101 protein-coding genes, 1 tRNA gene and 2 pseudogenes (2 of these 104 only partly in view) are annotated in these 115,343 nt (G+C 72.3%); 62 read left to right on the forward strand and 42 right to left on the reverse strand.

Annotated features, from left to right (window positions below; genetic code table 11):
- Both N538_RS0112395 and N538_RS0112400 read left to right on the forward strand, forming a co-directional pair.
- Positions 1–764: the 3' portion of an FAD-dependent oxidoreductase gene (locus tag N538_RS0112395; protein ID WP_028637569.1), read on the forward strand. It extends 172 nt beyond the left edge of the window; 764 of the gene's 936 nt are visible here — the last part of the coding sequence; its start codon lies off the left edge, out of view; its stop codon occupies positions 762–764.
- Positions 765–773: 9 nt separating this feature from the next.
- Entirely contained in the window at positions 774–2,174 is a 1,401-nt protein-coding gene (locus N538_RS0112400) for a PAS domain S-box protein (RefSeq protein ID WP_028637570.1), read from the forward strand.
- Between the two features lie 19 nt (positions 2,175–2,193).
- Here the strand turns inward: N538_RS0112400 and N538_RS0112405 are convergent, their stop codons facing one another.
- Positions 2,194–2,508 carry a DUF952 domain-containing protein gene (locus tag N538_RS0112405; RefSeq protein ID WP_028637571.1) on the reverse strand — a complete coding sequence of 105 codons (315 nt, stop codon included), beginning with the start codon at positions 2,506–2,508 and terminating at the stop codon, positions 2,194–2,196.
- 4 nt (positions 2,509–2,512) lie between these two features.
- Positions 2,513–2,965, reverse strand: a complete 453-nt coding sequence (locus N538_RS25165; protein WP_036570389.1) for a hypothetical protein — start codon at positions 2,963–2,965, stop codon at positions 2,513–2,515.
- Between the two features lie 65 nt (positions 2,966–3,030).
- On the opposite strand from N538_RS25165, the gene N538_RS0112415 reads away from it, so the two are divergent.
- Entirely contained in the window at positions 3,031–3,723 is a 693-nt protein-coding gene (locus N538_RS0112415) for an ArsR/SmtB family transcription factor (RefSeq protein WP_028637572.1), read from the forward strand.
- Here the strand turns inward: N538_RS0112415 and N538_RS0112420 are convergent.
- Both N538_RS0112420 and nucS read right to left on the reverse strand, forming a co-directional pair.
- Positions 3,701–4,432, reverse strand: a complete 732-nt coding sequence (locus N538_RS0112420; RefSeq protein ID WP_028637573.1) for a class I SAM-dependent DNA methyltransferase — start codon at positions 4,430–4,432, stop codon at positions 3,701–3,703. The genes N538_RS0112415 and N538_RS0112420 overlap by 23 nt on opposite strands.
- A gap of 96 nt (positions 4,433–4,528) precedes the next feature.
- On the reverse strand, positions 4,529–5,242 hold the full coding sequence (nucS, locus tag N538_RS0112425; RefSeq protein WP_442937169.1) for an endonuclease NucS: 714 nt from the start codon (positions 5,240–5,242) through the stop codon (positions 4,529–4,531).
- On the opposite strand from nucS, the gene N538_RS0112430 reads away from it, so the two are divergent.
- The 3 genes from N538_RS0112430 (at position 5,232) to N538_RS0112440 (ending at position 9,072) form a co-directional block, all read left to right on the forward strand.
- Positions 5,232–5,723: a GNAT family N-acetyltransferase gene (locus tag N538_RS0112430; RefSeq protein ID WP_051549276.1), complete on the forward strand. Its 492-nt coding sequence runs from the start codon at positions 5,232–5,234 to the stop codon at positions 5,721–5,723. The two genes, nucS and N538_RS0112430, sit on opposite strands and share 11 nt — an antisense overlap.
- A gap of 70 nt (positions 5,724–5,793) precedes the next feature.
- A complete protein-coding gene (locus tag N538_RS0112435) occupies positions 5,794–7,593 on the forward strand; it encodes a 3-hydroxyacyl-CoA dehydrogenase family protein (RefSeq protein ID WP_028637576.1) in 1,800 nt (599 codons plus the stop codon).
- Positions 7,594–7,611: 18 nt separating this feature from the next.
- The gene (locus N538_RS0112440) at positions 7,612–9,072 is read left to right on the forward strand and encodes an MFS transporter (RefSeq protein WP_028637577.1); all 1,461 of its coding nucleotides are present in this window, start codon (positions 7,612–7,614) and stop codon (positions 9,070–9,072) included.
- Positions 9,073–9,202: 130 nt separating this feature from the next.
- On the opposite strand, the gene N538_RS27430 is transcribed toward N538_RS0112440, so the two are convergent.
- Positions 9,203–11,077: a S8 family serine peptidase gene (locus tag N538_RS27430; protein ID WP_155992080.1), complete on the reverse strand. Its 1,875-nt coding sequence runs from the start codon at positions 11,075–11,077 to the stop codon at positions 9,203–9,205.
- A gap of 38 nt (positions 11,078–11,115) precedes the next feature.
- Between N538_RS27430 and N538_RS25175 the strand changes: the two genes are divergently transcribed.
- A complete protein-coding gene (locus N538_RS25175; RefSeq protein WP_051549237.1) occupies positions 11,116–11,865 on the forward strand; it encodes an endo alpha-1,4 polygalactosaminidase in 750 nt (249 codons plus the stop codon).
- Positions 11,856–12,653 carry an alpha/beta fold hydrolase gene (locus N538_RS0112455; protein ID WP_028637579.1) on the forward strand — a complete coding sequence of 266 codons (798 nt, stop codon included), beginning with the start codon at positions 11,856–11,858 and terminating at the stop codon, positions 12,651–12,653. Before N538_RS25175 ends, N538_RS0112455 begins: the two co-directional genes overlap by 10 nt.
- Positions 12,654–12,668: 15 nt before the next feature.
- Here N538_RS0112455 and N538_RS0112460 read toward each other — a convergent pair whose 3' ends face one another.
- Entirely contained in the window at positions 12,669–13,208 is a 540-nt protein-coding gene (locus tag N538_RS0112460; RefSeq protein ID WP_028637580.1) for a CGNR zinc finger domain-containing protein, read from the reverse strand.
- A 39-nt stretch (positions 13,209–13,247) separates the two neighbouring features.
- Between N538_RS0112460 and N538_RS0112465 the strand changes: the two genes are divergently transcribed.
- On the forward strand, positions 13,248–14,219 hold the full coding sequence (locus N538_RS0112465; RefSeq protein WP_028637581.1) for an EamA family transporter: 972 nt from the start codon (positions 13,248–13,250) through the stop codon (positions 14,217–14,219).
- On the opposite strand, the gene N538_RS0112470 is transcribed toward N538_RS0112465, so the two are convergent.
- The 4 genes from N538_RS0112470 to mce all read right to left on the reverse strand — a co-directional run bounded on the left by N538_RS0112470 (position 14,197) and on the right by mce (position 18,547).
- Positions 14,197–15,321 carry an AI-2E family transporter gene (locus tag N538_RS0112470; RefSeq protein ID WP_028637582.1) on the reverse strand — a complete coding sequence of 375 codons (1,125 nt, stop codon included), beginning with the start codon at positions 15,319–15,321 and terminating at the stop codon, positions 14,197–14,199. The genes N538_RS0112465 and N538_RS0112470 overlap by 23 nt on opposite strands.
- Complete coding sequence (locus N538_RS25180) at positions 15,318–16,556, reverse strand: hypothetical protein (RefSeq protein WP_036570478.1); 1,239 nt, start codon at positions 16,554–16,556, stop codon at positions 15,318–15,320. The genes N538_RS0112470 and N538_RS25180 overlap by 4 nt, the downstream gene beginning before the upstream one ends.
- A 101-nt stretch (positions 16,557–16,657) precedes the next feature.
- The gene (gene ccrA, locus N538_RS0112480; RefSeq protein WP_028637583.1) at positions 16,658–18,010 is read right to left on the reverse strand and encodes a crotonyl-CoA carboxylase/reductase; all 1,353 of its coding nucleotides are present in this window, start codon (positions 18,008–18,010) and stop codon (positions 16,658–16,660) included.
- Between the two features lie 78 nt (positions 18,011–18,088).
- Positions 18,089–18,547, reverse strand: coding sequence for a methylmalonyl-CoA epimerase (gene mce / locus N538_RS0112485; protein WP_036570392.1), 459 nt, complete (start codon positions 18,545–18,547; stop codon positions 18,089–18,091).
- Positions 18,548–18,673: 126 nt separating this feature from the next.
- Here mce and N538_RS0112490 point away from each other — a divergent pair, with 126 nt between their 5' ends.
- Positions 18,674–19,867: an acetyl-CoA C-acetyltransferase gene (locus tag N538_RS0112490; protein WP_028637585.1), complete on the forward strand. Its 1,194-nt coding sequence runs from the start codon at positions 18,674–18,676 to the stop codon at positions 19,865–19,867.
- Positions 19,851–20,816: a methylmalonyl Co-A mutase-associated GTPase MeaB gene (gene meaB / locus N538_RS0112495; protein ID WP_028637586.1), complete on the forward strand. Its 966-nt coding sequence runs from the start codon at positions 19,851–19,853 to the stop codon at positions 20,814–20,816. Before N538_RS0112490 ends, meaB begins: the two co-directional genes overlap by 17 nt.
- Here the strand turns inward: meaB and N538_RS29615 are convergent.
- Together N538_RS29615 and N538_RS29620 are read right to left on the reverse strand one after the other, a co-directional pair.
- Positions 20,774–21,358: an MFS transporter gene (locus tag N538_RS29615; RefSeq protein ID WP_331279524.1), complete on the reverse strand. Its 585-nt coding sequence runs from the start codon at positions 21,356–21,358 to the stop codon at positions 20,774–20,776. The two genes, meaB and N538_RS29615, sit on opposite strands and share 43 nt — an antisense overlap.
- A 141-nt stretch (positions 21,359–21,499) precedes the next feature.
- Positions 21,500–22,213: pseudogene (locus tag N538_RS29620) on the reverse strand (MFS transporter); the annotation flags it as partial.
- Positions 22,214–22,286: 73 nt separating this feature from the next.
- On the opposite strand from N538_RS29620, the gene N538_RS0112505 reads away from it, so the two are divergent.
- From N538_RS0112505 to N538_RS29010, 5 genes are read left to right on the forward strand one after another with little or no spacing between them, the layout of a single operon-like run.
- Positions 22,287–23,090, forward strand: a complete 804-nt coding sequence (locus N538_RS0112505) for a MerR family transcriptional regulator (RefSeq protein ID WP_028637587.1) — start codon at positions 22,287–22,289, stop codon at positions 23,088–23,090.
- Between the two features lie 9 nt (positions 23,091–23,099).
- Complete coding sequence (locus N538_RS0112510) at positions 23,100–23,591, forward strand: VOC family protein (protein WP_028637588.1); 492 nt, start codon at positions 23,100–23,102, stop codon at positions 23,589–23,591.
- The gene (locus N538_RS0112515) at positions 23,588–24,403 is read left to right on the forward strand and encodes an SDR family NAD(P)-dependent oxidoreductase (protein ID WP_028637589.1); all 816 of its coding nucleotides are present in this window, start codon (positions 23,588–23,590) and stop codon (positions 24,401–24,403) included. The genes N538_RS0112510 and N538_RS0112515 overlap by 4 nt, the downstream gene beginning before the upstream one ends.
- Positions 24,400–24,888 (forward strand): MarR family winged helix-turn-helix transcriptional regulator, encoded by a 489-nt coding sequence (locus N538_RS0112520; RefSeq protein ID WP_028637590.1) that lies wholly within the window; start codon positions 24,400–24,402, stop codon positions 24,886–24,888. Before N538_RS0112515 ends, N538_RS0112520 begins: the two co-directional genes overlap by 4 nt.
- Before the next feature lie 2 nt (positions 24,889–24,890).
- A complete protein-coding gene (locus N538_RS29010; protein ID WP_197025330.1) occupies positions 24,891–25,442 on the forward strand; it encodes an MmcQ/YjbR family DNA-binding protein in 552 nt (183 codons plus the stop codon).
- Here N538_RS29010 and N538_RS28445 read toward each other — a convergent pair.
- Positions 25,436–28,231, reverse strand: coding sequence for a S8 family serine peptidase (locus N538_RS28445; protein WP_155992081.1), 2,796 nt, complete (start codon positions 28,229–28,231; stop codon positions 25,436–25,438). The two genes, N538_RS29010 and N538_RS28445, sit on opposite strands and share 7 nt — an antisense overlap.
- Before the next feature lie 107 nt (positions 28,232–28,338).
- On the opposite strand from N538_RS28445, the gene N538_RS0112535 reads away from it, so the two are divergent.
- From N538_RS0112535 to N538_RS0112550, 4 genes are read left to right on the forward strand one after another with little or no spacing between them, the layout of a single operon-like run.
- Complete coding sequence (locus tag N538_RS0112535) at positions 28,339–30,021, forward strand: acyl-CoA mutase large subunit family protein (RefSeq protein WP_036570395.1); 1,683 nt, start codon at positions 28,339–28,341, stop codon at positions 30,019–30,021.
- Between the two features lie 15 nt (positions 30,022–30,036).
- Positions 30,037–30,750 carry a PASTA domain-containing protein gene (locus N538_RS0112540; protein WP_028637593.1) on the forward strand — a complete coding sequence of 238 codons (714 nt, stop codon included), beginning with the start codon at positions 30,037–30,039 and terminating at the stop codon, positions 30,748–30,750.
- A 32-nt stretch (positions 30,751–30,782) separates the two neighbouring features.
- Positions 30,783–31,991, forward strand: coding sequence for an acetyl-CoA hydrolase/transferase family protein (locus N538_RS0112545; RefSeq protein WP_028637594.1), 1,209 nt, complete (start codon positions 30,783–30,785; stop codon positions 31,989–31,991).
- A 32-nt stretch (positions 31,992–32,023) separates the two neighbouring features.
- Positions 32,024–32,944, forward strand: a complete 921-nt coding sequence (locus N538_RS0112550; RefSeq protein WP_028637595.1) for a tetratricopeptide repeat protein — start codon at positions 32,024–32,026, stop codon at positions 32,942–32,944.
- Here N538_RS0112550 and N538_RS0112555 read toward each other — a convergent pair.
- Positions 32,907–33,821, reverse strand: coding sequence for a LysR family transcriptional regulator (locus tag N538_RS0112555; RefSeq protein WP_028637596.1), 915 nt, complete (start codon positions 33,819–33,821; stop codon positions 32,907–32,909). The genes N538_RS0112550 and N538_RS0112555 overlap by 38 nt on opposite strands.
- A gap of 6 nt (positions 33,822–33,827) precedes the next feature.
- On the opposite strand from N538_RS0112555, the pseudogene N538_RS25195 reads away from it, so the two are divergent.
- Positions 33,828–34,718 (forward strand): annotated as a pseudogene (locus N538_RS25195) (EamA family transporter); the annotation flags it as partial.
- A 33-nt stretch (positions 34,719–34,751) separates the two neighbouring features.
- On the opposite strand, the gene N538_RS29300 reads toward N538_RS25195, so the two are convergent.
- The 7 genes from N538_RS29300 to N538_RS0112595 form a co-directional block, all read right to left on the reverse strand.
- The gene (locus N538_RS29300; protein ID WP_269320336.1) at positions 34,752–35,261 is read right to left on the reverse strand and encodes a hypothetical protein; all 510 of its coding nucleotides are present in this window, start codon (positions 35,259–35,261) and stop codon (positions 34,752–34,754) included.
- Positions 35,262–35,358: 97 nt separating this feature from the next.
- The gene (locus tag N538_RS0112570; RefSeq protein ID WP_028637598.1) at positions 35,359–36,120 is read right to left on the reverse strand and encodes an NUDIX hydrolase; all 762 of its coding nucleotides are present in this window, start codon (positions 36,118–36,120) and stop codon (positions 35,359–35,361) included.
- Positions 36,121–36,258: 138 nt separating this feature from the next.
- Entirely contained in the window at positions 36,259–38,451 is a 2,193-nt protein-coding gene (glgB, locus tag N538_RS0112575; protein ID WP_036570399.1) for a 1,4-alpha-glucan branching protein GlgB, read from the reverse strand.
- Positions 38,451–39,902 carry a maltokinase N-terminal cap-like domain-containing protein gene (locus N538_RS0112580; RefSeq protein WP_051549240.1) on the reverse strand — a complete coding sequence of 484 codons (1,452 nt, stop codon included), beginning with the start codon at positions 39,900–39,902 and terminating at the stop codon, positions 38,451–38,453. The genes glgB and N538_RS0112580 overlap by 1 nt, the downstream gene beginning before the upstream one ends.
- On the reverse strand, positions 39,899–41,617 hold the full coding sequence (treS, locus tag N538_RS0112585; protein WP_028637601.1) for a maltose alpha-D-glucosyltransferase: 1,719 nt from the start codon (positions 41,615–41,617) through the stop codon (positions 39,899–39,901). Before treS ends, N538_RS0112580 begins: the two co-directional genes overlap by 4 nt.
- A complete protein-coding gene (locus tag N538_RS0112590; protein WP_028637602.1) occupies positions 41,614–43,611 on the reverse strand; it encodes an alpha-1,4-glucan--maltose-1-phosphate maltosyltransferase in 1,998 nt (665 codons plus the stop codon). Before N538_RS0112590 ends, treS begins: the two co-directional genes overlap by 4 nt.
- A gap of 564 nt (positions 43,612–44,175) precedes the next feature.
- The gene (locus tag N538_RS0112595) at positions 44,176–47,604 is read right to left on the reverse strand and encodes a M36 family metallopeptidase (protein ID WP_028637603.1); all 3,429 of its coding nucleotides are present in this window, start codon (positions 47,602–47,604) and stop codon (positions 44,176–44,178) included.
- Between the two features lie 95 nt (positions 47,605–47,699).
- Here N538_RS0112595 and glgP point away from each other — a divergent pair, with 95 nt between their 5' ends.
- Positions 47,700–50,285, forward strand: a complete 2,586-nt coding sequence (gene glgP, locus N538_RS0112600; protein ID WP_028637604.1) for an alpha-glucan family phosphorylase — start codon at positions 47,700–47,702, stop codon at positions 50,283–50,285.
- A 55-nt stretch (positions 50,286–50,340) separates the two neighbouring features.
- Here glgP and N538_RS0112605 read toward each other — a convergent pair whose 3' ends face one another.
- The 3 genes from N538_RS0112605 to N538_RS0112615 are packed head-to-tail and all read right to left on the reverse strand — an operon-like array spanning position 50,341 to position 53,146.
- Positions 50,341–51,381 carry an ABC transporter substrate-binding protein gene (locus N538_RS0112605; protein ID WP_028637605.1) on the reverse strand — a complete coding sequence of 347 codons (1,041 nt, stop codon included), beginning with the start codon at positions 51,379–51,381 and terminating at the stop codon, positions 50,341–50,343.
- A gap of 39 nt (positions 51,382–51,420) precedes the next feature.
- Entirely contained in the window at positions 51,421–52,305 is an 885-nt protein-coding gene (locus N538_RS0112610; RefSeq protein WP_028637606.1) for an ABC transporter permease, read from the reverse strand.
- Positions 52,295–53,146: an ABC transporter ATP-binding protein gene (locus tag N538_RS0112615; protein WP_051549241.1), complete on the reverse strand. Its 852-nt coding sequence runs from the start codon at positions 53,144–53,146 to the stop codon at positions 52,295–52,297. The genes N538_RS0112610 and N538_RS0112615 overlap by 11 nt, the downstream gene beginning before the upstream one ends.
- 132 nt (positions 53,147–53,278) lie before the next feature.
- Here N538_RS0112615 and N538_RS25200 point away from each other — a divergent pair, with 132 nt between their 5' ends.
- Both N538_RS25200 and N538_RS0112625 read left to right on the forward strand, forming a co-directional pair.
- Positions 53,279–54,913, forward strand: a complete 1,635-nt coding sequence (locus N538_RS25200; protein ID WP_081790454.1) for an ATP-binding protein — start codon at positions 53,279–53,281, stop codon at positions 54,911–54,913.
- Positions 54,910–55,578, forward strand: a complete 669-nt coding sequence (locus N538_RS0112625) for a response regulator (protein WP_028637608.1) — start codon at positions 54,910–54,912, stop codon at positions 55,576–55,578. The genes N538_RS25200 and N538_RS0112625 overlap by 4 nt, the downstream gene beginning before the upstream one ends.
- Here the strand turns inward: N538_RS0112625 and glgX are convergent, their stop codons facing one another.
- Positions 55,579–57,732: a glycogen debranching protein GlgX gene (gene glgX, locus N538_RS0112630; RefSeq protein ID WP_028637609.1), complete on the reverse strand. Its 2,154-nt coding sequence runs from the start codon at positions 57,730–57,732 to the stop codon at positions 55,579–55,581.
- Positions 57,733–57,810: 78 nt separating this feature from the next.
- On the opposite strand from glgX, the gene N538_RS0112635 reads away from it, so the two are divergent.
- The 4 genes from N538_RS0112635 (at position 57,811) to N538_RS0112650 (ending at position 60,812) form a co-directional block, all read left to right on the forward strand.
- Positions 57,811–58,590, forward strand: coding sequence for an enoyl-CoA hydratase/isomerase family protein (locus N538_RS0112635; protein ID WP_028637610.1), 780 nt, complete (start codon positions 57,811–57,813; stop codon positions 58,588–58,590).
- Positions 58,587–58,895 carry a hypothetical protein gene (locus N538_RS0112640; RefSeq protein WP_028637611.1) on the forward strand — a complete coding sequence of 103 codons (309 nt, stop codon included), beginning with the start codon at positions 58,587–58,589 and terminating at the stop codon, positions 58,893–58,895. The genes N538_RS0112635 and N538_RS0112640 overlap by 4 nt, the downstream gene beginning before the upstream one ends.
- A 146-nt stretch (positions 58,896–59,041) precedes the next feature.
- On the forward strand, positions 59,042–59,821 hold the full coding sequence (locus N538_RS0112645) for an electron transfer flavoprotein subunit beta/FixA family protein (protein ID WP_231496208.1): 780 nt from the start codon (positions 59,042–59,044) through the stop codon (positions 59,819–59,821).
- 13 nt (positions 59,822–59,834) lie between these two features.
- Positions 59,835–60,812 (forward strand): electron transfer flavoprotein subunit alpha/FixB family protein, encoded by a 978-nt coding sequence (locus tag N538_RS0112650; RefSeq protein ID WP_028637613.1) that lies wholly within the window; start codon positions 59,835–59,837, stop codon positions 60,810–60,812.
- Position 60,813: 1 nt separating this feature from the next.
- Here the strand turns inward: N538_RS0112650 and N538_RS25205 are convergent, their stop codons facing one another.
- On the reverse strand, positions 60,814–61,812 hold the full coding sequence (locus tag N538_RS25205; RefSeq protein ID WP_051549244.1) for a hypothetical protein: 999 nt from the start codon (positions 61,810–61,812) through the stop codon (positions 60,814–60,816).
- A gap of 63 nt (positions 61,813–61,875) precedes the next feature.
- On the reverse strand, positions 61,876–62,253 hold the full coding sequence (locus N538_RS25210; RefSeq protein ID WP_051549245.1) for a DNA polymerase ligase N-terminal domain-containing protein: 378 nt from the start codon (positions 62,251–62,253) through the stop codon (positions 61,876–61,878).
- Between the two features lie 67 nt (positions 62,254–62,320).
- On the opposite strand from N538_RS25210, the gene ligD (N538_RS0112665) reads away from it, so the two are divergent.
- From ligD (N538_RS0112665) to N538_RS0112675, 3 genes are read left to right on the forward strand one after another with little or no spacing between them, the layout of a single operon-like run.
- Positions 62,321–63,256, forward strand: coding sequence for a non-homologous end-joining DNA ligase (gene ligD, locus N538_RS0112665; protein WP_028637614.1), 936 nt, complete (start codon positions 62,321–62,323; stop codon positions 63,254–63,256).
- A gap of 29 nt (positions 63,257–63,285) precedes the next feature.
- Complete coding sequence (ligD, locus tag N538_RS0112670; RefSeq protein ID WP_197025331.1) at positions 63,286–64,137, forward strand: non-homologous end-joining DNA ligase; 852 nt, start codon at positions 63,286–63,288, stop codon at positions 64,135–64,137.
- Between the two features lie 19 nt (positions 64,138–64,156).
- Complete coding sequence (locus tag N538_RS0112675; protein WP_028637616.1) at positions 64,157–65,392, forward strand: chloride channel protein; 1,236 nt, start codon at positions 64,157–64,159, stop codon at positions 65,390–65,392.
- Here the strand turns inward: N538_RS0112675 and N538_RS0112680 are convergent.
- A complete protein-coding gene (locus tag N538_RS0112680; protein WP_028637617.1) occupies positions 65,358–66,812 on the reverse strand; it encodes a lysyl oxidase family protein in 1,455 nt (484 codons plus the stop codon). The two genes, N538_RS0112675 and N538_RS0112680, sit on opposite strands and share 35 nt — an antisense overlap.
- 83 nt (positions 66,813–66,895) lie before the next feature.
- On the opposite strand from N538_RS0112680, the gene N538_RS0112685 reads away from it, so the two are divergent.
- From N538_RS0112685 to N538_RS0112730, 10 genes are all read left to right on the forward strand, one after another.
- A complete protein-coding gene (locus tag N538_RS0112685) occupies positions 66,896–68,146 on the forward strand; it encodes a glutamate-5-semialdehyde dehydrogenase (RefSeq protein ID WP_028637618.1) in 1,251 nt (416 codons plus the stop codon).
- 23 nt (positions 68,147–68,169) lie between these two features.
- Entirely contained in the window at positions 68,170–68,322 is a 153-nt protein-coding gene (locus tag N538_RS29015) for a hypothetical protein (protein WP_197025332.1), read from the forward strand.
- Positions 68,323–68,339: 17 nt separating this feature from the next.
- Complete coding sequence (gene nadD, locus N538_RS0112695) at positions 68,340–68,948, forward strand: nicotinate-nucleotide adenylyltransferase (protein WP_028637619.1); 609 nt, start codon at positions 68,340–68,342, stop codon at positions 68,946–68,948.
- 67 nt (positions 68,949–69,015) lie between these two features.
- On the forward strand, positions 69,016–69,393 hold the full coding sequence (rsfS, locus tag N538_RS0112700) for a ribosome silencing factor (RefSeq protein WP_028637620.1): 378 nt from the start codon (positions 69,016–69,018) through the stop codon (positions 69,391–69,393).
- Positions 69,383–70,015, forward strand: a complete 633-nt coding sequence (locus tag N538_RS0112705) for a histidine phosphatase family protein (protein WP_028637621.1) — start codon at positions 69,383–69,385, stop codon at positions 70,013–70,015. The genes rsfS and N538_RS0112705 overlap by 11 nt, the downstream gene beginning before the upstream one ends.
- Positions 70,016–70,190: 175 nt before the next feature.
- A tRNA-Ala gene (locus N538_RS0112710) sits at positions 70,191–70,263 on the forward strand.
- A gap of 106 nt (positions 70,264–70,369) precedes the next feature.
- Complete coding sequence (locus N538_RS0112715; protein WP_028637622.1) at positions 70,370–72,019, forward strand: acyl-CoA synthetase; 1,650 nt, start codon at positions 70,370–70,372, stop codon at positions 72,017–72,019.
- A 29-nt stretch (positions 72,020–72,048) separates the two neighbouring features.
- Positions 72,049–72,711, forward strand: coding sequence for an HAD family hydrolase (locus N538_RS0112720; RefSeq protein ID WP_028637623.1), 663 nt, complete (start codon positions 72,049–72,051; stop codon positions 72,709–72,711).
- Positions 72,708–73,979: an MFS transporter gene (locus tag N538_RS25215; protein ID WP_036570403.1), complete on the forward strand. Its 1,272-nt coding sequence runs from the start codon at positions 72,708–72,710 to the stop codon at positions 73,977–73,979. The genes N538_RS0112720 and N538_RS25215 overlap by 4 nt, the downstream gene beginning before the upstream one ends.
- 31 nt (positions 73,980–74,010) lie before the next feature.
- A complete protein-coding gene (locus N538_RS0112730) occupies positions 74,011–74,427 on the forward strand; it encodes a VOC family protein (protein WP_028637624.1) in 417 nt (138 codons plus the stop codon).
- Here N538_RS0112730 and N538_RS0112735 read toward each other — a convergent pair.
- From N538_RS0112735 to N538_RS27435, 3 genes are all read right to left on the reverse strand, one after another.
- Positions 74,424–75,869 (reverse strand): flavin-containing monooxygenase, encoded by a 1,446-nt coding sequence (locus N538_RS0112735; RefSeq protein WP_028637625.1) that lies wholly within the window; start codon positions 75,867–75,869, stop codon positions 74,424–74,426. The genes N538_RS0112730 and N538_RS0112735 overlap by 4 nt on opposite strands.
- Positions 75,870–76,114: 245 nt before the next feature.
- On the reverse strand, positions 76,115–76,888 hold the full coding sequence (locus N538_RS0112740; protein WP_028637626.1) for an SDR family NAD(P)-dependent oxidoreductase: 774 nt from the start codon (positions 76,886–76,888) through the stop codon (positions 76,115–76,117).
- Between the two features lie 29 nt (positions 76,889–76,917).
- Positions 76,918–77,526 carry a calcium-binding protein gene (locus tag N538_RS27435; protein ID WP_197025333.1) on the reverse strand — a complete coding sequence of 203 codons (609 nt, stop codon included), beginning with the start codon at positions 77,524–77,526 and terminating at the stop codon, positions 76,918–76,920.
- Positions 77,527–77,695: 169 nt separating this feature from the next.
- Here N538_RS27435 and leuS point away from each other — a divergent pair, with 169 nt between their 5' ends.
- The 5 genes from leuS (at position 77,696) to holA (ending at position 85,232) form a co-directional block, all read left to right on the forward strand.
- On the forward strand, positions 77,696–80,167 hold the full coding sequence (gene leuS, locus N538_RS0112750) for a leucine--tRNA ligase (RefSeq protein ID WP_028637627.1): 2,472 nt from the start codon (positions 77,696–77,698) through the stop codon (positions 80,165–80,167).
- 23 nt (positions 80,168–80,190) lie between these two features.
- The gene (locus N538_RS0112755; RefSeq protein ID WP_028637628.1) at positions 80,191–81,045 is read left to right on the forward strand and encodes a DegV family protein; all 855 of its coding nucleotides are present in this window, start codon (positions 80,191–80,193) and stop codon (positions 81,043–81,045) included.
- Positions 81,046–81,142: 97 nt separating this feature from the next.
- A complete protein-coding gene (locus N538_RS25225; RefSeq protein WP_051549247.1) occupies positions 81,143–81,991 on the forward strand; it encodes a ComEA family DNA-binding protein in 849 nt (282 codons plus the stop codon).
- 1 nt (position 81,992) lies between these two features.
- Positions 81,993–84,233, forward strand: coding sequence for a ComEC/Rec2 family competence protein (locus tag N538_RS0112765; RefSeq protein ID WP_028637629.1), 2,241 nt, complete (start codon positions 81,993–81,995; stop codon positions 84,231–84,233).
- A 12-nt stretch (positions 84,234–84,245) separates the two neighbouring features.
- A complete protein-coding gene (holA, locus tag N538_RS0112770; RefSeq protein ID WP_028637630.1) occupies positions 84,246–85,232 on the forward strand; it encodes a DNA polymerase III subunit delta in 987 nt (328 codons plus the stop codon).
- Between the two features lie 64 nt (positions 85,233–85,296).
- Here holA and rpsT read toward each other — a convergent pair whose 3' ends face one another.
- Complete coding sequence (gene rpsT, locus N538_RS0112775; RefSeq protein WP_028637631.1) at positions 85,297–85,557, reverse strand: 30S ribosomal protein S20; 261 nt, start codon at positions 85,555–85,557, stop codon at positions 85,297–85,299.
- A gap of 124 nt (positions 85,558–85,681) precedes the next feature.
- Complete coding sequence (locus tag N538_RS0112780) at positions 85,682–86,647, reverse strand: phosphotransferase family protein (protein ID WP_051549248.1); 966 nt, start codon at positions 86,645–86,647, stop codon at positions 85,682–85,684.
- A 70-nt stretch (positions 86,648–86,717) separates the two neighbouring features.
- On the opposite strand from N538_RS0112780, the gene N538_RS0112785 reads away from it, so the two are divergent.
- The 7 genes from N538_RS0112785 to N538_RS0112815 all read left to right on the forward strand — a co-directional run bounded on the left by N538_RS0112785 (position 86,718) and on the right by N538_RS0112815 (position 97,295).
- A complete protein-coding gene (locus tag N538_RS0112785; RefSeq protein ID WP_028637633.1) occupies positions 86,718–86,990 on the forward strand; it encodes a thiamine pyrophosphate-dependent enzyme in 273 nt (90 codons plus the stop codon).
- A gap of 36 nt (positions 86,991–87,026) precedes the next feature.
- Positions 87,027–88,889 (forward strand): translation elongation factor 4, encoded by a 1,863-nt coding sequence (gene lepA, locus N538_RS0112790; RefSeq protein WP_028637634.1) that lies wholly within the window; start codon positions 87,027–87,029, stop codon positions 88,887–88,889.
- Positions 88,889–89,695 (forward strand): aminoglycoside phosphotransferase family protein, encoded by an 807-nt coding sequence (locus N538_RS25230; protein WP_081790458.1) that lies wholly within the window; start codon positions 88,889–88,891, stop codon positions 89,693–89,695. Before lepA ends, N538_RS25230 begins: the two co-directional genes overlap by 1 nt.
- A gap of 65 nt (positions 89,696–89,760) precedes the next feature.
- Complete coding sequence (locus N538_RS0112800; RefSeq protein WP_051549249.1) at positions 89,761–91,593, forward strand: AMP-dependent synthetase/ligase; 1,833 nt, start codon at positions 89,761–89,763, stop codon at positions 91,591–91,593.
- 91 nt (positions 91,594–91,684) lie between these two features.
- Entirely contained in the window at positions 91,685–92,353 is a 669-nt protein-coding gene (locus N538_RS0112805; protein ID WP_028637636.1) for a hypothetical protein, read from the forward strand.
- 1 nt (position 92,354) lies between these two features.
- Positions 92,355–93,881, forward strand: a complete 1,527-nt coding sequence (locus N538_RS0112810) for a DNA polymerase Y family protein (protein ID WP_028637637.1) — start codon at positions 92,355–92,357, stop codon at positions 93,879–93,881.
- Between the two features lie 12 nt (positions 93,882–93,893).
- A complete protein-coding gene (locus N538_RS0112815; protein ID WP_028637638.1) occupies positions 93,894–97,295 on the forward strand; it encodes an error-prone DNA polymerase in 3,402 nt (1,133 codons plus the stop codon).
- A gap of 53 nt (positions 97,296–97,348) precedes the next feature.
- Here N538_RS0112815 and N538_RS0112820 read toward each other — a convergent pair whose 3' ends face one another.
- On the reverse strand, positions 97,349–98,218 hold the full coding sequence (locus N538_RS0112820; RefSeq protein ID WP_051549250.1) for a hypothetical protein: 870 nt from the start codon (positions 98,216–98,218) through the stop codon (positions 97,349–97,351).
- A gap of 195 nt (positions 98,219–98,413) precedes the next feature.
- Here N538_RS0112820 and hemW point away from each other — a divergent pair, with 195 nt between their 5' ends.
- The 4 genes from hemW (at position 98,414) to N538_RS29490 (ending at position 105,321) form a co-directional block, all read left to right on the forward strand.
- The gene (gene hemW, locus N538_RS0112825) at positions 98,414–99,625 is read left to right on the forward strand and encodes a radical SAM family heme chaperone HemW (protein WP_028637640.1); all 1,212 of its coding nucleotides are present in this window, start codon (positions 98,414–98,416) and stop codon (positions 99,623–99,625) included.
- Positions 99,626–99,654: 29 nt separating this feature from the next.
- Positions 99,655–100,125: a TM2 domain-containing protein gene (locus N538_RS0112830; protein ID WP_028637641.1), complete on the forward strand. Its 471-nt coding sequence runs from the start codon at positions 99,655–99,657 to the stop codon at positions 100,123–100,125.
- Positions 100,126–100,225: 100 nt separating this feature from the next.
- Positions 100,226–101,857 carry an MFS transporter gene (locus tag N538_RS0112835; protein ID WP_028637642.1) on the forward strand — a complete coding sequence of 544 codons (1,632 nt, stop codon included), beginning with the start codon at positions 100,226–100,228 and terminating at the stop codon, positions 101,855–101,857.
- 44 nt (positions 101,858–101,901) lie between these two features.
- A complete protein-coding gene (locus tag N538_RS29490; RefSeq protein WP_197025334.1) occupies positions 101,902–105,321 on the forward strand; it encodes an adenylate/guanylate cyclase domain-containing protein in 3,420 nt (1,139 codons plus the stop codon).
- On the opposite strand, the gene N538_RS0112845 is transcribed toward N538_RS29490, so the two are convergent.
- From N538_RS0112845 to N538_RS0112860, 4 genes are all read right to left on the reverse strand, one after another.
- Positions 105,313–105,972, reverse strand: coding sequence for a Crp/Fnr family transcriptional regulator (locus N538_RS0112845; RefSeq protein WP_051549251.1), 660 nt, complete (start codon positions 105,970–105,972; stop codon positions 105,313–105,315). The two genes, N538_RS29490 and N538_RS0112845, sit on opposite strands and share 9 nt — an antisense overlap.
- Before the next feature lie 183 nt (positions 105,973–106,155).
- Complete coding sequence (locus tag N538_RS0112850; RefSeq protein WP_028637645.1) at positions 106,156–107,004, reverse strand: DUF3097 domain-containing protein; 849 nt, start codon at positions 107,002–107,004, stop codon at positions 106,156–106,158.
- A gap of 48 nt (positions 107,005–107,052) precedes the next feature.
- On the reverse strand, positions 107,053–107,250 hold the full coding sequence (locus tag N538_RS0112855) for a hypothetical protein (RefSeq protein ID WP_028637646.1): 198 nt from the start codon (positions 107,248–107,250) through the stop codon (positions 107,053–107,055).
- A gap of 346 nt (positions 107,251–107,596) precedes the next feature.
- The gene (locus N538_RS0112860) at positions 107,597–108,388 is read right to left on the reverse strand and encodes an MBL fold metallo-hydrolase (protein ID WP_028637647.1); all 792 of its coding nucleotides are present in this window, start codon (positions 108,386–108,388) and stop codon (positions 107,597–107,599) included.
- A 143-nt stretch (positions 108,389–108,531) separates the two neighbouring features.
- Between N538_RS0112860 and hrcA the strand changes: the two genes are divergently transcribed.
- From hrcA to N538_RS0112875, 3 genes are read left to right on the forward strand one after another with little or no spacing between them, the layout of a single operon-like run.
- On the forward strand, positions 108,532–109,548 hold the full coding sequence (hrcA, locus tag N538_RS0112865) for a heat-inducible transcriptional repressor HrcA (RefSeq protein ID WP_028637648.1): 1,017 nt from the start codon (positions 108,532–108,534) through the stop codon (positions 109,546–109,548).
- A gap of 41 nt (positions 109,549–109,589) precedes the next feature.
- Entirely contained in the window at positions 109,590–110,762 is a 1,173-nt protein-coding gene (gene dnaJ, locus N538_RS0112870; RefSeq protein ID WP_028637649.1) for a molecular chaperone DnaJ, read from the forward strand.
- A 1-nt stretch (position 110,763) separates the two neighbouring features.
- Positions 110,764–111,501: a 16S rRNA (uracil(1498)-N(3))-methyltransferase gene (locus tag N538_RS0112875; protein ID WP_028637650.1), complete on the forward strand. Its 738-nt coding sequence runs from the start codon at positions 110,764–110,766 to the stop codon at positions 111,499–111,501.
- A 27-nt stretch (positions 111,502–111,528) separates the two neighbouring features.
- Here N538_RS0112875 and N538_RS0112880 read toward each other — a convergent pair whose 3' ends face one another.
- Genes N538_RS0112880 through N538_RS0112895 form a run of 4 tightly spaced genes read right to left on the reverse strand, consistent with a single transcriptional unit; the run spans position 111,529 to position 114,745 of the window.
- Positions 111,529–112,434: a winged helix DNA-binding domain-containing protein gene (locus tag N538_RS0112880; protein ID WP_028637651.1), complete on the reverse strand. Its 906-nt coding sequence runs from the start codon at positions 112,432–112,434 to the stop codon at positions 111,529–111,531.
- Positions 112,431–113,330, reverse strand: a complete 900-nt coding sequence (locus N538_RS0112885; protein ID WP_028637652.1) for a Gmad2 immunoglobulin-like domain-containing protein — start codon at positions 113,328–113,330, stop codon at positions 112,431–112,433. Before N538_RS0112885 ends, N538_RS0112880 begins: the two co-directional genes overlap by 4 nt.
- A gap of 27 nt (positions 113,331–113,357) precedes the next feature.
- Positions 113,358–114,245, reverse strand: a complete 888-nt coding sequence (locus tag N538_RS0112890) for a Gmad2 immunoglobulin-like domain-containing protein (RefSeq protein WP_028637653.1) — start codon at positions 114,243–114,245, stop codon at positions 113,358–113,360.
- Positions 114,242–114,745 carry a SigE family RNA polymerase sigma factor gene (locus N538_RS0112895; RefSeq protein WP_028637654.1) on the reverse strand — a complete coding sequence of 168 codons (504 nt, stop codon included), beginning with the start codon at positions 114,743–114,745 and terminating at the stop codon, positions 114,242–114,244. Before N538_RS0112895 ends, N538_RS0112890 begins: the two co-directional genes overlap by 4 nt.
- A gap of 64 nt (positions 114,746–114,809) precedes the next feature.
- Between N538_RS0112895 and N538_RS0112900 the strand changes: the two genes are divergently transcribed.
- Entirely contained in the window at positions 114,810–115,148 is a 339-nt protein-coding gene (locus N538_RS0112900; RefSeq protein WP_028637655.1) for an HIT domain-containing protein, read from the forward strand.
- On the forward strand, positions 115,145–115,343 hold the beginning of the coding sequence (locus N538_RS0112905; protein WP_155992082.1) for a hypothetical protein. The gene runs 1,001 nt beyond the window's last position; 199 of the gene's 1,200 nt are visible here — the first part of the coding sequence; the start codon lies at positions 115,145–115,147; its stop codon lies off the right edge, out of view. The genes N538_RS0112900 and N538_RS0112905 overlap by 4 nt, the downstream gene beginning before the upstream one ends.

Genomic DNA, 115,343 nt, shown 5'->3' on the forward strand with positions numbered 1-115,343 from the left:
GGGTCACCGCCTGGGCCGCCACGTCGTACGCCGTGTTCGACGCGATCGCCGACACGGACCCGGAGTCCGGCGTGCGCATGGTGCCGGGGACCCAGGTGTTCGCGGGGGCCGCGCCCGAGCCCTGGTGGGCGGGGGCGGTGCCGCGGCTCGAGCGGACCCGCGACGTGCCGGCGGGTTGGGGCGAGGGGCTGCGGTTCACCACGCCGGTCGCCGACACCAGCCGCTACCTCGACTGGCTGGCGGGGCGGGTGGAAGCGGCCGGAGGCACGATCACCCGGCTCAACCTCGGCGGCCTGCCGACGGAGGGACTGGTCCTGAACTGCTCGGGCCTGGGCGCCCGGCTGCTCGGGTCCGACCGCACGGTCGTTCCGGTGCGCGGCCAGGTCGTGCACGTCGAGCAGTTCGGCCTCGACCGGTGGTGGCTCGACGAGGCGGGCCCGACGTACGTCGTCCCCCGCGCGCACGACGTCGTCGTGGGCAGCAGCGACGTCGAGGGCGAGTGGAGCCGGACGCCGGACCCGGTGGCGACCGAGGACATCCTGGAGCGGGCGGCGCGCCTGGTGCCGGCGGTGCGCGGCGCCCGGGTGCTGCGGCACAAGGTCGGGCTGCGACCGGTGCGGCCGGCGGTGCGCCTGGAGCGGGCCGGGGACGTCGTGCACTGCTACGGGCACGGTGGCGCGGGGGTCACCCTCAGCTGGGGTGTCGCGGACGAGGTGGTCGCGCTCGTGGAGCGTCGCCCGGCGAGTGCTCGTCCCAGCGGCTAGGGTCGGCGGGTGGAGGAGCCGCACCCGGAGGCACTGCTCCGGGGGGTGTTCGATGCCGTCCCGGACGCCGTCGTCGTCGTCGACGGGAACGGCGCCATCGTGCTCGCCAACGCGCGGTGCGGTGCGGTGTTCGGTCGTGATGCCGCCGCGCTCATCGGTGAGCCGATCGAGGTGCTGGTCCCGGAGCCGTTGCGCTCCACGGGGCTGGTCCGCCTGCCGGCACGCCGCGCGGACGGGACGGAGTTCTCGGCCGAGATCTCGCTCGCGCCCATCCAGGTCGACGGCACGTCGTACGTCTCGGCGATCGTCCGTGACGTCACCGCCCGGGTCCGGGACGAGGAGCGGTTCCGCAGCCTGCTCGAGGCGGCGCCCGACCCGACGGTGATCGTGGACCGCGACGCGACGATCGTGCTGGCCAACAACCAGATGCAGGACGTGTTCGGCTACCCGCGGGCCGAGCTGGTCGGCCGGCCGGTCGACATCCTCGCCTCCACACCGGGGCCGGCCGAGGTGCGCGAGCGCATCGGCCGCTACCTCGTCGAGCCCGACCTGGTGCCGATGGGGTACACGCAGGAGTTCCGGATCCTGCACCACGCCGGGCACGAGGTGCCGGTGGAGATCGGCCTGTCGCCGCTGCACACCGACGAGGGCGTCCTCGTGTCGATCGCGGTGCGCGACGTGTCCGAGCGCCGACGGCTCGAGGTCGAGTCGCAGCAGCTGCGCGACGAGCTGATCGCGACCGTGTCGCACGAGCTGCGCACCCCGCTCACCTCGATCATCGGCTACTCCGAGCTGATGGGAGACCTCGACGACGGCGACCTCAGCCGCCGCGCCCGCAAGCTGCTGGGCGTGATCGAGCGGAACGCCGAGCGCGAGCTGCAGCTCGTCGACGACCTGCTCACGATGGCCTACCTGGACGACAACCGGCTCCGCATCGACCGGCGTGCCATCGACCTGGTCCCGCTCGCCCGCCAGGTCGCCGGCGACGCGAACCTCCGCGCCCGCGAGCGCGGCCTCGAGCTCACGCTGGTCGTGGCCGACTCCGTCCAGGCCTACGGCGACTTCTACCGCCTCGTGCAGGTGCTGGAGAACCTGCTCACCAACGCCCTGAAGTTCACCGCGCCCGGCGGCCGGATCGACGTGGCCGTGCGGAACGACGGGCCGATGGGGGTCCTCGAGGTGCGGGACACCGGCGTCGGCGTCAGCGCGGAGGAGAAGGAGAAGGTGTTCGACCGGCTCTACCGGGCGCCCTCCGCGATCCGCGGGCAGGTGCAGGGTGCGGGCCTGGGCCTGCCGATCGTGCGCGCGATCGTCGAGGCGCACGACGGCACCGTCGACGTCGAGAGCGAGGTCGGCGTCGGCACGGTCGTGCGTGTGTCGATCCCCCGCGAGCGGCCCGCCGACGGCTGAACGTCCGGGCCGCCACGTCCTAGATGTCGGCGACCCCGACGACCGCGCGGGGGGAGATGGCGCCGTACACGTGCGGGAAGGTCTCGTCCACGCCGGGCGCCGGCGGCTCCTCCACGACGGGTACGCCGAGCCGGTCGGTCTCGATCTCGAGCAGCACCAGCGGCTCGGTGACGTCGGCGTAGAACGCCGCGCGCACGCCCTCCCACTGGTCGGCGTGGCTCGCGTGGATGTAGCCCTCCTCCGCGAGGGTCACGCCGCGGGTCGAGGTCGTGTAGGCGCCCTCGCGCTGCGCCCGCTCCCAGTCGGCGCGCGTCGCGATGTGGAAGATCCGCATGCGCTCATCGTCTCAGTACGCCGACCTGGTCGGCGTACCAGCGGATGCCGGTGAGGTGCACGGCGATCTCGCGCAGCGTCCAGCTGTCGCCGCGGGGAACGTCCCACTCGGCCGGGCCCGCGGCGGCGATGCGCAGCGCGAAGGTGCGGCCGAGCCGCCGCAGCCGCTGGTGCGCCTCGTCGAGGTCGATCTCGGTGAACCGCGCCCAGTCCGCGTCGACGGTCACCAGGCTGGCGTGCCAGCGATCCGGCTCGGTCGGGACGCCGGTCAGCAGCGCCTCGACCTCGGCGAGGTGGTCGACCAGGTGGTCGGCGATCCGGCGGACGGCCTTGTGCGGCGTGTAGACCCGGTCGCCGTCCTCGCTCACCGCTGGCCGGCCGTCCCAGGCGAGCCAGGTCGCCGCCACCTCCAGGCAGTGCTCGACGGCGTCCTCGACCTGCGTCCCGGGGTTCTCCATGCCGGCGACCGTAGGGCCCGGACGCTTCGGTCCGGGACGAAGCGTGCGCGGCGTAGCCTCGCGGGGTGCACGACACCGACCTCGCCGCGACCGGCGCGCTGATCGGGGACCCGAGCCGGGCCCGGATGCTCGACGCGCTGATGGGTGGTCGCGCGCTCGCCGCCGGGGAGCTCGCGCGGATCGCCGGTGTCGGCGCCTCCACCGCGAGCGAGCACCTCGCCCGGCTCCGGGACGGCGGCCTGGTCGAGGTCGTGGCCCACGGCCGGCACCGGTACTACCGGATCGCCGGGCCCGACGTCGGCGCGGCCCTCGAGGCGCTGTCGCAGGTGGCTCCGCCCCGGCCGGTCCGGTCGCTGCGCCAGTCCGGCCACGCCCAGGCGCTCGGGTTCGCCCGCACCTGCTACGACCACCTCGCCGGAGCGTGCGGCGTGGCACTGCACGACGCGATGATCGACCGCGGCTGGCTGACCCGCGCGTACGACGTCACGCCGGCCGGCCACGCCGGACTGGCCGGCTGGGGTGTCGACGTCGGCGCGGCCCGTGCTCGGCGCCGTTCGTTCGCGAGGCCGTGCCTGGACTGGACCGAGCGCCGCCCGCACCTGGCGGGGTCGCTCGCCGCCGGGATCACCGACGGACTGGTGGAGCGCGGGTGGTTCGTGCGCCGCTCCGCCGACTCCCGCGCGCTCCGCCTCACCGACGCCGGCCGCGCCGGGATGCAGGCGCTGGGCTGCGACCTCAGCCCTTCCGCCACACGCTGACGTGCCTGGTCGACGCTCCGGTGAACTCCGAGCGGTCCCAGTCGGCCCAGCGGTGCGCGAGCCGCATCCCGGCGATCCGGGCCATCAGGTCGAGCTCGGCGGGCCAGACGTAGCGGAACGGCACGCTGCTGCGGCGGTACGTCGTACCGTCCGTGGACGAGTAGTGGTGCGACCACATCAGCTGGGTGGCGGTGTCGTACTCGTCGATCCCGACGTGGCCGTCGGTGTGGTCGAAGACCGCGAAGCGCTCGCTGCCCGGCAGCCGCCGGAGGATCGGCACGCCGTTCTCGACCACGAAGAAGCCGCCGGGCTCGAGGTGCCGCGCGGCGTTCTCGAACACCGCGACCTGGTCGTCCTGCGTGGTGACGTTCCCGATCGTGTTGAAGACCAGGTACGCGAGCCGGAAGCGGCCCTCGGCGGTCGCCTCGGTCATGTCACCGATCGTCACGTCGATCAGGTCGCCGCCAGGCTTCGCCCGGAGCTGCGCGACCATCGCCTCCGACAGCTCGATGCCGTGCACGTGGACGCCGCGCTGGGCCAGCGGGATCGCGACCCGGCCGGTGCCGACCGCCAGCTCCAGCGCCGGCCGGCCGCCGGCGAGCTCGGCCAGCAGGTCGACGGTCGGCCCGAGCACCTCGGGGGCGAACATCTCGGCCGAGCCCTCGTCGTACCGCTCGGCTACCTCGGTGTCGAAGTGGTTCTCACGCATCCGGCCATCGTGGTCGGGTGACCGCTGGGGCGCGACCGAGTTTCGGGTCGTCCGCCCGAGGGCGGCGTATGACCGCGCGAGAGGCGGACGACCCGGTCAGAACAGCCGGTGGGAGGGGTCGTCCAGGCCGCGCAGGGCGTCGTAGTCGACGACCGCGCAGGCGATGCCGCGGTCCGATGCGAGGACGCGCGCCTGCGGCTTGATCTCTTGCGCGGCGAAGATGCCCCGCACGGGGGAGATGAGAGGGTCGCGGTTGAGGAGCTCGAGGTAGCGCGTGAGCTGCTCGACGCCGTCGATCTCGCCACGGCGCTTGATCTCGACCGCGACGGAGTGCCCGTCGGAGTCGCGGCACATCAGGTCGACCGGGCCGATGGCGGTGGGGTACTCCCGACGGACCAGCGTGAGGCCGGGGGAGAGGGTCGCGGGGTGGTCGGCCAGCAGCTCCTGGAGGTGCTTCTCGACCCCGTCCTTCTGCAGGCCCGGGTCGATCCCGAGCTCGTGGGTCGACTCGTGGAGGACCTCCTCGATGAGGATCCGCAGGGTGTCGTCGCTCTTGGGGTTGGTCACGGTCCACTCGACCTGGCCGTCCTCGGTGGTGCCCTCCCGGAACGAGCACGGCGGCGACATCCAGTTCAGCGGCTTGTACGAGCCGCCGTCGGCGTGCACGAGCACGGATCCGTCCGCCTTGATCATCAGCACCCGGGTCGCCATCGGGAGATGGGCGGTCAGGCGCCCCGCGTAGTCGACCTGGCACCTGGCTACGACGAGTCTCACGGGCGACGAATCTACAGTGGCATCCGTGCTGGAGATCAGGCCCGCCACGCGCGAGGACCTCGACGCGCTCACCGAGATCGAGTGCGAGGCGGACCAGCTGTTCGTCCCGCTGCTCGGGCCCCTGCCGTGGCGGCCGACGCCCGGCACCTGGCGGTACGGCGTGGCCGGCTTCCTCCGGGTCGCGGGCGAGCCGCCGGTCGGGTTCGCGCACGTCCTGGAGCTCGAGGGCATCGCCCACCTCGAGCAGCTCGCCGTACGCCCGGGCCACCAGCGGCACGGCACCGGCGGCGCCCTGGTCCGCGCCTCGCTCGCCGAGGCCGGCCGGCGCGGGTACGACGCCCTCTCGCTCTGCACGTTCGCCGACGTGCCGTGGAACGCGCCGTTCTATCGGTCCCTCGGCTTCGAGGAGCTCACCGTGCTGACCCCGGTGCACCGGGCGATGCAGGAGAAGGAGGAGCTGCTCGGCCTCCCGGCGTACGGCCGTCGCCTCGTGATGAGCGCTCCCACAGCAACATGAACGTTCCAAGTTACTCGCGAGTGAACTACGCCACTGCCACAGCGGGTTGCCCCGTGCAACCATGCGCGGCATGACCTCTCAGGCCCCGGAAGCGCGCTCCTTCTCGACCATCGGCGTCATCGGCCTCGGCACCATGGGCGCCGGCATCGCCGAGGTGTTCGCCCGCAACGGGTACGCCGTCGTCGGGGTCGAGAAGGACGACGAGGGCCTCGCCCGCGGTCGCCAGTACCTCGAGCACTCCACGGCCCGCGCCGTGAAGCGGGAGAAGATGACCGAGGCCGAGCAGGCCGAGCTGCTCGGGCGGATCACGTTCACGACCTCGCTCAAGGACCTCACCGACGCCGACCTGGTGGTCGAGGCGGTCGTGGAGTCCCTGGAGACCAAGAAGGCACTCTTCCGCGACCTCGACGCGATCGTCTCGCAGGAGGCCGTCCTCGCCACCAACACCTCGAGCCTCTCGGTCACCGAGATCTCGACCGCCAACTCGCGCCCGGGCCGGGTCATCGGCGTGCACTTCTTCAACCCGGCGCCGGTGCAGGACCTGGTCGAGATCGTGCGCACGGTCGTCACCGAGGACCAGGTGCTGGCCGACACCAAGGCGCTCGTGGAGGCGCTCGGCAAGAACCCGGTCGTCTGCGGCGACAAGGCCGGCTTCATCGCGAACACGCTGCTGTTCGGCTACCTCAACCACGCGGTGTCGATGTACGAGGGCCGCTACGCCAGCCGCGAGGACATCGACGCGGCGATGCGGTTCGGCTGCGGCTACCCGATGGGCCCGCTGGCGCTGCTCGACCTGATCGGGCTCGACACGGCGTACGAGATCCTCGAGACGATGTACCGCCAGGGCCGCGACCGACTGCACGCGCCGTCCCCGATCCTCAAGCAGATGGTCACCGCCGGCTGGCTCGGCCGGAAGACCGGCCGCGGCTTCTACACCTACGAGGCGCCGGACAGCCCGGTCGTCGTCGCGGACGACCGGACGCCGTCCGTCGACGCGAGGCCCGAGCTGCGGCACGACGTCAAGCAGGTCGGCGTCGTGGGCACCGGCACCATGGCGAGCGGCATCGTCGAGGTGTTCGCGAGGAGCGGGTACGACGTGCTGGTGGTCGGCCGCGGACAGGACAAGGTCGACGGGGTCCTCGCGACCGTCACCCGCAACTTCGACAAGCAGATCCAGCGCGGCCGTGCGACCGAGGAGGCGAAGGCCGAGGTGCTGGCCCGGATCACGGGCAGCACGTCGCTCGACGACCTCGCAGCGGCGGACATCGTGGTGGAGGCGATCGCCGAGGACCTCGCGATCAAGACCACGCTGTTCGAGAACCTGGACGAGATCTGCAAGCCCGGCGCGATCCTGGCGACGACCACCTCGAGCCTGCCGATCATCGCCTGCGCCCAGGCGACGTCGCGGCCGCAGGACGTCATCGGGATGCACTTCTTCAACCCGGCGCCGGTCATGAAGCTGGTCGAGGTCGTCTCGACGGTCGTCACGTCCGAGGACGTCACCGAGACCACCCGTGCGCTGTGCGACCGGATCGGCAAGGTCGCGGTGTCCTGCGGTGACCGGGCGGGCTTCATCGTCAACGCGCTGCTGTTCCCGTACCTGAACGACGCGGTGCGGATGCTCGAGGCGCACTACGCGACCGCCGACGACATCGACCTGGCCATGAAGCAGGGCTGTGCGCTGCCGATGGGGCCCTTCGAGCTCCTCGACGTGGTCGGCAACGACGTGTCTCTGGCGATCCAGCGCGAGCTCTACCTCGAGTTCCGCGAGCCGGGCTTCGCCCCGGCACCGCTGCTGGAGCACCTGGTGACGGCCGGCTACCTGGGCCGCAAGACCAAGCGCGGCTTCCGGGACTACAGCTCGCGCTGATGGGGTACCCGCCCGGTCATGGGAGTTGAGACCGGGCGCATCACCACCGACATCCCCGCACGACTGGACCGGCTGCCATGGGCCAAGTGGCACTGGCTGGTCGTCATCGGGCTGGGCACCGTCTGGATCCTCGACGGGCTCGAGGTCACGATCGTCGGGTCGATGTCCGACGCGCTGAAGGACCCGACCACGGGGCTCGGCATGACCAGCTCCGACATCGGCTTCGCCGGTGCGATCTACGTCGCGGGCGCCTGCGTCGGCGCGCTGTTCTTCGGCCAGCTCACCGACCGGTTCGGCCGGAAGAAGCTGTTCCTCCTGACGCTGGCCGTCTACATGCTCGCGACCGTCGCGACGGCGTTCTCGATGACGCCGGCCTGGTACTTCGCCGCCCGGTTCTTCACCGGGTTCGGCATCGGTGGCGAGTACGCCGCGATCAACTCCGCCATCGACGAGCTGATCCCGGCCAAGTACCGCGGTCGCGTCGACGTCTCGATCAACGGCTCGTTCTGGGTCGGCGCCGCGCTGGGCTCGCTGCTGACGATCCCGCTGCTCGACCCGACCGTCATCAACCCCGAGTGGGGCTGGCGGCTGGCGTTCGGCCTCGGTGCCATCCTCGCCGTGGGCATCCTTCTCGTCCGCCGCAACGTGCCGGAGAGCCCGCGCTGGCTCTTCATCCACGGCCGCGAGCAGGAGGCGGAGCGGATCGTCACGGACATCGAGCGGACCGTCTCCGACGAGACGGCCGGCGAGCTCGAGCAGGTCGACGAGACGATCACCGTGCGCCAGCGCACGACGATCCCGCTCACGCTGATCGCCAAGACCGTCTTCACCATGTACCCGAAGCGCACCGTCGTCTGCTTCTCGCTGTTCGTCGGTCAGGCATTCCTCTACAACGCGTTCTTCTTCACCTACGGCGACACGCTCACGACGTTCCTCGGGGTGAAGCAGACCGGCTGGTACCTCGCCGTGTTCGCGGTCAGCAACTTCGCCGGCGCCCTGATCCTGGGGCCGCTGTTCGACAAGATCGGCCGGGTCCGGATGATCACCTTCACCTATGTCTTCTCCGGTGCCCTTCTCGGCGTGACCGGCCTCCTCCTCGGGACTGTGACGGCGTTCTCGCTCACGCTCCTCGGCGTGATCATCTTCTTCTTCGCCTCGGCCGGCGCCAGCGCGGCGTACCTCACTGCCAGCGAGGTGTTCCCGATGGAGACCCGCGCGCTGTGCATCGCGTTCTTCTACGCCATCGGCACGGCCGCCGGCGGGATCAGCGGCCCGCTGCTGTTCGGCTACCTGATCGACCAGGCCTCCGTGGACAAGGACATCACGGGCATCGCCATCGGCTACTTCATCGGCGCGGTGCTGATGATCGGTGCCGGGATCGTCGAGGCGTTCCTCGGCGTGCACGCCGAGGGCCGGTCGCTGGAGAGCATCGCCAAGCCGCTCACCGCGGAGGACACGGAGCAGCGGACCGCCGTTTGAGCCCGACGTACGCTGGAGTCATGGAGTTCGTCACCGGGCTCCTCGAGGACGGGCGCCGCGCGATGCGTGCGTCCGCGCCGCGGGTGGCGAGCGATCCGCTGCCGTTTCGCCGCCCGCCGTGCGCTCTCGCTCAGCCCCTCCGCAGCTGGGCCACGTGCAGCGTGACGAACCGGCCGAGCGCCGAGTCGCTGTCGATGGTGTCCGGGTCGGAGGCCGCGTAGTCGCCGGAGACCTGGAACGTGTAGGTCCCCGCCTTCCTCACCGGCACCGTCGCCAGCGCGGTGCCGGAGCCGGCGACCGGGTCCGTCGTCGTGGTCGCGATCGTCTCCCCGGCCGGGTCGAGCACCGTGACGGTGTAGCTGAACAGGCTCGCGCCGACGGCGCCGCCGGACGGGAACGCCAGGCTGACGGCCAGCGTGCGCGTCGCGCTGCCCACCTTCACGTCGTACGACGCCGCGTCGCTGCCGCCTGCGGTCCCCGGCGGTGCGGCGTGCACGAAGAAGTCCGAGCGCAGCACGCGGACGCCGTCCGCGGCCCGGACCCGACGGTCGGCCCTGTCCGCGGCCGCGGCCAGGTGTCCGGCCCAGCCCTTGCCGGTGACCAGGTGCATGGCCCGGTCGAGGTTCACGAACCCGTAGCCGACCTCCCAGAAGGGTGCCGAGCCCGTGCCGTCCGTGGCCTTCACGGCGGTGGCCGTCGCCTGGAGCGCCAGTCGCACCTGGTCGGGGGTGAGCCGGGGCTGTGCCTGCAGGAGGACGGCGGCCGCGCCGGCGATGTGCGGTGAGGCCATCGAGGTGCCGGAGGCGCTGGCGTTCTCGTTCGGGCCACAGGGGCCGATCAGGGTGCCGGCGCTGTCGCACGTCGAGCTGATGTCGACGCCGGGCGCGGTCACGTCGGGGTGCACGAGGCCGATCCGGTCGCCGGCGTACGACGTGTGGTCGTGCGCACCGATCGGGGTCGCCCGGGAGTTGTCGTTCACCAGGCCGTTGGACGAGAAGTCGCCCCGGACCCGGTCGATGGTGCCGGCCGCCACCGAGATCACCCACGGGGACTGCGAGAACGGGTTCAGGCTCATCGGGACGTCCCCGGCTCCGGAGTTGCCGGCAGCGAACACGACCGTGACGCCCTTGTCCACGACGGCCTTGGTCGCCACGGCGACCGGGTCGTTCGGGTCGAACTGGCGGTAGCTGTTGCCCCACGAGTTGTTGATGACGTCGATGCCCATCAGGCCGGGCTGGTCGAGGATGTAGTCGTAGGCGGTGACGACGGCCGTCGTGAACAGCACCTCGCCGATCGAGAAACAGGCCAGGTCCGCGTCCGGCGCGACGCCGAAGCGACTCCCGTCGTCGACGGACTTCGAGTCGGCGGCGATGATGCCGGCGACGTGGGTGCCGTGGCCGCTGCCGAGGTCGGTGTTGCTGACCGGGCCCTGGTCGACCGGGACGACGAGGGTGGGTTGGGTGCCCGCGTTGGCGTACTCCGGGCTGTAGAGCTTGACGTTGTGGACGACCCGGTCCGCGAGGTCGGCGTGCGTCGCGTCGCAGCCGGAGTCGACGATGCCGACGGTCACGCCCTTGCCGGTGAGCCCGCGTGCACGCAGGGCCCTGGCCGCGGACGGCGAGGACGACATCGCGTCGCTGGACGCGGTGTCGAGGAGCCCGAGGTGCTCGTCGGGGTAGACGTCGAGGCCGATGCCGCTCGAGACCGCGGCGACCATCGCGCCGACCGGGCCCTGGACGAGCGCCAGCGGGAGGTGCTTCATCGGCTGGACCGTGAGCCCGAGTGCGGAGAGCGCGGCGACCTGCGTGGTGTCGGGCACGTCATCGAACCGGACGATCGCCCGGTGGTCGGGAGTCCCGTCGGCGAGCAACCGGTCGAGACCGGCATGGACACCGGAGACGACCGGCGCCTGGGGCGTGGCCGCGGCCCGGGTGGCACCGGCCAGCGAGAACGTCACGGCGAGGGCGCCGGTGAGTGCGAGCAGCCGGGTGCGGGAGGATGGCATGGATGATCCGATCTCGAGCATCAAGGTGGAGAGCAGCGGTGCCGAAACAACGCGGTCCTGCCGCGTGGGGTTACGCGCTCCTGCTCCCCGTCCTGCTGGCCGCGCTGCCCACGGGGACCGACGTCGACTACCAGCTCGGCGGCGCCGCCGACGTGCCCGACCACGTCGGCATCGTGGTCCGGGACCGCGCCGCCCAGCCGCTGGAGGGCACGTACAACGTCTGCTACGTCAACGGCTTCCAGGCCCAGCCGGACCAGCGCCGCTTCTGGCGTGACCACTGGCGCCTGGTGCTGAAGGACGGTGGCCGGCCGGTCACCGACGAGGCGTGGGGCGAGTGGCTGCTCGACGTACGCACGCCCGCGAAGCGCGCGGCGCTGACGCGGATCGTCGGCCGGTGGACGCAGGGGTGCGCGGACGACGGCTTCGACGCCGTCGAGTACGACAACCTCGACTCGTTCACCCGCAGCCACCACCTGCTCAGCCGTCGGCAGGCCGTGGCGTTCGCCGCGCTGCTGGTCGGGCGTGCCCACGACGCCGGCCTCGAGGCCGGCCAGAAGAACCTCGCCGGCTTCGACGGCACCACCATCGGCTACGACTTCGCGATCGCGGAGGAGTGTGGCCGATACCGGGAGTGCAGCGCCTACACCCACGTGTACGGCGACCGCGTGCTGGCCATCGAGTACCGGCGCCCGGACTTCCGGTGGACCTGCCGGCACGTCGGGGACCGGCTCGCGGTCGTGCTCCGCGACCGGGACCTGACACCGGGAGGTGTGCACGAGTGGTGCTGAGGCACGAGGACGGGCTGCACACGACGACGCTGGGCGAGAGCGGCCCGCTCGTGGCGTTCTGCCACGGGCTGTTCGGGCAGGGCAAGAACTGGAGGACGATCGCGAAGGCGGTCGCCGAGGACCACCGGGTGCTGCTGGTCGACATGCCCAACCACGGCCGTTCGCAGTGGACCGACCGCTTCGACTACGTCGACACCGCGGACCGGGTCGCGTCGATGTTCTCGGCCGACGACCCGGTCGCGCTGGTCGGCCACTCGATGGGCGGCAAGGCCGCGATGGTCCTCGCGCTGCGGCACCCCGAGCTCGTCGATCGGCTCTGCGTCGTCGACGTCTCCCCGGTGGACTATGAGTCGGGCAGCGAGTTCGCCGGCTACATCGCGGCGATGCAGGCGCTCGACCTCGGGACGCTCCGGCACCGTCGCGACGCCGACGCCGCGCTCGTCGACGCGGTGCCGAACCCGACGGTGCGCAGCTTCCTGCTCCAGAACCTGCGGCGCGACGACGACGGCTGGTCCTGGCAGCCGAACCTCGACCTGCTCGGCCGCGACCTCGCCACCCTCGGCGGCTGGCCGGAGGAGGCACTCGCGGGCCACCCGCCGTACCAGGGACGGACGCTGTGGATCGCGGGCGCGAAGTCCGCCTATGTCGGGGACGAGTACGCCGCCGAGATGGACCGCTGGTTCCCGCGGAACCGCAGGGTGACGATCAAGGGCGCCGGCCACTGGGTGCACTCCGAGCAGCCCGAGGTGTTCACCGACGTGCTCCGGCAGTTCCTCGCCGCCACTTGAGTCAGGAGTTCTGACTCAACGGTCGGCGGCGCGGCGGGCGCGGTACGCCGCGACGGCGTTGCGGTTGCCGCAGGTGGTCGAGCAGAAGCGCTTCGAGCGGTTGCGGGAGAGGTCGAGGACCACGCCGCCGCACTCGGGGTCGGCGCAGCGACCGAGCCGGGACATCTCGTCGGAGCGGATCACGTCGATCATCGCCATCGCGGTCTCGACGAGGATCCGGGTCGGCAGGTCGCGCTCCGGGCCGACCGCGTGGAGGTGCCAGTCCCAGACGTCGTGGCGGACCAGCTGCGGGACCGCGCCGGCTGACGCGAGCATCTCGTTCACGAGCGCGACCGCCTCGTCGCGGTCGGCGGTGAGCAGGGTGAGGAGCTGCCGACGGATCGCCCGCACCGCCGCGAGCTCGGCGCGGTCGTGGTCCCGGCGGCCGGTGTACTCGAACTCCGTGAAGAACGCGTCGAGCTGCTCGATCGTCTGGAGGGTGTCCGGCTCGAGGGCGGAGTTGGCGAGGGTCACTGCGGACTGCAGCGCCACCTCGGTGTCATGTGCGAATACCACGTTGACAGGTTACACAATGCCGGCGTAGCGTCATGTGCCATGACCGCATTGACCGATGACGACGCGATGGTGGCCTCCGGCTCCCGGCTGGCGAGCGGTGTCGGCTTCGCGCTGCTCTCGGCGGCCTCCTTCGGCATGGCCGGAGCGCTCGCCCGGCAACTGCTCGGCGCGGGCTGGAGCGCGGGCGCGATCGTGCTGATCCGGGTGAGCATCGCCGCCCTGGTGGTGCTGCCGTTCGGCCTGGTGTCACTGCGTGGCCGGTGGCACCTGGTCCGCCGCAACGCCCGCCTGATCGCGGTCTTCGGCCTCGTCGCGGTCGCCGGCGCGCAGTTCTGCTACTTCTCGGCCGTGGCGCACATGCAGGTGGGTCCGGCGCTGCTCATCGAGTACACCGCGCCGGCGACCGTGGTGGTCTGGCTCTGGCTGCGGCACGGCCAACGGCCGGGTCCGGTCACGCTGGTCGGCGCCGGACTGGCCGCCCTCGGGCTGGTGCTGGTGCTCGACCTGCTGTCCGGCGCGGCCATCAGCCTGCCGGGCGTGCTGTGGGCGCTCGGAGCGATGGTCGGCGCGGCGACGTACTTCGTGGTCGCGGCCGACGAGGGCAACGGCCTGCCCCCGATGGTGCTGGCGTCCGGCGGCCTCGTCGCCGGGGCGGTGGCCCTCGCGGTGCTCGGCCTGGTCGGGCTGCTGCCCATGCACGCGTCGTCCGCCGCCGTCACGTACGCCGGGACGACGGTCGCGTGGTGGGTGCCGCTGCTCGTGCTGGGCGTGGTGACGGCTGCCGTCCCGTACACCAGCGGGATCGCGGCGAGCCGGCGGCTGGGGTCGCGGCTGGCGTCGTTCGTGGCGCTCACCGAGGTCCTCGCGGGGGTCCTGTTCGCGTGGCTGCTCCTCGACGAGCTGCCGCGCCCCGTGCAGCTCGCGGGCGGCCTGCTGATCCTCGCCGGCGTGGTGTTCGTGAAGCTCGGCGAGAAGGACACCGCCGACGCTAGCGCTCGTCCTGCCGCCTGACCCACACCTCGCGCACCAGCATCAGGATCGACGCCGCGGTCGGGATCGCGAGCAGTGCCCCGATCACCCCGAACAGGGCGGCGCCGATGAGCGCCGCGATGACGGTGACCGCGCCGGGTACGTCGACGGACTTCGACATCACCCGCGGGTAGATCACGTAGTTCTCGACCTGCTGGTAGACGATGTAGAAGACCACGCACGCGACGCCGATCTTCCAGTCGGTCGCGAAGGCGATCGCGGTCACGATCACGGCGCCGATGGTCGCGCCGATCATCGGGATCACGTCGAGCAGGGCGACCACGAAGGCAAGCGCCACGGCGTACTGCCCGAGACCCGCGACGAACAGGAATACCAGCGACGAGATGCCGGCGCACATCGCGACGATGAACGCCCCGGAGACGTAGCCCCCGACGCTGCGCACGATCCGGTCCCCGAGCTTCGAGACCCGGTCCCGGCGGGACGCCGGCGCGAGCCGGTAGATCGCGCTCCTGGTGTTCTCCAGGGACGCGAGGAAGTACAGCGTCAGCACGACCACGATGAAGCCGTTGAACAGCGCCCCGAGGACCGCGAGCCCGATCCCGACGGCCCCACCGAAGAGCGCGCCGACGAAGCTGCCGTCGGTGACGTACTTCTGGACCTTCTCGACGATGTCGTACTCCTCGTCGAGCCGCTGGACCTGCCGGTTGCGCTGGACGTCGTCCAGCCACTGCGGCACGTTGTTCGTCAGTGCGTGGACCTGGTCGGCGATCACCGGCACGATCGCGACGAGGAAGAGCGCGAGCGCGAGCAGGAACAGCAGGATCACCGTCAGGACGGCGTACGAGCGGCGCATCCCGTGGCGCTCGAAGAACTCGACCGCGGGGTTGAGCCCGGCGGCGAGGAAGAGGGAGACGACCACCAGCATCAGCGTGGAGCCGATGGCCTGCACGTTCAGTGCCAGCCACAGCGCGAGCAGGGCCCCGAGCCCGCCGATGAAGCCGACGTAGAACGGCGCCCGGTGGTCGAGCGGAGGGCCTGGTACGCCGAGGTCCTCGTGCTCGACCGGGACGCCCGCGGAGTCCTCCTCGTCGGTGGCCTCCGCGGGCTGGGAAGTGTCGGTCACTCCTCGTCCTTGCCGAAGCCGGCGACGACGTCGTGCAGCGACGCCAGCTGCGCGGTGATCGCGTCGCGGCGCTTGCTGATCCGCTCCACCTCGGCGCGGACGACGGCGAGCTCGCGCTCGGCATCGGCGGTGCCGGTGGCGGCGATCGACTCGGCCTGGGTGCGGGCCGAGCTGACGATCTGCTCGGCCTCCCGCCGGGCGCGGGAGAGCAGCGCTTCGGCCTCGGTGGCGGCCTGGGCGCGGTTCTCGGTCGCCTGCGCGAGCGCTGCCCGGGCGCGCTCCTCGGCGGCCGCGGCGCGGGACTCGGCCTCCTCGACGAGGCGCTTGGTCTCGGCGGTCGCGCTGGCGTGGTGGTCGGTCGCCTCCCGGGCGAGCCGCTCCTTCTCGACAGCGAGCGTCCGGCGGGCCTCCTGCACCTCCCGGTCCGCGGCGGCCCGGGCCTGCTCGGCCTCGCGCTTGGCAGCGGTGCGCTGCTCGTTGGTCTCCTGCTCGGCGGCGAGCCGGATCTGGTCGGCCTGGCGCTGGGCGGACGCCACCAGGTCCTCGGCCTCGGCCTTCGCCAGCGCGCGCTCCTGCTCGGCGTCGGCCATCAGCCGGCTCCGGTGCTCGTCGAGCTCCTTGAGCTGCACCAGGCGCATGTCCTCGGCCTCCCGCGAGGCGTCGGCGCGGACCGCCTTGGCGTCGCGGGTCGCCTGCTCGCGGATCTCGGCCGCGTCGCGCTGCGCGGTCTCCCGGACCTCCGCCGCCTCCTCCTCGGCCAGGCGCAGCATGGCGCTCGCGCGCCCGCCGAGGCCGGCGTACGACGGCGTCTCGCTCTCCTTGACCTGCTCCCGCAGCTGCCCGACCTGATCCTCGAGCTCCAGCACCCGGCGCTCGGACTCGGACAGGCTCGCGCTCAGCCCCGACTTCTCGCTCGCCAGCTGGCGCACGCGTGCGTCGACGGCGTCCTTGTCGTAGCCACCGCGGCGCACGACCGGGAAACCGCCGGGCGAGGTGGTCGGGCCCCCGGCCGCGCGGGGGGCCGCCGGCGGTACGACGGGGCGCGACGGCTGTTCGCGCGGCACCGCCGGCGCCTGCTGGGTCTGCTCCGCGCGCGGCTGCGCCGGCGCCTTGGCCCGGGGCTCGCGCGCGGGCACCGTCGGCAGCACCTGGGTCGCCTCGTCGGGGGCGGCCCCGGTCGCGTCCTCCTCCGGCTCGTTGTCGTCGAAGATGGACAGTCCCTGGTCGCTCGTCACGGCGGCGTACCCCTTCTCGGCAGGTTGCAGTGCAGGGCCAGTCTTGCCGATCGGGTCGGGCGATCCCAGCCCGGGCCGCGACAATTTGCGTCGGGTTGCTGCTACACCCCGCGGAACCGGTTGATCGCGTCGAGATGCGTGCTCCGCATCTCCTCGTCGCGGACGCCGAGACCTTCCTCGGGAGCCAGGCAGAGCACGCCGACCTTGCCCTGGTGGGCGTTCTGGTGGACGTCGAGCGCGGCCTGTCCCACGTCGTCGAGCGAGTAGGTGCGCGACAGGGTCGGGTGGATCTTGCCCTTGGCGATCAGCCGGTTGGCCTCCCACGACTCGCGGTAGTTCGCGAAGTGCGAGGAGATGATCCGCTTGAGGTTCATCCAGAGGTAGCGGTTGTCGTACTCGTGCATGTAGCCGCTGGTGGAGGCGCACGTGGTGATCGTGCCGCCCTTCCGGGTGACGTAGACCGACGCCCCGAACGTCTCGCGACCGGGGTGCTCGAAGACGATGTCGATGTCCTCGCCGCCGGTCAGCTCGCGGATCTTGGCCCCGAAGCGCTTCCACTCCTTCGGGTCCTGGGTGTGCTCGTCCTTCCAGAACCGGTAGCCCTCCTCGGACCGGTTGATGATGAGCTCCGCGCCCATGGACCGCGCGATGTTCGCCTTCTCCTCGTTGGAGACCACGCACACGGGGGTGGCCCCGCCGTTGAGCGCGTACTGCGTCGCGAATCCGCCCAGACCGCCCGAGGCGCCCCAGATCAGGACGTTGTCGCCCTGCTTCATGTCGCCGCCGTTCTTCGACACCAGCTGGCGGTACGCCGTGCAGTTGACCAGGCCGGGGGAGGCGGCCTCCTCCCAGGTCAGGTGGGCGGGCTTGGGCATCAGCTGGTTCGCCTTGACCAGCGCGACGTGGGCCAGGCCGCCGAAGTTGGTCTCGAAGCCCCAGATCCGCTGCTGCGGGTCGAGCATCGTGTCGTCGTGGCCGTCGGGGTCCTCGAGCTCGACCGAGAGGCAGTGCGCGACGACCTCGGTGCCGGGCTTCCACTTGGTGACGCCAGGGCCCGTGCGCAGCACGACTCCGGCCAGGTCCGAGCCGACGACGTGGTACGGCAGGTCGTGGCGGGCGGTGAGCGGCGAGAGCCGGCCGTACCGCTCCAGGAAGCCGAACGTCGAGACCGGCTCGAAGATCGAGGTCCACACGGTGTTGTAGTTGATGGCCGAGGCCATCACGGCGACCAGTGCCTCGCCGGGGCCGAGCTCGGGCAGCGCGACGTCCTCGACGTGGATCGACTTGCGCGGGTCCTTGTCCTTGCTGGCGATGCCCTCGAACATGTCGACCTCGCCCTTGTGGACGGTCGCCGCGCGGTAGTGGTCCGGGATCTCCAGGTTCGCGAAGTCCTCGGCCGTGGTGCTCCGCGAGTCTTGCTGGCTGGCCATGATCGCGTCGAGGATGTGCTGCACGTCGGCTCCTGCTGTCGGGGTCGGTCGTCTGGACGGGACATTACCCATCGGTAACCGGGGCTGACACCCCGGTGTGACCTACGTCGCTGAGGCGGTGGCGGGCTGCACCAGCTCCACGAGCACCCCGCCGGCGTCCTTCGGGTGGATGAAGTTCACGCGCGAGTCCGACGTACCGCGGCGCGGCTCGTCGTACAGCAGCCGCAGGCCGCGCTCGCGCAGGATCGCGCTGACCGCAGCCACGTCGGTCACCCGGTAGGCCAGCTGCTGGATGCCCGGGCCCTTGCTGCCGAGGAACTTCGCGATCGTGGAGTGCTCGTTCAGCGGGGCGAGCAGCTGGATGTGGGAGCCGGAGTCGCCGACGGCCATCATCGCCTCGCGGACGCCCTGCTCCTCGTTGACCTCCTGGTGCGCGAGGCGCATGCCGTACGCCTCCTCGTAGAAGGCGATCGCGGCGTCGAGGTCGGGGACGGCGATGCCGACGTGGTCGATCGCGGTGAACAGGTGGCTGGCGGCGGCGATGTCGTTCGGCGAGCTCATGCGGCACATCGTCGTACGACGACGGGGGCGCGGCGAGGGGGTGTGACATGTTCCACCCTCGCCGCGTCCCGGACGCGTGGGTAGGGTCGACAGCAGAACCACTCACGAGTCTCTGGAGGCCACCCCATGTCCGGTACGTCCGTCATCGTCGCCGGTGCGCGCACCCCGATCGGCCGCCTGTCCGGCAGCCTCAAGGACTTCTCCGCCGCGGACCTGGGCGGTGTCGCGATCCAGGGCGCCCTGGCGAAGGCAGGCGTCTCGGGCGACCAGGTCGACTACGTGATCATGGGCCAGGTGATCCTGGCCGGCGCCGGCCAGAACCCCGCCCGCACGGCGGCGGTCAAGGGCGGAGTGCCCATGAACGTCCCGTCGATCACCATCAACAAGGTGTGTCTGTCGGGGCTGAACGCGATCGCGCTGGCGGACCAGCTGATCCGCGCCGGCGAGGTCGACATCGTCGTCGCCGGTGGCATGGAGTCGATGACCAACGCCCCCCACTTCCTGCCGAAGTCCCGCGAGGGCATCAAGTTCGGTGACGTGAAGCTCGTGGACTCGATGGCGTACGACGCCCTGTACGACCAGGCCACGTCGCAGGCGATGGGCCTGCTCACCGAGGAGTGCAACGCCGCGGCCGCGAACCTGACCCGCGAGGAGCAGGACGAGTTCGCCGCCCAGTCGCACCAGAAGGCCGCGGTCGCCTGGAAGAACGGTGTGTTCGACGACGAGGTCGTGCCGGTCGAGATCCCGCAGCGCAAGGGCGACCCGATCCAGTTCACCACCGACGAGGGCGTCCGCGGCGACACCACCGCCGAGTCGCTCGGCAAGCTGCGCCCCGCGTTCTCGAAGGAGGGGACCATCACCGCCGGCTCGTCCTCGCAGATCTCCGACGGCGCCGCGGCCGTCGTCGTGATGAGCAAGGAGAAGGCCGAGGAGCTCGGCCTCGAGTGGCTCGCCGAGATCGGTGCCCACGCCCAGGTCGCCGGGCCCGACTCGACGCTCCAGCTCCAGCCCGCGGCCGCGACCGCGAAGGCCTGTGACAAGGAGGGCATCGCGCCGACCGACCTCGACCTCGTCGAGTTCAACGAGGCGTTCGCCGCCGTCGGCATCTCGTCGGCCCGCGAGCTGGGCCTGGACAACGCGAAGGTCAACGTGAACGGCGGCGCCATCGCGCTGGGCCACCCGGTGGGGATGTCCGGCGCGCGCGTGGTGCTGCATCTCGCGCTCGAGCTCAAGCGCCGGGGCGGCGGCGTCGGTGCCGCCGCGCTGTGCGGCGGCGGTGGCCAGGGCGATGCCCTGATCGTGCGTGTCCCGAAGGGCTGAGCAGGACGTCCCGGGTCTCGTCGAGCGCGCCCGCGCCGGTGAGGCCCGGGCCGTCGCTCGTCTGATCTCGCTCGTCGAGGACGAGTCGCCGCTGCTGCGCGAGGTGATGGCGGCGCTCGCGCCGCACACGGGCAACGCCCAGGTCATCGGCATCACCGGCTCGCCCGGCGTCGGCAAGTCGACGTCGACCAACGCGCTCGTGAGCGAGCTGCGCGCCAGCGGCAAGCGGGTCGGCGTGCTGGCCGTGGACCCGTCGTCCCCGTTCTCCGGAGGTGCGCTGCTCGGCGACCGGGTGCGGATGCAGGACCACGCGCTGGACCGCGACGTCTACATCCGGTCGATGGCCTCGCGCGGCCACCTCGGCGGCCTGGCGTGGACGACGCCGCAGGCGCTGCGGGTCCTCGACGCCGCGGGCTGCGACGTCATCCTCGTCGAGACGGTCGGCGTGGGGCAGAGCGAGGTCGAGATCGCCGGGCTGGCCGACACCACGATGGTGCTGCTGGCACCCGGCATGGGTGACGGCATCCAGGCCGCGAAGGCGGGCATCCTCGAGATCGGCGACCTCTACGTCGTGAACAAGGCGGACCGGGACGGCGCGGAGCAGGTGCGCCGCGACCTCCGCTCGATGCTCGCCCTCGCCGAGCGGCCCGAGGGCGCCTGGAGGCCGCCGATCCTGATGACCGTCGCCCAGAAGGGCGAGGGGCTGCCCGAGGTCGTCGCAGCGATCGACGACCACCGGTCCTGGCTCGACTCCAGCGGCGAGCTCGCGCGCCGGCGCAGCCGCCGGGCCCGCGACGAGATCGAGGCGATCGCCGTGACCGCCCTGCGGTCGCGGTGGGGCGACGTCCACGGCCGCTCCGAGCTGGACGAGCTCGCAACGGCCGTGGTGGCGGGCCGGACCGATCCCTACGCCGCGGCCGACGAGCTGCTGGCGACGTTCACCGACTGAGCCGGTCGCGGGCGGCCGGGCAGGAATGCCGCGGCCGCTGCGACAGCGACGGTGGTCGCGGCCAGGTAGAGCAGGCTGGCGCCGAAGGCGTCGACCATGCCCTCGTCGACCCGGCCGAAGAACACGATGCCGACCAGCGCCACGCCGAGGGCGTTGCCGACCTGCTGCACCGTCGAGGAGGTTCCGGAGACGGTGCCGGCGTGCCGGGACTCGACCGAGCCCATCACGGTGCCGACCGAGGCCGAGAGCACGACGCCCATCCCGAGCCCGCCCACGGCCAGCCCGGGAGCCAGCCACAGCCAGCTGCCCGCGACGCCGGCCTGCTCGACGGCTGCGAACAGCAGGAGGTGGCCCGCTCCGAAGGCGAGCGCGCCTCCGGCGACGGTGGCGCGGGCGCCGTACCGGCCGAGCAGCGCAGCCGCCCGACGGGTGCCGATCATGTACGGCGCCGCGACGACCGTGAACACGGCGCCGGAGGCGAGTGGTCCGAGGCCGCGACCGTCCTGCAGGTACAGCGCGAGCACCAGGAAGTACGCCGCCATGCCGCTGAACAGCAGCGCCTGGCCGAGGATCCCGACGCCCACCGGCCGGCTCCGCAGCGGGTAGGGATCGACCAGCGGCGGGACACCGCGGCGGCGCAGGAGTCGTCCGCGCAGCCAGGCCAGGTCGGCCAGCGCCACCGCTGCCGCGAGGAGGGCCCAGGTCCACAGGGGCCAGCCGTGGCGCTGCCCCTCGACCAGCGGCAGCACGAGCGCCGTCAGCGCGCCGACGACCAGCGCCGCCTCCAGCGGGTCGACCCGAGGACTGCCGGCCACGCGGGTGTCCGGGAGCAGCCGGGGCGCGGCCGCCAGGGCGGCCAGCCCGATCGGGACGTTGACCAGGAAGATCGAGCGCCAGCCGCTGCCGGCGACGTCGAGGTGGATCAGCAGGCCGCCGACCAGCTGCCCGGACGCGGCCGCCACCCCCATCACGGTCGCGTACGCGCCGAGCGCGCGGACCCGCTGCGGGCCGGCGTACACGTCGCCGATCAGGGAGAGGACGGTCGGGCCGATGGCGGCGGCCGCGGCACCCTGCACGAGGCGGGCGACGAGCAGCGTGGTCGCGTCCGGGGCGAACCCGCAGAGCGCCGAGCTGGCGACGAAGAGCGCGACGCCGAGCACGAACATCCGCCGGCGTCCCCAGCGGTCGGCGACCCGGCTCGCGACCAGCAGGAGGCCGCCGAAGGTGAGTCCGTAGCCGGCGACCAGCCACTCGAGGGCCGTGTTGTCGGCGTGCAGGTCACGCTGCACCGACGGCAGCGCGACGTTCACGACGAAGAAGTCGAGGACGATCAGGAAGGTGCCGGTCAGCAGGACGGCGAGCGGCCCGCGCCGGAATGCGGTGTCAGTCATGGGACCGTTCTCCGGCCTCCCGTAGCGGGAGGGTCAAGCGCTGGACTCTCCCCCGGGGGGAGGGTGCAGGCTGTCCGCCATGGACGGCCTGCTGAGCATCGGCGACTTCTCGCGGATGACGTTCCTGACCGTGAAGGCGCTGCGCCACTACCACGACGTAGGGCTGCTCGAGCCCGCGCGGATCGACGCGCACACCGGCTACCGCTTCTACCGGGCCGAGCAGGTCGCGCCGGCCCGGCTGATCCGTCGGCTGCGCGACCTCGACCTGCCCGTCGACGACGTGCGCCTGGTGCTCGCGGCGCCCGACGAGACGTCGCGGAACGCGGTGATCGTCGCCCACCTGGACCGGATGAGCCGCCAGCTGCGCGAGACCCAGGACACCGTCGACTCGCTTCGCCGGATGCTGTCCGCGGACGACGAGATCCCCGTCTCCTACCGCGACGAGTCGGCGACGACGGTGCTCGCGATCCGCGGCCACGTCGACGGGGACACGGTCGTCACCTGGTGGATGGAGGCGTTCACCGAGCTGCATCGGCTGCTGCGCGCGTCGGGCGTGGGGCGGACCGGCCCGGACGGCGCGACCTTCCCGACGGAGTTCTTCACCGACGGCGTCTCGGAGCTGGTCGCGTTCGTCCCGGTCGCCTCCGTGCCGCCGCTGCCCGGGCGGGTGGAGGCGATCCGGAGGCCGGCAGGACGGTACGCCGTCGCGACGTACGACGGACCGATGGTGGACCTCGACGGCGCGTACTCCGCGGTCGGTCGCAGGGTGACCGAGGAGGCGCTGTCCGCGGACGGGCCGGTCGTGGAGCGGTACCTGCCGCTCGGCGACGAGGATGATCTCATCAACCACGTGACGGAGGTCTGCTGGCCGGTTTGTCCCTAGTCTTCGGGGATGGGCATCGCCAGCGGTCCGATCAGCCAGGTCGCGTGGGTGACCGACGACCTCCACGCGACCGAGCGGCTGCTCTCGGAGCAGTTCGGGGTCGGCGCATGGACCCGGATCCCGGACGTCGTCTTCGGGCCGGACACCACGACGCTGCGGGGGGAGCCCGTCGAGATGGTGCTGCACGTGTCGCTCGGGTACGCCGGTGACCTCCAGCTCGAACTGATCCAGCCGGTCAGCGGGCCCGGCATCCACCGTGAGTTCCTCGACGCCCACGGCCCCGGCCTGCACCACGTCTGCTTCGAGGTCGACGACGTCCCGGCCGCGTGCGCGGCCGCCGACGCCGCGGGCGTCCCGGTGCTGATGCGCGGCTCGATGATGGACGGCGAGATCGAGTTCGCGTACGTCGACGGCTCCGCCGGCGGGGCGCCGTACGTCGAGCTGGCCCGGATCGGCCCGCAGATGCGGACGTACTACGACACGATCAGGAGCGCCGGGTGAAGGTCGCGCTGGTCACCGGAGCCGGCGACCGCTCGATCGGCGCCGCGACCGCAGGCGCGCTGCGGGCCCGCGGGTTCCGCGTCCTCACCACCACCCGCTCCTGCCCGATCACGGCCGACCACCACCCGCTCGACCTGGCCGACGCCGGGTCCGTGGCACGGCTCGCCGCCTGGGTCCCCGAGCGGCTGGACCTCCTGGTCAACAACGCGGGCATCCACCTCGACCTGCGCTCGAGGTGGACCGAGCCCCAGCTCGTCGACGGCCACGAGGTGCACTGGCGCACCAACTACCTCGGCACCGCCCAGCTCACCCGCCTGCTCCTCGACAACCTCCTCGAGTCCGGCGACGCGCGGGTCGTCAACGTGGTCTCCAAGCTGCACGACCGCGGCCGCAACGAGTGGCTGGTCGCCCCGGTGGCGCCGTACGACTCGTGGGCGGCGTACGGCACCTCCAAGCTCGCGCTCGTCCACGAGGCCGCCGAGATCGAGCGGAGGTACGGCGGTGTCGGGGTGCACGGCTACTCGCTGCATCCCGGCTCGGTCTACACCCGGATCGCGGACCGTGGCCTCGAGACCGCGCCGGTGCTGGGGAGGCTGCGCAGGCTCGCGGCTCCGATCGAGCGCCGCACCCTGCTCACTCCGGAGGTCGGAGCCCGCACCACGGTCTTCTGCGCCACGTCGCCGGACGCGCGGCCCGGGGGATACCACCGGCGCGAGGCCCCGGCCGAGCCGTCCGCTGACGCGCAGGACGCCGCCGTCGCCGCGAAGCTCTGGGACGAGACGTCGGCGTGGACGGCTAGCCTCCTGACGTGACCCTGCCGTTCGACCCCATCGACGAAGCCGCACGTCAGTGGGGCACCCACTGGGACCGGGTGCCGGCCATGCACGCCGTCACGTCGCTCATGCGCGTGCAGCAGCTCGTCATCGGCCGCCTCGATGCGATCCTCAGGCCGCACGGCCTGACGTTCGCGCGCTACGAGGCGCTGGTGCTGCTGGTCTTCTCGTCGCGCGGATCGTTGCCGCTCGGGAAGATGGGGGAGCGGCTGCAGGTGCACCCCACGTCGATCACCTCGATCATCCGGCGCCTCGAGGCCGCCGGGCTGGTCGAGCGGCGGGCGCACCCCGACGACGGCCGCGCGGTGCTCGCCGAGATCACCGACCGCGGCCGCGAGCTGGTGGAGGCGGCGACGAAGGACCTGGTCGCCGCCGACTTCGCCCTCGGCTCGCTGACCGACCGCGACCTCCGGTCGCTCTCCGACCTGCTCCGCCCCATCCGCAAGGCCGCCGGGGACTACTAGCCGTGACCACCGCCGACGACGTACGCCGGGTCGGCCTCGCCCTGCCCCGGACCTACGAGTTCTTCACCGGCGGCCGCGCCAAGCTCAAGGTCCGCCAGATCGTGTTCGTCGGGTTCTCCCAGGACGAGGCCGACATGGGGTTCGGCTACCCGAAGGACGCCCGCGACGGGCTGGTCGCGTCCGACCCCGAGACGTTCTTCCTGCCGCCGGCGCGCGACCTGCGCTACCAGTGGGTGTGCGCCCACCTGGACCGCCTGCACGCCGAGGAGATGCGCGAGCTGGTCACCGACGCGTGGCGGATGTGCACGCCGAAGATGCTCCACGACCTGCCCGAGATGTCACCGCCGACGGCGGCCGCGTGGAACGCGATGGACTCGGGCGACTGGGGCGGGCTGCGCGAGCTGCTCCATCCGTACCTGCACTTCGCGGACGGAGACGTCGTCCTGCGCGGCAGGACGAAGGTGCTCGCGCATCTGCGCGAGCACCCCGTCCCGCGCCCACCCTCCCGGACCGAGGTCCGGGAGGGACAGGTGTACCGCTGGTTCGGTCAGTGACCGAGGACGGCCTCCTGGGCGTTGACCACCCCGTAGCCGTCGACGGCGGACCAGCCCTGACCGAGCTTGTTCACGAACCGGCCCGTGAAGGTCTTGCCGTTCACGAGCGTCACCTTGAAGACCATGCCGCGGGTCTCCTTCTTGCCGCTCGGGATCGAGAACGCGCCGCCCAGCTCGTCGGCGTTGTTGCCCTCGATCGCCGGCAGGTCCGGCGCCCACAGCGCGGCGTCACGGTCGACGCCGAAGCCGAAGGACTGGCCCTTCCTGAGCTGCTTCCCGAACTTGACCGTCATGTTCTGGAAGACGCCCTTGGTCAGGCCCTTGAACCGGCCCGAGAACGAGGCCTTGATGCTGCCCCGCTGGATGCCGTGTGCCTGACCGACCGTGAACGGGAAGCCGCCGTCCCGGAACAGCTCCGGCTGGCCGAGGTGCCGCGGGTCGAACACGATGCCCTTGAGCGAGGTCGGGCTGGCCGTCTCGCCGAGGAACTGTATCGACGCGATCGGCTGCTTGCCCGAGTAGCTGACCCGGAAGAAGTTCCGGTCGGCCAGTGAGCCGGGCGTCGCGTTCCGTTCGTCACTGGAGCTGCCGACGGCCATGATCTTCAGGCCGTGCGCGGAGCCGCTCGACCGGAACGGGTCGAGGTCGTGGCCGAACGTGCTGTGCTCCAGGCGGGTCCGGACCTGGGCGGGGGCCATCGACCCCGGCCCGCCGGCCTTCTGGATCATCAGCGCCGCGATGGCTGCCGCGTGCGGTGCCGAGGCGCTCGTGCCGCCGAAGTTCGGGAAGTCGTCGCTGTCCCGCAGGTCGTCGGCGACGAAGAACGTCGTGTTGCCGCGGTCGGTCGCGGAGATCTCCGGCTTCATCCGGGTCTTCGGGGTGTCGTACCGGTTGCCCTGCGAGTCGAAGTACATCTTCAGCTTGCCGCCGGGCGAGGTGTACGGCTCGGGCAGGAACGCCTTGAACGGGTCATAGGCGCCCACGCCGATCGCGCCGGCCGCCGTCGGGTGGCCGAAGGTCGCCGGAGCGGACGGGTCGAAGTACTCCGACACGTAGATGTCGCCGTTCAGGATCAGGCGCAGGTGCGACACCTGGGCCGGGCCCGGGGTCGCGTCGGCGATCACGAGCTGGAGGTCCGGGACGCCGCTGATCGGCAGCACCTCGGCCGGCTGCCCGGTGAGCGTGTTGTCGTCGCCGAGCACGCCGTAGTAGGTGCCGTCGGGCGCGAAGGCGAGGACGTTGAAGTCGGTCGTCACGTTCGACGGGGCCAGGATCGGCTGCACCTTGACGGTGAAGTCGCCCTCGTCGCCGCTGAACCCGGAGATCTTGATCGTGTACTCGCCGGCCTGGTCCAGCGTCGTCGACAGCTTCTCGGGCGACGAGCCGGTGTCGATCGGGCCCACCTCGGTGCCGTCCGGCTTGACCAGGTCGAGGATCAGGTCGGTGGTGCCCGACGGGATGGCGTCGGTCGTGACCAGCACCTGCTTGCCGAGCTGGTCGGCGGTCGGGGTGAAGTGGAACACCTCGACGTCGTCGGGCGAGGTCAGCTCGCCGGTGCGCTCGAAGTAGGGATCGCCCAGGTCCGCGCCGTCGGCGTCGACCGGGTCGTTCCACTGGAGGTCGTACAGGCCGCCGGCCGCACCGAGGGCGAAGTCCTGCGCGATGTCCGTGCCGGCGCCGGGGTCCATGTCCTGGAGGCCGCCGGCGTACAGGGCCGGGTCGACGCCGCTGAAGTCCAGGTTGGTGTTCTTGAGGCCCTTGGCCTTGGAGACCAGGTTGACCTTGCCGTCCCACGCACCGTGGTCGCCCGCGTTGCCCGAGGACGAGAAGTAGCTGACGCCCTGCGCCGCGACGTCGTCGACAGCGTCGCCGATCAGGCCGTCTGAGAAGAACGGCTCGTCGAAGTAGCTGACGTCGTCGACGATCACGTCGGCCCCACACGGGCCGGCCGGATCGGCGAGTGCGCGGATGTTGTCCGCGAAGCCCTGGTCCCCGCTGAAGGCCGTGGCGAAGCAGAGCTTCGCGTCCGGCGCGACGTCGTGGACGATCTGCAGCATGCCGCGACCCTCGTCGGTGTCGGTGTCGGGGCTGTCGCCGTCCTGGATGACGACGACGGGCTGCGAGTTCTGCGGGTTCCCGGTGCCGGGCAGGTCGCCCGACGCGATGTCGTCGTCCGCGTGGATCGTCAGCGGGTCACCGAAGACGTCGTTGTTCGCGCTGTCGTAGGAGTCCGAGAGCACACCGACCGTCATGCCCTGGCCGCGCACGCCCTTGGCCAGCACCTTGTCGATGCGCTGGAACTTCACGCCCTGCGAGGTCGTCGAGCCCACATGGGTGATCGGCCTCAGCTCCTGCACCAGGGTGCCGGTGTCGTCGAGTGCCGCGAGGGACTTCATCGCCGACAGCGGCGCGAAGCCCTCGAGCGTGCCGACCTGCTTGTTGGTCGAGGTGACCACGAGGCCGAGCTTCTCGGCCTGCTTGCGGTACGCCGCGCGGTCCGTCCCGGCCTGCGGGGTCAGGTTGACCATGACCCGGCCCTGGTCGTCCCGGATGGACAGCGAGCCCTGGTCGACCCGAAGGCCGCTGCTACCTACCCGTGCCTTGCCCGAGCCACTGCTGGCGACCAACCGCCCGAGCCCGTTGCCGAGCGAGCGGTCGACCGACTTGCTGAACCCGTTGGCCGTGGGACGCGCGTCCGGCGGCGCCGACCCTTCGGCCGGGTTCAGCAGGGTGAGTCCGCAGACGACAGCGACCGAAGCCGCCACCGCCAGGGATCTACGTGTTCTCATCGAGATGCCTCCCGTTTACGTGATGTGGCTAACACCTGCAGCCGCGAGCACCCTACGTCGGACCTGGCCGTGTGGAACGGATAGTTGGATGTCCTACTATTTCTCTCATGAGCGCACGCGACCGCTGGCAGGCCCGCTACGAGAAGTCCCGCGTCCGGGAGGCCGACTTCACCACCCTGAGCGGAGTCCCCGTCGAGCCGGCGTACGGCGCCGAGGACTCGGAGTGGCCCGGCGAGTTCCCGTTCACGCGGGGGCTCTACCCGACCGGCTACCGCGGGCGGACCTGGACGATCCGGCAGTTCGCCGGCTTCGGCAACGCCCAGCAGACCAACGAGCGGTACCGGATGATCCTCGGCCGCGGTGGGGGCGGGCTCTCGGTCGCGTTCGACATGCCGACGCTGATGGGCCGCGACTCCGACGACCCGAAGTCGCTCGGCGAGGTCGGCCACTGCGGCGTCGCGATCGACTCCGTCGCGGACATGGAGATCCTCTTCGACGGCATCGACCTCGGCGACGTCACGACCTCGATGACGATCAGCGGCCCCGCCGTTCCCGTGTTCTGCATGATGCTGGTCGCCGCGGAGCGCGCCGGTGTCGACACCGGGACCCTCAACGGAACGCTCCAGACCGACATCTTCAAGGAGTACATCGCGCAGAAGGAGTGGCTCTTCACGCCCGAGCCGCACCTGCGGCTGATCGGCGACCTGATGGAGTACTGCGCGGCGAACATCCCGGCGTACAAGCCGCTGTCGGTCTCCGGGTACCACATCCGCGAGGCCGGCTCGACCGCGGCGCAGGAGCTGGCGTTCACGCTGGCCGACGGCTTCGGGTACGTCGAGCTGGGTCTCTCGCGCGGCCTCGACGTCGACGTGTTCGCCCCGGGCCTGTCCTTCTTCTTCGACGCGCACGTGGACTTCTTCGAGGAGATCGCGAAGTTCCGCGCCGCCCGCCGGATCTGGGCGCGCTGGATGCGTGACGTCTACGGCGCCAAGAGCGAGAAGGCGCAGTGGCTGCGGTTCCACACCCAGACCGCGGGTGTCTCGCTGACCGCCCAGCAGCCGTACAACAACGTGGTCCGCACCGGCATCGAGGCGCTCTCGGCCGTGCTCGGCGGCACGAACTCGCTGCACACCAACGCGCTCGACGAGACGCTCGCGCTGCCGTCCGAGCAGGCCGCCGAGATCGCCCTGCGGACCCAGCAGGTGATCATGGAGGAGACCGGCGTCGTGAACGTCGCGGACCCGCTCGGCGGATCGTGGTACGTCGAGGCGCTCACCGACCGGATCGAGGCCGAGGCGACCGCGATCTTCGACAAGATCCTCGCGATGGGCGGCTCGACGCTCACCTCCGCCCAGCCCGAGAAGATCGCCGAGGCGGTCCGGAACGGCGACTGGGTCGTCACCCGCGGCCTGCTGCGCGGCATCGAGGAGGGCTGGTTCATGTCCGAGATCGCCGAGGCGGCGTTCCAGTACCAGGTCGCGCTCGAGAAGGGCGAGAAGCGGATCGTCGGCGTGAACTGCCACGAGGAGTCCGTCACCCACGACCTCGAGATCCTGCGCGTCTCGCACGAGGTCGAGGTCGAGCAGGTCCGAGCCCTGTCCGCCCGCCGGCAGGGTCGCGACGAGGCCGCCGTCCGGTCCGCGATCGGCCGGATGGTCGACGCGGCCAGGGCCGACGAGAACATGATCGAGAGCATGCTGGACGCCTGCCGGGCCGAGGCCACCCTCGGCGAGATCTGCGACGCGCTGCGCGCCGAGTGGGGCGAGTACCGGGAGCCGGCGCGCTTCTGAGCACGTCCATGTGGCATGAGGTTCCTGCTGACGCTCGTGCTCCTGCTGTCACTGACCGCCTGCACCGACGACGGTGACTGGTGGTCGTCCCCTCCCGACGGCACGCGCTGGGTGGGGTACGACGGCGCGGTCGTCGCCGTACCCGACTGGTGGACGACCGGTGAGACGACGTGCGGCGCGCCGGTCGAGGACACCGTCTACTTCGACTCCGGTGCGGTCGTCGACTGCGCCGACCCCGACTACGACGCCACCGTCGACGAGGTGTCCAGCCTCGCCGTGCTCCACCACGACGGCGGGATCGACGAGGACGACCTCGACGGCAGCTGCCAGGAGTGGTTCCGGGGCGTCTGCCGGCGGATGTTCGCCGTCCCGGGCTCGGACGCCGTCTTCGCGGTGACGATCGACGAGGAGGGGGACGGCGACTTCGAGGAGATCCGCGACTCGGCGCGCGCCCTGCCTGACCGCGTCACGACCGTCCCGCTCGCGATCGGCGGCGCCGGCGGCTGGACGCCGACCTGGGGCGCGGAGCCCACGGTGGTCCGCGACCTGCGGAGGGCGATCGAGGCGGCCGGGCTCGAGGTCGAGGTCCAGGTCCTGGACCCGGACCCGAACGGCGACGTCGCCGACCTCGCCCCGGGCTCGCTGCTGGAGGTCCAGCCCGCGCTCGGTGCCCCGGTCGAGTCCGGGAGCACGGTGAAGGTCACCGTGATGGGGACTTCCGGCCCATGACCGGCTGACGGCGGGTCTGGTGGAATCGGGGCGTGGACCTCGCGCACGCCCTGGCCGCCCTGCCCGCCGACCCCCGAGTGGTCGTGACCGGGAACCACGCGACCCCGTGGCACACCCTCGGTCTCGTCGACGAGGCCCTCGACTCCTACCGGCTCTGGGCGCTCAACGGGCAGCCCGGCCTGCCCGACCGCGACGGCGTGGTGCTCGAGACGTCGTTCGTCGGGCCGGGCCAGCGCCGCAGCGGGCGGCTGTCGTACCTGCCCTCCCGGCTCTCGATGGTGCCGAAGCTGTTCGGCACCGCGCTCCCTCCGGACCTGGTCGTGCTGCACACCAGCCGGCCGCGCGACGGCCAGGTGTCGCTCGGGGTGGAGGTGAACGTGCTGCCGGCCGCGATCGAGGCCGCCAGGCGGAGGGGCGGACTGGTGGTCGCCCAGGTGAACGACCAGATGCCGTGGACGTACGGCGATGCGCTGCTCGACCTCGACCTCGTCGACGTGCTGGTGGAGGCGGACGCCCCACTCCCGAGCGCGCCGGCGAGCGTCATCGACGAGCACTCCGCCCGCATCGGCGCCCTGGTCGCCGAACGCGTGAGTGACGGGTCGACGCTGCAGGCCGGTATCGGCGCCGTACCCGACGCGACGTTGCACGGACTGACCAGCCGCAGCGGGCTACGGGTCTGGACCGAGATGTTCTCCGACAGCGTCCTCGCGCTCGAGAAGGTCGGCGCCCTGGACCGGACCGTGCCGATCGCGGCGTCCTTCCTCTTCGGCTCACCCGAGCTGCTGGCGTGGGCGGACGACAACGAGCGGATCCTGATGCGCCGCACGGAGGTCACCAACAGCCCGGCCAGGATCGCCCGGAACCAGCGCATGGTCAGCGTCAACACCGCCCTCCAGGTCGACCTCTTCGGCCAGGCCAACGCCTCCCGGATCAGCGCTCGGATCCACTCCGGCTTCGGGGGTCAGACCGACTTCTTCGTCGGCGCGATGCACAGCGAGGGCGGACAGGCCTTCATCGCGATGCGCTCTTGGCACCCCAAGGCCGACTGCTCGACGATCGTGCCGCTGGTCGACGAGCCCGTGACGTCGTTCCAGATGACGGCAGTGGTCACCGAGCAGGGGGTGGCCGAGCTCTACGGCCGCGACCAGCGGGAGCAGGCCAGGCAGCTCATCGAGCATGCCGCCCACCCCAGCGTCCGCGAGGAGCTGCGCGAGGAGGCCGTGGCGCTGGGTCTGATGTGAGGACCCGACCGGACCTCCCTAGGATTGGTCGCATGAGCCAGCAGCCGTTCTCCCGCCCCGGCGCCGTCGACCTCTCGGGCCTGTCCGGCGCCGCGCCGGGCGCCGCGCCCGCCGCGGCCTCCGCGGGCTCGTCGTACGCCGTCGTCGTGACGGAGGAGAACTTCCAGTCGACGATCGAGGCCTCCACCACGGCGCCGGTGTTCCTGGTGTTCTACTCGCCGACGCGGATGGCCGAGAGCGCCGACCTCGCGCGCGACCTGGAGACGCTGTCCGGCGAGTTCGAGGGCCGCTTCCTCGTGGGCCTCGTGGACATCGACGAGACTCCGCAGATCGCCCAGGCCATGCAGATCCCGTCGATCCCGCTGGTCGTCGCGGTCCTCGACGGCCGTCCGGCGCCGCTGTTCCAGGAGGTGCTGCCGCTCGATCAGCTGCGCGTCCAGCTCACCCAGGTGATGCAGCAGCTCACGGTCAACGGCGTCGCCGGCCGGCACCAGCCGCGGCACGTCGGCGGCGCCGCGGGCCACGACGGCGAGGAGCTGGTCGACCCGCGGTACGCCGCGGCGCAGGACGCGCTCGGCGACGGTGACGTCGACCGGGCGGTCGCGGAGTATCAGAAGCTCGTGGACGCCAACCCGGCCGACGCCGAGGCCGCCGCCGGCCTGGCGATGGCGAAGGTGCTGCAGCGCACCCAGGGCGTCGACCTCGACGCCGCACGGGAGGCCGCGGCCGCGAGCCCCGACGACGTCGACGCCCAGACGATGGTCGCGGACCTGGACCTGCTCGGCGGCCACGTCGAGGACGCGTTCGACCGGCTGGTCGGGCTGGTCCGTCGTACCGCCGGCGACGACCGGGACAGGGCGCGTGAGCACCTGCTCGGGCTGTTCGCGGCCGTCGGGAACGACGACCCGCGGGTGCTCAAGGGCCGGCAGAACCTGGCGTCTGCTCTCTTCTGAGGGCGTCGAGCACGGCGAGCACCGCGGGGGAGTCCGCCATGCTGCGCCGGTGGACGGCGATCACGTCGCGGGTCGGCTCGGGGTCGTGCGCCGGTACGCCGACCAGCTCGACGCCGAGCGGCTGGCGGCCCAGCCGGGGCACCAGTGCGATGCCGAGCCCCGCGCGCACGAGCGCGAGGTGGGAGTCGAACTCCATCGCGGTGTGGGCGATGCGGGGGAGCCGGCCGGTGCCGGCGTACATCCGGGTCAGCCACTGGCGGCAGATCGTGCCCTCCGGGGTGGCGATCCAGTCCTCGTCGACGAGGTCGTGCGGGGTCACCGCCGACCGGTCGGCCAGTCGGTGGGTGCGGTGCACGACCACGTCCGCGACGTCGCGGGCGACCACGGTCGCCAGCAGGTGGTCGGGGATCGCGATCGGCACGTCTCCCCATCGGTGCACGACGCCGAGGTCGCTCTGGCCGGACCCGACCAGGTCGACGGTGTCCCAGGGCTCCCGCTCGGTCAGCGACAGGGCGAGGTCGGGGTGGGCATCGCGCAGCGCGCGCACGACGGGTGCGACCAGCCCGCGCATCGCGGTCGAGAACGCCGTCAGCCGCAGCCGGCCGGCCACGGCGCCGGCTCGCCGGTGCAGCGTGGACTCGACCTCCTCGAGATCGGCGAGCAGCCGGCCGCCGGCGTCGACGAGATGGCGACCGTGGTCGGTGAGCATCACGCCGCGGCCCACCCGCTCCAGCAACGGGACGCCGGTCTGCTTCTCCAGCCGCTTCACCTGCTGAGATACCGCGCTGGGCGTGAAGCCGAGCGCGTCGGCCGCCGCGACGACCGAGCCGTGGGTGTCGACGGCCCGGAGGCTGGCCAGGGCCGCGAGGTCGATCATGCAGCGATGCTACATCGATCCGTGCAGGATCATTCGCTGGTGCTTCACGGTCGTTCCCGGCACCGTGGACCCGTGAACCGCCGCGACTCCCTCCTGGCCGCTCTGGTCGCCTCGATCTGGGGCTTCAACTTCGTGGTGATCGACTGGGGCATGGCGGGCATCCCGCCGCTGCTGTTCGCGGCGATCCGGTTCACGTTCGTGGTCGTGCCGGCCGTCTTCTTCGTCGCGCGACCGGACGCACCGTGGCGGGTGGTCGCCGCGGTCGGGGTGTTCATGTCGCTGGGCCAGTTCGGCTTCCTGTACGTCTCGATGGACGCCGGCATGCCGCCCGGCCTGGCCGCGCTGGTGCTCCAGGCCCAGGTGATCTTCACGATCCTCATCGCCGCTGGGGTGCTGCGCGAGCTGCCGACCCCCGCGCAGGTCGCCGGTGTGCTGATCGGCACGGTCGGCCTCGCCGTCGTCGCGGTCGGGCGGGGCGGGAACATCACCGCGACCGCCCTCGCGCTCTGCGTGCTCGCCGCGCTGTCGTGGGGGATCGGCAACGTGATCAGCCGCTCCTCCGGCGTACGCGGAGGGCTGTCGCTGACCGTCTGGTCGGCGGTCGTGGTGCCGGTTCCGCTGCTCGCGCTCTCGCTCGCGGTCGACGGGCCGGCGGCGGTGGGCGACGCGCTGGCGTCGTTCTCCTGGCAGGCCGCCCTCTCGACGCTCTACACCGCCGGGCTCGCCTCGCTGGTCGGGTACGGCGTGTTCAACACGCTGCTGTCGCGCAACCCGTCGTCCTCGGTGGTGCCGTGGGTGCTGCTGGCCCCGGTCGTCGCGATGGCCTCGGCCTGGACGCTGCTCGACCAGCGGCCGAACGGCGCCGAGCTCGCCGGCGGCCTGGTGCTGGTCGCCGGCGTGCTCGTCGCGATGCGGCCTCCTCGGTGGGGGCTAGGCCGCCGGCCCCTTGGCGCGGACGTCGGCGACGGCGCCCATGGCCTGCCGGAGCTCGGCCAGCCAGTCGCCCTCGTGCTGCCCGACGAGCCGGACGCACCAGGCGAGCGCATCGGAGCGTGACCGCGCCACCCCGGCGTCGACCAGGGTGTCGAGCACCAGTCGCTGGGGCTGGCGCAGCCGGGTCATCACCGGTGCGGAGACGTGGGTCCACAGCTCGCGGTGCTCGCCGACGGCCACGCCCCACGAGACCTTGCGCTCGAACCGGTGCTGCGCCTCCTGCGCGATCTCCATCCGCTGCTCGCGGCTGTCCTCCCGGAACGCCGACGCGCGACCCGAGCGCGCCTCGGCCAGTGCCGCGTCCGAGCCCTGGGGCTCGGCGTCGGCGATCGTCAGCACGACCGTGATCTCCTCACGGTCGACCATGACGTCGGCGGGTTGCCAGTCCGCCGGGAGCCGGCCGGCGAACCAGCCCGTCACGCGCTCCTTCATCTCTTCAGTAATCATGTAATCATCGTTGCACGCGGGGTCAAGTCCATGCCGAGTCGGCGCTGTCTCAGCTGAGACAGCGCCGACTCGGCACTGAGATTGCGCCGACTCGGCGTCAGGGGCGGCCGGACTCCGTGTACGCCGGGCCGGCGCCGTCGACGTTCGCCATGGCGGCCGCGACCCGTCGCGCGGTGAAGTCCGCGCACCGCTCGGCGACCTGCTCGGCGGTGCAGAACTCCGCGGACCGGATCTCGCGGGTCTGCCGCACCACGGAGTCCAGGAGAGCGGGGTCGTGGACGCCGCCGTCGAAGACCAGGCACAGCGCGTCGTCCCAGCCGCTCCACGGCGGTAGCCAGTCGGTGAGCAGCAGGCGTCCGGCGGGCAGGGTCAATCCCAGCTCCTCCTCGACCTCGCGGGCGACGGCGACGTGGGGGGACTCGCCGACCTCGACGACGCCGCCGGGGAGGTCCCAGTCCTGCTTGTAGGTGAGCTGGCAGAGCAGCACCCGGGCGTCCGGCGTGCGGAGCAGCAGCTGGCTGATCGCGCGCTTGCGCGGGAGGAACGAGTTCAGCAGCGCCCGGAACCCTTCCGGCTCGTGCACCGGTACGTCGGTGGCCAGCCGCGCGTACACGATCCGGTCCACCGTCTCGCCCGCGACCGTGACGCCGCGCATCACGCCCTCGCGGCGCAGGCCCGACCAGGTGGCGGTGCGCTGCGCGGCCTCGTCCTCCGGATCGACCAGGGCCTCGACGCGCGCGTGGTCGACGAGCGCGGCTGCGACCTCGTGGCGTACGACGTCGACCGGGTCGTCGGCGGTCCAGCTGATCCGGGCGATTCCCTCCGCGACGGTCGTCACGGTGGTGGTCGGCTGGGTCACGGACAGAACTCTAACGATCGCGGCTCGGCCGGCCGAGCATGTCCGGCTCGGGGTTGTCCGCCGAAACCCGACCGACACGCCGTACGGTGCCGGCGTGTCGGGCGGGTTTCTCCGGTCAGCCGGAGAAACCCGCTGCGTTCACACCCGCCGCCGGAACCACACCGTCGCCAGCGGGGGTACGACGATGGTCGCGTGTGCGGGCTGGCCGGACCACTCGCCGGGGACGGCCGTGATCGCGCCGAAGTTGCCGACGCCCGAGCCGGAGTACGCCTCGGCGTCGGTGTTCACGATCTCCTCCCACTCACCGGCCGCGGGCAGGCCGAGCCGGTAGTCGTCGTGCGGCACCGCGGCGAAGTTCGCGACGCACGCCACGTCGGGCTCCCCGTCGCGGCCGTGGCGCACCCAGGTGAAGAGGTTCCGCCCGGCGTCGTTGGCGTCGATCCACTGGAAGCCGCCGGGGTCACCGTCCCGGCTCCACAGCGCCGGGGAGGCGACGTACGCCGCGTTCAGGTCGCGCACGAGCGACTGCACGCCGCGGTGCTCGGGGTGGTCCAGCAGCCACCAGTCGAGCTCGCGCGACTCCGCCCACTCGGACTCCTGGCCGAGCTCGATGCCCATGAACGTCAGCTGCTTGCCCGGGTGCGCCCACATGTAGGCCAGGTAGGCGCGCACGTTCGCGAGCTGCTGCCAGCGGTCGCCGGGCATCTTGCGCAGCAGCGAGCCCTTCCCGTGCACGACCTCGTCGTGGCTGAGCGGGAGCACGAAGTTCTCGGAGAATGCGTAGACCAGCGAGAACGTCAGCTCGCCGTGGTGATATGCGCGGTAGATCGGCTCGTGCGACAGGTAGTCCAGCGAGTCGTGCATCCAGCCCATGTTCCACTTGAAGCCGAAGCCGAGGCCGTCGCTGTCGGTCGAGCGGGTGACGCCCGGCCAGGACGTCGACTCCTCGGCGATGGTGGTGACGCCGGGGACCCGCTTGTAGACGGTCGCGTTCATCTCCTGGAGGAACTGCACGGCCTCGAGGTTCTCGTGGCCGCCGTGGATGTTCGGCGACCACTCGCCCTCCTCCCGCGCGTAGTCGAGGTAGAGCATCGACGCGACGCCGTCGACCCGGAGCCCGTCCGCGTGGAACTCCTCGAGCCAGTAGAGCGCGTTGGCGTACAGGAAGTTCCGCACCTCGGGCCGGCCGAAGTTGAAGATGTGCGAGCCCCACTCCTTGTGCCAGCCGCGCTGCGGGTTCGGGTCCTCATAGAGCGGCGTGCCGTCGAACCGGGCCAGCGCCCACTCGTCGGTCGCGAAGTGGCCGGGCACCCAGTCCAGGATCACGCCGACCCCGGCCTGGTGCAGGCGGTCGACGAGGAGCCGGAAGCCGTCGGGGTCGCCGAACCGCGAGTCCGGCGCGAAGTACGACGTCACGTGATAGCCCCACGACCCGCCGAACGGATGCTGCATCACCGGCATCAGCTCGACGTGGGTGAAGCCCAGGCCGGCGACGTACGCCGGGAGGTCGTCGGCGAGCTCGGCCCACGACCAGTAGCGGCCGTCGGGGTGCTTCTTCCAGGACCCGAGGTGCATCTCGTAGACGCTCATCGGCTCGGCGACCGGCTGCCTCGACGCACGCTCGCGCAGCCACGCGTCGTCGCCCCAGGAGTAGGAGGACTCGAAGATCCTGGACGCCGTGTCGGCGGGCTGCTCGGCCCAGAACGCCATCGGGTCGGCCTTCTCGCGCCACTCGCCGTCGGGGCCGAGGATGACGTACTTGTACGCCGCACCGGTGCCGACGCCCGGCACGAAGAGCTCCCACACCCCGGAGGTGCCGAGCTGGCGCATCGGGTGCTCGCGGCCGTCCCAGCTGTTGAAGTCGGCCTTGAGCCGGATCGCCCGGGCGTTCGGCGCCCAGACGGCGAACGACGTGCCGGTCACCGGCTCGAGGGCCCCGGGGTAGTGGTGCACGCGGGCGCCGAGGACGTCCCACAGCTGCTCGTGCCGGCCCTCGTTGATCAGGTGCAGGTCCATCTCGCCGAGGGTCGGGAGGAAGCGGTACGGGTCGTCGGTGACGTGCTCGTCGGGTCCGTAGCTGACCGCGAGCCGGTAGTCCGGCACGTCCGGGACCGGCAGCACGCCGGACCAGATGCCTTCGTGCTCGTGGGTCAGCTCCGCCTCTCCGCCGTCCCAGCGCACCACGACCCGGGAGGCGAGCGGCCTGAGCACCCGGACCGTCACCCCGCCGTCGTGCGGGTGCGGGCCGAGGACTCCGTGCGGGTTGCCGTGCTCGCCGCGCACCACCTGCGTGAGCTCGGCTGGGGACACGTCCAGGAGCTTCGCGGTCATCAGGCTCCGATCCTCGCCACGGCCTCGAGCGGGATGCCCACCCAGGTCGGACGGTTGCGGGTCTCGTACACGGTCTCGTACACGGCCTTGTCGGCGACGTAGGCGTCGAGGAGCACGCGCTCCTCGTCGTCCAGCCCGCCCTCGGCGTATGCCGTGAGGAAGTGGTTGCGGTTGCGGTGCGCCCACTCCTCGGCCCGGTAGGCGCGCTGGTCGACGCCCTCGGGCTGGTCCTCGGCGAACTGCCGCTCCACCACGTGCGGCACGTAGTCGAAGGAGCGCAGCATCCCGGCGACGTCGCGCCACGTGGAGTCGGGCCGCAGCCGCTCGGCGAGCGGCTTCGCGGGCTCGCCCTCGAAGTCGACGATCTTCCAGCCGAGGCTGGTGCGCAGGGTCTGGCCGAGGTGCAGGTCCCCGTGGATCTGCTGGACCTCCATGCCGTCGATGTCGCGGAGCCGGGAGTACGCCGCGCGCAGCCCCGCTTCGTACGGCGCGAGCCCCGCCACGACGGTGAGGGCGTTGTCGAGCCGCGCGTCCATGCCGTCGGCGAGCTCGCCGACGGCGGCGGCGTCCAGGCGCTCGACCGGGAAGTGCTCGGCGAGCACCGTGTGCACCTCGCGCAGCGCGACGCCGAGCCGCTCGGCCTCGGCGGCGAAGTCGCCGCCGGCCTCGTTGGCGTGCAGGTCGCCCTCGGCGAACAGGTTGCGGGCGCTGGCCAGCGCCAGGTCCCACCCGTCGCTGGCGGTTCGGAGGAACTGCTGCAGCATCGCGAGCTGCACGGTGGTGCCGGAGCCGCCCGCGCCCTGGCTCGTCGGGTCCCCGTCGACCCAGTCCAGCCAGCCGTAGAGCGCGGCGATGTGGTCGGAGCCGGCTCGGGTCAGCACCTCGTGGACGCTGATGTCCGGGTTCACGCCCGGGGTGATCTTGCGGAACACCTTCATCAGGGCGTCGTCGCCGTACGCCACCGAGGAGTTGGACTGCTCGCCGGAGAAGAGCGTCGAGTGCGTCTCGAGGTCGAGCTCGTAGCCGGGCAGCCGGTGGAACCGCAGGCCGCTCTCGTCGTTCAGGTTGCCACCGGGCTCGCCGGCGGCCTGGGCGAACGAACGCAGCCAGCATCCCATCGCCTCGCGGTCGTGGAGCGCGTCGTAGGCGTGCACCCAGCCGTACGACGGCTCCTCCCACCAGCCGATGAACGCATGGTCCAGGCGGGTCTCGGGGTTCTCGTAGAACGCGATCGGGACCTGGTAGACCTCCGAGCCGCCCTCCGCGTCCTCGTAGGCGACCTCGACCAGGTCGATGACCACGCTCGGGTCCTTCTCGCCCGCGCACGGCACCTCGCCGATGCGGCGTACGCCGGCGATCCGGAACGGTCGGCCCTTGCCGCCGAACCAGCGCGTGCGCTCCAGGTATCGCTCGAACACGTCGGGGTCGGGCCCGACCGTCTGTGCCGTCACAGCAGCAGCCCCTCTTCGGTGGTCGCAGGAGCGGCGGTCAGCCGGAACCAGTAGAACCCGTAGCCGGCCAGGGTCAGGAGGTACGGCAGCTCGCCGATCTCGGGGAACGGCACGCCGCCGAGGAGCTCGACCGGGCGCCGCCCCTCGTACCTGCGCAGGTCGAGCTCGACCGGCTGCGGGAACCGGGACAGGTTGTTGACGCAGAGGATGAGGTCCTCCTGGCCGTCCTCGGTGACGTGCTCGCGCACGTAGGACAGGACCGACGGGTTCGACCCGCCGAGGTCGTGGAACTCGCCCAGGCCGAAGGCCGGGTGGTTGCGGCGCGTGTGGATCATCCGCCGCGTCCAGTGCAGGAGCGACGAGGAGTTCTCCAGCTGGGCCTCGACATTGACCGACTGGTACCCGAAAACCGGGTCCTGGATCACTGGTCGGTCCAGCTTGCCCGGGGTCGCGGACGAGAAGCCGGCGTTGCGGTCGGCCGTCCACTGCATCGGGGTGCGCACGCCGTCGCGGTCACCGAGCCAGATGTTGTCGCCCATCCCGATCTCGTCGCCGTAGTAGAGGACCGGTGACCCGGGCAGCGAGAGCAGGAGCGCGTTGAAGAGCTCCATCTGGTTCATGTCGTTGTCCAGCAGCGGGGCGAGCCGCCGGCGGATGCCGATGTTGGCCTTCATGCGCGGGTCCTTGGCGTACTCGCCCCACATGTAGTCGCGGTCCTCGTCGGTCACCATCTCGAGGGTGAGCTCGTCGTGGTTGCGCAGGAAGATGCCCCACTGGCAGGAGTCGGGGATCGGCGGTGTCTGCTCGAGGATCTCCGAGATCGGGAACCGCGACTCCCGCCGCACCGACATGAAGATGCGCGGCATCACCGGGAAGTGGAAGGCCATGTGGCACTCGTCACCGCCGGCCTCGAAGTCGCCGAAGTACTCCACGACGTCCTCGGGCCACTGGTTGGCCTCGCAGAGCAGGACCCGGCCGGGGTACTCGTCGTCGACGACCTTGCGCACCTTGCGCAGGAAGTCGTGGGTCTCGGGGAGGTTCTCGCCGTTGGTGCCCGGCCGCTCGTAGAGGTACGGCACCGCGTCGAGCCGGAACCCGTCCATGCCCATGTCGAGCCAGAAGCGGATCGCGTCGAGGATCGCCTCGTGCACCTTCGGGTTGTCGAAGTTGAGGTCCGGCTGGTGGGAGAAGAACCGGTGCCAGAAGTACTGCTGGCGGACCGGGTCCCACGTCCAGTTCGACGGCTCGGTGTCGACGAAGATGATCCGCGCCTCCTGGTAGAGCTCGTCGGTGTCGGACCAGACGTAGAAGTCGCCGTACGGCCCGTCCGGGTCCGACCGCGACTGCTGGAACCACTCGTGCTGGTCGCTCGTGTGGTTCATGACGAAGTCGATGATCACCCGGATGCCGCGCTTGTGCGCCTCGCCCAGGAAGTAGCGGAAGTCGTCGATGGTCCCGATCTCCGGGTGCACGCCGGTGAAGTCCGCGACGTCGTACCCGTCGTCGCGCAGCGGGCTCGGGAAGAACGGCGGGATCCAGAGGCAGTCGACGCCGAGCCACTCCAGGTAGTCGAGCTTCTCGACCAGCCCGCGGAAGTCGCCGGTGCCGTCGGCGTTGGAGTCGCGGAACGCACGGACCAGGACCTCGTAGAAGACCGCGGTCTTGAACCACTCCGGCGTGCTGTTCAGGGGCTTCACCGTGTCCGCTCCGGTCATCGGGGCCTCCTCACGCTGAGGATGTGGGCCGGCTCGTGGAACGGGTCGAGGCGCACGTAGTTGTGCGCGCCCCAGTTCCACTCGCTGCCGGTGATCTCGTCGTGCGCGATGAACGACTCGTGCTCGGTCAGGCCGAGCGCGGTCATGTCCAGGTGCACCGTCGTCTCGCGGGTGGCGTGCGGGTCGACGTTCACCACCACGATGACGACGTCGTCCGCCCCGCCGGGCAGCGTGTGTCGCTTCGAGAACACCAGCACGTTCTCGTCGTCGCTCCAGTGGATGCTGACGTTGCGCAGCAGCTGGAGCGCCGGGTGGGCGCGGCGGATCTCGTTGAGCCGGGTGAGGTACGGCGCGAGCGTGCGACCCTCGCGGTCAGCCGCGTCCCAGTCGCGGATCCGGATCTGGTACTTCTCCGAGTCGAGGTACTCCTCGCTCCCCGGCCGGACCGCCACGTGCTCGTACAGCTCGTAGCCGGCGTACACGCCCCAGCTCGGTGACCCCGTCGCGGCGATCGTGGCGCGGATCTTGAACGCGGCCGGCCCGCCGTACTGCAGGAACGCGTGGAGGATGTCCGGGGTGTTGACGAAGAAGTTCGGCCGCATCAGGTGGTCGGACTCGTGGGACACCTCGCGGAGGTACTCCTCGAGCTCCCACTTCGCGGTCCGCCAGGTGAAGTAGGTGTAGCTCTGGTGGAAGCCGACCGCCCCGAGCGCCCGCATCATCGCCGGCCGGGTGAAGGCCTCGGACAGGAAGAGCACGTCGGGGTCGGTGCGCCGGACCTCCTTCAGCAACCACTCCCAGAACGCCACCGGCTTCGTGTGCGGGTTGTCGACGCGGAAGATCCGGACGCCGTGCGACATCCAGAGCCGGACGATCCGCAGCACCTCCTGGCAGATGCCGCTGGGGTCGTTGTCGAAGTTGACCGGGTAGATGTCCTGGTACTTCTTGGGCGGGTTCTCGGCGTACGCGATGGTGCCGTCCGCCCGGGTGGTGAACCACTCGGGGTGGCTGGTCACCCAGGGGTGGTCCGGCGCGGCCTGGAGCGCCAGGTCGATCGCCACCTCCAGGCCGAGGTCGCGGGCCCGGGCGACGAAGGCGTCGAAGTCCTCGAAGGTCCCGAGGTCGGGGTGGATCGCGTCGTGACCGCCGTCCTTCGAGCCGATCGCCCACGGCGAGCCGGTGTCCTGGGGCTCGGGATGAAGGGTGTTGTTGCGGCCCTTGCGGTTCACCTCGCCGATCGGGTGGATCGGCGGGAGGTAGATGACGTCGAAGCCCATCGAGGCGACCGCGTCGAGGCGCTTGGCGGCGGTCTGGAAGCTGCCGCTGGTGACCGCCCCTGTCTTCGGGTCCTTGACGGCGCCCTCGGAGCGGGGGAAGAACTCGTACCAGCTGCTGAACAGCGCGCGCGCCCGGTCGGCGTACGCCGGGTACGGGCCCTCGACGGTCAGGAGCTCCCGGATCGGGTGGGTGCGCAGGATGCCGGTCACCTCGGGCGACTCGAGGACCGCGAGCCGGGCCGCGGCCGGCCGCTCGGTGTCCCGGGCCGCGTCGATCGCGCCCTGCAGGACCTGGGCGGCGTCGGCCGAGGACGGGTCGCGCGGGTCCAGCGAGGCGAGCACCCGATCGAGCAGCAGCGTGCCCTCGAGGAACATCAGCTCGACGTCCACGCCGGCGGGCACCTTGAGCGCCGCGTGGTGCTGCCAGGTGGACAGCGGGTCGGACCAGGCGACGACCTCGAAGGTCCACGGGCCCTCGGCGTCGGGCGTCACCCAGGCCTCGTACAGGTCCGGGACCTCGGCGTGCTTGGTCATCCGCACCGGGGGGCGACGTTGCCCGCCGGGGCCGATGAGCACGACCTCGGCGCCGAGCAAGTCGTGGCCCTCGCGGAACACCGTCGCGGTCACCGGGAACGGCTCGCCGACGGTCGCCTTCGCGGGCTGTCGCCCCAGGTCCACCAACGGCGCGACGTTCATGATGGGGATGCGTCCGACCATGATCTCCAACCTAGCGAGCGTGCGTGGGCAACGGGTACCGCGTACCCGTCGGCGCTGGTCGGAAACCGGTCTGTCCGACTGGTGATCGGTGGTCGAGCCCCGGGGGACGCGGCGGCAGCCCGGTCGGTGGTCGAGTGGCCGCCGAGGGACGAGGCGGCGGTCTACGTGCGCACGGTGATCGGTGGTCGAGTGGCCGCCGAGGGACGAGGCGGCGTATCGAGACCCCCGTCACGGTCGAGGTCTCGATACGTCGGTCGCGACCTCCTTCGTCGGTCGCGCGGTGGCACGGTCGGTGGTCGAGTGGCCGCCGAGGGACGAGGCGGCGTATCGAGACCCCCCGTAACGGTCGAGGTCTCGATACGCCGGTCGCGACCTCCTTCGTCGGTCGCGCGGCGGCACGGTCGGTGGTCGAGTGGCCGCCGAGGGACGAGGCGGCGTATCGAGGCCCCCGTCACCTGTCGCGGTCTCGATACGCCGGTCGCGACCTCCTTCGTCGGTCGCGCGGCTACTCGACCTGGCTGCTGGCACTTCGTCGCCCGAGCACGCTCGGGCGACGAAGGCAGCTCAGAACACCTGCAGCTCGGCTGCGTGCACGATCGTGCCGCGGTCCGACCCGGTCTTGCAGTCGGTCGGGGCGGTCGGGTCGTTGTCCTGCTCACCGGCGTACCCGGCGAACCCCGTGCACTGGTTCTCGAGCACCACGAACCGGATCGCGGCCGCCCTCGTCGCTGGGACGGCGAACGAGCGGAGGGTCAGGTTCGGGGCGACCGGCCGCGGCCGGACCGCCGGGAACGCGTTGCCGGGGGAGACGTAGAACCGCTTCCACGTCGCGTGCGCGCCACCGCAGCTCTTGACGCAGGCCTCGAGCGCGAACTTCCGCAGCGCCGTGAACCGTGAGCCCGAGTCGGGGTCGGGATCCTTCGCGAGCGGCACCTCCGTGCCGTCGGCCGGCGCCGGGGTGAGCATCGCGCTGACCTGCACCCGGCGGACGGTGTGCACACCGCCGGCCAGGTCGACCGCGACGTACGGGTGCGTCGCGTCCACGTCGCCGGTGGTGACGCCGCCCCAGGCGGTGCGCTCGGTGCCGTCGATGAGCGACCCGGCGTTCAGCGAGCCGTCCGTGGTGCCGAGGACCTCGGCTCCGTTCTTCTGCGAGGCCAGGTTCCTCGGCGTCCTCAGGTGGATGGTCCTGTGCTGGCCGGCCATCACCGTGAGGTGGAACCGCTTGAAGCCCCGCGACTTCGAGACGGCGAGCATCTCGTAGCGGCCCGGCGTGAGGCTCACCGTGTTGCCCAGCTTCCTGGTCTTCGCCGAGGTGTCGGCGACCGGCGTCGCGCGGGCCTCGAAGTGGCCGACGTAGATCTTTCCGGCCCGGTTGCCGGCGAACCTCACGACGGCGTTCTTCGACGTCGGCGACCTGAAGCTCGGGTTCGTGTTGCCCGAGTCGGCGTTCGGCGTCGAGGCGCCCATGCCCATGCCGCGCCGGGCGAACGCATCCCAGAGGACCTTCTTGTCCTTGCCGCCGAAGCGCATCTGGTCGGCCGCGATCATGGCGTCACGGGCGTCCAGCATCGAGGTCGCGCCCTGCTGGAGCAGGAACGCATCGAAGACCAGCTGGATCCAGCGGCGGTTGCCCGGGCACTGGTTGGCGGGCAGCGGCGTCTGGTCCGCCTTGGCCTGGGCGCAGCGGAGCTGGAGCGCCCGGTCGTCGTACGGGAACCTCGCGTCGTACTTCTTGACCAGGGCCTGGCGGACGGTCCAGTTGGTGCCGTTCCAGATCTCGCCGTCCGCGTGCACCTCGTCGCCCGTGACGTCGTAGCCGACGTCGGAGTAGTTCAGCGGGTTGTGATTGATGGCGTAGTCGCGGATGGCGACCGACTTGTTGCCGGTGGCGTAGACGCCGACGGCCCAGGGGTTGCCGCCGTTGCGGTAGCCGTGGCTGAACATGTACTCGCCGGCGGTCAGGTCGCCCCACGACTCGCCCATCGCGCCGCCCTGGGCGGACGTGATGCTCTCGTCGGGGCCGCCGATCATCCGGTTGCTGATCGCATGGGTGTACTCGTGGCCGACGATGCCCATGTCGAGGGCGCCGTCGACGCACGGGGCGTAGAACGCGCCGGCGATCGGCTGGAAGAGGTACTGGTTCGTGATGCCGGGCACGCCGTCCTGCAGCGTGATCTGGTTCGCGTTGTCCCGGCCGAGGTACGACGGGTTGCCGCCGGTGAGCGCGCCGGCCTGGGCGTTGCCGGTCTCCTGGTCGCCCTCGACGCCACCCCGGCCGAGGTTGCTGGCCTGGAGGTTGTAGTTCGCCTCCGTGAAGCCGAGGTAGTACGAGAAGTCGTGCATCCGGTTGTGCGCGACGAACAGGTTCGTCACCGTGGCGTCGATGTCGTTGCCGCCGGGGTGCAGCTGGGTGGGGTCGCACCGGGAGTTGTTCCAGGCGTCCGTGAACTCGGTCGTGTACTCACGGGTCGGAGAGACCGGCGCCTGCGCGGTGCCGCCCGGGGCGAGGGGATTCGCCCAGGCCTCGTGGGTGTCGGCGTTGTTGCCGACCGTGGTCATGGTGCCGATCCCGCTGCCGGCGAGGGTGTCCCACGGCCCGGGCGCGGCGACGTTGCGGAACGGGCCGGTGGGCGTGGTGCAGCCGTCACCGGGGACCCAGCAGCCGATGACGGTGTTCTTCGGCGTGGTGTCGGGGGAGTAGTCGAGGGTCGGGTTGGCGGTGAAGTAGCGCCACTTCGGGTCGAACCCGGTGTCGCCGGTCGAGGGGCCTGCGGTGTCGCTCGAGGTGACGCTCGCGACGTAGTTGCCCGGCGGCAGGAAGGGCGCCGTCGGGTCGGCGAAGGGGCATACCTGCATCGTGTAGATGCCCTTCGGGATCGAGTCCGCGGCGTACGTCGCGGTCTCGGGGCTGGTGCCCAGGTCGCCGGAGACGAGCAGGTCGCCGCCGGGGGAGAAGATCTTGACCTCGATGTCGTCGGCGGTGTTCGCCATCGCCGCGACCGCGACGATCTGCCTGGTGTTGTCGTCGGTGAGCTCGAACTCGTGCTTGGGTCCGCACTCGGTCGCGGTCACCTCGCCCTGGAACGGGTAGACGTCGTTGTTGCTCTCGGCCTGGTTCTGCCGGTGCAGGATCGCGCCGGTGACGCCGTCGACCATCAGGGTGTAGGCGAAGGCGGAGCCCCTGGCGACGTCCAGCACGTCGGTCTCGAACACCGGGCGCACGGTGCCGTCCGCCATCGCGAGCGCGCGTTCACGGACCAGCTGCTGCTGGGCGAAGCCCGGGACGGTCAGCCGGGTCCAGCCCCCGGTGACCTTGCTGGTGATGTCGGCGATGGTGCCGGCGTCGAGGTCGCGGCCGACGTTCGCGGCTGCCTTCACGAAGGCCTGCACCGGGGTCAGCGTGGCCGCCGGGGGAGCGCCGTCCGCCTTGGCGATCGACGAGGAGGCATAGGCGATCTCCCCGTGCGCGACGCCGACGGTGACCATGCTGTCGAGGGCGGGCGTCAGGTCGCCGAACCGCTGGCGGAACAGCACCGCGCGGGCGGGGCTCTGCGCGAGCTGCTGGCTGTTGACGAGCTCGAGCCCGTCCGCCTGCGCGGCGGTGAGGCCGAACACGGCCGCGTTGTCGTGCAGCCAGGCGCGCGCCGCGGCGACCGGGTCGGCGGACGTCGCGCGGGCGAGCACGCCGTCGGCAGGGAGGATCGAGGCCGGCGTGCCGAACTGGTTCCACCGCAGGTCAACCGCGCCGAGCGCCGCGGCGGCGGAGCGCTGGGTCGCCGTCGGAAGGACGGTGCCGCGCGCGTCGAGGTCGGTGAGGCCGGCGACCGGGTCGGCGAGGCTCCCCAGTGGCCGAGGGGTCGCGTGGGTCGGCTGGGTGGCGGCGGTGGCGGTGGCGGCGGTGGCGCTCGTGGCGAGGGCGGGGAGCTGCGCGAGGCCCGGGACCAGGGTGACGGTCAGGAGGCCCAGCGCGGCGACGCGGTAGCGGGTCATGCCCGGGCCAACGCCGGACAGGGGGGTTCGTTATGTGAACCGCTCCGCGGCCCACACTTTGATCGTTCCAAGGCAAGCGGGGTAGCGTCCGCTCCGTGCGTGCCATTCGTCGATTCACCGTCCGTCCCGTCCTGCCCCCGGCGCTCGCCGCGCTGGGCGATCTCGCCGGCAACCTGCGCTGGTCGTGGCACCCCGAGTCGCAGGACGTGTTCGAGTACGTCGACCCCGACCTGTGGGAGTCCACCGGGCGTGACCCGGTGCGGCTCCTCGGCGCGGTCGGGCCGCAGCGGCTCAACGACCTGGCCCGGTCCGAGGAGTTCCTGTCGATGCTCGCTGCCGCGCGCGACAGCCTGAGCCGCTACCTGACCGGCGAGCGCTGGTACCAGCGCCGCCAGGCGGCCGGCGAGGACGTGCCGCGCGCGATCGCGTACTTCTCGCCGGAATTCGGCATCACCGCGGTGCTGCCGCAGTACTCCGGCGGCCTCGGCATCCTGGCCGGTGACCATCTGAAGGCGGCCAGCGACCTCGGCGTACCGATCCTCGGCGTCGGTCTGCTCTACCGGCACGGCTACTTCAAGCAGGCGCTCTCCCGCGAGGGCTGGCAGCAGGAGACCTATCCGGTCCTGGACCCCGACGGGCTCCCGATCTCGCTGCTCCGCGAGGAGAACGGCGAGCGGGCGATGATCTCGCTGGCGCTCCCGGGCGGCCCCGACCTGCAGGCGCGGATCTGGGTCGCCAGCGTCGGGCGGGTCCCGCTGCTGATGCTCGACACCGACGTCGAGGCCAACCCCGACCACTACCGCGAGGTGACCGACCGGCTCTACGGCGGCACCAGCGAGCACCGGCTGCGCCAGGAGCTGCTGCTCGGCATCGGCGGGGTGCGGGCGATCCGCGCGTACTGCCGGATCACCGGCCACCCTGCGCCGGAGGTGTTCCACACCAACGAGGGCCACGCCGGCTTCCTCGGGCTGGAGCGGATCCGCGAGCTGACGGTCGCCGAGGGCGGCCCGAAGCTCGACCTCGACACCGCGCTCGAGGTCGGCCGCGCGTCGACCGTCTTCACCACGCACACCCCGGTGCCGGCCGGCATCGACCGGTTCCCGCGGACCCTGGTCGAGCAGTACTTCAGCGACGCGGGACCGGTGCCCGGCGTACCCGTGGAGCGGATCCTCGCCCTCGGCGCCGAGGACTACGAGGGCGGTGACACTTCGGTCTTCAACATGGCGGTGATGGGCTTCCGGCTCGCCCAGCGTGCGAACGGCGTCTCGCGGCTGCACGGCCACGTCAGCCGCGGCATGTTCAGCGGCCTGTGGCCGGCCTTCGACGAGGCCGAGGTGCCGATCGGGTCGATCACGAACGGCGTGCACGCCCCGACCTGGGTGGCACGCGAGATGTTCGACCTCGCGGCCGGCCAGGGTGCCGAGCGCGACTCCGACGACGTCGACGCGTTCTGGGCGGCCGTGGACAAGGTCCCGGGCGACCAGGTGTGGGCGACCAAGCGGGTGCTGCGCGAGCGCCTCGTCGCCGACGCGCGGAAGCGGCTGCGCCGCTCGTGGGAGGAGCGCGGCGCGGCCACGGCCGAGCTCGCGTGGACCGACAACGCGCTCGACCCCGACGTGCTCACGATCGGCTTCGCGCGACGGGCCGCGTCGTACAAGCGACTGACGCTGATGATGCGCGACCCGGCGCGGCTCAAGAGCCTGCTGCTGCACCCCGAGCGCCCGATCCAGCTGGTGATCGCCGGCAAGGCGCACCCGGCCGACGACGGCGGCAAGAAGCTGATCCAGGACATCGTGCGGCTCTCCGACGACCCCGAGATCCGGCACCGCATCGTCTTCCTGCCCAACTACGACATCGCGATGGCGCAGCCGCTCTACCCCGGCTGCGACGTGTGGCTCAACAACCCGCTGCGGCCGTACGAGGCCTGCGGCACGTCGGGCATGAAGGCCGCGCTGAACGGCGGCCTGAACCTGTCGGTGCTCGACGGCTGGTGGGACGAGTGGTACGACGGGGACAACGGCTGGGCGATCCCCACCGCCGACGGCGTCGAGGACGCCGACCACCGTGACGACCTCGAGGCGCACGCGCTCTACGACCTGATCGAGAACGACGTGGCCCCGCGCTTCTACGACCTCGACGCCGACGGCGTACCTACCCGCTGGCTGGAGATGACCCGGCACACGCTGAAGTCGCTCGGCCCGAAGGTGCTCGCGACCCGCATGGTTCGCGACTACGTGCGAAAGCTCTACGCCCCGGCTGCGACCACCGCGCACCGCCTCAACTCCGACTACGCCGGCGCCACCGAGCTCGCGGCCTGGAAGAAGAAGGTGCGCTCGGGCTGGCCGGGTGTCCGCGTCGAGCACGTCGAGAGCAGCGGCGTCGGTGACGCCCCCGAGGTCGGCGACATCATGAGCGTCCGCGCGTTCGTCGCGCTCGGCTCCCTGTCGCCCGACGACGTGGAGGTGCAGCTCGTCCACGGCCGCAGCAACGGCGATGACGACCTGCTCGACGCCGCGATCGAGTCGCTCCACGTCGCCGAGTCCTACGAGGGCGGGCGGCACCGGTTCGACGGCGAGCACGTCCTCGACCACTCCGGCTCGTTCGGCTACACGGTCCGCGTCATCCCGCGCAACGATCTCCTGGCCTCGCCCGCCGAGCTCGGCGTGGTCGCCCTGCCGTGAACGCCGAGTCGGCGCAGTCTCAGCTGAGACTGCGCCGACTCGGCCGCGTTCCGGGTCAGCCGGCGTTGTCGACGAACTCCGTGGTGTAGGTCTTCGACAGGTCGATGTCGTCCTTCTTGGCCTTCACCGTGTCGGAGAACGTGCCGAGGACGTCGAGGACGGTCTCCGGTCCGCCCTCGGGCATCCGGCCGTCGGTCGTGAACATCGGCGAGGAGTCCTTGATCGACTGCACGTACAGCTCCGGGTCGCCGCCGGCGTAGTCCGCCGGCATCTCGGCGGCGATCTCGGCGGCGTCGTGGGTGCTGATCCACTGCATGGTCCGCACGAACGCGTCGGCCAGCTTCTGCACGGTCTTCGGGTTCTGCTCGACGTAGTCGCAGGTCATGTAGAGCGACGCCGCGGGATAGAGCCCGCCGAGCGCGGCCTTGGTGCCCTCCTCCGTGCGCATGTCGATGAGGACCTTGCCGAGGCCCTTGTCGACCGCGGTCGCGATCGTCGGGTCCGTGGTCATGCCCGCGTCGATCCCGCCGTTCTGGAGTGCGGCGATGAACGTCGAGCCGGCGCCGGCGGTGACGGTCGAGTAGTCCGACGTGTCCACGCCGTTCTTCGTGGCGAGGTACTGCGTCAGGTAGTCGGTGGACGAGCCCGGGGACGTCACGCCGAGCTTCTTGCCTCCGAAGTCGGCGGCGCTCCCGACGCTGTCGGACGAGGTGGCGACCACCTCCGCCTCGCCTGGCACCTTGGCCAGCTGGACCACGCTCTCCACGCACTTGTCCTGCGCCTGGAGGGCGATCGTGTGGTCGTAGAAGCCGACGACGCCGTCCACCTTGCCGGCGAGCATGACGTTCTCGGCGCTCGCGCCCGAGGGCTCGGTCTTGAGGTCGACGTCGACGCCGGCGTCGTCGAAGTAGCCGAGCCGCTCGGTGAGCATGGCCGGCAGGTAGATCACCTTGTCGATGCCGCCGACCATGATCGAGACGTTCGGGGTGGCCGACGCGTCGTCGTCGGCCGCGGCGCCGCGGCAGCCCGTCAGGGCGGCCGCGACCGAGGCGGTGGCGATCGAGGCGGCGAGGACGCGGCGAGGGGTGGTGCGCATGGGAGTACTCCTTGGGGGTGGGACGGAAATGGGGTGAGGTCAGAGGTCGCGGGCGAGCTCGGAGCCGGACGGCGGGCGCCACGAGGTGAGGCGCTGCTCGAGGCGGGTGATGAGCCACTCGGCGCCGAGGGCGAGGACGGTGACGATCAACATGCCGGCGTAGATGCCTGCGGCGTCGAAGTTGCCCTGCGCGTGGTTGATGAGGAGGCCGAGGCCCTGGTCGGCCCCGGTGAACTCGCCGACGATCGCGCCGATCAGCGCGAAGCCGAAGGCGACGTGCATGCTGGCGAGGATCCAGGAGGTCGCGCTCGGCAGGATGACGGTGCGCATCATCGCCCAGCGGCTCGCGCCCAGGATCCGGGCGTTGTCGACGAGCACCTTGTCGACCTCGCGCGCTCCCTGGAACGAGTTGAAGAACACCGCGAAGAAGACCAGCACGAACGCCGTCGCGACCTTCGAGCTCATGCCGAGGCCGAACCAGATGACGAACAGCGACGCCAGCACGATGCGCGGGATGGCGTTGGCACCCTTGATGAACGGCGCGAGCACGTCGGAGAGGAAGCGCGCCCGGCCGAGGACGATGCCCAGGACGACGCCGGCGAACGTGCCGATCACGAAGCCGAGCACCGCCTCCTCGAGGGTGACCGCCATGTTCGACCAGATCGAGCCCATCGAGGTGCCCTCGGTGAACCAGTCGACCAGGCGGTCCCAGATCTGGCTCGGCATCGAGTAGTAGAACGGGTCGATCACCGTGCGAGCCGCGAGCTCCCACGAGGCGAGCCACACGACGATGAGCAGCACCCGCACGAGCGCCACCGTCGACCGGCGCCGCGACGCGCGGCTGCGGAAGAGTCGGAAGGTCGGGCTCGGCGCCGGCACCTGCTGGGGCTCGGCTGTTGGTCGGGTCTGGGTGTCAAGCGACACGGGAGGCTCCTCTCGCACGGGTGATCTCCACTTCCTCGCGCAAGCTGTCCCAGATGCGCTTGTAGAGCTGGATGAACTCGGGGGTGAGCCGGATCTCCTCGACCCGGCGCGGACGGGGGAGGTCGACGGTCACGACGTCCTTGACGGTCGCCGGCCCGGCGGTCATCACGACCACGCGGTCCGCGAGGCTGATGGCCTCGGTCAGGTCGTGGGTCACGAACACGCACGCGGCGCCGGACCCCGACCAGAGGGTGAGGAGCTCGTCCTGCATGAGCTCGCGGGTCTGGACGTCGAGCGCCCCGAACGGCTCGTCGAGCAGCAGCACGGTCGGCTCCGTGATGAGGGTCTGCGCCATCGCGACCCGCTTCCGCATCCCGCCGGAGAGCTGGTGCGGGTAGCGGTCCTCGAAGCCGCCGAGCCCGACGCGGTTGATCCAGTCACGGGCGCGGGCCTCGGCGTCGGCACGTCGCAGGCCGCGGTACCGCAGGCCGAGCGCGACGTTGTCGAGCACGTTCTTCCACGGCAGCACCGCGTCTGCCTGGAACATGTAGCCCACGCCGTCCGGGATCCCCTCGACCGGCTGCCCCGCGACCTCGACGGTGCCGACCGAGGCCGGCTCGAGGCCGGAGACGAGGGACAGGGTCGTGGACTTGCCGCACCCGGTGGGCCCGACGACGGCGACGAACTCGCCCGGGGCCACGTCGAGTGTCACGTCCCGGATGGCGGTGAACGCGCTGCCGTCCTTGGTGGCGAAGCGCTTGGTCGCCCCGCGCAATGAGATCGCCGGGACGCCCGGGACGCCGGGGGCGTGGGGATCGCGGCGAGATGTGATGTCGGTCATGGCCGGGGACCGTAGGCGTCGCGTGACGGCCGTCACCAGCCTTGCGATCGTTGTCGTCGAACCCGACACAAACAACGTTCTGCGCATTCTTCTCACGGCGCTCCGGAAGCCACCGCGCCGTACTCTCTCCGGGTGCGAACGCCGTTGCCGGGACGTCGCCTGGCGCTGAGCACCCAGGCGCTGGTGGCGTTCGGGGTGCTGCTGGTGCTGGTCCTCGTCGCCGCCTGGGCGGCGACCGCCGCGGTGCTCCGGCGGGACCTCGAGTCCGAGTACGAGCAGCGCGCGCTCGCGATCGCGCGGAGCGTGGCCGCCGAGCCGGGCCTGGCCCAGCAGGTCGCCCGGTCGCAGCCCCGCGCCTCAGGGCCCGTCCAGCGGGACGCCGAACGGGTACGTCGCGCCACCGGGGCGCTGTACGTCGTGGTGACCGACGACCGCGGCATCCGCTACAGCCACCCGACGCCCGGTGAGATCGGCCAGCGGGTCAGCACCAGCCCCGATGCCGCGCTGTCCGGTCGTGAAGTGGTCACCGTGGAGCAGGGCACGCTCGGGCGCTCGGCACGGGGCAAGGTGCCGCTGCGCGACGACACCGGCGACGTCGTCGGTGAGGTCAGCGTCGGCATCGACATCGCCGAGATCGACGCGGCGTCCCACAGGCTGGCGACCCTGCTGGCCTTCGTCGCCCTGGCCCCGCTGGCCCTCGGCCTGGTCGGGGCCGTACTGCTGTCGCGCCGGCTGCGGCGCAGCACGCTGGGCCTGGAGCCGGAGGAGATGGCCGACCTGGTGCGCGAGCACGCCGCCGTCCTCGGAGGCGTGCGCGACGGCGTGCTCGCGGTCGACCCGCGCGGGCGCGTGAGCGTCAGCAACGCCGAGGCCGCCCGGCTCGTCGGCTGTCCCCTGCCGCGCGGGGTCCCGCTCGCGGAGACCGGGGTGGGGGACGACGTGCGCATGCTCCTGATCGAGGAGCCCGCGCCGGCCGGTGCGCTCCGGCTCGTCGGCGGGCGGGCCGTGCTGGTCACCCGGGTGCCGGTCCAACGGGACCAGCGCGACCTCGGGACCGTGCTGATCCTCCGCGACCGGTCCGACCTCGACCAGCTGGCGCGCGAGCTGGAGTCGACGCGCGCCCTCACCGACGCGCTGCGCGCCCAGGCCCATGAGCACAGCAACCGGCTGCACGTCCTGACCGGGATGCTGCACCACGGCGACGTCGAGGAGGCCGGGCGCTACCTGGCCTCGCTCAGCGAGAGCCAGACCTGGGTCACGGGCGTGGACGATCCCTACCTGGCCGGGCTCCTGGCCGCGAAGTCGGCGGCGGCGACGGAGGCCGGGGTGCGGCTCGAGGTCACGGACACGTCCTGGGTCGAGGGGCGGCTCACCCAGCCCCTGGACACCGTGACGGTCCTCGCCAACCTGCTCGACAACGCGGTGCGCGCCGCCGCGGACGGCGCCCGGCGGCCGGCGCTGGTCGAGGTGACGCTGGTGAGCGACGGGGACGACCTGGTGGTGCAGGTCGCCGACAGCGGAGCCGGCGTGCCCGCCGAGGCAGGGGACCGGGTCTTCGCCCACGGCTTCACGACCAAGGACGACGCGGCCGGCCACGGCCTCGGCCTGGCGCTCGCCCGCCACGTCGCCCGGGGGACCGGTGGCGACGTCCGGCTCGCCGACGCCGGCGGCGCCGACCACGGCGCCGTGTTCGAGGCCCGGATCGCGCGCGCGCTGGTCGCCCGCCTCGGGGTGGGCACGGCCGACGAACCCGGAGGTAGCCGGTGATCAGGGTGCTCGTGGTGGACGACGACTTCCGGGTGGCGCAGCTGCATGCGGCGTACGTCGCCTCGGTCCCGGGCTTCGAGGTCGTGGGGATCGCCCACGACGCCGCCGACGCGGTGCGGCTGGCCGGCGAGCTCGCCCCCGACCTCGTCCTGCTCGACGAGTACCTTCCCGACGCGCCCGGGACCAGCGTGCTGCGGCGGATCGACGCCGCCGTCATCGTGGTGAGCGCCGCCGAGGACGCCGCCACGGTCCGGGCGGCCATCGCCAGGGGAGCGGTGAACTACGTGCTCAAGCCGTTCGCGCCGGCGGTCCTCGTCGAGCGGCTGCAGGCGTTCGAGCGGTTCTGGCGGTCCCTGCAGGCCGACGTCCACCTCGACCAGGCGGGCATCGACCGGGCCCTCCAGGCACTCCGCACCGCCGACACCCCTGTGGCGACGGCCCGCAAGGGACGCTCGCCTGTGACCGGCGAGGCGATCGTCGACGTGCTGCGCCGGTCGGCGGACGCGGTCACGGCCGCCGACGTGGCCGAGGCGACCGGCGTCTCCCGCGCGACCGCCCAGCGCTACCTCTCCGACCTCGCCCGCGACGGGCGGGTCCGGCTGACCCTGCGCTACGGCACGACCGGCCGCCCGGAGCACTGCTTCGAGTGGCTCGGCAGCCGCTAGTCAGGCCTCGCGGAGGACGACGACGGTACGGCGGCCGATGGAGAGCCCATCGCCGGCCTTGATGTGGGTGCCGACGGGGAGCTCGACGTCGGTGGAGAGCACGACCTCGCCGGCCTGGACCCAGTCGTTCTCGGGCATCGCGATCTTCTGCGGATGCCAGTCGGAGTTGAACCAGAGCATGAACGACCGGTCCACCTCCTGCTCACCGCGTGGTCCGGGAGCGCGCAGCGGGTCGCCGGAGACGAACATGCCGATCGCGCGCAGGTTCGGGTCGTGCCAGTCGTCGCCGGTCATCTCGCGCCCGGAGGGGTGCAGCCAGGCGAGGTCCTTGGCGCCGCCCCGGATCGTCGGCCGCCCCTCGAACCAGTGCCGTTGCCGCAGCGCGGGGTGCTCGCGCCGCAGCCGGAGCGCGGTCTTGGTGATCTCGTACACGTCCAGCCACGCGTCGTCCGGACGCCAGTCGATCCAGGACACCTCGTTGTCCTGCGCATAGGCGTTGTTGTTGCCGCGCTGGGTCCGTCCGCGCTCGTCGCCGGCGGTGATCATCGGCACGCCGTTGGACAGGCAGAGCGTCGCCATCATGTTCGCGGCCTGACGACGGCGTACGGCGAGGAGCGCGGGGTCGTCGGTCTCGCCCTCGGCCCCGTGGTTCCACGACCGGTTGTTGTCGGTGCCGTCGCGGTTGTCCTCGCCGTTGGCCTCGTTGCGCTTCTGCTCGTAGGACACCAGATCGCGCATCGTGAACCCGTCGTGCGCGGTCACGAAGTTGATCGAGGCGTACGGCGAGCGCCCGTCGTCGAGGTACAGGTCGGAGGAGCCCGCCAGCCGGGTTGCGACGGTGCGGATGCCCGAGGAGTGGTTGCGCCAGAAGTCCCGGATCTCGTCGCGGTACTGGTCGTTCCACTCCACCCACGGCGGCGGGAACTCGCCGACCCGGTAGCCGTCCATCGAGGCGTCCCACGGCTCCGCGATCAGCTTCACGTGTCGCAGCACCGGGTCCTGGCCGATCCCCATCAGCAGGTGGTTGTCCATGTCGACCCGGTGGTGCACCCTGGTCAGCGCCGACATCAGGTCGAAGCGGAACCCGTCGACGTGCATCTCGGTCACCCAGTACCGCAGCGAGTCCAGGATCAGCCGCAGCGCGAAGGGGTTCGACGCGTCGACGGTGTTGCCACAGCCCGTCACGTCCCAGTACGTGTCCTGCGCCGGCGCCCCGGGTCCGGCGTCGCCCGCCCGGCAGTAGAAGCCGCGGTCGTCGAGGCCGCGGAACGACAGCGTCGGGCCGAGGGCGCCCGCCTCGGCGGTGTGGTTGTAGACGACGTCGAGGATCACCTCGAGCCCGGCCTCGTGGAACGCCTTCACCATCTGCTTGAACTCCGTGACCTGCTCGCCACGGTCGCCGGAGGCCGCGTAGGCGTTGTGCGGGGCGAAGTAGCCGATCGAGTTGTAGCCCCAGTAGTTGGTCAGCCCGAGCTCGACCAGCGCCGGCTCGGACACGAACTGGTGCACGGGCAACAGCTCGACGGCCGTGATCCCGAAGTCGCGCAGGTAGTCGGTCACGGCCGGGGTCGCGAGCCCGGCGTACGTCCCCCGCAGCTCCTCGGGCACCCGGTCGTGCAGCGCGGTCATGCCCTTGACGTGCAGCTCGTAGATGACGCTGTCGCGCCAGCGGTACCGCAGCGGCTGGTCCTCGCCCCAGTCGAACTGGTCGTCCACGACGATGCTGCGCGGGACGTACGGCGCGGAGTCCGCCCTGCTCATCCGCTCCGGCTCGCCCGTGACGTACCCGAAGATCGCGGGATCGACCGTGAGGCCGCCGGAGACCGCCTTGGCGAACGGGTCCAGCAGCAGCTTGTTCATGTTGAACCGGAGGCCCTGCTCGGGGTCCCACGGCCCCGCCGCGCGGAAGCCGTACGCCGTGCCGGGCCGTACGCCGGGGATCGCGCCGTGCCAGATGCCCAGCGTCTGCTCGGTCAGCCGGTGCCGCTCCTCGACGCCGTCGTCGTCGAAGAGGCACACCCAGGCCGCGGTTGCGCGCGGCGCGTGCACCGCGAAGTTCGTCGCCTCGGCGGACCAGGTCGCGCCGAGGGGCCAGTTCTGCCCGGGCCACACCGGGGCCCGCTCGCCGCGGGTACGCCAGAGTCCGGGGGTCACCCGCCCCATTGTTCACGATCACCGGCACAATGCCCGGGACGGGTGCAGCGACCAGACCATCATCGGGAGGCAGGGAACATGGGCGAGTTCGTACGACTGGAGGTGGCCGACGGCGTCGGCACGATCCGGCTGGACCGGCCGAAGATGAACGCGCTCAACGTTCAGGTCCAGGAGGAGATCCGGGCCGCTGCCACCGAGGCCACCGGGCGCGACGACGTCAGGGCCGTCGTCCTGTACGGCGGCGAGCGGGTCTTCGCCGCCGGTGCGGACATCAAGGAGATGGCCGACATGGGCTACACCGACATGGTGAAGCGCTCCGGGGCACTCCAGTCGTCGTTCGCCGCCGTCGCCCGGATCCCCAAGCCGGTCGTCGCCGCGGTCACCGGCTACGCCCTCGGCGGCGGCTGCGAGCTCGCGCTGTGCGCCGACGTCCGGTTCGCGGCCGAGGACGCGGTCCTCGGTCAGCCGGAGATCCTGCTCGGGATCATCCCGGGCGCCGGCGGCACCCAGCGGCTGACCAGGCTGGTCGGTCCGAGCAAGGCCAAGGACCTCGTCTTCACCGGCCGCTTCGTCAAGGCCGACGAGGCGCTCGCGATCGGGCTCGTGGACCGCGTGTTCCCGGCCGACCAGGTCTACGCCGAGGCGGTCGCCTGGGCGCGGCAGTTCACCGGGGCCGCGTCGTTCGCGGTCCGGGCGGCGAAGGAGAGCATCGACCGGGGCATCGAGGTCGACCTCGAGACCGGTCTCGAGATCGAGCGGCAGCAGTTCGCGGCGCTGTTCGCGACCGAGGACCGCACGACCGGCATGCGGTCCTTCGTGGAGAACGGCCCCGGCAAGGCCGAGTTCCAGGGCCGATGAGCCGCACCGCGAACGTCCGGACGCGGATCGCCCAGCTGGTCTGGCTGGTCGCCGTGGTGTGCGCCCTGTTCCTCGCCGTCGGCGCCCTGCTCATCGCGCTGGACGCCAACCAGGACAACGTCCTGGTGAAGTTCGTGCTCGACGTCGCGGACGTCCTCGACCTCCAGGTGTTCTCCCGCGGCAACGGCATCTTCACGTTCAACGGCGGGGACGCGACGACGAAGAACGCGCTCGCCAACTGGGGTCTCGCCGCCGTCGCCTACCTCGTGGTGGGCCGCGTGCTGGAGCGTGTGATCCGCCCGTGAGCCGGCTCCGACCGTGACAGTGTCGCTGTGACGCAACCAACGCCGGTGCGAGTTTCGAGGCCGGTGGCGCGACGGTAGCCTGACGACCACCCGAGTGCACAGGAGGGGCCGGAACCGGCCACACCACCATGAACATTGTCGTCTGTGTGAAGTATGTCCCCGATGCCACTGCCGACCGGCAGTTCGAGTCGGACAACACCGTGGACCGCGTGGGCGTCGACGGGCTCCTGTCGGAGCTCGACGAGTACGCCGTGGAGCAGGCCCTGCAGCTGAAGGAGAAGGCCGGTGACGACACTACGGTGACGGCGCTGTGCGTCGGCCCCGAGAAGGCCGTCGACGCGGTGCGCAAGGCGCTCCAGATGGGTGCCGACGAGGGTGTCCACGTGGTCGACGACGCGATCGCCGGCTCGGACGCCGTCGCGACCTCGCTGGTGCTGGCCAAGGCAGTGGAGAAGGCCGGCGCCGAGCGCAAGGTCGACCTCGTGGTGTGCGGCATGTCCTCGACCGACGCCGCGATGAGTGTGGTCCCCGCGATGCTCGCCGAGCGCCTCGGCCTGCCGCAGGTCACGCTCGCCTCGGTCATCGAGACCCAGGGCGACCAGGTGCGCGTCAAGCGCGACGGTGACACCGCGACCGAGGTCATCGGCGCCACCATGCCGCTGGTCCTGTCCGTCACCGACCAGTCGGGCGAGGCCCGCTACCCGTCGTTCAAGGGCATCATGGCCGCCAAGAAGAAGCCGCTGGAGACCTGGTCGCTCGGCGACCTGGGTGTCGGGGCGGACCAGGTCGGCCTGTCGGTGGCGTGGACCGAGGTCGAGGACACCACGGCCCGCCCGCCGCGCACCGCCGGCGAGATCGTCAAGGACGAGGAGGGCTCGGGCGCCAAGGCGCTGGCCGACTTCCTCGCCTCCAAGAAGTTCATCTGAGGAGCACGCACCGATGTCTGAAGTTCTCGTTCTCGTCGACCACGTCGACGGTGCCGTCCGCAAGCCGACGTACGAGCTCCTGACGATCGCGAAGCGGCTCGGCGAGCCGTCCGCGGTCTTCATCGGCGCGGCCGACCAGGCCGCCGAGGTCGCGGAGAAGGTCAAGAAGTACGGCGCCGAGAAGGTGTACGTCGTCGACGACGCCCAGATCAAGGGCTATCTGGTGGCCCCCAAGGCCGAGGCGCTGCAGCAGCTGGCCGAGAAGGCCCAGTCGGAGGGGGGCCTCGCCGCGATCCTGATTCCCTCCAGCGCGGAGGGCAAGGAGGTCGCCGGCCGGCTGGCGATCAAGCTCGAGTCCGGCCTCATCACCGACGCCGTCGACGTGCAGGCCGACGACCGCAAGGGCCCGGTGACCACGCAGAGCGTGTTCGCGGGCAACTACACCGTGACCGCGAAGGTCACCAAGGGCACGCCGATCATCACGGTCAAGCCGAACTCCGCCACCCCGGAGGAGGCCGAGGGTGCCGGCACGGTCGAGGAGTTCGCGGCGACCGTCTCCGACGCCGCGAAGACCGCGCAGATCGTGGCCTCGCAGCCGCGGCAGGCGACCGGCCGCCCCGAGCTCACCGAGGCCGCGATCGTGGTCTCCGGTGGTCGTGGCACCGGCGGCAACTTCGAGCCCGTGGAGGGCCTCGCCGACGCCCTCGGCGGTGCGGTGGGCGCGTCGCGTGCCGCCGTCGACTCCGGCTGGATCCAGCACACCTTCCAGATCGGCCAGACCGGCAAGACGGTGTCGCCTCAGCTGTACGTCGCCACGGGCATCTCCGGCGCCATCCAGCACCGCGCCGGCATGCAGACCTCGAAGACCATCGTGGCGGTGAACAAGGACGAGGAGGCCCCGATCTTCGAGCTCGTCGACTTCGGTGTCGTGGGCGACCTGCACACGGTCCTCCCGGCCGCCACCGAGGAGATCAACAAGCGCAAGGGCTGACCTAGCGCGGAGACAGCGGAGGATCGTCGGCACCCGGTGCCGGCGATCCTCCGCTGCTCGTCAGCGGGCAGCGTGACCCGCACGGGACGGGGCGTCCGGCCCAGCCACGGCTGGCCAGCAACCGGGCAACGGCCGCCGCCACCCGGCACGGGTCGAGGACCTGTCCCCAGGCGAGGCGCACGGTGACGTCGCCGGTCGCCCCCACGGCGGGCCGGCGATCGAGGTCCGCCCAGTGCTGCTCGGCGCGGCCGTGCGCAAGTCGTCCGTCCAGCTCGACGACGACGCGCTCGGTCGAGTAGCGGACGTCGCGCTGTCCTCCTCCCTCGGCACGGTCCTCCCGGATGCCCCGAGGCAGGCCGTGCGCGCGTTCGACCTGCGCGACGTAGCGCCGTTCGACCGCGGACGGGACGCCGGTGCCCGCGTCGTCGAGCACGCTCGCCAGCAACCGGCGACGACCAAGACGCGGATGCCGGGGGAGTGCCGCGGCCAGGCGCGTGGCGGTCGTGCGCCGCTCCGCGCACGCATCGACCAGCACCGCGACCGCCGCGTCCTCGCGTTCCTCGTCGGAAGCCGCGACCAGCACGGGATCCTCGAGATGGAGTCGCGGTGGTTGCGCGGCCGGCTGGCTGACGGCCTCGAGCTGGCCTCGTCGGATGCTGATGCCCTTCGTCGGTCCGACCCTGCGACCTGCCTCGACCATGATCTCGATCGGCTCCCGGCCGGAGGCGATGGCGGGCTGCACCCGCATCCGGTGAGCTCGCATCGCGGAGCGTCCCGAGAGGACCGCCGGTGCGTGCAGGAGCACCGCCGCCCAGGCCCGCTGGTCCCAGGTGAGCGGGCCGCTGTGGTCGACGTACACGCCCCGGTGCACGGTCGTCCAGGCGCGACGTCGCAGCAGACCCTCGAGCTCGGCGTCCGTGGCGCCGCACTCCAGCACCTGCGCCCTCGACAGCACGCCGGCCTGCCCGCGCAGCAGGCGGCGGATCGCGTCCTCGTCCATGACCGAACCCCTGCCCGGGTCCGCGGAGGCGGAATCCGGGTCGGCGCGGGCTGTGGACGAGCCTCAGTCGCCGGCGGTCTTCACCAGCAGCCAGTTGCGGTCGTCGCCACCCAGCGCCGCGCGGGTGAGGGCGTAGCCGCCGGTGAGGCGGGTGCCGTGCAGGACGAAGCGCAGGTGGCCCGCGGCGATCGCGTCGGCCGTCGGCCCGGGGGTGACCGGCTCGTACCAGCCGGAGTCCCAGATCCGGACGTTCGCGCTCTCGTACGCCGCGTGTGCCATCGCGTGGTCGCCAACCTGGACGGCGAGCCGCTTGTCGGCCGGGTCGGTCGACGGCCCCTTCGGGACCGCCCACGAGGCCAGCACCCCGTCGACCTGGAGCCGCAGGTCGTAGTGGAGCGTGCTCGCCCGGTGGAGCTGGACGACGAAGATCGGCGCGGCCACGCTCCAGCCTAGGTCGCCCGGTCCCGTGGTGCGGATGATCGGCAGCGCGAGCGGGTAACGGGGGAGCGTGACCGATGTGCCCGAGCCGGCCCTGGCGACGCTGAGCCACGAGCGGTTCTGGACGGACGGCTGGATCTACGAGCGCAAGCTGGACGGGCAGCGGTGCCTGGCGGTCCGGACCTCGTCCGGCACCCGGCTGTACTCGCGCAGCGGGCGCGACGTGACGGTGGCGTTCCCGGAGATCGCCGAGGCGCTCGAGCAGCAGGCGTCGTCGGACTTCGTCGTCGACGGTGAGGTGGTCGCGTTCGAGGGCGCGCGCACGAGCTTCGCGCGGCTGCAGCCCCGGATCCACCTGAGCAGCGCCGCGAAGGCGCGCCGCAGCGGGGTGGCGGTGTACTTCTACGTGTTCGACGTGCTGCGCGTGGACGGCGAGGACGTGCGCCGCGAGCCGCTGCTCGACCGCAAGCGCCGGCTGCGGAAGCTGCTGACCTGGGGGGACCCGGTGCGCTCCACGCCGCACCGGGTCAGCGGTGACGAGGACTGGTTCGGCGAGGTCTGCGCGAAGGGCTGGGAGGGCCTGATCGCCAAGCGCGCGGACTCGGCGTACTCCACCGGGCGGACCAAGGACTGGCTGAAGTTCAAGTGCGAGGCCGGGCAGGAGCTGGTGGTGGTCGGCTGGACCGATCCCGAGGGTTCGCGGGTCGCGATCGGCGCGCTGCTGCTGGGCTACCACCGCGGCGACGACCTCGTGTACGCCGGCAAGGTCGGCACCGGCTTCAGCCAGCAGGTGCTGCGCGACCTGCACGCGCGACTGACCGCGATCGAGCGCGACACCTCGCCCTGCACGAAGGGCGCGCTGCCGCGCACGGCCGTGCACTGGGCCGAGCCCGAGCTGGTGGCCGAGGTCGCGTTCACCGAATGGACGACGGCCGGCCAGCTGCGCCACCCGCGGTACCTCGGCCTGCGCACCGACAAGTCCGCGAAGGACGTGGTGCGCGAATGACCACCCCGGAGCCCAGGACGGTTGCCGGCGTGGACATCACCAAGCCGGACAAGGTGCTGTTCCCCGACGACGGGATCACCAAGGCCGATGTCGCGGAGTACTACGCCGGCGTCGCCGACCGGATGCTGCCGTTCCTGAAGGACCGGCCGATCAACATGCAGCGGTTCCCCGACGGGATCGGCAGCTTCTCCTTCTACGAGAAGAAGGTGCCGGCCCACTTCCCGGACTGGGTGCGCACGGTCGAGGTGCAGACCGCCGACGGCGCCCAGCGCCAGGTCGTGGTGGACGACCGGCGCTCGCTGGTCTACCTCGCCCAGCAGGCCTGCATCACCCCGCACACCTGGCTGAGCCGGGCTGCGGACCTCGACCGCCCGGACGAGCTGGTCCTGGACCTCGACCCGTCCGACGACGACCTCGCGAAGGTACGCCGGGCGACCCGGCTCGCCGGCGACGCGCTCGAGGACCTGGGGCTGACGACGTACCTCAAGACCACCGGCTCCCGCGGCTACCACGTCGTCGTGCCGTTGCGGCCCGAGGCGGGGTTCGACGAGGTCCGCGCGTTCGCGCGTGCGGTGGCGGAGCGCCTGGTCGAACGCGAGCCCGACCTCCTCACGCTCGAGGCCCGCAAGGCCGGCCGCGGCGACCGGGTGCTCGTCGACATCATGCGCAACGGCTACGGACAGACAGCGGTGCCGCCGTACGCCGTCCGCGCGCGGCCGGGCGCCCCCGTGTCCGCGCCGCTCGCGTGGGACGAGCTCTCCCGGGTTGCGCCGGGCGACGTCACGATCGCGAACCTGGCCAGGCGGCTGGCGAAGGATGACCCGTGGGCGGGGATGCGCCGGCACGCGAGCGGCCTCGGAAGGGCGCGCCGGCGGCTCTGACCCCCCTACGCTGTCGAGCGTGGCCCGCACACTGTGGCTCGCACTGCTGCTCGGGGGCGCCGTCGGCGTCCTCGCGGGCGTCTACCTGGAGGCGGTGCACCTCACCGAGCAGCTGATCTGGGACGGCACCGATCCGCGGCTCCCCGGCGACGGCGCGTGGCAGGTCGTCCTGGTGTGCGCGGCGGGTGGACTGCTGGTCGGCGTCCTGCGGCTGCGCCACGACCGGGACACCCCGAACGACCTCGAGGACGCCCTGCTCGAGCTCGACGACGCGCTGGGCGAGGACCGGAAGCCGCCGCCCAAGGCGTCCTGGCTGATCCGGGCGACGGTCCTGGGCGTGGTGTCGCTGGCGTTCGGTGCGTCGCTCGGGCCGGAGGCGCCGCTGATCGCGATCGCGACCGGCTTCGGCGACCGGATCGGGCGGATCCTGCGGGTCAGCCGCGCCGAGGCGGCGCTGATCACCTCCTCCGGCGCGATCTCGGGGCTGTTCGGCGGACCGCTCGCGGCGGTGGCGCTGCCGTTGGAGCGCGGCCGCGCGGCGGCCACCTCCACCCGGCTGATCGGTGCCGGCCTGGTTGCTGGCCTCGCGGGACTCGTGACGATGCTGCTGGTGCTGCCCGAGCGGGCCGGCGGCCGCTACGTGCTGCCGTACGCCGACCCCGGGTCGGGTCGCGACCTGGTCGAGTCGATCGGGTGGGCGGCCGCCGGCGCCGTACCAGCCGCCTGCGCCGGGCTGCTGCTGTTGCTGGGCACCGAGCCGGTACGCCGGACCGCCGAGCGGCTCGTGCCCTCGACCGTGCTGCGGGCAGCAGCGGGCGGCCTGGTGCTCGGCGTGTGCGGAGCGGTCGAGGGGCTCAGCCTGTTCTCGGGCGAGCACGAGGGCCAGGAGCTGATCGACTCGGCGGGGGACAAGGCCGCGACGGCGTTCCTTCTCATCGCCCTGCTGAAGGTGGTGGCGACCCTGGCCTGCCTCGGCACCGGCTGGTTCGGCGGCCAGATCTTCCCGTCGGTGTTCATCGGCATGGCGACCGCGCTCGCCGTCACCGCGGTGTGGGACTCCGCGCCGGTCGGGGCGGTCGTGGCAGCGGGCGCCGGGGCGGCCGCGACGGCCGTCCTCCGGCGCCCGCTGGCGACGGTGCTGATCCTGCTGTTCTTCTTCCCGTTCGGTGCGGTGCTGCCGCTGGCCGTCGGGGCGGGGGTGGGTGCGCTGGTGTCCGGGCTCAGCCCTGACCGCCGTACCCCTCCTCGGCGATGATGCCGACCTGCGGGACGGTCACCTTGCGGTGCGCCGGGGGTCCGCTGAGCTTGATCCGGCGCAGCGACATGTTGTTGTCCGTCGAGGATTCCACCAGGTTGTGCTCCGGGTTGGCGTTGACCGCGACGTAGTACGTGCCGTTGGGCAGGTCCTTGATGGGGAAGGACTGGCCGGCGCGGTACTGCGTGTAGGTGTCGCCCCAGCCCGAGACCAGCACCTCGCGGATCGACAGCGACGAGTAGTCGCCGCACGACGTGGACAGGTCGGTGTTCTCCGGACGCCAGTCGGCCGCGGGGACGGTGAGGTCCACCGAGTCGGTGTTGGCGAGGCAGAACGCCTCCTTCTTCGAGCGCGAGACCTCCGTCTTGCCGGCGTCGAGGAGCGAGTAGCGCGCGAAGTCCTCGAAGTGCCAGTGCGAGTGCGAGGGCCGCGGGTCCCACTCCATCGCGCCCACCGGCTGGTAGCCGGTCTGGTTGCCGTCGGCGTCGAAGAAGTATTGGTACGCGTCCATCTCGTCCTCGCCGTCGCGGCGGAAGCCGTCGACCACGAGCGGGCTGTCACCGGCGTTCCACACGGTGGCGGAGAACCGCAGGTAGGTGCCCTTGCGGTTCAGCGAGATGCCCCACGCGGGCAGGGCCTGGAGGTCGGGCTCCGGCCCGCCCTCGTCGGCACGACCGGTCGGACCGGTCGGGCGGTGCGCCGCGGGGGCCACCGGCTTCGAGGGGCGACCGGCCGCACCAGCGCGGTCGATCCCGCTCTCGTCGGTGACGGTGAGGTCGAAGGTCCGCGTCGCCTGCTCGGCCGTGAGCCCGAAGACCGTGGCGTACGCGCGCTTGATGGTCGCGGTGACGCTGTACTCGCCCGGGCCGATCCGCAGCGGCCGGGACTGGTTGAGCACGGGTGTCGCCCAGCCGGTCTGGATGCCCTGCACCGAGCCGAGGCTGTAGGCGTTGTACCAGCAGCCGACCGGGTACGGCGAGCGCGCCGGCGCGTCCACGCGGACGCGCTCGGAGTAGCCGTTGAGGCAGCCCTTCTTCGTCATCCTGAGGGTGTCCTCGCCGCGCTTCTTCGGGTCCACCGTGATCGACATGAACCGGTCCAGGCCGGAGAAGTCGCTCATCGAGCCGGCGGGCAGCGGCACGTCACCGCCGGAGGTGCGCCACACGGTCTGGATCGGGTCGTTGTACGACGGCCGGTCGGACCAGAGCTCGAAGGGTGCGCCGTTCGCGATCAGCCGCAGCCCCAGGTCGGTCCAGGTGCGCTTGCGGTACGCGTATGCGGTGACGTGCGAGGGCGCCCAGAGGGTGATCGGGGCGACCTCGGCGGCCTTCGGGGACTCCGCGGTGGCGGCCGGTCCGACGGAGGCGAGCAGGGGGGCGGCCAGCGCGAGGCTGGCGGCGGCGAGCAGGGATCGGCGCAACGGAGGAACCTTTCCGGAGGTGGGCCTGACCACGGTAGGACGCGGCGGCGGGCCCATCGGTTGCCACGCCCTACCCTCGGAGCATGACCAGTCCAGTCGTCGCGATGGCCGAACGGGCCCGGGAGGCCAGCCACGCCCTCGCCCTGGCGACCCGCCGGACCAAGGACACGGCGCTGCACGCGATGGCCGACGCGCTGCTCGCCGGCGAGGACCGCGTCCTGGCTGCGAACGCGGAGGACGTCGTGCGCGCCGAAGAGGGTGGTACGCCGCCCAACGTCGTCGACCGGCTCCGGCTCACGCCCGAGAGGGTCGCCGGCATGGCCCAGGGCCTGCGCGACGTCGCGGGGCTGCCCGACCCGGTGGGCGAGGTGGTGCGCGGCAGCACGCTGGCGAACGGCCTCGAGCTGCGCCAGGTGCGGGTGCCGTTCGGCGTGGTCGGCATCATCTACGAGGCCCGGCCCAACGTGACCGCCGACGCCGCCGGCATCTGCCTGAAGTCGGGCAACGCCGTGCTCCTGCGCGGCAGCTCCAGCGCCGGCGCGAGCAACGCCGCGATCGTCGAGGAGCTGCGCGGCGCGGTGGCGGCCGCCGGGCTCGACGCGGACGTGGTGCAGCTGGTGCCGGCCGAGAGCCGGGACACCGTCAAGGAGCTGATGCGCGCCCGGGGCCTGGTCGACGTGCTGATCCCGCGCGGGGGAGCGGGCCTGATCCGCTCGGTGGTCGAGGAGTCGACGGTTCCGGTCATCGAGACGGGCGTCGGCAACTGCCACGTGTACGTCGACCGTGCCGCCGACCTCGACAAGGCGCTGGCGATCGTGCTGAACGCCAAGACCCAGCGCACCAGCGTCTGCAACGCGGCCGAGTCGCTGCTCGTGCACGCCGGGGTCGCGGACGCGTTCCTCCCGCGGGTCGTCGCGGCGCTGCAGGACGCGGGCGTCACGATCCACGGCGACTCGGCGTTCCAGGCGTACGACGGCGTCGTGCCGGCCACCGACGGCGACTTCGGGGAGGAGTACCTCTCCCTCGACATCTCCGCGGCCGTCCTACCGGACCTCGAGGCGGCGATCCGGCACATCCGCAGGTACTCCAGCCAGCACACCGAGGCGATCGTGACCGAGGACCTCGCGGCGGCGCGGCACTTCACCGCCGCGGTCGACTCGGCGGCCGTGCTGGTCAACGCGTCGACGCGGTTCACCGACGGGGCGGAGTTCGGCTTCGGCGCCGAGATCGGGATCAGCACCCAGAAGCTGCACGCCCGCGGCCCGATGGGGCTGCCGGAGATGACCTCGACCAAGTACGTCGTGACCGGCGACGGGCACGTCCGCCCGTCCTGACCGCTGCCGGTAGGCTGTCGTCCATGCTGAACCCGTACGTCGCCGTCCTCGCCACCGAGGAGGCCGTCAACGACAACGTGCCGAACCACTGGCTGGTGGGAGGAGTGGTGCTGGCGATCCTGCTCGCGCTCATCCTCGCCCTGCTGATCTTCGGCGCGGGACGCGAGCACAGCTGACCGCCGGGAGTGAGCACATGCCCGGCGCGCGGCGGATCGGGGTCATGGGTGGCACCTTCGACCCCGTCCACCACGGCCACCTCGTGGCCGCGTCGGAGGTGCAGGCGTGGTTCGACCTCGACGAGGTCGTCTTCGTCCCGACCGGCGACCCCTGGCAGAAGTCCGACCGGATCGTCTCGCCGGCCGAGCACCGCTACCTGATGACCGTCATCGCGACGGCGTCCAACCCGCGGTTCACCGTCTCGCGCGTCGACCTGGACCGCGCTGGCCCGACGTACACGATCGACACGCTCCGCGACCTGAAGGCCCAGCTGCCGGAGGCGGAGCTCTACTTCATCACCGGAGCCGACGCGCTGGCCGAGATCTTCACCTGGCGCGACGCCGAGGAGCTGTTCGCGCTCGCCCAGTTCGTGGGCTGCACCCGGCCCGGCTACACCATGGATGAGGCGACGCTCGCCACGATCCCGGCGCACCGGGTGACGATGGTCGAGATCCCCGCGCTGGCGATCTCGTCCACCGACTGCCGGGACCGCACCCGCCGCGGCGAGCCGGTCTGGTACCTCGTGCCGGACGGTGTCGTCCAGTACATCGCCAAGCACGACCTCTATCCCAAGGACCAGCAGTGAGCACCCCACGACGTCGCGGGCTTCCCCCGCTCCGCTCCTCCAGCCCGCGATTCCGAGGGGATCCCGCATGACTGCCACCGACCACGCTCTCGAGCTCGTCCGCGCGGCCGCGCTGGCGGCCTCCGACAAGCTCGCCCAGCAGATCGTCGCGTTCGACGTTAGCGAGCAGCTCGCCATCACCGACGCGTTCGTCCTCGCCTCCGCGACCAACGACCGCCAGGTCAAGGCGATCGTCGACGAGGTCGAGGACAAGCTGCGCGAGATCGGCGCCAAGCCGATCCGGCGGGAGGGTGAGCGGGACGGTCGCTGGGTGCTCATCGACTACGGCGAGATCGTCGTGCACGTGCAGCACGAGGAGGAGCGGCAGTTCTACGCCCTCGAGCGGCTCTGGCGGGACTGCCCGACGATCGAGCTGCCTGCCGACGTCGTCTCGCATGAGCGCTGACCCGGCTCCTGCCCGGCTCGTCCTGCTCCGGCACGGCCGGACCGCGTTCAACGCCGGCCGCCGGATCCAGGGGCAGCTGGAGGTCGAGCTCGACGACACCGGCCACGCCCAGGCGGCCGCGGTGGCGCCGGTCGTCGCCGCACTGCGCCCCGCCGCCCTCTGGTCCTCCGACAGCGCCCGCGCGCGCCAGACCGCGGCGTACCTCGCCAAGGAGACCGGCCTCGAGCCCGTGTACGACGCCCGGCTGCGCGAGTACTTCCTGGCCTCGCGCCAGGGGTTGACCCACGAGGAGTACGCGTCGGTGGCACCCGAGGAGTTCGCCGCCTTCCGTTCCGGTGACTTCGACGTGGTGCCGGGTGGCGAGACCTCCGCGCAGGTCGCCGCCCGGATGGTGTCGGCCCTCGTGGAGCTCCTCGGCTCGATCGCCCCGGGTGAGCTGGCGGTGGCGGTCTCCCACGGCGCCGCGATCCGCGACGCCGTCCCAGTCCTGCTCGGCCTGCCGGCCACCGGGCGCACCGCCCTGCACGGCCTCGCGAACTGCGGCTGGGTCGAGCTGGACCGCGCCGAGCCCGGTGCCCCGATGCGGCTGGTGGCGTACAACCGCGTGGTGCCCGGCCGCTGACCTCAGGCTCACCATGGTCTGCACCTGGGCCCGCACTTCCCATGGCGTTGCTCACCGTGGGAAGTGCGGGTTCCCCGGGATCCCATGGGGAACTGTGACCCGCCCCCGATTCGCATCGGGCGGGGCGGTTGGCTAGTATTCCGCGAGTTGTCATCCCGCAGGGGAAGAGAACGATGGGGCTGTGGCGCAGCTGGTAGCGCATCTGCATGGCATGCAGAGGGTCAGGGGTTCGAGTCCCCTCAGCTCCACATCACGAAGCCCGGCGCGGAGCGCCGGGCTTCCGTCGTTCAGGGGCGCGATAGCACTGAGCGGTAGCATCGCCGGAACGAGAACACGTTCTATTCAGGTGGTGCCATGCCCCAGCTCGGCCCGGACGGATTCAACCTCTCGACGGTCTTCGACACCGTCGCCCGCGCGGTGCCGGAGCAGGAGGTGCTGGTCTGGCGCGACCGGCGGTTGACGTACGCCGCGATGAACGAGCGCATCGACGGCCTCGCGCACCACCTCGTCGAGCGCGGGCTCGGCAGCCACGTCCCGCGGGCCGGGCTCCGGGGTCACGAGTCCGGCCAGGACCACGTCGGGCTCTATCTCCGCAACGGCAACGAGTACCTCGAGGCGATGGTGGCGGGCTACCGAGCCCGGGTGGCGCCGTTCAACGTGAACTACCGCTACGTCGAGGAGGAGCTGCTCTACCTGCTCACCGACGCCCGGACCCGCGCGCTCGTCTACCACGCGGAGTTCGCCCCGAGCGTCGCCGCCATCCGCGACCGGCTGCCCGGCCTCGACGTCCTCATCCAGGTTGCCGACGGCTCTGGGAACGACCTGCTGCCGGGCGCCGTCGCCTACGAGGACGTCGTCCTCACCTCGGAGCCGGTGGACGGGATGCCGGAGCCGAGCGGCGACGACCTGTTCGTGCTGTACACCGGCGGCACCACCGGCATGCCCAAGGGCGTGCTGTGGCGCAACGACGACATCTACGTCACCTCGATGGGCGGCACGCCGTTCGGCACCAACGACCCGTTCACGTCGTACGACGCGATCGCGGAGCACGCCGCGAACGCCGGGGGCGGCATGCGGCTGCTGATGATCCCGCCGCTGATGCACGGCGCGGCGCAGTGGTCGACGTTCCACACCATCACGGGCGGCGGCACGATCGTGTTCCCCGACAACGTGCACTCGCTGGACCCCGCCGACGCGATCGGCACGGCGGTCCGCGAACGGGTCCTCAGCATCCCGGTCGTCGGCGACGCCGTCGCGCTGCCGCTGGTCGAGGAGGTGGAGCGGGGCAGCTACGACCTGTCCGGCCTCGCGGCGTTCAACAACGGTGGCGCGCCGCTCACCCCCGGCGTGCGCGCGCGGATCCTCGAGGCGCTGCCGCACATCATCGTGATGGACGCCGCGGGCGCCTCGGAGACGGGTCTGCAGATGAGCTCGCTGTCGCTCAAGGGCATGGAGGCGGGTACGGCGACGTTCGCACCGGTCGCCGCCACGACGGTCGTCGACGACCTGTTCCAGCGGACGCTGGAGCCGGGCGAGGGCGAGGGCTGGCTCGCCCAGCGCGGCCGGGTGCCCCTCGGGTACCTCGGCGACGAGGACAAGACCGCACGCACGTTCCCGGTCATCGGCGGCGTCCGGTTCTCGATCCCTGGCGACCGGGCGCTGCTCGCGGAGGACGGGCAGATCGTGCTGCTCGGCCGGGACGGCGTCACCATCAACTCCGGCGGCGAGAAGATCTTCGTCGAGGAGGTCGAGCGCGCGCTGGCCGCGCACCCCGGCGTCCGCGACGTCATCGTCGTCGGCCGTCCCTCGCAGCGCTGGGGGAGCGAGGTGATCGCCGTCGTCCAGCTCGAGGAGGGCAGTGTCGCCTCCGACGAGGAGCTGCTCGCCGAGGCCGCGCGGCACGTGGCGCGGTACAAGGTCCCGAAGGCGGTGGTCCGGGCCCCGGTCGTCGAGCGGTCGCCGTCGGGCAAGGCCGACTACCGGTGGGCACGGACGCAGGTGTAGCAGCTCCGCGCTCCGGGCACCGCGAGCCCATGCCCGCCTTCGACATCGCCGTGCTGGACATCGACGGCACCCTGTTGGACTCCAACTACCACCACGCGGTCGCCTGGTCGCGCGCGTTCGACGCCGTGCTGGACCGGCACGTCGCCGTCGCCGCGATCCACCGTGCGATCGGCATGGGCGGCGACCGCCTCGTCGCCGCCGTGACCGGTGACGACGTGGAGGAGCAGCACGGCGACGAGCTCCGCGACCGCTGGGAGCAGGAGTACGACGCGATCATCGGCGACACCCGGCTCTTCGACGGGGCGATCGACCTCCTCACCGGGCTGCGCGAGGCGGGCCTCAAGGTGGTCCTGGCCAGCTCGAGCATCCCCAAGCACGCCGAGCACGCCCTCGAGCTGCTGGACGCCGAGGAGCGGGCCGACGCCTGGACGACGAGCCAGGACGCTGACGCCTCCAAGCCCGACCCGGAGCTCCTGGACGAGGCGCTCGAGAAGGTCGGCGGCGGGCGGGCGGTGATGATCGGGGACTCCGTGTGGGACGTCGCGGCGGCGACCCGGCGCGGGGACCCGACCATCGGGCTGCTCGCCGGTGGGTCCGGGCGCCAGGAGCTGCTCGACGCCGGAGCGGCCTCGGTCTACGCCTACCCGCGCGAGCTCCTCGAGCACCTCGACGAGGTCCTCGCCGAGCAGTGACCCGCAGCCGCGTCGTCCTGGTTGCGCTCTGCGCCGGCTACTTCCTGGTGCTGCTCGACGTCACCGTCGTGAACGTCGCGCTGCCCTCGCTGGCCGACGACCTCGGCACCGGGACTGCGGGGCTCCAGTGGGTGGTCGACGGGTACGCCGTCGCGCTGGCCTCGCTGCTGCTGGTCGGCGGGACCCTCGGCGACGTGCTCGGCCACCGCGGCGTGGTGCTGGCCGGGCTCGCGGCGTTCGGCCTGGCGGCCGTCGGCTGCGGCATCGCTCCGTCGACCGCGGCGCTGGTCGCGGCCCGGGTGGTCCAGGGCGCCGGGGCCGCCCTGCTGCTGCCGGGCACCCTCGCCCTGGTCGGCGACGCCTACCCGGAGCGCGGAGCCCAGGCCCGGGCGATCGGGATCTGGGCGGCGGTCGGGAGCGCGGCGCTGCCGGCCGGGCCGCTGCTCGGCGGCGCGCTGGTCGAGTGGGTGTCCTGGCGCGCGGTGTTCCTGCTCAACGTGCCGATCGTGCTGCTCGTGGGCGCGGTGCTGGCCCGCGGCGTACCCGCCTCCGAGCGCGCGGACCGCGCCGTCGACGTGGCCGGCTCGGTGCTGGCCGCCACCACCCTCGGCAGCCTGGTGTACGCCCTGGTCGCCGGGCGTGCGGCGCTCGGTCTCGTGGCGGTCTTCTCGCTCGTGGCGCTGGTCGTGGTGGAGCACCGGGTGGCCGACCCGATGCTGCCGCTCGACCTGCTCCGGCGGCCGGCGTTCGTCCTCGCCAACGGCGCTGCGGGCGTGATGAACCTCGCGACGCTCGGGATGCTGTTCGTGGTGACGCTGTACCTCCAGCAGGACCAGGGCCGCTCGCCGTTCTCCGCCGGCGTGGCGCTGCTGCCGCTGTTCCTCCCGCTCACGCTGCTCGCCCCGCTGACCGGCCGGGTGACGGCGCGCACCGGCCCGCGGCCGCCGATGGTCGCCGGGCTGCTGGTCGGCGCGGCGGGCTTCGCCGTCCTCGCCTCCGGTCACCTGACGACCGGGCTCCTGGTGTGGGGCGTCGGCATCGGCGTGCTCACGCCCGCCGTCGTGGCGGCCGCCCTGGCGGCGGTCGAGCCCGATCGGTCGGGACTCGCCTCGGGCGTCAACAACACCGCGCGCCAGGCCGGCGGTGCTGTCGGTGTCGCGGTCTACGGTGCTGTCAACGACCTGCGTGGGCTGGCGATCGCGTCGGCGGTGCTGTTCACAGCGACGGCACTGACGGCGATGAGTTCCGGCTGGGACGCTGGTCGGTAGGACAGACCCCCGAGCGCAAAGGAGCGCGCACATGTCCACCGTCCTCAACCCCTACCTCAACTTCCGTGCCCAGGCCCGGGACGCGATGACCTTCTACCAGTCGGCCCTCGGCGGCCAGCTCGACGTGACGACGTTCGCCGACCAGGGCGGCATGGGCGTCCCCGAGAGCGAGGCCGGGCTGGTCATGCACTCCGCCCTGACCGTGTCCGACGGCGTGCAGCTGATGGGCGCTGACGTCCCGAGCCACATGGACACCGGCGGCGACATCTCGAACGGCTCGATCTCGCTGAGCGGCGACGACGAGGCCACGCTGCGCGGTTGGTTCGAGGCGCTGAGCGCGGGCGGCAGCGTCACCGTGCCGCTGGAGAAGGCGCCGTGGGGCGACTCCTTCGGCATGTTCACCGACAAGTACGGCATCGGCTGGATGGTGAACATCAGCGGGAGCTAGACCTCGTCGAGCTCCGACCAGTCGACGGTCGCCGTACGACGCTGGTACTCCGCGACGAGACCGGGCCAGTTGGTGGTGATCCGGCGGCCGTCGCGGTACCAGCTGTCGCAGCCCGACCAGATGCCCCTGCCCAGCCGGTCCTGCATGTCCTCGTCGTACCGCTCCCAGACGTCGCGGCGGACCGCGACCCGGTGCGCGCGGCCGTCCTGGATCCGCCGCGCGACCTGCGTGATCCAGCCGGCCTGCGCCTCGAGCATGCCGATGATCGAGCTGCCGCCCAGGTTGGTGTTCGGCCCGTAGACCACGAACAGGTTCGGGAAGCCCGGCATCGTCAGGCCGAGGTGGGCGCGGGCGCCGTCGGCCCACAGCTCCTTCAGGGGTAGGCCGTCCACGCCGCACACGTCGATCCCGCCGAGGAACTCGGTCGGCGCGAAGCCGGTGCCCCAGATCAGCACGTCGGCCTCGTGCAGCCGCCCGTCGCCGGTGCGCACGCCGCCCGGCTCGACGGCGGTGACCTGCTCGGTGACGACGTCGACGTGGTCGCGGTCCAGCGCGGGGTACCAGTCGTTGGAGAACAGCAGCCGCTTGCAGCCGAGCTCGTAGGTCGGGACCAGCTTGCGCCGCAGCTCGGGGTCGCGGACCTGGCGGCGCAGCTGGAGCCTCCAGGCGGTGCGGATCGCACCCATCAGCGGCCGGGTGATCGGCGAGGTGCCCTCGAGGGCGCCGTTGAACCGCTCGGTGATCCAGTAGGTCAGCCGCCGCTCGCCGGCGGGCACCGCCGGCCAGCGCTCGAACAGCCGGTGGTGGCCCGGCGTGTACTCGCGGTCCGGCTTCGCGACGACGTACGGCGCGGAGCGCTGGAAGACGGTCATCGCGGCGACCCGGTCCACGATGCCGGGCACGAACTGGACCGCGCTGGCGCCGGTGCCGACCACGGCCACCCGCTTGCCGGTCAGGTCCACGTCGTGGCGCCAGCGCGCCGAGTGGAACGCCGGTCCGGCGAAGTTGCCGGCGCCGGGGATCGCGGGGATCACCGGGTTCGAGAGCTGGCCGGTCGCCGAGACGACCAGGTCCGCGTCGAGGACACCGGTGCTGGTGGTGACCCGCCACGCGCCGTCGGCGTACTCGAGCGCGGTGACCTCGGTGCCCGTGCGGACGAGGTCGAGCAGCCCGGCGTCCGACGCCGTGCGGCGGATGTAGTCGAGGATCTCGGGCTGGCCGGAGTAGCGGCGGCCCCAGGCCGGGTTCGTCGCCCACGACCAGGAGTAGAGGGGAGAGGGGACGTCGCAGGCCGCGCCCGGGTAGGTGTTGTCGCGCCAGACGCCGCCGACGTCGGCCGCGCGCTCGAGGATCGTGACGTCGCCGACGCCGGCCTCGCGCAGGGCACGGGCGACCCCCAGGCCGCCGAACCCGGCACCGATGACGACCACCCGGACACGCATGGACGGACCATACCGGGAGTACGCCCGCTCGCGTTCACGTCGTCCGCGCCGGGCGTTCACCGTCATCCCGGGCAGGAAGGGCAGCCACCCGGTCGCCGTCACGGGCCCGCGGTCCGCCGCCGGACCGCGAAGGACACCTTCCGGTTGCGATGAGGCGGGGGTTGTCCGCCGAAACCCGCTCGACACGCCGTACCGCACCGGCGTGTCGCGCGGGTTTCTCCGGTCAGCCGGAGAAACCCGCCGCCTCAGGTGATCGTCATGCCCCCGTCGACGGCCAGCGTCTGACCGGTGACGTACCCCGCGGCGTCCGAGGCCAGGAACACCACCGTGGCCGCCAGCTCGACGGGGTCGCCCTTGCGACCGGCGGGGATCCGGGCCTGCTGGGAGTCGAGATAGCCCGGCGGGTACTGGTCGGTCATCTCCGACTCGAAGAAGCCCGGGGCGATCGCGTTGACGCGGATGCCCTTGCGACCGGTCCACTGCTGGGCGAGGTCGCGGGTGAGCCCGATCAGGCCGGCCTTGGACGCCGCGTACGCCGCCTGGGGGAGGCCGGCGGTCGTGAGGCCGAGGACCGAGCTGATGTTGATGATGCTCGACCCGGGCTGCATCACCCGGCCGCACGCCTGCGCCATCCAGTAGCAGCCGTTGAGGTTCACGTCGATCACCTGGCGGAACTGCTCGGGGGGCTCCCGGGTCGCCGGCACCGCCGTACCGATGCCGGCGTTGTTGACCAGCACGTCCACCCGGCCGAACTCCTCCATCGCGAGCGCGACCAGGTTCGTGCACGAGTCGGGGTCGGCCACGTCGGTCGCGACCGTGAGCGCGCGGCGACCCGCGGCCTCGACCAGCTGCGCGGTGTCGGCGAGGCGGTCGGTACGCCGGGCGCCGAGCGCGAGGTCGGCGCCCGCCTCGGCCAGGCCACGGGCGAAGGCGACGCCCAGCCCGCTGGAGGCTCCGGTGACGACGGCGACCTTGCCGTCGAGCCGGAAGAGATCGGTGACGGTTCGCGACTCGCTCATGGCGACATCGTCGCAGGGCCGCCGCGCGGTCACTTCCCCTGGTACTCCCGCACCGTCTCGCAGGAGATCAGCTCGTCGTGCGGGTCCAGGGTCTCGAGGAACTCGACCAGGTCGTTGCCCGGGCCGCAGTCGATGACGTCGCGCCGGCCGTCGGGGTCGAGCAGCACCTCGTCGTCGCCCGGGCCGAGGTCGAGGTGGGTGGGCGGGTAGGGCCGGGTCCGGCCGCGCGAGGCGACGGTGGAGCGGTCGTCCCCGGCGCCCGCGCGCATCGTGTCGCCCCCGAGGTAGTCGGCGAGGTAGTCGTTCCCCGGGCCGCCCACCAGCTCGTCGATGCCCCGACGGCCGTCGATCGAGTCGCGGCCGGGTCCGCCGATGAGGAGGTCCCGCCCCCGGTCGTCCTCGATCTCGTCGTTGCCGCGGCCGCCGCGGACCCAGTCGTCGCCGGGCCCGCCGGTCAGGAGGTCGTTGCCACCGCGACCACGGACCTCGTCGGCGCCGTCCCGCGCCTCGATCCAGTCGCGCTTCGGCGTACCGACGAGCGTCTCGTTGTCCGCGGTGCCGCGGATGTGCTCGGCGGCGGCGACGGAGGGGAGCAGGACGAGGGTGAGCCCGAGAGCGGCTACAGCGAGTGCCTTCATCGCGTCGAGTCTGGCACGACCGGCCGAGCGCGGTACCATGGCGCCATGCGAAGGATCCTGCTCCTTACCTAGCCGCGTCGACACGCATCACCATCGACGCGGCTGCCCCTCGTGCCCGAGGGGCTTTTTTGTGCCCGGAGCCAGAGCGAGCAGAGCAGAGAGAGACGAGATGAGCGAGCAGGAGCAGTACGACATCGAGGCCGTTCAGGAGAAGTGGCTGCCGGTGTGGGAGCGGCTGGAGCCGTTCCGCGCCGACGACGACTCCCCGCGGGAGAAGAAGTACGCGCTCACGATGTTCCCGTACCCCTCCGGCGACCTGCACATGGGCCACGCCGAGGTCACCGCCCTGCACGACGTGATCGCGCGCTACTGGTGGCAGCGCGGCTACGAGGTCCTGAACCCGATGGGCTGGGACTCCTTCGGCCTGCCCGCCGAGAACGCCGCGATCCGCAACGACGAGCACCCGGCGACGTACACCTACGCGAACATCGAGACGCAGTACGAGTCCTTCAAGCGGTACGCCGTCTCCTTCGACTGGTCGCGCCGGCTGCACACCTCCGACCCGGAGTACTACCGGTGGACGCAGTGGCTGTTCCTGAAGTTCCGGGAGCGGGGCCTGGCGTACCGGAAGAACAGCCCGGTGAACTGGTGCCCGCACGATCAGACGGTGCTGGCCAACGAGCAGGTCGTCGACGGCCGGTGCGAGCGTTGCGGGCACGAGGTCACCAAGCGCGAGCTGACCCAGTGGTACTTCCGGATCACCGAGTACGCCCAGGAGCTGCTGGACGACCTGGACCGCCTGGAGCCGACCTGGCCGACCCGCGTCGTCACGGCCCAGCGGAACTGGATCGGTCGCTCCGAGGGCGCCCACGTGGACTTCCGGGTCGAGGGCCGCGACGAGCCGATCACCGTCTACACGACCCGCCCGGACACGATCTTCGGCACCACGTTCATGGTCGTGGCCGTCGACTCCCCGCTGGCCGATGAGCTGGTCACCGACGGGCAGCGGGCCGCCTTCGAGGCCTACCGCGAGGAGATCCGCAAGGAGACCGAGATCGAGCGACTGTCCGCCGAGCGACCCAAGACCGGCGTCGACCTGGGCGTCACGGCGACCAACCCGGTCACCGGCACCCAGATCCCCGTGTGGGCGACGGACTATGTGCTGGCCGACTACGGCACCGGTGCGGTCATGGGCGTGCCCGGCGGCGACCAGCGCGACTGGGAGTTCGCGACCGAGATGGGGCTGGAGATCGTCCGCACCACGCAGCCGCCGTCCGGCTTCGAGGGCGAGTCGTTCCATGGCGAGGGCCCGGCGATCAACTCGCCCGCCCCCGGCGTCGACGCGCCGCTGGACATCAACGGACTGGGCGTCGCCGACGCGAAGCGGGCGACGATCGAGTTCCTGGAGCAGCAGGGGACCGGCAAGGGTGCGGTCAACTTCCGGCTGCGCGACTGGCTGCTGAGCCGCCAGCGCTACTGGGGCGTCCCGATCCCGATCATCCACTGCGAGAAGGACGGTGAGGTCGCCGTACCGTACGAGCAGCTGCCCCTGGAGCTGCCGGAGCTGCGCGGTGCCGACCTGAAGCCGAAGGGCGTCTCGCCGCTGGCCGCGGCGTCCGACTGGGTCGACGTGGAGTGCCCCACCTGCGGCGGCCCGGCCAAACGGGACAGCGACACGATGGACACCTTCGTCGACTCGTCCTGGTACTTCCTGCGCTACTGCTCGCCGCACTACACCGACGGCCCGTTCGACGTCGCCAAGGCCAACGCCTGGATGCCCGCGGACATCTACGTCGGCGGCGTCGAGCACGCGGTGCTGCACCTGCTGTACGCACGGTTCTTCACCAAGGTCCTGCGCGACATGGGGATGCTGGAGGTCGGCGAGCCGTTCGCAGCCCAGCTGAACCAGGGCTTCGTCATCAATCGTGGCAAGAAGATGAGCAAGTCGCTGGGCAACGGCGTCAGTCTGGGGGACCAACTTGCGGAGTTCGGAGTGGACGCCGTACGCGTGACCCTGGTATTCGCAGGCCCTCCGGAGGACGACATCGACTGGGCCGACATGTCGCCGGCCGGATCGCTGCGGTTCCTGCAGCGCGCCTGGCGGTTGTCCGGTGACGTCACCTCCGAGGCGGGCGTCTCGCCGGAGGGCGGTGACCTGGCACTGCGGCGCGTCACCGCGCGCACCGTGCACGAGGCGGCCGAGCTGGTCGAGTCGTACCGGTTCAACGTGATGGTCGCGCGGCTGATGGAGCTGGTGAACGCCACCCGCAAGGCCATCGACTCGGGCTGCGGGCCCGCGGACCCGGCGGTGCGTGAGGCGACCGAGGCCGTCGCGATCCTGCTGTCGCTGGTCGCGCCGTACACGGCCGAGGAGATGTGGGAGCGGCTGGGCCACGAGCCGACCGTCGCCCGCGCCGGCTGGCCCGAGGTCGACGAGGCACTGCTGGTCGAGGAGTCCGTCACGGCCGTCGTCCAGATCCAGGGCAAGGTCCGCGCGCGGCTGGAGGTCGCGCCGGACATCACCGAGTCCGACCTGGAGGCGCTGGCGCTCGCCGACCCGGGCGTGGTGAAGGCGATCGACGGCCGCGAGGTGCGCAAGGTGATCGTCCGCGCCCCGAAGCTGGTCAACGTCGTCGTCTAGCGCTGTGCTCTAACCTCGGCGACATGCCGGTCGTGGTCGTCACCGACTCGACCGCCTGCCTCCCCCCGGAGCTGGCGGCCGAGCGGGGGATCGTGGTGGTCCCGCTCCAGGTGGTGATCGGGGCGACGGTGTACGACGAGGGCGCGGGGGGTGCCACGCCCGAGATGGTCGCCGCAGCGCTGCGCGAGTGGAAGCCGGTCAGCACCTCGCGGCCGAGTCCCGCGGCCCTGCTGGAGGTCTACGAGAAGGCCGCCCGCGATGGCGCGACGGAGATCGTGTCGGTGCACCTGTCCGGCGAGATGAGCGGCACCTTCGAGTCGGCCCAGCTCGCGGCGCGCGACGCGTCGGTCCGCGTCGTACCCGTGGACACCCGGCAGGTCGGAGTGGCCACGGGCTTCGCCGTGCTGGCCGCGGCCGACGTGCTCGACGCGGGCGGCACCGCCGACGAGGCCGCCGACGCCGCCCGGGAGCGGGCGGAGGTGACGTCCTCGCTCTTCTACGTCGACACGCTCGAGTACCTGCGCCGCGGGGGTCGGATCGGCGCCGCGGCCGCCCTGTTCGGTGGTGCGCTCGCGGTGAAGCCGCTGCTCCAGATCAAGGACGGCACCGTCGCCTCGCTCGAGCGGGTCCGCACGTCCGTGCGGGCGCTGGCCCGGCTGGAGGAGCTGGCCGTGCAGGCCGCGGGCGAGGGGCAGGTCGATGTCTGCGTCGCGCACCTCGCGAGCGCCGAGCGTGCGGGTGCGCTCGCCGAGAAGCTGGCCGCGCGGCTCGAGCCGAACCTCGGTGGCCGCGAGGTGTGGTGCGGCGAGCTCGGCGCGGTGCTCGGCGCCCACGTCGGGCCCGGCATGATCGCCGTCTGCGTGGCGCCGCGCCGGTAGCCGGTATCCGTCCACAGGACGGGCTTCCGACCGGCTCGTCCCCAACTCGGGACGATCGGTCCCGTCCGGGCCGGTCGCGCTGCCTAGCGTCCCGCACATGGCCCGATCCACCGACCACCAGGACGCCGTCTCCCGCCGGCTCGCGCTGCTCAGTGCCGAGCTCGCCGGCGAGCGACCCGAGCCACCCGAGCGACCCGAGCGACCCGGGCGTCCCGAGCCGCCGGCGGTGCCGGAGGTGCCGCTTCCGGGACGGCACGCGTCCCGCCGGGCATCGTCGCTGCCGGGGACGCTGCTGCCCGAGAGGCTGCTGCCGGAGACGCTGCACGGTCGGGTGGCGCTGGGGCCGGCCCAGCTGGCGGTCGTGGCGGTGCTGGTGGCGATCGGGCTGGCGGTCACCTGCTGGTGGGTGCTGCGCGGCCAGCCGAGCCGGGTGGAGGCGCCCGCGCCGGTCGCACTGACCTCGCAGCCGCCGCTCGTCGACGCCTCACCGGTGGCTGCCCGGGCGTCCGCGACCGCGGCCTCGGTGACGGTCGACGTGACGGGCAAGGTCCGACATCCGGGGATCGTGGTGCTCGACGCCGGCGCACGGGTCGTCGACGCGCTCGAGGAGGCCGGCGGCGCCCGCCCGGGGGTGGACCTGTCGGGGCTCAACCTGGCGCGGGTGCTCGTCGACGGCGAGCAGGTCGTGGTGGGCGTGCCGCCGCCCGCGGGCGTGGCGGCCTCGGCGGCGGCGTCGCCGGGGGCGAGCGGTGGTCCGCTGGTCAACCTCAACACCGCGTCCCAGGCCGAGCTGGAGGCGCTGCCCGAGGTGGGGCCGGTCACCGCCCAGGCGATCCTGGCGTTCCGTGACGAGCACGGCGGGTTCACGGCCGTGGACGAGCTGCTCGAGGTCGACGGGATCGGGGACGCGACGCTCGGCCAGCTCGCGCCGTACGTGACGGTCTGAGGTGCGCACCGACCTGCGGATGCTGCTGCTCGGCGGCGCCGCGTGGGCAGGTGCGTTGGCCGCCCGGTGGATGGGCTGGTGGGCGGTCGTCGCCGTCCTCGGCCTGGTCCTCGCGCACCGGTGGCGCACGGCCGGCGCGGTGGCGCTGGTGTTCGCCGCGGTCGCCGGCGTCGCGGTCATCCGCACCGACCGCATCGGTGGCAGCCCGGTGGCCCGGCTCGCCGCGGACGGCGCCGCGGTCCGGCTGACCGGCACGGTGACCAGCGACCCGCACCGGACCGCCGGTCGGTACGGCGACGTGGTGATCACCCGAGTCGACGTCCGCAGCGTGACCGGTCGCGGCACGACGTTCGCGCTCTCCGTGCCGGTCCTCGTGCTCGGGGACGACGACTGGGCCGAGGTGCCTCTCGGCAGCACCGTCGAGGCGTCCGGACGGCTGTCGCCCTCGGACGGTGACGACCTGGCCGGCGTGCTGGGCGCGCGCGGGCCGCCGGTGGTGACCGGCGACCCGGACGCGTGGTGGGACGCCGCCGCGGCGGTCCGGGCCTCCATCCGCGACGCCGTCGCGCACCGGCCGGACGCGCAGCGGGCGCTGGTGCCTGCCCTGGTGGACGGCGACGACACCGGAGTCAGCACCGACCTCGCCGACGACTTCCGGACCACCGGGCTGACCCACCTGTTGGCGGTCTCGGGCACGAACCTCACGCTCGTGGTCGGCTTCCTGCTGCTGATCGCCCGCTGGTGCGGGGTCCGCGGCCGGTGGCTGTACGCCGTCGGCGCGGCCGGGATCGTCGGGTTCGTGCTGCTCGCGCGCACCGAGCCGAGCGTCCTCCGTGCTGCGGTGATGGGCACGGTCGCGCTGTTCGCGATGGGTGCGGAGGGTCGGCGGCGCGGGACCCGCGCGCTGGGCGTGGCCGTGCTGGCGTTGCTGCTCGTCCAGCCCGGGCTGGCGACGTCGGCCGGGTTCGCGCTCTCGGTGCTCGCCACCGGCGGCATCCTGCTGCTCGCGCCCGCGTGGCGGGACGCGCTGGCCCGCTGGCTGCCGCGGTGGGCTGCCGAGGCGATCGCGATCCCCGCGGCCGCCCAGCTCGCCTGCACGCCGGTCGTGGCGGCGTTGTCCGGGCAGGTCAGCCTCGTGGCGGTCGCGGCGAACCTGGCCGCCGCACCGGCGGTCGGCCCCGCCACGGTCCTCGGTCTCGCGGGCGGGCTCGCCGGGCTGGTGTGCGACCCGGTCGGACGCCTGCTCGGGATCGGCGCCGGCTGGTGCGTCGCCTGGATCGTCGTGGTGGCGACCCGCGGTGCGGCCCTGCCCACCGCTGCGGTCGGGTGGGGGACCGGCGCCGTCGCGCTGGCACTCCTCACGGTACTCGTGGTGGCGGTCGTCCTGGTCGCCCCGGTGCTGCTGCGCCGGCCGTCGACCGGGCTGGGGTGCTGCGGGCTGCTGGTGCTCGCGGTGCTGGTCCGGGTCCCGTCCCCGGGGTGGCCGCCGGACGGCTGGGTGCTGGTCGCGTGCGACGTCGGCCAGGGTGACGGCCTGGTCGTGAACGCCGGGCCGCACACCGCGGTCGTCGTCGACGCCGGGCCTGATCCCGACGCGATGGACGCCTGCCTGGACCGGCTCGCGATCGAGTCCGTGCCGCTGCTGGTGCTCACGCACTTCCACGCCGACCACGTCGACGGCATCACCGGCGTCTACGAGGGCCGGCAGGTCGGGACCGTGGAGACGACCCGGCTGCAGGACCCGCCCGAGGGCGTCGCCGAGGTCGACGCGGTCGCCGACCCGGTGCCCGCGCCGTACGGCACCACCCAGCAGGTCGGCGCGGTCACGCTCGAGGCGCTGTGGCCGCCGCCGGACTCGCCGGCCATCGGGCCGGGCGACGGCAGCACCGCGAACGAGGCCAGCGTGGTGCTGCTCGTCGACATCCGGGGCGTCCGGCTGCTGCTGACCGGCGACATCGAGCCGGAGGGCCAGGCCGCGCTGGCGCGCGCCTACCCCGGGCTGGCCGTCGACGTGCTCAAGGTGCCGCACCACGGCAGCAGGTACCAGGACGAGGACTGGCTGCTCTCGCTCGGCGCCCGCGTCGCGGTGACGTCGGTGGGTGCCGACAACGACTACGGCCACCCGGCCCCGGAGACGCTGGAGCCGCTCGCGGCTGCCGGGATCGACGTCTACCGGACCGACCGGGACGGTGACGTCGCGGTGGTGGAGGACGGCGAGGGACTGTCGGTGGTCACCCGCTAGGGTTTCGGCACGATGGCAGGCTCACCGCGCGCGGCAGACGTCCTCGGCCGGGTCACGCTCGTGACCGGCAAGGAGGAGTTCCTCAACGAACGCACCGTCGGCGCCGTCCGGCAGGCGGTGCGCCACCACGACCCGGAGTCCGAGCTCTCCGAGACGGCGGCGTCCGACCTCACCCTCGCGACCCTCGGCGAGCTCTCGGCGCCCTCGCTGTTCTCCAGCATCCGGTGCGTGGTCGTCCGGGGGCTGGAGAACCTGCCCGAGGAGTCGGTCGACGGCCTCCTCGGGTACGCCGCCGACCCGGCCGCGGAGGTCGCGCTCGTACTCGTCCACGGGGGCGGGCCGAAGGGCTCGGGCGTGCTGACCAAGCTGCGCAAGCTGGCGCCGGTCACCGAGGTGAAGTCCGGGGAGCTCCGGGTCTCGGAGTACCCCGGGTTCGTGGCGGCCGAGGTGCGCGGCCACGGCACCACCATCGACCGCGAGGCCGCCGACGCGCTGGTCCAGGCGGTCGGGCAGGACCTGCGGGCGCTGGCCGCCGCCGCGGACCAGCTCGCCAGCGACTTCGACGGGCAGCCGATCACCGAGGAGCGGGTGAAGCAGTACTTCGGCGGCCGTGCCGAGGCCAAGTCGTTCGCGGTGGCCGACGCCGCGCTGTTCGGGCGGCGGACGGTGGCGCTGGAGGAGCTGCGCTGGGCGCTGGACGGGGGCACCGCCCCGGTCCTGGTGACCGCGGCGTTCGCCTCGGGCGCCCGGGGCCTGGCCCGCTACCTGACCGCCCCGCGGGGCATGCGCGAGGCCGACCTGGCCCGCGAGGTCGGCGTGCCCCCCTGGAAGCTGCGCATCGTCCGCGACCAGACCCGTGGCTGGTCCGAGGGTGGGATCGCGCGGGCGATCCGTGCCATCGCCAAGGCCGATGCCGACATCAAGGGCGCCGCCAGCGACCCGTCGTACACCCTCGAGCGGCTGGTCCTCACCGTCACCGACCTGCGCGAGCCCCGGTAGCGACCTGGCCCGAAATGCAGATCGACCCGCCAGCACGAGGCTGACGGGTCGAGGGAGGCGCGACTCAGAGAGAGGCGGCCTTCTTGGCGATCGCGGACTTGCGGTTCGCGGCCTGGTTCTTGTGGATGACGCCCTTGGAGGCGGCCTTGTCGAGCTTCTGCGCGGCATCGCGACCGAGCGCGACCGCGGTGTCCTTGTCGCCGGAGTCGGCGGCCTCGCGGAACTTGCGCACGGCGGACTTCAGCGCGGTCTTGACGGCCTTGTTGCGCTCGTGCCGCTTCTCGTTCTGCTTGTTCCGCTTGATCTGGGACTTGATGTTCGCCACTACATGCGCCTTCGTCGTAGGTAGGTGGTGCCGGGAGAGGTCTGGTGGTGCGTGCGGCGTGCATACAGCCGGACACGCGACGTAAGAGGTTAGCAGCGCGGCGCGCGCCCGCCCAAATTGAGCCTCAGGCCCACTGGCGCCGCTCGCGCAGCCAGTCCCAGCAGACCTCGCCCTGCCACCGCTGCGCGTCGCGCATGTGCGGGGAGGTGGGCGGCACCGGCTGCCGGGCCGAGACCAGGAAGTACGCCGTGACCAGCGCGATCACGATGTCGACGGCTTCGGCGGGCACCTCCGCCAGCAGCGGGGAGGCGGCGAGCACGGCGTCGACGTCCAGCCCGTCGCCCCGCGGCCCGATCAGGAGGAGGACGGTGTCCAGCCACGCCGCGCCGACCACCGGCCAGTTCCAGTCGCACAGCAGCACCCGGCCGTCGGCGGCCAGCAGCAGGTTGTCGTCCCGGATGTCGGTGTGCACGAGCGTCGACCCGGCGGTCACCTCGCCGAACCGCGCGGCGAGCGAGGCGGCCTCGGGGGCGTGTCCGGCGAAGCCCGGCAGGTCCGGGGGAGCGGCCAGCAGGGCGTCCCAGTACGCCGGCCAGGCGTCGAACTCGGTCGCGAAGTCGTCGGCCACGAGGCCGTCGGGCGGTGGGGTCAGCGCGGCCGCCAGCTGCTCGGTCATCGCCACGCAGCGGGTCAGGTCCTCCGGCCGCCACGGCCGACCGGGCTGCCGGGACTCGACGTACTCGATGCCGAGCACCATCCAGTCGTCGGCGTCGTGGGTCCAGAGCAGCCGCGGGGCGGGAGCGCCGTCCGGCAGGGCGCCGAGCTTGCGGGCCTCCTCGCGGTAGGCCTCGGCGAACATCCGCTGCGCCTTCTGCGACGCGGCCTTCACGAAGTGCCGGGACCCGTCCTCGCAGGTCAGCACGGACGCGAAGCCGGGCGTGAAGCCGGCGCCCTGCGACCGTGCGGACACCACGGCCGACCCGCACCGCTCCTCGACCAGCGCGCGCACGTGCGGCGGCAGGTGCGTCCACTCGAGGCGACGCGCGGTCCGGCCGTGCGGGATCGTGGTCGGCACGCGCGGCGAAGTCACCGGCACATCCTTGCGGACGCCCTCGAGTGGTGACGGCAGGGGACGTGCTGCGGTTCTACGTCCTCGGGAGATGGAGCGGGTGGGGCTCCCGGCGTACGGCACCGACCTGGCCAACCCCGACCTCGCGAAGGTCGCCGAGGCCGTCGGGATGACGGGGATCCGGGTCACCGACCCGCACGCCGTCGAGCGTGCCGTCCTGGAGGCGTTCGCCCACGACGGACCGGTGCTGCTCGACGTGCTGACCAACCCCGACGAGATCGCGGTGCCGCCGAAGCCCACTCCCGAGCAGGGCCGGGGCATCACGATCGCCAAGACGAAGGAGTTCGTCGAGAGCCGCGAGTGAGGGTTTCGCGGCCCGCGATGGAACAATGGGCGGACCATGACCGCACCCCTGCCCGGCCAGACTCCTCCGGAGATCATCCGGAACTTCTGCATCATCGCCCACATCGACCACGGCAAGTCGACGCTGGCGGACCGGATGCTGCAGCTGACCGGTGTCGTCGACGAGCGCAGCGCCCGGGCTCAGTACCTCGACCGGATGGACATCGAGCGCGAGCGCGGCATCACGATCAAGAGCCAGGCCGTCCGGATGCCCTGGACGGTCCCGGCGGACAACGAGCAGGGCGCCGACGCCGGCACCTACGTCCTCAACATGATCGACACACCGGGCCACGTCGACTTCACCTACGAGGTCTCGCGCTCGCTCGAGGCGTGTGAGGCCGCCGTGCTCCTGGTCGACGCCGCCCAGGGCATCGAGGCGCAGACGCTCGCGAACCTCTACCTCGCGATGGGCGCCGACCTCCACATCATCCCGGTGCTCAACAAGATCGACCTGCCGAGCGCCAACCCGGAGAAGTACGCCGCGGAGATCGCCGGCCTGGTCGGGTGCGACCCGGGCGACGTGCTCCGGGTCAGTGCGAAGACCGGGATGGGCGTCGAGAGCCTCCTCAACCACATCGTCGCGGAGACGCCCCCGCCGGTCGGTGTCGCGGACGCCCCCGCCCGCGCGCTGATCTTCGACTCGGTCTACGACACCTACCGTGGCGTGATCACCTACGTCCGGGTCATCGACGGCGAGCTCACCCACCGCGACCGCATCAAGATGATGTCGACCAACGCGACCCACGAGCTGCTCGAGCTCGGCGTGATCAGCCCCGAGCAGGTCAAGGCCGCGAAGATCGGCGTCGGCGAGGTGGGCTACCTGATCACCGGCGTCAAGGACGTCCGCCAGTCCCGCGTCGGTGACACGGTCACCACCCAGCACCACGGCGCGTCCGAGGCGCTCGGCGGCTACAAGCACCCGAACCCGATGGTGTACGCCGGCCTGTACCCCATCGACGGCGACCAGTTCGGCGATCTCCGCGAGGCGCTGGAGAAGCTCCAGCTCAACGACGCGGCGCTGACGTACGAGCCGGAGACCTCCGGCGCCCTGGGCTTCGGCTTCCGCTGCGGCTTCCTCGGCCTGCTGCACATGGAGATCACCCGCGACCGGCTCGAGCGCGAGTTCGACCTCGACCTGATCTCGACCGCGCCCAACGTGGTCTACGGCGTCCTGATGGAGGACGGCTCCGAGGTGCAGGTGACCAACCCCAGCGAGTTCCCCGAGGGCAAGATCGCCGAGGTCCGCGAGCCCGTCGTACGCGCCACGATCCTGAGCCCGAGCGACTACATCGGCACCATCATGGAGCTCTGCCAGACCAAGCGCGGCACCCTGCAGGGGATGGACTACCTCTCCGAGGACCGCGTCGAGATGCGCTACACGCTGCCGATGGGCGAGATCGTCTTCGACTTCTTCGACCAGCTGAAGTCCCGCACCAAGGGCTACGCGTCCCTCGACTACGAGCGCTCTGGCGAGCAGGCGGCCGACCTGGTCAAGGTCGACGTCCTGCTCCAGGGCGAGCCGGTCGACGCCTTCTCGGCGATCATCCACCGGGACGCCGCCTACTCCTACGGCGTGATGATGGCCGGCAAGCTCAAGGAGCTCATCCCGCGGCAGCAGTTCGAGGTGCCGATCCAGGCCGCCATCGGCGCCCGGGTCATCGCCCGGGAGAACATCCGCGCGATCCGCAAGGACGTGCTCGCCAAGTGCTACGGCGGCGACATCACCCGCAAGCGCAAGCTGCTCGAGAAGCAGAAGGCCGGCAAGAAGCGGATGAAGAACATCGGGACCGTCGAGGTGCCGCCGGAGGCCTTCGTCGCCGCGCTGTCCACGACCCAGCCCTCGGAGAAGACGAAGAAGTAGTGCGCGAGCTGCTGCGCCAGGTCGCCGAGGAGTGGCAGCTCACGCCGGACGGCGAGCCCCGGTCCGGCAGCTGCGCCCTCGTGCTCCCGGTCCGCACCTCGTCCGGCCGCCCCGCGGTGCTCAAGGTCAGCACCCCGCACTGGGAGGCCGAGCTCGAGCACCTCGCGCTCCAGCACTGGCACGGCGACGGGGCGGTGCAGCTGCTCCGGGCCGACCCGCGCCGGTTCGCGCTGCTGCTCGAGCGGCTGCACCCCGAGGACCTCACCGACGTCTGGGACCTCGAGGCGTGCGAGATCGTGGCCGGCTTCTACGAGCGGCTGCACGTCCCGGCGGGTCCCCAGTTCGTGACGCTCTCCTCGTGCGTACGCCGGTGGGTCGACGAGCTCGGTGGGCTGCCGCGCGACGCCGCCGTACCCCGCCGGCTGGTCGAGCAGGCGGTCTCGCTGGGCCGGGACCTCGCCGCCGACGAGGGCACCGACGGACGGTTGGTCCACACCGACCTGCACTACGAGAACGTGCTCGCCGCCGACCGCGAGCCGTGGCTGGTGATCGACCCCAAGCCGCTCAGCGGTGACCCGCACTACGAGGTCGCGCCGCTGCTCTGGAACCGCTGGGACGAGCTCGAGGGCGACGTACGGCGTGGGGTGCGGGCACGGTTCCACGCGACCGTCGACGCCGCCGGCCTCGACGAGGACCGGGCGCGCGACTGGGTGGTGTTCCGGATGGTGGTCAACGCGACGGAGGATCCGGACGACGCCGACTGGGTCACCCGGTGCGTCACGGTCGCGAAATCCGTCCAGGACTGACCACTGACCGGACCACTTCCGGGGTCGCTACCCGCCGGTAAGTGAAGTGATCTAGGTTACTCGCCATGACCGCCCAGGCCAGTACGTCCGTCGACCCCGGATTCGTCGACCACCTGACGCAGAACTTCGCGATGCAGTTCCTCGACCGCGTCGCCGCCTCCGCCGACCACGAGGCGTTCCGCTACCCCCGAGGGGAGGGCTGGGAGTCGGTGACCTGGCGGCAGGCCGGTGACCTGGTCGAGAAGCTCGCGGCCGGGTTGCTCGCCCTCGGGATCCAGCCCGAGCAGCGCGTCGGCATCGCGTCCTCGACCCGCTACGAGTGGATCCTCGCCGACCTGGCGGTGATGTGCGCCGCCGGCGCCACGACCACGGTGTACCCCTCGACCAACAGCGAGGACACGGCGTACATCCTGGGCGACTCCCAGTGCCGCGTCGTGTTCGCGGAGGACGACGAGCAGATCGCGAAGGTCAACGGGCACAGGAACGAGCTGCCGCACCTGGTGAAGGTCGTGACGTTCGACGGGGCGACCGACGGCGAGTGGGTCATCGGCCTCGACGACCTCGCCGAGCTCGGCACGGCGTACCTCGCGGCGCACCCGGGTGTCGTGGAGGAGACCGCCCGCGCGATCCCCGCCGACCAGCTCGCGACGCTGATCTACACCTCCGGCACCACCGGCCGCCCCAAGGGCGTGCGGCTGCTGCACAAGGCGTGGGTCTACGAGGGCACCGCGATCCAGGTCCAGGACATCCTCCACGAGGACGACCTGCAGTTCCTGTGGCTGCCGATGGCGCACTCGTTCGGCAAGGTGCTGCTCTCGGCGCAGCTCGCGTGCGGCTTCGCCACCGCCATCGACGGCCGGGTCGACCGGATCGTCGACAACCTCGGCATCGTGAAGCCGACGTTCATGGGCGCCGCCCCCCGGATCTTCGAGAAGGCGCACGCCCGGATCGTCACCATGCAGGCCACCGAGGGCGGGCTGAAGGAGAAGATCTTCAAGAAGGCGTTCGCGGTCGGCCTCGAGGTGGACCGGCTGAAGCGCGACGGCACGTCGGTGCCGTTCCTGCTGAGCCTCCAGCACGGGGTGTTCGACAAGCTGGTGTTCAGCAAGGTGCGCGAGCGCTTCGGCGGCCGGGTGCGGTTCTTCATCTCCGGCTCCGCCGCGCTGAACGCCGACATCGCCGCGTGGTTCCACGCCGCCGGGATCCTCATCCTCGAGGGCTACGGGATGACCGAGAACGCCGCGGGCGCCACGGTCAACCACCCCGACGACTACAAGATCGGCACCGTCGGCCCGGCGCTCCCGGGGAGCGAGGTGAAGATCGGTGAGAACGACGAGGTCATGCTGCGCGGACCGCACGTGATGGCCGGCTACCACAACCTCCCCGAGGAGACCGCGAAGACGCTGACTCCCGACGGCTGGCTGCACACCGGCGACAAGGGCAGCCTCGACAGCGACGGCTTCCTGACGATCACCGGACGGATCAAGGACCTGTTCAAGACCTCCGGCGGCAAGTACGTCGCGCCGTCGGCGATCGAGTCGAAGTTCAAGGCGGTCTGCCCGTACGCCAGCCAGTTCCTGGTGTTCGGCAACGAGCGGAACTTCGTGGTCGCCCTGGTCACCCTCGACCCCGACGCGATGACGGGCTGGGCCGAGGAGAACGGCATGGCCGGCAGGTCCTACACCGAGATCGTGAGCTCCGACCCGGTCCAGGAGATGGTGGGGGAGTACGTCGAGCAGCTGAACTCCCACCTGAACCGCTGGGAGACCATCAAGAAGTGGAAGGTCCTCGACCACGACCTCACGATCGAGTCCGGCGAGCTCACGCCGTCGATGAAGGTGAAGCGGAACGTCGTCGAGGAGAACCACCAGCAGCTCATCGACTCCTTCTACGGCTGATCGTCGACGCCGAGTCGGCGCAGTCTCAGCTGAGACCGCGCCGACTCGGCAGTCCGATTGACTCGTTCGAACAGATGTTCGAAGATGGGGTGTGGCCAGCACCCTCGACACGATCACGCAGCTGCGCAGCCGGATGGCGGGCATGCAGGACGGCATGCCCCGCCTCGCGCTGGAGACCCATCCGGCGCTGAGCGGGCTGGTCCAGCTGCGCGCGGGTGGCAGCTACGCGGTCGACAGTGCGAGCATCGCGCTGGCGCTGCTCGCCGGGCCGTCGAGGGCGGGGAGCTGGTGCGCGGCCGTCGGGGTTGCCGACTTCGGCGCGGAGGCGGCGTACTCCCTCGGTGTCGACCTGGACCGCACCGTGCTGGTGCCCGACCCCGGCGACCAGTGGCTCGAGGTGACCGCCGCGCTGGTCGATGTCGTGACCGTCGTCCTGGTCCGGCCGCAGGGCAGGGTGCCCGAGAGCGTCGCGGAGAAGCTCGGCGCCCGGCTGCGCAAGCGGTCGGCCGCGCTCGTCGTCCAGGAGAACAGGACGGGTGACTGGCCGCGCGCGGAGGTCCGGCTGACCACGCGCGAGCCGGCCTGGAGCGGCGTCGGCGAGGGGCACGGCCACCTGCGCGCCCGCCGGATCCTCGTCGAGGCGCACCGCGGGTCCGCGCCGCCGCGGCGGGGTGCGCTGTGGTTCCCGGCCGAGGACCAGACCTACCGGCGCGCCGACGAGCTGGCCGCCGTCCCCGCCGCCGTGGAGGCGGCGAGCTGACATGAGGGTCATGGTCCTCTGGTGCCCGGACTGGCCGGTGGTCGCGGCGCTGGCCGACGAGGGACTGCCGACGCACCTGCCGGCGGCGGTGTTCAGCGCGAACATCGTGCAGGCGTGCAACGCCGGCGCCCGGGCTGCCGGCGTACGCCGGGGCATGCGCCGGCGCGACGCCCAGGGGCGCTGCCCGGACCTGCAGGTGTACGCCGTCGGCCCGGACCGGGACGCCCGCGCATTCGAGCCGGTGCTCGCCGCGGTCGAGGAGCTGCGCCCGGGGGTCGCGCCGCTGCGCCCGGGACTGGTCGCGCTGCGCGCGCCGGGGCGTTTCCACGGCGGCGAGCCGGCGGGCGCGGCGCTGCTGGCCGAGCGGTTGGTCGGGCTGGGCGTGTGGGACTGCCGGTTCGGCACCGGTGACGAGCTGTTCACCGCCGAGCAGGCCGCCCGTCGCGCCGAGCGGCAGGACTGCCTCGTCGTGGAGCCGGGGGAGTCGGTGCCGTTCCTGCGCGGGCTCCCGGTCGAGGCGCTGGACGACCTCGACGCCGTGAGCCTGATGAAGCGGCTCGGGCTGCGCACCCTCGGCGACCTCGGCGACCTGCCCGCGGCCGACGTGCGCGACCGGTTCGGCCCGCAGGTCGCGTGGGTGCACCGGGTGGTCGGCGGCGACGGCGCCGTCCTCCTCAGCACCCGTACGCCGCCGCCCGAGCTCGCCTGCCACGTCGACTTCGAGCCGCCGCTGGACTCCGCGGAGACGATCAGCTTCAGCGTCCGGCAGACCGCGGACCGGTTCGTCGAGGGGCTGGCCCGGCAGGGACTGGTCTGCACCGAGGTGCTCGTCGAGGCGCGCTGCGAGGGCGCCGCGGAGCCCGCCTCCTCGCGGGCGTGGCTGCACCCGCGCTGGTTCACCGCCGCGGACCTGGTCGACCGGCTGCACTGGCAGCTGCAAGGGGGGTTCCGGGCGGGCGAGGTGCGCACTCCCGTCGACCGGGTGCTGTTCACCCCGCTGACCGTGGTGCCCGACGCGGTGCACGCCGACGGGCTGTGGGGCGGCACCGACGAACGGGTCGAGCGCGGCATCGCCCGGGTGCAGGGCATGCTCGGCCACGAGGCCGTCGTACGCCCGGTCCTCCAGGGTGGCCGGGCCCCGGCTGACCGGCAGGCGCTGGTGCCGTGGGGCGAGCGGCCGACCGGGCTGCGTCCGACCGGCCCACCCTGGCCGGGCAGCATCCCGCCGCCCGCCCCGGCCCGGGTGCTGGCCTCGCCGTGGGCGGCCGAGATGGTGGGCACCGGCGGCCGCACCGTCGACGTCGACGAGCGCGGCGGGATCACCGCCGAGCCGGAGCGGTTCCGCACCGGCCCGTCCAGCGGCTGGCAGCCGGTCGCCGCCTGGGCGGGGCCGTGGCCGGTCGAGGAGCTGTGGTGGGAGGCCAGCCCGCGCCGGGTCGCGCGGTTCCAGGTCGTCGGCGTCGACGGCCGGGCCTGGCTGATGACCTGGGACTCCGGTGTCTGGTTCACGGAGGCTGCTTATGACTAGCGGGGCCGACTGATGGGCTGGTCGAACCCCCCGATCTCCTGGGGCGAGCTGGAGAAGCGCCTCTCCGGCCGGATGGTGACGCCGCAGGACCCCGAGGCGCCGATCTCGCAGCGCAAGCGGAAGAAGGTGAAGGTCGACATCGAGCGGCCCGCCGGGCCGGTCACGCCGTACGCCGAGCTGCACGCGCACTCGAGCTTCAGCTTCCTGGACGGCGCCAGCGGGCCCGACCACCTGGTGCTCGAGGCGCTCCGGCTCGGGCTGCACGCGCTGGCGATCACCGACCACGACGGGTTCTACGGGGCGCCGCTGTTCGCCGAGACTGCCCAGCTGCACTCCGGCCACGGGCAGGGCCTCGGGACGATCTACGGCGCCGAGCTCTCGCTCGGCCTCACCAAGCCGCAGAATGGCGTCGCCGACCCCGAGGGCAGCCACCTGCTGGTGCTCGCCCGCGGGGTCGAGGGCTACCACCGGCTGGCCGGCGCGATCACCGACGCGCAGCTGCGTGGGGACGAGAAGGGCAAGCCGGTCTACGACCTGCGCGAGCTGTCCGAGCGCGGCCGCGGGCACTGGCTGGTGCTCACCGGCTGCCGGAAGGGGATGGTGCGCCAGGCGCTCGCCCGCAGCCCCCGGCACGCCGCCGAGGAGCTGGACCGGCTGACGTCGTTGTTCGGGCACGAGCACGTCGCCGTCGAGCTCATCGACCACGGGTTCCCCACGGACTCCGCGCACAACGACCTGCTCGCCCGGCTCGCCGCCGACCACGGGCTGCCGTACGTCGCCACCAACAACGTGCACTACGCGCGTCCCGAGCAGCACCGCATCGCGGACGCGATGGCCGCCGTACGCGCCCGGCGGAGCCTGGCCGAGATGGACGGCTGGCTGCCGGCGTCCGGGATGGCCAGCCTGCGGTCGGGGGAGGAGATGGCCCGGCGGTTCGCCCGCTACCCCGATGCCGTACGCCGGAGCGTGGTGCTCGCCGACGAGGTGGCGTTCGACCTGCAGAAGGCAAGCCCGCGGCTGCCGAAGTTCGTGCCCGACGGCTGGACGCCCTCGGGGTGGCTGCGCGAGCTGACCGAGCGCGGCTTCGCGATCCGGTACGCCCACGAGCCGCACGCACGGGAGGCCCGCGACCGGGTCGAGCACGAGCTGCGGGTGATCGCGGAGAAGGACTTCGACGGCTACTTCGTGATCGTCCACGACATCGTCGAGTTCGCGCGGGACAACGGGATCCTCTGCCAGGGCAGGGGATCCGCGGCCAGCTCGGCGGTCTGCTACGCGCTCGGCATCACCGCGATCGACCCGGTCTTCTACCGGCTGCCGTTCGAGCGGTTCATCTCCCAGCACCGCGAGGAGGAGCCCGACATCGACGTCGACTTCGACTCCGACAAGCGGGAGCAGGTCATCCAGTGGGTCTATCAGAAGTACGGCCGGCACAACGCCGCGCAGGTCGCGAACGTCGTCGGCTACCGGCCCAAGATGGCGGTCCGGGACGCCGCGAAGGCGCTCGGCCACTCGCCCGGGCAGCAGGACGCGTGGTCCAGGCAGATCACGTCCTGGACCGCGGTGGAGTCGCGCGAGGGCGGCGAGCACGACGTACCCGTGTCGGTGGTGGGGCTGGCGAACGGCTTCCTCGGGGCGCCGCGCCACCTCGGCATCCACTCCGGAGGGATGGTCCTCACCGAGCGGCCGATCGGCGAGGTGGTGCCGATCGAGCGGGCGCGGATGGAGAAGCGCACCGTCCTGCAGTGGGACAAGGACGCCTGCGAGTTCATGGGGCTGGTGAAGTTCGACCTGCTCGGGCTCGGGATGCTCAGCGCCCTCGACCACATGATGGTGATCGTCCGCGAGCACCTCGGTGAGGACTGGACGCTCGCGAGCATCCCGAAGGAGGAGCCGGCGGTCTACGACATGCTCTGCCGGGCGGACTCGGTCGGCGTCTTCCAGGTCGAGAGCCGCGCCCAGATCGGCACCCTGCCACGGCTCCAGCCGCGCGAGTTCTACGACCTGGCCATCGAGATCGCGCTGATCCGGCCCGGGCCGATCCAGGGTGGCGCGGTGCACCCCTACGTACGCCGGGCGACCGGCCGCGAGCCGGTCGAGTTCGCCCACCCGCTGCTGATCCCGGTGCTCGAGCGCACCCGCGGCGTACCCCTCTTCCAGGAGCAGCTGATGGACATGGCGCGGGTGCTCGGCGACTGCAACCGCGACGAGGCCGACCTGCTGCGCCGGGCGATGGGGTCCAAGCGCGGCATCGAGCGGATCGAGTCGGTCAAGGAGAAGCTGATGGCCGGCATGACGGCCAAGGGCATCGACGGCGCGAAGGCGGACGCGATCTACCTGCAGATCCTGTCGTTCGCGAACTTCGGCTTCGCCGAGAGCCACGCGCTGTCGTTCGCGAAGCTCGTCTACGCGAGCTCCTGGTGCAAGCTGCACTACCCGGGCGCGTTCCTCGCGGCGCTGCTGCGCGCGCAGCCGATGGGCTTCTACTCGCCGCAGTCGCTGGTGCACGACGCCCGGCGGCACGGCGTCGAGGTGCTGCGACCGGACCTGCTGCTGTCCCGGGCGACCGCCGACCTGGAGCTGGTCGGTGCACCGGGCCCGACCGGTCTCGACGCGTGCCTGCGCGACGGCGAGCGCACCGAGTGGGTGCCCGGCACGCCCGACCCGACGCCGGAGCACCGGCGGGACACGTCGTACGCCGTCCGCCTCGGGCTGGACTCGGTGCGCGGCATCAGCGCCGAGGCGGCGGCGCGGATCGTCGCCGCCCGCGAGGAGCGGCCGTTCGCCGACCAGGCCGACCTGTCCCGCCGGGCCGGGCTGGACGCGCGGCAGCTGGAGGCGCTGGCGACGTCCGGGGCGTTCGACGGCACCGGGCTCTCGCGGCGGCAGGCGCTCTGGAACGCCGGCTGGACCGAGAGCGAGGAGCACCTCGAGGGCATCCGGGTCGCCGGGCCGGCGCCGACGCTGCCGGACATGGACGACGTCGAGATCACCATGGCGGACATGTGGGCGACCGGCATCACGCCCGGGGGGCACCCGTTCGAGCACCTGCGGGAGCGGCTGCGCGCGGCGGGGATCAAGTCGGTGGCGGACGCGTTCGCCGGCCAGCCCAACCGCCGGGTGCACGTCGCCGGGCTGGTCACCCACCGGCAGCGGCCGGGCACCGCCGGTGGCGTCACGTTCCTCAACCTCGAGGACGAGACCGGGATGCTCAACGTCGTCTGCACGGTCGGGGTCTGGCGGCGGTACCGCAACGTCGCCAACAGCGCCGCCGGCATGGTGATCCGCGGCATCCTCGAGCGCCAGGACGGCGTCACCAACCTGGTCGCCGACCGGCTGGATCCGATCGAGGCCGTGCACGACGAGGCCGGCCGCGCCCTCCAGGCCCGCCACCGCTCCCGCGACTTCCACTGAGCGCCCTCCCGGGTGATCGGGTCGTCCGCCTCTCGCACGGTGATACGCCACCCTCAGGCGGACGACTCGATCACCCCGAGCGCCTGCAGGTCCCGTGCGACGCGCGCTGGGTGCTCGCGCAGCTCGATCGCGGTGCAGCGGACCACGATCACCCCGGTCGCGACGAGCTGACGGTGCCGCTCGATGTCGGCGCTCCAGTGCTCCACTGCCATGTGGAACCCGCCGTCGACCTCGAGCACGACGACGCGCCCGTCGGGCAGCCGCCACTCCGCATCGGTGAAGCGCCATCGACCGGCAGAGTCCTTCCTCCGCGTCTGCCGGCGCGGCCGGGGCAGCCCGAAGGTGTCGCACGTCGTCAGGACGTCGCGCTCCGCGACCGACTGGGTGCCGGCCGCGAGCTCGCCGAGCAGCCGTCGGAACGGCTTGGCCCGCCGAAGCGGCCGCATCCGGGTGATCCATCCGTCGAGGCGGTACGGCGTCGACAGTCCCTGCTGGACGCACGCAGCGAGCAGACCGTACGAGGACCGGGTCACGGGCTGGTACCCCGCCCAGAGCAGCGCCGCGGGCTCCACCCGCCAGGTGGAGAGCGGCTTCGACGAGGTCAGCAGCTGGGTCGGCCGGCGGGTCTCGACGAACCGCACACCTGCGAGTGGCTCCAGGTTGTGGGACTTCGGAACCAGCACGGTGATCTCGTCGCGGTGCCAGCTCTGGAGTCCGTGGCGCTCGAGCGCGGTCAGGCCGCCCAGAGCGCTCCGAGGACCTGCGTGCAGGACTCCGGCCCACATCAGCTGGGTCCTGCTGAGCTCTCCGGTCGTCGTCGCGAGCACCGTGCTGCTGATCTCCTGCCACCTCCCGGCGTCGAGCTGGGTATCGACGTAGTGGTGGTTCAGGCCGAGCCGGCGCAGCTGGCGACGGGTGACCAAGCCAGCTTGAGCCGTGGCGGCGGGAAGCCACGGAGGAGGACGGTTCGCCATGCGGTGACGATGCCCCGTTCGCCGTACCGGGTGGGTTCGTCGTCCACAGGGGTCGGGTCGTCCGCGTGAGGGTGGTGCATAGAGGTGCGAGAGGCGGACGACCCGAAGCCGGAGGCGGTGGGGGAGGCTGGGAGACTGGGGTGCGTGCCTGCTGCCCTGCCGATCGGTGAGCCCGCGCCCGAGGACGGATCGCTGCCGGAGTCGGCGCTCGCGGGGATGGGCAGCCGTCCGTTCGGGATCTACGTGCACGTGCCGTTCTGCCGGGTGCGCTGCGGCTACTGCGACTTCAACACCTACACGGCCGACGAGCTGGGGCCGGGCGCCAGCCGGGCGTCGTACGCCGAGACCGCGATCGCCGAGGTACGCCGGGCCCGGCGGGTGCTCGGCGACGCCGAGGTCCCGGTCCGGACCGTGTTCTTCGGCGGCGGTACGCCGACCCTGCTCAGCCCGGCCGACCTGGGCAGCATCCTGCAGGCGATCGACGGCGAGTTCGGCCTCACCCCCGACGCGGAGGTCACCACCGAGTCGAACCCCGACAGCGTCGACGCCGTCGACCTGCAGGCGCTGCGCGCCCGCGGCTTCAACCGGATCAGCTTCGGCATGCAGTCCGCGGTCCCGCACGTGCTCGAGGTCCTCGACCGCACCCACGACCCGCGGCGCGTGCCGCAGGTCGTCGAGTGGGCGCGGCAGGCCGGCTTCGAGCAGATCAGCCTCGACCTGATCTACGGCACGCCGGGGGAGTCCCTCGCCGACTGGGAGACGACGGTCGAGTCGGCGCTCGCCAACCGGCCCGACCACGTGTCGGCGTACTCCCTCATCGTCGAGGAGGGGACCGCGCTGGCCCGGCGGGTGCGGCGCGGCGAGCTCGCGATGCCCGACGAGGACGACCTCGCCGACAAGTACGTGCTGGTCGACGAGCGGCTCACCAGCGCGGGCCTGGGGTGGTACGAGGTCTCCAACTGGGCGAAGGACGACGCGAGCCGGTGCCGTCACAACCTCCTGTACTGGACCGGCGGCGACTGGTGGGGCGTCGGCCCCGGCGCCCACAGCCACGTCGGCGGTGTGCGGTGGTGGAACGTCCGGCACCCGGCGGCGTACGCCGACCGCATCGCCGCGCAGCAGAGCCCGGCCCACGCCCGGGAGGTGCTCGACGAGGAGAGCCGCCGCGTGGAGCGCGTGCTGCTGGAGCTGCGGCTGCGCGACGGACTCGCGGTCGACGTCCTCGACGCTGCCGGCAGCGCGAACGTCCCCGACCTGGTCGCCCGGGGCCTGCTGACCCGGACCGGCGACCGCCTCGTGCCGACCAGGACCGGACGGCTGCTGGCCGACGCGATCGTCCGCGACCTCCTGCCGTAGCCCCCCCGGACGGGCCTAGTCTGTCGGCCATGACTCAAGGTCCCGACCAGCCGCTTGACCCGAACGAGCCGTCCGACGGCCAGTTGGTCCCTCCGCCGTACGGCGAGCCGAGCCCGCCGCCCGCCGGCGATCCGGTGCCGCCCCCCAGCCAGCCGACGCCCCCTCCGTACCAGCAGCAGCCCTACCAGCAGCAGCCTCCGCCGCAGCCCGGCTACGCACCCGGCTACCCGCCCAACCCGGCCGCGCCGTACGGCGTGCACCCGGTCACGGGCATCCCGTACTCCGACAAGACCAAGCTGGTCGCCGGCCTGCTGCAGATCCTGCTGCCCTTCGGCATCGGCCGGTTCTACCTCGGTGACACCAAGACCGGGGTGTGGCAGCTGGTGGTCACGCTGGTCACCTGCGGCATCGGCGGGCTGTGGCCGTTCATCGACGGCATCATCATCCTGGCCACGGACAACGTCACCGACGCGCAGGGACGACCACTGCGGATGAGCTGACCGTTCTGTCAGCGACCTAACAGAACGACGACCTCCGTCGGCTCCACCATGAGTGCGGCGCTCCCACCGGGGGAGCCGCCAGGAGCCACGGAGGTTCGTCATGTCAGGTCAGCGTGGATCGATCGTGCGGGTGCTGAAGAACCCCGCGCTGCGGCGGATCCAGCTCGCGTTCCTCGGCTCGACCCTGGGGGACTGGGCCTACGGGGTCGCCGTGACCGTGTGGGCCTACTCCGAGGGCGGCGCCGCGGCGGTCGGCGTCTACCTCGCGCTGCGGTTCGTGGTGGCCGCGGTCGCCGGGCCGCTCGGTGCGGCGCTGGCCGACAAGGTCGGCTCGCGCAAGCGCTACATGATGGCGAACGACGGCACCCGCGCCGTGCTCGTCGCGACCGCTGCGGTCGTCGTCGGGACGGACGGCCCGGCGGTGCTGGTCTTCGGGCTCGCGCTGCTGGCCGCCGGGGTCGGTGCGAGCTTCCGCGCGGCGCAGTCCGGTCTGGTCCCGAGGCTCGTCGACGACCCGGCCGAGCTGACCGCCACCAACGCCGTCACCTCCAACCTCGAGACGGTCGCGATGTTCAGCGGCCCGGCGATCGGCGCCCTGCTGCTCGCGGTGGTCGACGTGCAGGCGGTCTTCTGGCTCAACGCGCTCACCTTCGTCTGGTCGCTGTCGCTGGTCGCCGCCGTCCGCGTGCCGCCGGCTCTGGAGCCGGCACACGACGAGGACGAGCAGCAGGACGGGTTCCTGCGCGAGATCACCGCGGGCTTCGCCCAGCTCGGCCGCGACCGCGACCTCCGCACCGTGTCGCTCGTCGCCGCCTCCCAGGGCGTCATCTGGGGCTCCCTCACGGTGTTCATGGTGATCATCGCGGTCGAGACCCTGGACGCCGGCGCGGCCGGGGTCGGCTACCTCAACACCGTCATGGGGCTCGGGACCGTCGCCGGGGGCCTGGCCGTGCTCGGCCTGGTCGGCCGGGGCCGCCTCGGCCGCGACATGGCGTACGGCGTGCTCGGCTGGGCCGTTCCGCTGCTGGTGATGGCGCTCTTCCCCAGCCCGGTCGTGGCAGTCGCGGCGCTCGCCGTGATCGGCCTCTCCGACCCGTGGGTCAACCTCGGGCTCGACACCATCCCGCAGCGGGTCGCCCCGGCGCGGATCGTCTCCCGCGTGTTCGCCGCCGTCGACAGCGCGCTGATCGCCGCGATGGCGCTCGGCGCCGCGACCGCCCCACTGCTCGTGCACCTGCTCGGCCTCCGGGGAGCGATGGCCGCCCTGGGCCTGCTCGTCGTGGTGATCGCGGTGGCGAGCCTGCCGCGGATGCGTCGCCTCGACGCCCGTCTGGCCGAGCCCGAGCACACCGCCCTGCTGCGCGGGATCGACGTCTTCGCGCCGCTGCCGCCCGCCGCGGTCGAGTCGCTGGCCGGCAAGCTCCAGCCCACGCCGTACGCCGCCGGTGCAACGGTGATGGCGACCGGGGACCACGCCGACGGCTTCTTCGTGATCCTGTCCGGCCGCGTCGAGGTGACCCGCGACGGCGCGCTGCTGCGCACCGAGGGCCCGGGGGAGTACGTCGGCGAGATCGGCCTGCTCCGCGACGTACCGCGGACCGCGACCGTCACCGCGACCGAGGACACGGTGCTGCTCCGCCTCGACCGCACCGACTTCCTCACCGCGGTCACCGGGACCCCGGCGGCGACCAGGGCGGCGGACGCCGTCGTCGCCGACCGCCTGGCTGTCTGAGGGAAAGAGCGGCGACGGTGCGCGGGATGGGGCATCCTGTGGACGTGACGAGCTGCGGCAGCTGCGGCGCCTCGGGACAGCCGGCCGGGGCACGGTTCTGCTTCGCCTGCGGGGGGAGCCTGCAGGCCCCCGCCTGCCGCGCATGCCACGCGGAGGTCGTGCCGGGCGCCCGCTTCTGCAGCTCGTGCGGCACCGAGCAGGCCGCGGGCGGCCCGTCGCAGCCCGTCGCGTCGCGCCGGGTCACCAGCGTGCTGTTCGGCGACCTGGTCGGCTTCACCGCGCTGTCGGAGACCCGCGACCACGAGCAGGTGCGCGAGCTGCTGTCCCGGTACTTCGACGAGTGCCGCGCGATCGTCGCGCGGTACGGCGGGGTCCTCGAGAAGTTCATCGGCGACGCCGTGATGGCGGTCTGGGGAGTGCCGACCGCGCACGAGGACGACGCCGAGCGGGCGGTCCGCGCCGGGCTCGAGCTCACCAACACCATCGCCGCGATGGGCTCGGACGTCGGCATCCCCGACCTCGCCATGCGGGTCGGCATCGTCACCGGCGAGGTCGCCGTCACCATCGGCGCCGAGCAGCAGGGCATGGTCGCGGGCGACGCCGTGAACACCGCATCCCGCGTGCAGTCCGCCGCCGCGCCCGGCCAGGTCTGGGTCGACGAGACCACCCGGCTGCTCACGTCCTCGGCGATCACCTACGTCGACGTCGGCAGCCACCCCATGAAGGGCAAGGCGGACCCGGTCCCGCTCTGGGCGGTCCGGGCCGTCGTCGCCGCGGTCGGGGGCGCCCAGCGGGCCGACGGGCTCGAGGCGCCGCTGGTCGGCCGGGACCGCGAGATGCGCCTGGTCAAGGAGCTCTTCCACCGGGTCGAGGAGAACCACGTTCCGGCCCTCCTCGTCATCGAGGGCGAGGCGGGGGTCGGCAAGTCGCGCCTCGCCTGGGAGTTCGAGAAGTACATCGACGGCCTCAGCGCCGACGTCCGCTGGCACACCGGCCGCTGCCTGTCGTACGGCGAGGGCGTGGCGTTCTACGCGCTCGCGGAGGCGATCCGCACCCGGCTCCAGATCCTCGACGAGGACGACGGCGGCGGGCTCGAGCGGCTGGTCCCGGACCCGGACGAGCGGGCCTGGCTGGAGCCGCGGATCGCCGCGCTGCTCGGCGTCGGCGCGGTCGGGTCCTTCCAGCGCGAGGACCTCTTCGCGGCGTGGACGACGTTCCTCGAGCGGGTCAGCGGTGGCGGGATCCCGGTGGCGCTGGTCATCGACGACGCGCAGTACGCCGACGACGGAATGCTCCGCTTCGTCGAGCACCTGCTGGCCGCCGCGACGTTCCCCTGCTTCGTCGCGCTCCTCACCCGACCGGGCCTGCTCGAGGCGAACCCGGCACTGGCGACCAACCGCCGCTCGACGGTCGTGCACCTGGAGCCGCTCGCCGAGCGGGAGATGGGCCACCTGCTCGACGGCCTGGTCGCCGGCCTCGACGACGGCGTCCGCGACGCGCTCGTGCGCCGCGCCGAGGGGATGCCGCTGTTCGCGGTCGAGACGGTGCGCTCCCTGATCGACCGGGACCTCGTCGTACCCCGCGGTGGCCAGTACGTCCTCGCCGGCGAGGGCCCGCTCGACCTCGACGCGGTCGGCGCGCCCGCGTCCCTGCAGGCGCTCATCGCCGCACGCCTCGACCAGCTCTCGCCCGAGCAGCGCCGGGTGCTCGACCGGGCCAGCATCGTCGGCCGGCCGTTCCCGCACGGCCTGATCGCCGCGCTCTGCCCGGAGGTCACCGACCTGGACCGGGTGCTCGGGTCGCTGGTGCGCCTCCAGCTGCTCCGCCAGGAGACCGGCCGGTTCAACAGCGACGCGGGGCTCTACCAGTTCGTCCAGGTCGCGGTCCGCCAGGTGGCGTACGGCACCCTGTCGCGCCGCGACCGCAAGGCCGGCCACCACGCGGTCGTCGAGCTGCTCGACGACGAGAGCGCCGCGATCGCCGCGCAGCACCACCTCGAGGCGATCGACGCCGTCCCGGAGGACCCGGACGTCGCGGACCTGACCGAGCGCGCGATCGCCCTGCTCGGCAGCGCCGCCGCGCGGGCCCGGGCGCTCGGCGCACCGGGCGAGGCGGCCGGCCACCTCCGCGTGGCCCTCGGCCGGACGACCGATCCTCGGGAGCGGGCCGTGCTCCAGCTCGAGCTCGCCCGGGCGCTCAGCGACACCGAGGACCAGGCGGCCGCGGTCGAGCACGCGGATGCGGCACGTGCGGCGTTCGACGCGATGGGCGACGAGCTCAGCGCCGCCGACGCGGTCAGCGTGCTGGCGAGCGCGCTCGCGCGGGACCGGCTGGAGCTCGCGGAGTCCCTCGCGATGGCCCAGGAGCGGTTCGACGCCCTTCGTGACCGCGACGACGCCGTCGCGGTCCTCCTCCCGCTCGCGCAGACCATCACCCAGATCAAGCTGCGCACCCAGGCCCGCTTCGGCGAGCACGCGACCGACCACGTGCGGCTCGCCGAGCAGTACGGCGACGAGTCCCGGATCGCCGACGCCTACGTCGGCCTCGCCCTCCACCACATGATCACCGGCACCCGTGGTCTCGGCCGGGTGCTGTTCACCGCCGCCGCCGAGCTCGCCCGGCGCAACCACCAGCTGGTCACGCTGACGCGCAGCCTCATCAACCTCAACGTGTCCTGGGTCTCCGACGACGCCGCCCGGGCCCGGGCGTACGGGCTCGAGGCGGTCGAGGTGGGTCGCCAGGCCGGCGCGATCATCGCCGTCTCCAGTGCCTCCTCGAACCTCGCGCTCGCCAGCCTGCTGACCGGCGACTGGGACGAGGCGCTGGCCACCGCCGAGGACGCCGTCGCCGACCAGCCCCTGGCCGAGCTGGTCCGCGCCCGCGTCGCGCTCGCCCGCGGCACGGAGTGGCGGATCCCGCCGGAGCTGGCCGATCCGGCGTACGGCGGCGACGACCTGTCGCTGCGCTGCTTCGCCGAGCTGCTCCGGGCGCTGGACGCCCACCGCGCGGGTCGCCCGGCCGGGCGGCTCGCCCTCCAGGCGGTCGGGACGACGTACGCCGTCGCCGGGCTGTACGACGACTTCACGCTCATCTGGCTGGTGGCGACCGAGCTCGCGTGGGCCGACGGTGATCGCGAGGCGTTGGCCGGGATGCAGGCGATGGTGGACGCCCATCGGGGCGGCGCGATCCCGGTCGGCGTCCGCGCCCAGCGCGCCCGCATCGCCGGCCTGCTCGCGGCCGGCGCCGGTGACGACGAGGCCGCCGAGGCCCACCTGCGCGAGGCACTCGCGCACGCCCAGCAGTGGCACTCGGAGCCGACCGCGGCACTGTGCAGCGCGGACCTGGCGGCGGTGCTCCAGCGGGAGGGTCGTGCCGACGAGGCGGCGGAGCTGGCGGGCCAGGCGCAGGCGAGCTTCGAGCGGCTGGGAGCCGACCGCTGGGCGACCGACCAGGTCTCAGCCTGAGCGGTCCTCCAGCCAGCCGCGGTCCAGCACGACCACCCGGCCGCGACCGAGCTCCACCACGCCCTGCGCGACGAGCCTCTGCAGCACCTGGTTGACGCTGGGGCGGGTCCCGCCGACGAGCTCGGCGAGGTGCTCCTGGGTCAGCGGGACGACCACCGGCCCCGGCCGGCCGTCGCCGTACATCCCGGCGAGCTCGGCAAGTCTCCGGTGCACCCGCCGGTCGAGGCCGTCGTACATCGCCTCCAGCAGCCGCGCCGACAGCTCCTCGACCCGCCGGGCCATCAGGAACAGCAGCAGCTGGTTCGCAGCCGGGTGGCGCCGGCGCAGGTCGCGGAACTCGGCTGCCGACAGGGACAGGGTCTCCGCGTCCTCCAGCGCCACGATCGTCGCCGAGCGCACCGGCGGGCTGCCCTCGAGCAGCGACAGCTCGCCGAAGTAGTCGCCGGGCCCGAGCAGGTTGAGGGTCGCGTTCTCGCCGTCACTGGTGGATACCCGGACCGCGAGCCGCCCCGACGACACCAGGTGCAGGCTGTCCGACGGGTCGCCCTCGTGCACCAGCACGTCCCCGCGTCCGTAGCTGCGCCGGCGCGCCGCGGACAGCACGCGCCGGCGTTCGTCCTCGTCGAGCGAGGCGAGCAGCGACCACTCCACGGAAACAGTCAACCGCAGTGTCAGCGACCGAACAGAACGACCGGCCGGACCGGAGCAGAGTCGTCCTCACCAGACACCGCGAGACCAGACACCGCGATCCGACCGGGAGGAGTGAGGGACATGACGACCACGACGACCTGTGTGCAGCCGCGACGCGACCTCGACATCGAGCGCTGATCCAGCTCAGCTCGTGACGAAGTCGATGAGCTCCTCGACCCGGCCCAGCAGGGCCGGGTCGAGGTCGTGGTACGACGAGACCCTGCTCAGGATGTGCTTCCAGGCGCGGGCGGTGTCGGCCTGGTCGCGGTGTGGCCAGCCGAGCTGCTGGCAGACGCCCTTCTTCCACTCCACGTTCCGCGGCACGTCCGGCCACTTCTGCAGGCCGAGGCGCTCCGGCTTGACCGCGGCCCAGATGTCGATGAACGGATGGCCGACGATCAGCACGTGCTTGCCCACCGGCGACCGCGCGATGCCCTGCGCGATCCGGCTCTCCTTCGAGCCGGCGACCAGGTGGTCGACCAGGACGCCCACTCTGCGATCGGGTCCCGGCCGGAAGTCGCGGAGGTGGTCGGCCAGGTCGTCGACCCCGCCGAGGTACTCGACCACGACGCCCTCGACGCGGAGGTCGTCGCCCCAGACCTTCTCGACCAGCTCGGCGTCGTGCCGGCCCTCGACGAAGATCCGGCTGGCCCGGGCGACCCGGGCCTTCGCGTCGTGGACGGCGACCGAGCCGGACGCCGTCCGCGTGGGCCGCGCGGGCGCCGCCGCGCGCACCGGAGCCGTGAGGATCACCGGCTTGCCCTCGAGCAGGAACCCCGGGCCGAGTGGGAAGGTGCGCCGGCGGTTGCGCCGGTCCTCGAGCGTCAGGGTGTGCAGGTCGCGGTCGACCGCGACGATCTCACCGCAGAAGTCGGTGGTGACCTCCTCGACGACGGCGCCGATCCGGGCGGGCGCCTCGACGGCGCGGCCGCGCCTGGGCGCGCGCCAGTCGGTGGAGAGGACGTCGCTGGCGTACCGGTCCGGTGGAGTCATCCCACGACCGTAGATCTCGCCACCGACAGCGGCCCGGAGGCCACGCCGTCAGTCGTCCTCGTCACCCTCGCGGTCGCCGTCGTCGTCGGTGGAGCCCTCCGGCGTCTTGCCGCCCCGCACGTCCAGCTCCTCCGGCGACTTGGCGTCGTCGTCCAGCGGCTGGGCGAGCGGGTTGTCGTCGGTGGGCTGGAGGTCCTCGGGCAGGTCCTCGTCCTCGATCCCGACGTGGTCGTTGGTCTCGCTCATGCGAGTGTCGTACCCGCTCAGCTGAACGGCAACCGCATCCGGCTGCTGCGTCCCGGCCCTCGCGGGCTCGGGCCGGGGCAGCCGTCCCCGGTGGTCGAGTAGCCGTCGCGAGGGACGAGCGGCGGCGTATCGAGACCCCCGCCGGGCAGCTCGGTCTCGATACGCCGGTCGCGAGCTCGTTCCTCGCTCGCGCGGCTACTCGACCTGGCTGCTGCCCCCCAGCCCTCGCAGGCTCGGGCTGGGGCAGCTCGGTCTCGATACGCCGGTCGCGAGCTCGTTCCTCGCTCGCGCGGCTACTCGACCTGGCTGCTGCCTCCCAGCCCTCGCAGGCTCGGGCTGGGGCAGCTCAGATCAGCGGCAACCGCTTCTGGCTGCGCGGCAGCTGCTCGTAGCCGCGGCGGACGGCCTCGCCCAGTCGCTCCCGCGGCCACGGCCACTCACCGGTCTCGACCGCCTGGTCGAGCGGCACGCCGCGGCCGGCGAGGTCACGGATCGTCTCCGCGATGATCCCGATCTGGTTGCGCTGCTCCTCGACGAAGTCGCGGTCGACCGGCGCACCGTGGCCGGGCACGACCAGCGAGGCCGAGGTCGTCAGCGCCAGCACCACGTCGAGGCTGAGCGGCCAGTCCATCGGCCACGAGTCGTCGCCGAACGACGGGGTCGCGGACTCCTCGACCAGGTCCCCGGCGAGCAGCACGTCGACGTCCGGCACGCGCAGCACGAGGTCGCCGCCGGTGTGTCCCTTCCCGGGGTGCACGAGCTCGACCATCCGGTCGCCGAGGTCGAGCGCGAGCGCGCTGGAGAACGTCCGGTCAGGCAGGACCACGACGTCCGCGTCTCCCCACCGCGCCAGCTCCTCGGCCGCCGTCTCGTGGGCGATGATCGGCAGCTCGCCGTAGGCGGTCCGGAAGGTGCGGTTGCCGTAGGAGTGGTCGAAGTGCCAGTGGGTGTTGATGATCCCGGTCACCTCGCCGGCGCCGAGGCGGCGTACGTCGTCGACCACCTCGCGCGCGTGCGCGTCGGAGCCATGGGTGTCGACGACCAGGAGGCCGTCGGACCCTCCGACGAGGGTGACGTTGACGTCCCACTGCGGATAGCGCGCGACCCAGACGCGGTCGGCGACGTCGGTGAACGGCACCGGCCCACCCTAGGCCGTACAGCCCCCGCACAGCCGCCGGCGTCCTCCCCGCCGGCCTTCCGAGAGCCCGCCGGTCCGGCCGCCTTGTAGGCTTGGCACTCAGGACATTCGAGTGCCAGTCACCAGGCGGGAGGAGGCCGACCATGCAGGAGGAGCGCAGGCTCGCCGTCCTCCGGGCGATCGTCGAGGACTACGTCGCCACCGAGGAGCCGGTCGGCTCCAAGGCGCTGGTCGAGCGGCACGGCCTCGGCGTCTCGCCGGCCACGGTCCGCAACGACATGGCGGCGCTCGAGGACGAGGGCTACATCACCCAGCCGCACACGAGTGCCGGTCGGGTGCCGACCGACAAGGGCTACCGCCTCTTCGTCGACCGGCTCACCACGGTCAAGCCGATGAGCACCGCCGAGAAGCGCGCGATCGCCACCATCCTCGACGGTGCCGTCGACCTCGACGACGTCGTGAACCGCTCGGTGCGGCTGCTCTCGCAGCTGACCCGGCAGGTCGCGGTCGTGCAGTACCCGACGCTCTCCCGCTCCACGGTCCGCCACGTCGAGGTCATTGCGCTGGCGCCGTACCGCCTGCTGGTCGTGCTGATCCTCAGCACCGGCCGGGTCGAGCAGCGCCTGGTCGAGATCGCCGAGGAGCTGGCCGAGGACGACCTCGCCGACCTACGCTCGCTGGTCAACCGGACCGCCGTCGGCGAGGTGATCGCCGAGGCCGTCACCGCGCTGCGCGCGCTGGTGCCCGCCGAGGACGCCGACCCCACCACGGCGGCGGTCGTGGAGACGCTCGTCGACGCGATGTCCGACCACCGGTCCGACGAGCGGGTCGCGGTCGGTGGTGCTGCCAACCTGGCGCGGTACGGCGACAACTTCGACTCCGCCGTCCGCCCGCTGCTCGAAGCGCTCGAGGAGCACGTGATCCTGCTCAAGCTGCTCGGCGAGGCCCACTCGGGCGAGCCGCTGACGGTGCGGATCGGCCACGAGGGCCCGTACCAGTCGCTCTCCTCGACCAGTGTGGTCGCGACCGGGTACGGCCCGGGTGACGAGGCGTTCGCGCGCCTCGGCATCGTCGGGCCCACCCGCATGGACTACCCGGGCTCGATGGCCGCCGTCCGCGCGGTCGCGCGCTACGTCTCGCGCATCCTCGACGAGGCCTGAGCCCACCACCCGAACCCACCCGGAACCAGAAGGAACAACAGTTGAGCCAGGACCTGTACGAGCTTCTCGGTGTCGATCGCGGCGCAGACGCCGACACCATCAAGAAGGCCTACCGGCGGCTGGCGCGGCAGTACCACCCCGACGTCAACCCGGAGCCGGAGGCCCAGGAGAGGTTCAAGGAGATCTCGGTCGCCTACGAGGTGCTGTCCGATCCGGGCAAGCGCGCGGCGTACGACCGCGGCGGCGACCCGTTCGGCGGGATGGGCGGCGGTTTCGGCCAGGGCGCCGGCTTCTCGTTCACCGACATCATGGACGCGTTCTTCGGTGGCGCCGGCGCCACCGGCGGCCGGGGTCCCCGGCCGCGGGAGCGGCGCGGCCAGGACGCGCTGATCCGGCTCGAGGTCGAGCTCGCTGAGGCGGCCTTCGGGATCACCCGCGAGATCAAGGTCGACACGGCGGTGCTGTGCAGCACCTGCCACGGGGAGGGCGCCGCGCCGGGAAGCCACCCGATCCCGTGCGAGACGTGCCGCGGCGCCGGCGAGGTGGCGCACGTGCAGCGCTCGTTCCTCGGCGAGATCCGCACGCTCCGGCCGTGCGCCGCGTGCCGTGGCTACGGCTCGATCATCCCGGACCCCTGCCGCGAGTGCTCCGGTGACGGCCGGATCCGCTCGCGTCGCACGCTGACGGTCAAGATCCCGGCCGGCGTCGACAACGGGACCCGGGTCCAGCTCACCGGCGAGGGCGAGGTCGGCCCCGGCGGCGGCCCGGCCGGCGACCTGTACGTCGAGATCCACATCGCCCCGCACCCGACGTTCACCCGGCACGGCAACGACCTGCACTGCACGGTCACGCTCCCGATGACCGCCGCGGCCCTCGGCACCACGCTGACGCTCCCCACGCTGGAGGCGGACGTCGTCGAGGGCGACGAGAGCGAGACCGGTCTCGAGCAGTCCTTCGACCTGGACATCCGCCCCGGCACCCAGTCCGGGGCCGAGCAGGTGCTCCGCGGACGTGGCGTCCCCGGACTGCGCGGCGGTCGCGGCGACCTGGTCGTCACGGTCGTCGTCGAGACCCCGACGAAGCTGGACCCGCGGCAGCAGGAGCTGCTCCGGCAGCTCGCGGCGCTCCGCGAGGAGGAGGCGCCGTCGGGCCAGGTGCGGCCCAGCCAGAAGTCGATGTTCGGCCGGATCCGCGACGCGTTCAACCAGCACTGACATGACGCTGCCCGTGCACCTCGTGCCGACGCTCGCCGGCGTCGGCCCGGGTACGGAGGTCACCGTCGACGGCGACGAGGCGCACCACGCGGTCGCCGTACGCCGACTCCGGGTCGGTGAGCAGGTGGTCCTGACCGACGGGCGCGGCACGTCGGTCCGCGGCGTCGTCGCGTCGACCGGCAAGCGGGTGTTCACGGCCGTGGTCGAGGAGGTCGCGCGCCACGAGCCGCCCGCGCCCGAGGTGGTCGTGGTGCAGGCGATCCCGAAGGGCGACCGCGGCGAGCTCGCGGTCGAGGTGCTCACCGAGGTCGGCGTGGCTCGGATCGTGCCGTGGGCCGCGTCCCGGAGCGTGGCGGTGTGGAAGGGCGACCGCGCCGAGAAGTCGCTCGGCCGCTGGCGGTCGAGCGCACGCGAGGCCGCCAAGCAGGCGCGTCGCTCGTGGTTCCCCGACGTGTCGGAGATGGCGTCCACGGCTGACGTCGTCGCGCTGGTCTCGGAGGCCGACCTCGCCGTCGTGCTCCACGAGGACGCGACGGACCCGCTCGCCACCGTCGAGGTGCCGACCGGCCGGCTCGTGGTCGTCGTCGGCCCCGAGGGCGGGCTGACGGCCGACGAGGTCGCGGCGTTCGTCGGTGCCGGCGCGGTATCCGTGCGACTCGGCAGCGAGGTGCTGCGCACGTCGACCGCCGGCCTCGCCGCCGTCTCGGCCCTGCTGTCGCGCACCGGGCGCTGGAGCTGATCGCCACAGGTTCACCGCGACGGACGCTCACAGCGCCAGCAGCCCGTTCACCCGCTCGACCTCCTCGTCGAGCTCCCCGCGCTCGGCCGCACTGAGCCCGCGGAACAGCTGCACCCCGTCGACCCGCCCGTCGGCGATCCGCCAGAGGCCCGCCAGCCAGCCGTCGACGAAGATCGTCATGCCCAGGCCGCCGTTCGGGCCCATCCACCGGCGCCGGTCCTCAGCCGTGGTGACCCGGTCCCGGCCGGCGTGGGAGAGCCAGACGTTGTCGTAGGTGCCGAGCAGGCGCACCGGCGCGGGGACGTCGGCGTCCTCGATGACGCCGTCGGACACGTCGTACAGCACCTTGCCGTCCCCGTCCTCGTGCCTGACGAGATCGTCCATCGCCGCGAGCACCGGACCGAGCCGGGTGACGCCGGACCACGTCGTCAGGTCGGCGGCCGACCCCGGGCCGAACGCACGCAGGTAGCGCCGCACGATCTCCGGCACGTCGGGCTCCCGCAGCGGCGCGCCCACCCAGTCCTCGAGCGGCTCGTAGACGACCCGGCCCGACCCGTTCCAGGTGCCGCGCGGCGGCGTCTGCACGAGGGCCCGCTGGAACTGGGGGACCGGGTCCGCGTGGTTGCGCTGCACCCTGTCCATCACCGGCTGCGTCCACCGCCGCAGCACCAGCGCGTCCTCGGCCGGGAGCAGGTGGATCGTGCCGCGCATGGTCAGCAGCCGCACCAGCGTGCGCTGCTCGAGGGCCCGGGTGACGTCGTGCGGGTCGAAGGCCCTCAGCCGGGCGTGGAGGGAGAGGTACGGCGACAGCGTCTCCTGCGCTTGAAGTCCGACCAGGTGCGCGGTGACCGCGCGCGGGTCGAGGTCGACGCGGTCGAGCAGGTGCTGGCGCCGGAGCAGCGTCCGGTTCAGCAGCCGCCGGTCCAGCCTCACTGCACGGTGAACGTCTTGGAGTCGACCGTCGGGCCGTCGCCCTCGCCGTCCGAGGGGTCGTCGGTCATCGCGACGAACGTGTAGTCGCCGGGCCCGAGGTCGGACACGTCCACGTCCGCCTCCCAGGGGTAGAGCTTGTCCATCCAGCCCTCGGCGGTCGCCGCGCCCTTCTCGACCACGTCACCGGAGGCATCCCGGACCTCCCACGGGGTGTTGGCCTCGAACGAGCTCGAGACCCCGCTGGCGGTGAACGTCCCGCTGACCGTCGCGCCCGACTCGGGAGCCGTGATGTTGACGAGCGCGAGCGTCCTGATCGGGTCGGCCGCGGTGAAGCCGTCCTCCGACGCGATGCCGAAGACCTGGGTCTCGTGGCCCTCCGAGTCGTAGAAGTGGATCGGCAGCCGGGCCTGCATGGCGCCCTGGGCGGTGTAGACGAGCTGCTGGATCGCCAGGAGGGCGTCGGACTCGCTCATCCCTGCCGGCCGCCGGGTCCACGAGTCGTCGGGCAGCGTGAACGCGTTGGCGTCGCCGATCTCGTCCGGGACCTCGAACGTGCCGGCGGGCAGGAGGGTGCGGTAGTCGGGGTCGAGGGCGTCGCCGGACGCGGCCAGGTCGAGCGCCGCGTAGGTGCCGGTCCCCTCGACCTCGCGGAACTCGCGGTACAGCCGCGGTCCCTGGGGCGTGTCACCGACGAAGTAGACCGGCACCGTCGTCCGGCCATCGGCCGGCTGCGCGGACACACCCGATCCCTTCGGCGACTCGCTCGCCTGACCGTCGTGGTGCTTCGTCGAGCCGCTCGCCGGGCGCTGGTCGGCGCCGGTGTCGTCGCTGCCGCACCCCACGAGCGCGAGGGCGGGTACGGCGAGCAGGGCGACGATCCGGGCGTGGCTGGTCATGGCGTCAATCCTCCCGGTGGAACGCCGTCAACGGACGATGATCGTGCGCGTGTCGGAGTCCGGTCCGCCGCCCTCGCCGCCCGACGGGTCGTCCGTCGTGGCCACGAACGTGTAGTAGCCGAACGGCAGGTCGCTCACGTCGATGTGCGCCTCCCACGGGTACATCCGCCCCGTCCCGGCCGCGGTCGCGAAGCCGTGCGCCACGACCACGTCGTTGTCGTCGAGGATCTCCCACGGGACGTTCGCCTCGAAGGAGTTGGCCGCGCCGCGCGCCGTGAAGTGCTCGTGCACCTCCAGCCCCTCGGTGGGGTCGTTGATCATCACCTGGCTGAGCGCGTCGACGTCGGCCGTCACCGGAGCACCGTCGTCGAACCGCACCGGCACGCGCTCCCCGACTGCCGCCTGCAGCGTCAGCACGACCTGCTGGGTGGACAGGCTGTCCGGGTCGACCTCTGCCGAGCCGACCTCGACCTGGATCACGCCCTGCGCCTGCCGGGCGGACGCGAAGGAGCCGTGCGCCCACGGGGTCCGGTAGTCCGGGTCGTCCGCGGGTGCCTGGATCCGGTCGAGCGCTGCCTGCAGCGGATCGCCCGCCGGCACCTCGTCGTACTCCCGGAACAGCCGTGGTCCCCGCGGGGTATGGCCGATGAAGTAGACCGGGACGACCTGGTCCTCGCCGGTCGGCATCACCATCGAGCCGTGGTCCTTCGGGGAGGACGGGTCGAGGACCGCGAACGCCGCCACCGTCGCCGCGGTGGCGAGGACCACGCCTCCCGCGGCGTAGAGCCACGGCCGCGCGGCGCGGGTGGGGGCGTTCGCCGTCCGTGCCCGGATCGCGTCGATGCGGTCGGCCGGCTCGATCTCGTCGACGGCGCCGTGGAGCAGGTCGCCCAGGTCGGGCAGGGGAGTGTTCACAGGTCCTCCTGGAGCAGCGCGCGCAGGGCGGCGGAGCCGCGGGAGGCGTGGCTCTTCACCGCCCCGCGGCTGATGCCGAGCGTGTCGGCGATGTCGGCCTCGGACAGGTCGAGGAAGTAGCGCAGCGCCAGCACCTCGCGCTGCCGGTCCGACAGGGCGCGCATCGCGTCGAGCACCGCCTCGCGCTGGTCGGACGCCGGCGTCGGGTCCTGGGTGTCGGCGAGGCGGACCGTCGCCGCGTGCCGGGCGACGACGGCACGGTGCCGCAGCGCCGAGCGCGAGCGGTTCACGACCGCCTGGCGCAGGTAGGCGAGCGCGCGCTCCGGGTCGCGGAGCCGCGACCACCGGGCGTGCACGGCGACGAACGCATCCTGCACGACCTCCTCGGCCGTGCCGACGTCGCGGACGAGCAGCACCGAGAGCCGGACCAGCTGGCGCCAGTGCGCGGCGTACAGCTGCTCCAGCGCCTCGTCGGCCGTCCAGGCGGCACGCTCGGTCATCAGACTCACGCTAGTGGCACGCGTGGGGCCGCCATCGGGTTTACTTGGCGGCGGAGGAGGATTCGTGGAGGACTGCATCTTCTGCAGGATCGTGGCGGGGGAGATCCCGGCTGACGTCGTGCACACCACCGAGCGGACGGTCGCGTTCCGGGACCAGAACCCGCAGGCACCCCTGCACGTCCTGGTGATACCCAAGGAGCACCACGCGAACGCCGCCGATCTGGCCACCGCAGACCCCGCCGCCTCAGCGGAGCTGGTGCGCACCGCGGCCGCGGTCGCGACCGCCGAGGGGTACGACGACCACCGCCTGGTGTTCAACAGCGGCGCGGAGGCCGGCCAGACCGTGTTCCACACCCACCTGCACCTGCTGGCCGGCCGCCCGATGACCTGGCCCCCGGGATGAGCCGCCGGCTCGCGCTCGGACTGGCTCTCGTGCTCGCCCTGGCCCTGACCGGGTGCGTCCGCGAGGGCGACGACCGGCGCAGTGGCTCGCCGACGAGCCTGCTCAACACCCAGCCACCCGAGGTGGTCGCCAGCCAGCTCGCCGCGACCGAGCCCGGCAAGCACCTGCCGCTGCGCGCGGGCGAGAGGCGGATGA

This window comes from Nocardioides sp. URHA0032, assembly GCF_000620645.1.
Lineage (GTDB): Bacteria > Actinomycetota > Actinomycetes > Propionibacteriales > Nocardioidaceae > Nocardioides.

Excerpts from the sequence above, each read along its gene's own strand:
- N538_RS0112405 (WP_028637571.1), bottom strand. The coding sequence starts at position 2,508 with ATGCGGATCTTCCACATCGCGACGCGCGCCGACTGGGAGCGGGCGCAG.
- N538_RS25165 (WP_036570389.1), bottom strand. The coding sequence starts at position 2,965 with ATGGAGAACCCCGGGACGCAGGTCGAGGACGCCGTCGAGCACTGCCTG.
- N538_RS0112420 (WP_028637573.1), bottom strand. The coding sequence starts at position 4,432 with ATGCGTGAGAACCACTTCGACACCGAGGTAGCCGAGCGGTACGACGAG.
- N538_RS0112435 (WP_028637576.1), top strand. The coding sequence starts at position 5,794 with ATGACCTCTCAGGCCCCGGAAGCGCGCTCCTTCTCGACCATCGGCGTC.
- N538_RS0112440 (WP_028637577.1), top strand. The coding sequence starts at position 7,612 with ATGGGAGTTGAGACCGGGCGCATCACCACCGACATCCCCGCACGACTG.
- N538_RS27430 (WP_155992080.1), bottom strand. The coding sequence starts at position 11,077 with ATGCCATCCTCCCGCACCCGGCTGCTCGCACTCACCGGCGCCCTCGCC.
- N538_RS0112465 (WP_028637581.1), top strand. The coding sequence starts at position 13,248 with ATGACCGCATTGACCGATGACGACGCGATGGTGGCCTCCGGCTCCCGG.
- mce (WP_036570392.1), bottom strand. The coding sequence starts at position 18,547 with ATGAGCTCGCCGAACGACATCGCCGCCGCCAGCCACCTGTTCACCGCG.
- N538_RS0112490 (WP_028637585.1), top strand. The coding sequence starts at position 18,674 with ATGTCCGGTACGTCCGTCATCGTCGCCGGTGCGCGCACCCCGATCGGC.
- N538_RS29615 (WP_331279524.1), bottom strand. The coding sequence starts at position 21,358 with ATGGCGGCGTACTTCCTGGTGCTCGCGCTGTACCTGCAGGACGGTCGC.
- N538_RS0112505 (WP_028637587.1), top strand. The coding sequence starts at position 22,287 with ATGGACGGCCTGCTGAGCATCGGCGACTTCTCGCGGATGACGTTCCTG.
- N538_RS0112510 (WP_028637588.1), top strand. The coding sequence starts at position 23,100 with ATGGGCATCGCCAGCGGTCCGATCAGCCAGGTCGCGTGGGTGACCGAC.
- N538_RS28445 (WP_155992081.1), bottom strand. The coding sequence starts at position 28,231 with ATGAGAACACGTAGATCCCTGGCGGTGGCGGCTTCGGTCGCTGTCGTC.
- N538_RS0112535 (WP_036570395.1), top strand. The coding sequence starts at position 28,339 with ATGAGCGCACGCGACCGCTGGCAGGCCCGCTACGAGAAGTCCCGCGTC.
- N538_RS0112540 (WP_028637593.1), top strand. The coding sequence starts at position 30,037 with ATGAGGTTCCTGCTGACGCTCGTGCTCCTGCTGTCACTGACCGCCTGC.
- N538_RS0112550 (WP_028637595.1), top strand. The coding sequence starts at position 32,024 with ATGAGCCAGCAGCCGTTCTCCCGCCCCGGCGCCGTCGACCTCTCGGGC.
- N538_RS0112555 (WP_028637596.1), bottom strand. The coding sequence starts at position 33,821 with ATGATCGACCTCGCGGCCCTGGCCAGCCTCCGGGCCGTCGACACCCAC.
- N538_RS29300 (WP_269320336.1), bottom strand. The coding sequence starts at position 35,261 with ATGATTACTGAAGAGATGAAGGAGCGCGTGACGGGCTGGTTCGCCGGC.
- glgB (WP_036570399.1), bottom strand. The coding sequence starts at position 38,451 with ATGACCGCGAAGCTCCTGGACGTGTCCCCAGCCGAGCTCACGCAGGTG.
- treS (WP_028637601.1), bottom strand. The coding sequence starts at position 41,617 with ATGACCGGAGCGGACACGGTGAAGCCCCTGAACAGCACGCCGGAGTGG.
- N538_RS0112590 (WP_028637602.1), bottom strand. The coding sequence starts at position 43,611 with ATGGTCGGACGCATCCCCATCATGAACGTCGCGCCGTTGGTGGACCTG.
- N538_RS0112595 (WP_028637603.1), bottom strand. The coding sequence starts at position 47,604 with ATGACCCGCTACCGCGTCGCCGCGCTGGGCCTCCTGACCGTCACCCTG.
- N538_RS0112605 (WP_028637605.1), bottom strand. The coding sequence starts at position 51,381 with ATGCGCACCACCCCTCGCCGCGTCCTCGCCGCCTCGATCGCCACCGCC.
- N538_RS0112615 (WP_051549241.1), bottom strand. The coding sequence starts at position 53,146 with ATGACCGACATCACATCTCGCCGCGATCCCCACGCCCCCGGCGTCCCG.
- N538_RS0112635 (WP_028637610.1), top strand. The coding sequence starts at position 57,811 with ATGGGCGAGTTCGTACGACTGGAGGTGGCCGACGGCGTCGGCACGATC.
- N538_RS0112640 (WP_028637611.1), top strand. The coding sequence starts at position 58,587 with ATGAGCCGCACCGCGAACGTCCGGACGCGGATCGCCCAGCTGGTCTGG.
- N538_RS0112650 (WP_028637613.1), top strand. The coding sequence starts at position 59,835 with ATGTCTGAAGTTCTCGTTCTCGTCGACCACGTCGACGGTGCCGTCCGC.
- N538_RS25205 (WP_051549244.1), bottom strand. The coding sequence starts at position 61,812 with ATGGACGAGGACGCGATCCGCCGCCTGCTGCGCGGGCAGGCCGGCGTG.
- N538_RS0112685 (WP_028637618.1), top strand. The coding sequence starts at position 66,896 with ATGACCAGTCCAGTCGTCGCGATGGCCGAACGGGCCCGGGAGGCCAGC.
- N538_RS29015 (WP_197025332.1), top strand. The coding sequence starts at position 68,170 with ATGCTGAACCCGTACGTCGCCGTCCTCGCCACCGAGGAGGCCGTCAAC.
- nadD (WP_028637619.1), top strand. The coding sequence starts at position 68,340 with ATGCCCGGCGCGCGGCGGATCGGGGTCATGGGTGGCACCTTCGACCCC.
- rsfS (WP_028637620.1), top strand. The coding sequence starts at position 69,016 with ATGACTGCCACCGACCACGCTCTCGAGCTCGTCCGCGCGGCCGCGCTG.
- N538_RS0112705 (WP_028637621.1), top strand. The coding sequence starts at position 69,383 with ATGAGCGCTGACCCGGCTCCTGCCCGGCTCGTCCTGCTCCGGCACGGC.
- N538_RS0112715 (WP_028637622.1), top strand. The coding sequence starts at position 70,370 with ATGCCCCAGCTCGGCCCGGACGGATTCAACCTCTCGACGGTCTTCGAC.
- N538_RS0112720 (WP_028637623.1), top strand. The coding sequence starts at position 72,049 with ATGCCCGCCTTCGACATCGCCGTGCTGGACATCGACGGCACCCTGTTG.
- N538_RS0112730 (WP_028637624.1), top strand. The coding sequence starts at position 74,011 with ATGTCCACCGTCCTCAACCCCTACCTCAACTTCCGTGCCCAGGCCCGG.
- N538_RS0112735 (WP_028637625.1), bottom strand. The coding sequence starts at position 75,869 with ATGCGTGTCCGGGTGGTCGTCATCGGTGCCGGGTTCGGCGGCCTGGGG.
- N538_RS0112740 (WP_028637626.1), bottom strand. The coding sequence starts at position 76,888 with ATGAGCGAGTCGCGAACCGTCACCGATCTCTTCCGGCTCGACGGCAAG.
- N538_RS27435 (WP_197025333.1), bottom strand. The coding sequence starts at position 77,526 with ATGAAGGCACTCGCTGTAGCCGCTCTCGGGCTCACCCTCGTCCTGCTC.
- leuS (WP_028637627.1), top strand. The coding sequence starts at position 77,696 with ATGAGCGAGCAGGAGCAGTACGACATCGAGGCCGTTCAGGAGAAGTGG.
- N538_RS0112755 (WP_028637628.1), top strand. The coding sequence starts at position 80,191 with ATGCCGGTCGTGGTCGTCACCGACTCGACCGCCTGCCTCCCCCCGGAG.
- N538_RS25225 (WP_051549247.1), top strand. The coding sequence starts at position 81,143 with ATGGCCCGATCCACCGACCACCAGGACGCCGTCTCCCGCCGGCTCGCG.
- holA (WP_028637630.1), top strand. The coding sequence starts at position 84,246 with ATGGCAGGCTCACCGCGCGCGGCAGACGTCCTCGGCCGGGTCACGCTC.
- N538_RS0112785 (WP_028637633.1), top strand. The coding sequence starts at position 86,718 with ATGGAGCGGGTGGGGCTCCCGGCGTACGGCACCGACCTGGCCAACCCC.
- lepA (WP_028637634.1), top strand. The coding sequence starts at position 87,027 with ATGACCGCACCCCTGCCCGGCCAGACTCCTCCGGAGATCATCCGGAAC.
- N538_RS0112800 (WP_051549249.1), top strand. The coding sequence starts at position 89,761 with ATGACCGCCCAGGCCAGTACGTCCGTCGACCCCGGATTCGTCGACCAC.
- N538_RS0112810 (WP_028637637.1), top strand. The coding sequence starts at position 92,355 with ATGAGGGTCATGGTCCTCTGGTGCCCGGACTGGCCGGTGGTCGCGGCG.
- N538_RS0112815 (WP_028637638.1), top strand. The coding sequence starts at position 93,894 with ATGGGCTGGTCGAACCCCCCGATCTCCTGGGGCGAGCTGGAGAAGCGC.
- N538_RS0112830 (WP_028637641.1), top strand. The coding sequence starts at position 99,655 with ATGACTCAAGGTCCCGACCAGCCGCTTGACCCGAACGAGCCGTCCGAC.
- N538_RS0112835 (WP_028637642.1), top strand. The coding sequence starts at position 100,226 with ATGTCAGGTCAGCGTGGATCGATCGTGCGGGTGCTGAAGAACCCCGCG.
- N538_RS0112850 (WP_028637645.1), bottom strand. The coding sequence starts at position 107,004 with ATGACTCCACCGGACCGGTACGCCAGCGACGTCCTCTCCACCGACTGG.
- N538_RS0112855 (WP_028637646.1), bottom strand. The coding sequence starts at position 107,250 with ATGAGCGAGACCAACGACCACGTCGGGATCGAGGACGAGGACCTGCCC.
- hrcA (WP_028637648.1), top strand. The coding sequence starts at position 108,532 with ATGCAGGAGGAGCGCAGGCTCGCCGTCCTCCGGGCGATCGTCGAGGAC.
- N538_RS0112875 (WP_028637650.1), top strand. The coding sequence starts at position 110,764 with ATGACGCTGCCCGTGCACCTCGTGCCGACGCTCGCCGGCGTCGGCCCG.
- N538_RS0112885 (WP_028637652.1), bottom strand. The coding sequence starts at position 113,330 with ATGACCAGCCACGCCCGGATCGTCGCCCTGCTCGCCGTACCCGCCCTC.
- N538_RS0112895 (WP_028637654.1), bottom strand. The coding sequence starts at position 114,745 with ATGACCGAGCGTGCCGCCTGGACGGCCGACGAGGCGCTGGAGCAGCTG.